The sequence below is a fragment of the Halomicrobium sp. HArcht1-1 genome (assembly GCF_058933285.1).
Genome location: NZ_JBZYDL010000001.1, coordinates 2,030,176 through 2,136,194 on the forward strand (window position 1 = coordinate 2,030,176; position 106,019 = coordinate 2,136,194).

Genomic DNA, 106,019 nt, shown 5'->3' on the forward strand with positions numbered 1-106,019 from the left:
CCGTCGACCGATTCGTCTGCGACCGGCTCAAGTTCCTCCGGGCGTGGAACCGTCACGTCACCGTAGTCGACACACTCGATGCCGGCCGATTCGAGCTGGTCGGCGAGGCCGGCGTACCTGATCGCCGAGGGGCCCATGTCGACGCCGCGGCGATCCGCTCCGAGGTCCATCGGTGCACCGATGAGACGTACCTGTCGATCCATATCGGGTGGCTACGCGAGCCGGCACTAAAAGACAGATGGACGACGTGACCGGCGAGCCGTGCCAGCTGGGAGCGTGCTTCCTGTCAGCGGTATCTAATTGTTCTGTGATGAACCCGGCTGACGACGGAACTCGGCGGTGTGACTGTGACGACGGGCAGAACTTCCAGTCGGGTCGCGACGAGTGTCAAAAAACACTGGCCCTGTCGAGGAACCTCGGGAAACAGCGCTGTTTCCGCTCGATTTGTGGATGTGATTTTTTACCACGATACACAGTGACAAACAGGATGGGGCCACCGTCGGCTTTAAGGACAGGTACATCCAATCTTCGGTTATGTCATCAATCGAACTCACGCCCAGTCAGAAAAACATCTTGCAGGAACTGGTCAACCTGTACAAAGAGAGCGAGAGTGCGGTCAAGGGAGAAGACATCGCCGAGAAGGTCGACCGAAATCCCGGAACGATCCGCAACCAGATGCAGAGCCTGAAGGCACTCCAGCTCGTCGAGGGCGTGCCCGGTCCGAAAGGCGGGTACAAGCCGACGGCGAACGCGTACGACGCGCTCCAGATCCAGGACATGGACGACGCCGCTCGGGTCCCGCTCCGGCACAACGGCGAACTCCTCGAAGACGCCAACGTCGAAGAGATCGACCTGACGAGCGTTCACCATCCCGAGAAGTGTCGTGCCGAGCTCCAGTTGCAGGGTTCGATCTCCGATTTCCACGAGGACGACTCGGTCACCGTCGGCCCGACGCCGCTCTCGAAGCTCCAGATCATCGGGACCCTCGCGGGGAAAGACGACACCAGCAACAAGCTGATCCTGACCATCGACGACATGCGGGCACCGGCCGGCGAACCGGAACATTAATTCTGCCGTTCGTTTTCGAATAGTGGACGTTTAGCGTTTCTAACTATTATTCAACCCTTCATTTCGTGACATAAATAATAAATGGAGTGCTCCTGAATGTTTGAACGTCCATGACGGACAAAGACATTGGGGGGAGTACCAGACGAACCTTCCTCGGGACAGTAAGCGGTATCGTCGGATCAACAGCGATCGGCACTGCAGCCGCAGTGGAGGGGCGGGATCCCGACGGAAACGGCGGTGATTCCCGTGATCCGGGAGAACTGATCGTCGGGATGGAGCCGACGGCCAACGCCGCCGAGACGAAGGCGACGATCCAGTCGGGACTGCCCGAAGGGGCCTCGGTCGTCGGCGAGAACGACACGCTGGGGTACATGGAAGTTCAGTTGCCCCAGCAGACCGGACCACAGGCACAGTCGGCGGCCAAGAAAGACCTGGAGAACCAGCCAGGCGTCGCGTACGTCGAGCCGAACACGACCTACTATCCGATGGTCATCGACGTGGACGACCCACGGGTCGGAGAACAGTACGCTCCCGAACTGGTGAACGCCGGTGGGGCGTGGGAGACGACGTTCGGATCGACCGACGTGACGATCGGCGTCGTCGACCAGGGGACCCAGTACACCCATCCGGACCTCGAAGCGCAGTTCGGACAGGTCAAGGGTCGGGACTTCGTCTCCGACGACGACGACCCGAGTCCGCGAAGTGGGAACGGACACGGTACCCACGTCTCCGGTATCGCGGCCGGGACGACGAACAACGCGACCGGCATCGCGGGCATCTCGAACTCCTCGCTGCTGGCCGCACGCGCACTCGGGGGTAGGGGCGGTGGCGGCGTCCTGAGCGCGATCGCAGACGCGATCGTCTGGTGTGCGGACAACGGTGCAGATATCATCAACATGTCTCTGGGCGGCGGTGGCGCGTCGCAGACGCTGCGCAACGCCTGTGACTACGCGTTCGAAAACGGCGCACTGCCGATCGCTGCGGCCGGAAACAGCGGTCAGCGAGGCGTCTCCTATCCGGCGGGCTTCGACTCCGTCGTCGCCGTATCTGCGGTCGGACCGAACGAGACACTGACCGACTTCTCGCAGTACGGCCCCGGAGTCGACGTTGCCGCGCCGGGACTGAACGTGCTCTCGACGTACCCGACCGACGACTACAACTCGCTGTCGGGAACGTCGATGGCCTGCCCGGCCGCCGCAGGCGTCGCGTCGCTGGCACTCGCGATCGATCCCGACCTGTCGCCACAGGAGCTCAAAGACGTGCTCACCGAGAGCGCGCGGGACATCGGCCTCCCGTCGGACCAGCAGGGCAGTGGTCTCGTCGACGCCGGTGCGATCGTCGACGCCGTCAACGACAGCGACGACGGCTACACGGCACCGACGGCGACGCTTTCGGTCGACACGACCACGCCGATGGTCGGAGACGACGTGACCTTCGACGCGAGTGGGTCGACGGACCCGGACGGATCGATCCAGTCCTTCGAGTGGACACTGGGCGACGGCACGACGGCGTCCGGCCCAGAGGTGACACACGCCTACGACTCGGCCGGCGAGTACACCGCAACCGTCACCGTCACCGGACCTGGCGGGCTGACCGACTCCGCCTCGGAGACCATCTCGGTCGAGGACTCCGACGGCGGCGGCGGCAGTGAGTACCCACAGTGGGACCCCAACGCCACCTACACCAGCGGCGACCGGGTCGTCTACGACGGCTCCGTCTGGGAAGCCCAGTGGTGGACCCAGGGCGACGAGCCCGGTTCGAACCAGTGGGGTCCGTGGGAAGAGGTCGGACCAGCAAACGGCGGTGGCGGCGACGATGGCGGCGACGGCGACAACGGTGACGACGGCGGCGACGGCGGCGACGGCGGCGACAACGAGTACCCGCAGTGGGACGCGGACACCGCCTACACCGGCGGCGACCGCGTCGTCTACGACGGCTCCGTCTGGGAAGCCCAGTGGTGGACCCGAGGCGACGAGCCGGCAGAGGAGAAAGCGGTCTGGGAACGCGTCTCCTGATCGCTGTCACACCGTCGGCTGTCGCTCCGTGACGGCGTCCGCGACGCCGGGTCGCGGATAGCACGACGCAGCGATCGGCCGACAGCACGACCCTACCGCCCGTCGTTCCCATCAGATCGGGGAGACGTAGCGAAGGGACAACGCAGTTGCCACGCGAGAGCGATTTCAAAGCCTTTGTATCGCCCGCTGCCCGACCTTTTCACACATGACCGACAACGTTGTCGTTCTCGGAGCTGGCTACGCCGGCGCGGGTGCGATAAAGAGCCTCGAAGACGAACTGAACGGCGAGGCCGACATCACTTGGATCTCGGACACCGACTACCACCTGGTGCTCCACGAATCTCACCGCTGTATCCGTGACCCGACCGTCCAGGAGAAGGTGACTATCCCCGTCGGCGACATCAAGTCTCGACAGACTGACTTCGTGCAGGCGTCGGTCGCCGACATCGACACCGAGGAGCGTGTCGTCGAACTCGACGACGACTCGACGGTCGAGTACGACTACCTCCTCGTCGCGATCGGTTCTCAGACCGCCTTCTTCGGTATCGAGGGGCTAGAGGAGTACGCACACACGCTCAAGTCGCTGGACGACGCCCTGAACATCCACGACGCAATCGCCAGCGCCGCCCGAGACGCGACGCAGAACGATCCCGCTCAGATCGTCGTCGGCGGTGCCGGCCTCTCGGGCATCCAGACGGCCGGCGAGATCGCCGAGTACCGCGACGAGCGCCGCGCGCCCCTGGAGATCCACCTCGTCGAGGGACTCGACGAAGTGATGCCCAACGGCGATCCCGAACTCCAGGGTGCGATCCGCAAGCGCCTCGAAGCGGCCGACATCAACATCATGTGTGGCGAGTTCATCGGCGAGGTCGACGAAGACACGGTCTACGTCGGCGAAGAGACGGAACTCGACTACGACGAACTCATCTGGACCGGCGGTATCACCGGCCGCGACGCCGTCCGCGACGTGGAACTGGACAAAGACGAGCGCTCTCACCGCATCGACTCCGAGCGTGACTTCCAGACCTCCGACGAGCGCGTCTTCGCCATCGGCGACTGCGCGCTGATCGACCAGCCCGGCGACGACCCCGCACCACCGACCGCTCAGGCCGCCTGGCAGGCTGCCGAGGTCGCCGGTCGGAACCTCGCGCGCGCCGCCCGGGGCCAGCCACTGGACACGTGGACCTACGACGACATGGGGACGGTCGTCTCCGTCGGCGACAAGGCCGTCGCCCACGACGTGGAGTACATGGGTATCAGCGTCCCCGTCGACACGTTCGGTGGCTTCCTCGCAGAGAACCTCAAGAAGGCCATCGCAGCCAAGTGGATCCGCCGGGTCTCGACGACCGGCCGGGCCGCCAAGGCCTGGCCCGACATGTAGACGGCGGCCACTGCCCACTATTCTCTCTCGACTGATAGCCCGGCGTGCCAGTGGTCGGCGTTGCTGGCTTCGACGGCCTCGTCCATCCGTTCGAGGTAGTCGACCGCGAGGCTCGCGGTCTTTGCGGCCTTGCGTTCGCCCGCCGTCCGGAACTCGCCGGTGACGCGGTTGGCGTAGACCGTACAGACCGCGCCGGCCCGGAGTCCGTAGAGGTTGGCCAGCGTCAGGATGGCGCTGGCTTCCATCTCGAAGTTGAGGACGCCGGCCGCTCGCAGCGCTTCGATGCGCTCGTCGCTCCCGCTGGCCTCGAACCCCTCGAAGCCGGGCCGTGACTGGCCGGCGTAGAAGCTGTCCGTCGAACAGGTCAGTCCGAGGTGGTAGTCGTATCCTAACTCCTCTGCGGCGGCGACGAGCGCCGAGACGACGCGGTGGTCGGCCGTCGCCGGGTAGTCCTCGCGGACGTACTCCTCGCTGGTCCCCTCCTGTCGGACCGCGCCGGTGGTGATGATCAGATCGCCGATGCTGGCCTGCTCCTGGATCGCGCCACAGGAACCGACGCGGAGCAGCGTCTCGGCGTCGACGCGAGCCAGTTCCTCGACGGCGATGGCGGCCGAGGGCGACCCGATCCCGGTCGACGTGACCGAGATCGGCGTTCCGTCGTACTCGCCGGTCGCCGTGCGGTACTCTCGGTGGTCCGCGACGACCTCGTGGTCGTCCCACGACTCGACGACCTTGGCGACGCGCTCGGGGTTGCCCGGCAGGAGGACGCTGGGTGCCACGTCGCCCGGCGCGACTTCGAGGTGGTACTGCTCGCCGTCGTTGGGATCTTCGCTGTCGTCGGTCATTCCAGGTGCTCCCGTGAGATGGTCGCCGGAATCAGTTCGCCCAGCTGGTACGTCGTCGTCTCGCCGTCGCCCTCGTCACAGACCACCGGCAGGTCGTCGTCACAGAACTCGATCAGCGTCTGGCGACACATCCCGCAGGGAGTGACGCCGTCGCGGGCGTCCGACGAGACGGCGATCCGCTCGAACGCTCGGTGGCCGTCCGCGACCGCGCTCCCGACGGCGACCTCCTCGGCGTGGAGGCTGTTGCTGTAGTTGGCGTTCTCGATGTTACAGCCGGTGTACACCGCGCCGTCGGCGGTCTCGATCGCCGCACCGACGCCGTACTCGGAGTAGGGCGCGAACGACTCCTCGACGGCCGTTCTGGCTGCCTCGACCAGCGAATCCATGTGCAGGGCCACGGCTGGCCCCGTCAAATAGCCATCGCCCAGCAGTCGCCAGCTTGCTCAGGCCGCCGTGGCGACCGCCTGCTCGACGGTCTCGGCGACCCGTTCGACGAGGGCGTCTACGTCGTCGCTCTCGGCGTACACCCGGACGTAGGGCTCGGTGCCGGAGGGACGCACGAGCGTCCACGAGTCGTCTGGGAACGTCAGGCGAACGCCGTACTCCGTCTCGACGGCGGCCTCGGGGAACGTCTCGGGAAGTGTCGTCGCCAGCCGCTCCATCGTCGCCGTCTTGTGCTCGTCCGGACAGTCCACGCTGTGTTTGCGGTAGGGCCGCTCGGTGACGGGCTCCCGGAGCGCGTCGAGTCCCTCGTCGGCGATCAGCGTCGTCAGGACGGCGGCGCTGGCGACGCCGTCGATCCACCCGCCGAAGGCCGTGTGGACGTGTTTCCAGGGTTCGGCGGCGAAGACGACGGTCCCCTCCGCGGCAGCGATCCCCTCGTGGAGCGCACCGAGACGGATCCGTTCGACGCGACCGCCGGCCTCGTCGACCCGCTCGTCGATCCGGCCGGAGGCGTTGGGCGTCGTCACGACGACGGGGTCCCGAGCGGACGAGCGGCGAACGTAGTGTTCGGCCAGTATCGCGAGGACGGTGTCCTCGTGGACCACGTCGCCGTCGGCGTCGACGATCACGATGCGGTCCGCGTCGCCGTCGTGGCCGATGCCGAAGGCCGCGTCCGTGTCGGCGACGAACGAGCGGAGTGCAGCCAGTGACTCCGGCGTGGGCTTGCTCTGACGGGCGGGGAAGTGGCCGTCGACCGACGCTTCGAGCGCGCGTACGTCCGCACCGAGTGCGCGGAGGACCTGTGGCGTCGCGAGCGCCCCCATCCCGTTGCCACAGTCGACCGCGACCGTGACATCCAGGGGCTCGTTCCCGTGATCCGCCGCGTAGGCCGCGACCGCGTCACGGTACTCGTCGAGCACCGTGGCCCGCTCCGTATCGCCCCACGCGGACCACTCGGCGGCGTTGTCGCCGGCAGCGACTCGCTCCTCGATTCGTTGCTCGGCCTCGCGGTCGTACTCGCTGCCGTCGACGAACAGCTTGATGCCGTTGTCCTCGGGCGGGTTGTGACTCGCCGTGAGCATGACGCCCCGCCGGCCCTGCGAGGCGTACGCGAGCGCTGGCGTCGGACACTGGCCGATGCGGACGACCGAACCACCCGCGCTTTCGATGCCCGCTTCGACGGCCGCGGCGAGGGCCGGGCCGGTGACGCGACCGTCGAGGCCGACGACGAACTCCGCGCCGTCGCGGCCGACCGCCTGGCCGACCCGAAGTGCGCGTTCGGGCGTCACTGTCTCGGCGACCGTACCACGGATTCCCGCCGTCCCGAACAGTTCCATACCTCACCGGTCGTGCGGGCCGCACTTGGGGGTAGCGGTACGCTCTCGTGGTGGCAGTCGGTCTCGAACGGATCGGCGGCGGAGAATCATACTGCCGGCTGTCACTTCGTGAAGAGCCCCGTCACCTCGGGGTGGCGAAATCGTTCACAGATTTACAGCCGGTATATCAGCTCGGCGTCGCACCCGCGTACGCGTCCTCCAGTCGAAGCACGACTCTGTGGACCGGCAGCGACAGCCCCATCCGACCGAACAGGAGTGCGATCGGGAGCAACACGATGCCCAGCAGCAGGCTGAACTGGTACAGTGCGAACACGAAGCCGCGGTAGAGTTGGGATTCCATCGTCCCTCGCTCTGCTATGGGCGAGTAGCAGTATATAAAGGTTAGCATCAGGTCACCCGCGTCGAATCGACCGCAGTCGTGCGGTTTCGTCGATTCGTCCCGTCGACGCTTCCCGTCTCGAAGAGCCGCCGATGTTCGGGTAATGGAGCCGTTGGCACGACGGGACGTTCGCATAACTTATGACGATATTCGCCGTCTCGTGCGCAGGCACGAATCAAAACACACGTGTAGTGGGGACGCGGAGAGACGTGTATGAATTACCTCGTGGCGATGGAAGCAGCCTGGTTGGTCAGAGACGTCGAAGACATCGACGACGCGATCGGTGTCGCAGTCAGCGAAGCGGGGAAGCGCCTCAACGAGTCCGAGATGGACTACGTCGAGGTCGAAGTCGGTGCGACGGGCTGTCCCGCCTGCGGTGAACCGTTCGACTCCGCGTTCATCGCCGCCGACACCGCGCTGGTCGGCCTCGTCCTCGAAATGAAGGTGTTCAACGCGGAGTCGATCGAGCACGCCCAGCGGATCGCCAAAAGCGAGATCGGCGGGTCGCTGCGCGACGTGCCGCTGAAGGTCATCGACACGATCGAGTTCGAGGGCGAAGAAGCCGACGCCGACACACAGGCCTGAGACTGCCGGCGATCGCTGTCACAGATCGCACACCCTGCAGTGGCGAATGTGTCACAGGCGGGTAATCACAGCAGACGGATCGTTCTGCCGTGGCGCTCGAACGTCGACAGCGCCGTCGGTGTTTTTATATATTACCGCAAGTAATTGGCGGTATGGAACTTCCGACGCCCGACGATCTGCGGGAACGGCGGACCGAGCTTGGCCTGACCCAGAGCAAACTCGCGGATCGGGCAGACGTATCACAGCCGCTGATCGCGCGGATCGAGGGCGGCGACGTGGACCCGCGGCTGTCGACGCTGCGACGGATCGTCAACGCTCTCGAAGAGGCCGAAGGCGGCATTCTCCGGGCCGAGGAGCTGATGAACGCCCCGGTCCACAGCGTCGCGCCGGACGACTCCGTCCACGAGACCCAGGACATCCTCGACGAGGGCAAGTACTCGCAGGTGCCGGTCGTCCGTGACGGCACCCCCGTCGGCCTGATCGGCCACTCCGACATCATCCAGCACGACCGCGAGAACGTGGGCGACCTCCCGGTCGCCGACGTGATGCACGAGTCGATCGCGACCGTCGAGACCGACGCGACGATCGACGAGATCGACGCCTACCTGACTCACAACGACGCCGTCCTCGTCGTCGACGCTGGCGAGACGGTCGGCATCATCACCGAAGCCGACATCGCGGCCCACGTGAGTAGTAGCCAGTGACAGTCGATACACACCCGATCGCACGACGACAGCGCGATCTGCGTGTCACTCGTTTCGATTGACGGTATCGCGAACGTCGGCTCGTCGTCCGTGTTAGTCGCCGTATACCCCTATGAACGGTCGGTCCCCCTTTTGAGGTCCCGTCGCGTCCAGAGCAGCAATGACGGTTCGTCCCGACGACGACAGACTGCACCGGCAGCTCGAAACGGCGCTCGAAATTGCCGAGGACGATCGCATCAAATATCACCTCCGCGAGGCCCTCCAGTTGCGACTCGTCGCGGACGAACCGAGAGAACAGGAGATCGAGCGGTAGCTCGCTCCGCTCGCGTTCGGCCGCTCACCCGGTCAGCTCTAGCCCGCGGACGGCAACACAGCCTTCGCCGTCCGTGACCTCGCCGATGACGCGCCCGTCAGTCGCCTCGACGACGGTCTCGGCGGCGCGTTCCGGCATCGCGGCCACGAACCCGGTCCCGCATCCACCTTTTTCGTCGTCGGGTTCGCTCGCGGTGCTCGCGAACCACTCCTCAAAAAGCGTGGTTCTCCTGAACGCAGTGAAGGAGTGCTTGTCAGAGCTTGCTCTGACAGTGGCGAAAATGTGGCTCGCTCCGCTCGCGTTCGGCCGCTCACCCGGTCAGCTCTAGCCCGCGGACGGCAACACAGCCTTCGCCGTCCGTGACCTCGCCGATGACGCGCCCGTCAGTCGCCTCGACGACGGTCTCGGCGGCGCGTTCCGGCATCGCGGCCACGAACCCGGTCCCCATGTTGAAGGTCCGGTGCATCTCCTCGTCGGAGACCGAGCCCTCCGACTGGACGAACTCGAAGATCGGCTGGGCGTCGAACGGGTCGGTGATCTCGTAGCGGTGTTCGCCCATCCGGGTGAGGTTCGTCCAGCCGCCGCCGGTCACGTGGGCCGCAGCGTGGGTCTCGGCGTCCCGGAGCGGACCCAGCACGTCGGTGTAGATTCGGGTCGGCGTCAACAGTGCCTCGGCGATCGTCTGCTCGGGATCGCGGGGGTAATCGTCGGTGTACTCGTGGTTCGCGGTGACGGCCTCGCGAGCGAGCGTGAGACCGTTGGAGTGGATCCCATCCGAGGGCCAGCCGACGATGACGTCGCCGGGTTCGGCTTCACCGGGGAAGACCGCGTCTTTGGGCGCGAGCCCGGCACAGGTGCCGGCGATGTCCAGCCCCTTGATCACGTCCGGCATCACGGCGGTCTCGCCGCCGACCAGCGCCACGTCGGCCCGCTTCGCGCCCTCGCGCAGTCCGGCACCGATCTGCTCGGACTCCTCGTCGTCTGGCTCCTCGACTGCGAGATAGTCGACGAACGCGACCGGTTCGACCCCCGTCGCCACGAGATCGTTGACGTTCATCGCGATGCAGTCGATGCCGATCGTCGAGTAGTCGTCGATCGCTTCGGCGACGAGGAGCTTGGTCCCGACGCCGTCGGTCGCCAGCGCGAGGTACTGGTCGCCGATGTCGACCAGCCCCGCGTAGTCGCCCTCGAACTCGCCGGCCGCTCCGATGAGCGCCGCCGTCGCGGCTTCGCTGGCGTCGATGTCGACGCCACTCGCCGCGTAAGTCAGCCCCTCCTCGTCGTCGCTGTCGTCGGTCATATGCGAGAGCGGGCGGGCCGAGAGCAAAAGACCACCGTTTCCGTGGGACCGGACTACAGTCCGGGAACGCCGGCCAGGAGCACGAAGACGCCAAGCAGGAGCATCGGCGCGGCGACGACCGCGTAGACCGGCTTGCTCCAGGCCAGGACCTTCTTGCCGTCGAGGGGACCGAACGGGATCATGTTGAAGCCCGCGAGCAACAGGTTGATCGAGACACCGAGCGCCGCCAGCTCGAACAGGAGCCCTCCGAAGAGTCCGAACCAGGCGACGACCAGCGGGACGACGAACACCAGCGCGAGCACGACGTTGGTCACGGGGCCGGCGAGTGCGATCAGTCCGTTCTCGCGCTCGGTGATTCGACCGCGGTGGTGGACCGCGCCCGGTGCGGCAAAGAGGAAGCCGGCCAGCGCGCTGACGACGGCCAGAAACAGCATGTTGTAGTCGGCGCGAAACTCCGCGATCTGGCCGAACCGGACCGCGACGACCTTGTGAGCGAGTTCGTGCAACAGGAAGCCGATCCCCGCGGTGAACAGACTCACCGCCAGTGCCCCGAGGACCGCAGTCGGGTTCGGCGGCCGGCCGGCGAGCAGGCCCTGGACCATGTCGTAGTTGATGAAGATCGCGAAGGCCAGACCCAGCGCGAGCCACGCGATCAGGAGGTCCTTGAGTTCGCGCTCGCTGAAGCGGACGTTCATCGCACCAGCCCCCACAGCAGGTCGGCGCTGTTCTGTGCGCCCTGGATCATGAGCCGAACGACGCCGTCGACGCCGTTGACGTTCGGTGCGCCGGCCGCGATGATCGGCAGCAGCGTCGTCGCGAACAGCGCACTCGCGATCATGCTCCCGACGTTGGTCATCGCGACGATGAGGATGAGTCTGAACAGGGGCACCGCCCGGAGCCGCTGGAAGATGTCGGACAGCGGGGCCTGCTCGTCGTCGAGAATCTCGTTGAGCGTGCCGATGTCGCCGACGTTGACGTCGACGTATCGCAACTCGATGTAGCCCGCGAACCACCCGGGCGCGAGCAGCGGATTGACGCTCGTGAGCCACGCGACGGCCCCGCCGACGGCGGAACTCGACCAGTGAGCACCGGCGAGTCGCGCCAGGGCCGCGGCGACGATCCCGTTGACGAGGAACCACGTCCCGAACAGCGTGAGCAGGAATTCACTGGAGGCCCCCGGCACGCCGGTGTAGACTGCCATCGCCAGCAGGAGGAAAAAGACCAGGAAGCCCAGCGTAAAGAGGTAGCCAAAGAGCTTGTACGGCGAGAACCAGCCGCCGGTTTCGCGCCCGACCAGCGAGGACTCGGGCGGCAGCTCTTCGGGGTGGTCGAGGTAGCGTTCGATCCCCGCACGGTGGCCGGCACCGACGATGGCGACGACGTGGTAGCCGGCGTCACGGAGGTCCACGAGGTTGTGTGCGATGTAGGCGTCGCGCTCGTCGATCAGGGCCTCCGCACCGCCCGGCGAGAACTGGCGGAACTCCTCCATCATCGCCGTCACGACGTCCACGTCGGTGAGTTCGGACGGGTCGAACTCCTCGTACTCTTCGCCGCCACTGGCGCGGGTCAGCAGCGCGAGAACCGGGATCCCGACCACCAGTGCGACGCCGAGCGCGACGACGAGCCCGTCTGCGACGGCGACACCCAGACCGCCGAGCCCACCGACGAGCGGGAGCGAACTGCCGAGCCAGTTCCCGGCCGGAACCACGAGCGGACCGATCGTCGACTCGACGACGACGCTCACCAGCACCCCGATCGTGAGGCCGATCGAGAGGCCGACGGTGCGAGAGTCGCCCATGCCGGCGAACAGAGCGCCGACGAGGGAGAGCTTCTCCCAGAAAGAGAGACGCGCCCAGAACCGCTGGACCGTCATCTGGATGTCGCGGTCGACGAGTGCGACCCCCAGACCGTTGCGTTCGGCCGTCTCGACGGCGGCCATCATATCTGCGCCGGGACTCACGTCGAAGCGGTCGCCCAGTCGCGTCTGGACGTACGACAGCATCCAGTAGGCCAGAAACTGAAAGACCGTGTTACCCCGAAGCAGATCACTGGCGTCGAGATCCTCCGGCGTCTCTCCTTTCATCTGCCGGTAGCGACCCTCGTCCAGCTCGACGGCGACCACGTCGGGCTGTTCGTCCTCGATCGTCCGTTCGACTTCCTCGACACTATCCTGTGAGACGTGTGCCGTCCCTACTACCGTCACACGCCCCTCCCCACCACCCCCCTGTGGCAGATTGCGCGTGGTCTCGGCGCGGTCGGTCATCACACCGGCTACACGGCGGCCACTGTTATGCGTTTCTGTCGGTCACGACTGTCGGTCGGCCGTCAGGTATCTTGTCGGAACGAAGACTATTCACTGGATCGAACTATCACGGAGAACCTCGCGCTCATCTAACACTATTGCTTTCCGCCCGGTAGCGCGCAAAATTACTGGACGGCTCGCGATTACATTGTGGTTAGTGACTTTCGAACATCCCAGAAAACGTGATATATCGGGGTTTTCAATATACGTCCGAGTTCAATGTACGATCTGACTGGATTTCAGCGTGACTTGCTGTACGTGATCGCAGGACTGGACGAACCACACGGGCTCGCGATCAAAGACGAGCTCGAGAAGTACTACGAGAGCGAGGTGAACCACGGACGCCTGTATCCGAACCTCGACACGCTCGTCGAGAAGGGGATGGTCGAGAAGGGACAGCGCGACCGACGAACGAACTTCTACGCCCTGACCAGTCGTGGCAAGCGCGAGCTCAACGCCCGCCAGGACTGGGAGTCCCAGTACGTCACCGCGTAGCTCGGCGCTCGAACCCGCGTCGGCGTGTCGATGTCACCGACAGCCGTCCGAATACTCGTACCGCCTCCCGGCGTCGCGATCTTCGACGGCACACGCTTATACCACAACCAGACGAACGCCCAGTTATGCCACTGGACGTAGAACCGCCGGCACCGCCCGAACTCGACACCGCCGTCGACGCCAGCGACTACGACGACGTCGACGTGGACACGAGCGAGTACCGGCGCGAAGAACTGGAGGCGTTCTTGCAGGACGGTGCCTGGGAGCAGGCGTTCACGGAGTGGGCCGAGACGACCGACCTCGACGAGACGGCGTTCGAGATCGTCAGAGAACTGGGTCTCGTCGACCAGTTCGACTTCTTCTGGGACGACTTCGCACAGCGGGTGGGGTACCACGCACCGGGACTGCCCGAGGACTGGCGAGAACGATCGCTACACCCGGATCTGAACTCCTGGGACACCGTGTCGGGGATCAACGCCGGCATGGCCGAGCTGGGACGGACGGTCAGCGAGACGCTCAAGGCCGATTACGTCGACTGGCAGACAGACCCGGATCTGCCGGACGATCTCCCGGAGTTCGGCGACGAGTGACGCCGCAGCCGTTCACTCGGCCAGCGGACTGTAGTTGCCGTTGATGTCCCACTCGTGGAGACAGAAGGGGTTGCCGGCTTCCTTTTGCTCGCCGTCGACCACGATCTGCCACGAGTCGGTCTCGTCGTCCCAGACGTCGTGACGACCGCAGCGTTCGCACGTCCGCTCCGAGGGCGGGACGAGTTTCGTCATACCGCGACAGTGGTGCCAGAGAATAATGAGCGTGCCGGTCCCGTCCGGGGGCTTCCGATCAGTTACCGCTCTCGGTCGCGGTGTCGGTCTCCGGCGTCGATGTCGTCGTCTCGTCGGTCGTCTCGGAGCCGCCGGTCTCGTCGGTCGTCTCTGAGCCACCGGTGTCGCTGGTCGAGTTCGTGGCGTCGGTCTCGTTCTCGGAAGATCGGAGATCGACCTCCGTGCTGTTCATCTCGACTTCGGCCGGCTCCTCGTCGACGCCCAGCACCTGCCCTTCCGAGACGTCGGTCGTCCCGCTCCACTGCGTGAGCGTGCCGTTGTCGACGCTACCGGCACGGAACTGGTAGCTGCTGTTGGCTCTGACCGAGACGTTCGTGTAGCCGTTGTCCGGTCCGAACTCGTCGTATCCGGTCGTCGAGTACGGGACGGTCATCGTGAACGTCCCGTCGTCGTTCGTTCGGGTCCGCTGGGTGTAGGTGAACGTCTCGTTGGAGGCGGGGTTGTACATCTCGACGGTGGCCTGCACGGTCGCGTTCTCGGGGCCGGTCCCTTCGACGGTCGCACCGGGAACGCGCTCGAAGAGCTTCAGCCACTGTGGGGCCGTGTCGTGGAAGACCTGCTGTTCGATGTCCTCCGGCAGACACGCGATCTGTCCCGGACCGGACTCTGCGACCCGGAGTGTCACGTCAGAGGTACACTCCGCGGTACTGTTGACAGGCTGGTAGCCCAGTCCCGAGGCCGCGGCGGACTGTAGCAGACCGCGGTTGTACTGACTGCTCGCCGTCGCGGACTGCTCGCTGGTTCCGACGAGTCGGTAGTGTTCCATCGCGGGGACGCGTTCGGACGGGAGCGCACCGATCCCGCCGACGCTCGACGTGGAGTCGTTGGCCGTGTACGCGCGTGCTTCTTCCATCGTCTGGGTCTGGAAGATCGCTCGCCGGCCGTCGACCTGTGCGACCTGTCGGCCCTGTAGCGTACTCGGTTCCCAGTCGACGCCGATCGGTCGTGGCTCGACGGCGCTTCCGTGGTAGCGGTAGAGACGCACCACCGTGCTGTTGTAGTAGGCCTGTCGCTGGTGGACGAAGGACGGTCCACGGAGCGACTGTGCGCGACTGGAGTAGACCGGGCTGTAGTAGTCCTGCTGGCTGACCTCCGACACGTCGTAGAAGTTCGGCGGCGCGAAGAACTTCCCGCCGACGTTGCCGTTGGTCTCGGCCATCTTCCAGTCGACGGCGACGTACCGGGTCTCGGCCTCGGAGTCGTTCTCGCTCACGTCGTCGAGCACGTCGTTGGCCTGGGTCTCGTTGGGGGCCAGCAGGAAGTTCGCGGCCTCGGTGGCACCCTGCTGGAACGGGTTAGCGGTCGGGATCCGCTGGCCCTGGGCGGTTATCCAGTGGCCGTAGTCCCACCACGAGAGGACGCCGTACTGTCCGTCCTCGTAGTCGAACTCGCCGACGTTCGGGAAGGTCCCGTAGTAGTCGAGTTCGTTCGCGGCTCCGCCGAGCGTTCCTTCGGCAGGCGTGTTGCCTTCCATCCAGTCGAGTCCGTCGGACCATCCTTCGATGCCCTGACCGGGGCTGTCGTATCGGTCGATGTTGGTCGGGGACGCGACCGCGACCATCGGTGCGACGACGAGGACGGCGATCGCGGCGACGGTGAGGACCTGGTACGCCTCGACGTTGATCCCGTCGCCGTCGACGATCGAACGGTCGCCGTCAGCGAGGTATCGGAGCACGGAACCGACCGCGTAGGCCGTCAGTCCGCCGATCGGCACTGCGAGGTAGTAGGCGAACCGTGCTTGCGTGATCGCGGCGGCCGTGACGAACGCAGCCCAGACCACGACGAGGAGCTGCTGGGGCTCGACCTTCGAGCCGATCAGGTTCCGAACGACGATGAGGGCACCGGCGGCGAGCGCGATGAACGTCGCGAAGCCGTGCATCTGGAACAGTGCGATCGCCGGCTGGCGCATCTGCGTGATCTCGCCGATCGTCCCGGCTGTCTCGGACGGCCCGATGCCCAGGACACCGCCGAAGATCCGGACCAGGTTCCGGGCGAACAGATCGTAGATGCCCGGTGTCGCGAGCTGTGCGAAGACGACACCGACGACGAGGACGCTCAGGATCGTCAGCGGATAGAACACCGTGTCGATGTCGTGGTCGTCCCAGAAGCGTGCCAGCCAGGCCATGAACACACAGCCGGCGGCGACGCCGAACGCGAGCGTCGGGTGCAGCAGCGAGAAGACGCCGACCCTGAACTCGGCGGCGGTGATCGGGATGAACATCAGGACACCGGTCACGCCCAGTGCGACGGCACCGGCGATCGCCGTGTGCTCCGGGCTCTCGCCGCGGACGAACTCGATCGTCAGCTGGAAGAGCAGGTAGACGCCGACGATACCCAGCAGGAGGACGCCGAAGGGCCAGACCCACAGGTACAGCGTGATCGCGACCCCGGCCAGCGCGCTCCAGACGAGCGTGCTCCGGAGCCCCTCGAAGTCCCTGTCGAGGAACTGCTCGTAGACCGGCCGGTCCCGGCGGGCGACCGTCACGGCGACCATCACGCCGAGGACGCCCAGCGTCTGGAAGAGCACCTCCGCGATGTGGTGGTCCGAGAAGCCGACCATGCTCCGCTGGAGGATCGATCCCGCGGAGAGCGCGAACACGGCCAGTGCGACGACGCCGCCGGCACGACCGCCGAGCCGACGGCCGATGACGTACGTGGGGAGCCCCGTCAGCAGCGCGAACACCGCCGGTGCGAACAGCACGACGAGCCGGACGGTGTTGTCGCTTGGCGATCCGAGCCCGACGATCAACGCGACGGTCGCGAGCAACTGGTCGAACAGGGTGCCGAACTGACCCACGTCGGTCCCGTGAGGGAAGTACGTCCAGGGGTCGAACGGCATCGTCTGTGGCCAGTTGCGGACGGTGTAGGCCGTCGAGCGGTAGTGATACCAGGCGTCGTTCCCGTTGAACAGCACTTCACCGTCGACGATGTAGTTGTTCCACGGTCGGACACGATTCCACAGTGTGAACCCGAGGAGGAGGGCGCCGAAAGCGAGGTGGTAGTACTGCTGCACCAAGTCGACGGCCCGCTCGAGTTCGTCGTTATCTTCGAGGCGGCCCCGCCTTTGACTCATTAGCGGAACGAATTGCCATCGCGCGCATAAGCCTTGTCATATGCGTACGACGGCGCGGCCGTGTCGCGTCGTCGTCCCCTCTCGAAACCGCCGTCTGCCGTCCGCCAGCGACCGTTTTCGGGACTCGCTCGACGGCAGCTTCGTCGCCGATAGCCCGCTGGCAATGAAAACGCCTATGCGACGAGGCGGGACAGAACTCTGCATGCGCGTCTCGGTCGTGATCTGTCTGCACACGATGGACCGCTTCGATCACTTCGTCGAGGCGGTCGAGAGCGTGTTCGCTGGGACGTACGACGACGTGGAACTCGTGTTGGTCTCGGACGGGAGCGACGCGGTCTGTGGGGCCATCGAGGACCGCTTCGGCGACCGATCGGACGTACAGATCGTCTGCAACGAGGAAAATCGCGGGCTCGCAGTCAGTCGAAACCGTGGTCTCGACGCCGCAAGCGGAGACGTAGTCGCGTTTACTGACGACGACGTAATCGCCGACGAGCGGTGGCTCGAAGCGCTGGTCTCGGTGTACGAGGAGCGCGACGTGCCGGCGGTCGGGGGACGGCTCGTCCCGGAGTGGGTCGCCGACGAGCCCGTCTGTCTGCCCGCCGAGTTCTACTGGCTGATCGGGGTGACGCCGCCGACGTTCGGGCCGGCCGACGACGCCTCGGTCGGCGGCGAAGTACGCAACACCTACGGAGGCAACATGTCGTTCCGGCGGTCGGTCCTCGAAGAGCTCGGCGGCTTCGAGCCCGAGATCGGCGGTCGAACTGGCGACAAGAACCTCCAGGGCGAGGAGACCGAGCTCTGTGCGCGACTCCAGGCCGAGTACGGCCGCGGGATGTACTACACGCCCGACGCGATCGTCGCGCACAAGATCTTCGACTACCGGACGGAGCTCGGGTGGCTCCTCGACAGGGCGTTCTGGCAGGGCTACTCCAAGCGCGGGCTCGAAGTGCTCGTGCCGGAGACCGACGGCACGGAGTCGGACTACCTCGCCACGTTGCTGTTCGTCGCGACGCCGCGACGGCTCCGCGGGCTCCGCACCGAGCCGTCGCTCGCAGCCGTCGTCCAGCTCGCGATGCTGTTCGTGTTCACCGGCGTCGTGGGGCTGGGTTATCTCTACGGAATGGTGAAGTGGTGACCATGTCCGAGGACAGCCTCCCCGGTGTCTGTGTCGTCACCCACCCGCTCGCGTCGGCCGGCGAGAACGCCACCCGGAGCTTGCTGGAGATCCTCGCCGCGGTGACGACGGTGTCGCTCGTCACTGCCGACCTGCCGGCCGACTCCGAGATCCGAGACCGGCACGAGCTGATCGAGCTCACGGAGCGAGGGGCCGGCCAGTCGAACGTCGCCGTCGCGGCCGCCCGATTCCTCCTGAATCAGCTCCGGATGTGCCGGGCGCTCGTCGGCAGAGACGAGGGGGTGGTGCTGTTCTACGGGGCGACCGCGTACCTCGCGCCGATCCTGTTCGCACGACTGCTGGGCAAGCGCGTCCTCGTCGAGCCACGCGGCGACGTGCCCCTGACGCTCCGATTGCACTGGGAACAGTCGCTGCCGGCCGTCCTCGCGCGGACGCTCGCGGGACTGGTCCGGGCGCTGGAACGGGCGGGCTTCGCGGCCGCACACGGCGTCGTCACGTACACGCCCGCGATGGCGACCCAGCTCGGTCTCGACCCACAGCGCCAGCGCGTCTATCCCGACGGCGCGCGGTTCGTCCACACCGATCGGTTCGACGTGGAGACGCCCCACACGGAGCGCGAGCCGGTCGTGGGCTTTCTCGGTCGCCTCGACGAAGAGAAAGGGATCAGAACGCTCGCGAGCGTCGCACAGTCGTTGCCGTCAGACTACACGTTCCGGTTCGTCGGTGACGGTGAGCTGCGCCCCTGGCTGGAACGGGAACTCGCCGAGGAGATCGACGCCGGGCGCGTCGAAGTGACCGGCTGGGTCGACCACGACGACGTGCCCCGGCAGCTGAACGACCTCGCACTGCTGGTGTTGCCGTCGGACCCGACCGAGGGCCTCCCGACGACGATCCTCGAAGCGCTCGCCTGCGGGACGCCGGTGTACGCGACGCCGGTCTCCGGCGTGCCGGACGTGGTTCGAGACGGCGAGACCGGTTTCCACATCGCGGATCGCGACCCGGCGACGTTGCGTGACGGGATCGAGTCGATTCTCGGCCGAGACGACCTCGACGAGATCAGCGCCCGGGGACGGACGCTCGTCGAGGACGAGTACAGCTTCGAGGCAGCCTGCGAGCGGTACCGGGAGATCCTCCGGTCGGTCGTCGACGATCGAGCAGACCGGGCCTAAGAGTCCGTCGAGACGGGGCCAGTCCGGGTCCGATCGCCCTATCCGAAAGGTACTTTGGACGCGTCGGAGAGGGTCCGACAATGACTGCCCCCAACGTCCTCCTGGTGATACTGGACAGCGTCAGAGCCAGAAACACCAGTCTACACGGGTACGGGGACCGGACGACGCCGTTTCTCGACTCGTTCGCCGGAGAGGCCGAGTGGTACCGGCAGGCACGGGCTCCGAGCATCCACAGCGTCGCCAGCCACGCCAGCCTCTTTACCGGGCTCCACGTGGACCAGCACGGCGTCACGAAACACGAGTCGCGGCTGGATCCCGACGCCACCGTCTGGTCGGACTTGTCCGAACGGGGCTACGAGACGGGGCTGTTCACGCCCAACGTCGTCGTCACGGAGTCGTCGAACCTCGCGGAGCCGTTCGACACCGTCGACGGCCCGCGGAGAGATCCGAAACACCGCTACTTCGAGGACGCGCTCTCGCCGACGGACGTGGAGGGCCACCAGACGAACGTCGAGTACCTGCGGCGGTGTGTCGCCAGCGGCAAGCCGTTCCGGTCGGCGTTCAACGGCCTGTACTTCCTCTCCAGCAACAAGGAAGCGTACGATCCCGAGCGGGAGGCGGGCACCGGGTACGTCGAGAGCTTCCTGCAGTGGTCGGACGAACGAGACGGCCCGTGGGCTGCCTGCCTGAACTTCATGGACGCCCACTTCCCGTACGAACCCGTCCAGGAATTCCGGTCGGCGGGCACGGCGGAACTGCTGGACGTACACGACTCGCTGTCGTCGCCGATCTCGAAGGACGTCGCCGCGTCCGAGGAGTGGTGGAAGCTCCGGGCGATCGAATCCCTCTACGACGACTGTATCCGGCAGGCCGACGACGCCGTGGCGACGCTGGTCGACGCGCTGCGAGAGCGCGGTGTCCTCGACGACACGCTCCTGGTCGTCACCAGCGACCACGGCGACGGCTTCGGGGAGTGGAGCCACGTCGATCCGCGGGTCCGTGCCGCGTACCACAGCTGGAGCGTCCACGAGGTGCTGACCCACGTGCCGCTCCTCGTGCGCCGTCCCGGCGGCGAGCACGGAGGGGCGAACGACTCGCTGGCCAGCCTCACCCGCTTCCCGGCCGTCGTCGAAGCGACGCTCGACGGCGAGACTGGGAGTTTCGCCGTCGACGACCGCGCGTTCGCCTCGACCCACCGGCTCGAACGTCCGGCGGTCATGTTACCGGACGCCTGCGAGGATCCCGAGCGGTACGGCGGACCGTGGCGCGCGGTCTACGAGCAGGACGGCGACGACGTGTACAAGTACGGGACCCACGGTTCGGCGTCGGCGACGATCCGCGTCAGAGACGCACAGGTGTCCGACCGCGTCTCCGACGACGACGGCGGCGTCGTCGCGCAGTCGTACGGCGAACTGGAGGGAGCCGACGTGAGCGACGGCGAGTCCGAGTCGCTGGAGGACTCCGTCGAAGACCAGCTAGAGAGTCTCGGTTACATTCGATAGACTGCGAGCGGAGTCCAGCTCAGAGCCCGATTGCGGGCGCGTTCTCGCGGACGACCGTCCTGAACTCCCCCGACAGCGCCCAGAGAAAGGCGAAGTACGCCAGCGCACCCACCACGACCAGCAGTGCTGCCGTCGCGGTGGGATCGACCAGCGGGAAGATCGGTTGGGCGACCCGTTCGGCGATCGCGACGACGACACCCATCCCGGCGGCGGCGACCGCCTGCGTCCCGATCCGTCCGACCGGGAGTGAGACCGAGACGTGGCTCCGCAGGACGAAGTAGCCGACGACGAAGCTCAAGACGACCGATGTCGCAGTCGCGATCGCCGCTCCGAGGATTCGGTACTGCCAGATCAGCGCGAAGTTGAGGACGACGTTCGACACGACGAGGACGGCGTTGACCTTGAACGCCTCGCCGGGCCGGTCGATGCCGCTGAGCGCGTTGACGATCTGGCTCTGGTAGCCGTAGACGAGGACGGCGACGATGAGCAGCCACAGCACCTCGGTCCCCTCGAGGAACTCCGAGCCGTAGATCCGCAGGAGGCGGTCGCTCAACAGGACCCCGCCGACCAGTCCCGGAATCGTGAACAGGCCCGCGTAGGCGAACGAGTCCTCGATCAGCGACGAGACACGCTCGAAGCTGTCCTCGGCCGAGAGCTTGCTCAGCTCCGGGAACAGCGCCGAGCTGATGGCGTTGCTGAAGATGATGAGGAAGTTCGCGAGGCTCCACGTGATCGCGTAGACCCCCACGAGTTCGTCGGAGACGAAGACACCGAGGACCAGTACGTCCGCCTGGTTGAACGTCTTGCCCCGGATGCGCCCCAGCCAGGCGTATCTCGCGTACTCGTAGAGGCTCTCGAAGTGTGCCCGCGTCGGCAGTCGGTACGGACGGCCGACGAAGTACAGCCCGACGACGACGATGACGAGGCTCCCGGCCGCGTAGCCGTAGACGAGCGCGACCAGCCCGAACGACAGCAGGATCCCGCCGACCTGCAGGGCGGTCCGGACGATCTGTCGGACCGGCCGCAGCGACGACGCGACGTGGACCAGGTGGACGCCGTTCAGCATCGAGTCGACGTACGAACTCGCCACGCCGACGAGCAGCAAGACGGCGACGAACTCGACCCGGCGGATGTCGAACAGCTGCTGAACCAACCCCTCGCCGAGAAAGAGGACGACGACGACCGAGCCAGTCAGCGCCGCCATACAGAGCCCGCCAGCGACCTTGTAGGCACCCCTGTCTTCGCCTTCGCTCAGCCGTTTAGCGATCGCGCTCTCGAAGCCAAGCGTCCCCACGAGGGCCAGCCACGCGACGATCGAGAGCAACAGGTAGTACCGACCCAGCACGTTCGCGCCCAGCAGCCGGGCGAACACGATGGTCCCGACGAACCCCGCGCCCGAAGCGAGAAACTTGGAGACGAACGTGACGAACGAGGTCTGGCCGATGCGCATCCCTATCGAGTCGAACGTCGGCCAGCAGTGGTTTATATTGGACGGTTCGCTGGCCGTCGGCCGGCGTCCGAACCGTTCGACGGCGGTGTCGCGCCGGCCGACCACCGCCGTCTATATCTGTGGCCGGAATATCCCCTCGGACATGGCGCGCGTCCTCATCGCCCCGGCGGACACCCGTCTCTCGAATCTGCGGTACGGCAAGAGCTACAACGTGTTGAACAACATGACCGCAGACGACGTGACGATCGACGCGCTGGTCGGGAAAGAGGAGACGGCGGTCGAAGCCCAGAACGTTCACGTTCGCGAGCTGGGGACGCAAAACAGGCTCCAGTACTACGGCCGGTCGTTCAGGACGGCCGCCCGCGAGATCCGGGCCGGATCTGTCGACATCTACCACCACATGAACCTGAGCTACCGGTGGTTCAACCCCGTGTTGCTCGCCGGGATCGCCACCGACACGCCGACCGTCCTCGGCCCGTGCCAGACCGGCCACGCGATCATGGCCGAGGAGTTCAACAACATGCTCTCACAGGCGGTCGGGTGCGAGCTTCCGCTGCCGGTCAGCAACGCGGTCTACTACCCGATGAACGCCGTCCGCGACGTGACGATCGACCCCGTCCGGATGTCGCTGTTCCGGCGGACGCTCGAAGCCGCCGACCGGATTACCGTCGTCCACGAGGAGGCGCGCGAGGCGTACGCGCGACACGTCGACGAGTCGAAGATCGACGTGATCCCCCTCGGCGTCGACGCGGAGCTGTTCGAGTTCACGGAGCGCCAGGACACGCAGACACTGGTCGCGATCGGACGACTGGAGCAGAGAAAGGGGTACGACGTGCTCCTCGACGCGCTCGCGAACGTCGTCGAAGCGTTCCCGAACGTCCACCTCGACGTGTTCGGCGAGGGACCCGAAGAGCAGGCGCTTCGCGAACAGGCGGCCAGCCTCGGCGTCGCGGACAACGTCACCTTCCACGGGTACGTCGACCAGTCGGTGGTTCGGGACCACCTCGCGCGGGCCCGAGCGTTCGTCCACCCGTCGCGTTCCGAGAGCTTCTCGCTGGTCCGACTGGAAGCGATGGCGGTCGGCTGTCCGGTCGTCGTCACCGACACCGCTGGCGCACACGAGATGGTCCGAGACGGTAAAGAGGGGTTCGTCGTCCCGACGGAGGCCGCCGAGCCGATCGCCGACGCGCTGCTGGAACTGCTCTCCGACTTCGAGCTGACGCGGGCGATGGGAGCGCGCGCTCGCGAACGCGTCGAACGGAACTACGACTGGCGAGCGATCGGAGAGCAGTACGTCGACCTGTACAGATCGCTCCTGTAGCGCGTCACTGGCGGTCGGTCGAAACCCGACCGCTTAAATGGAACTGCCGACACCTTCCGGTACTCGACCGGGCGACCCGCGTCGCCCACCGAGGCCGTGACGACCACGGAGATCCAGTGATGAACGTCGCAATAACTGTCAAGGAGTTTCCCCCCGACATCATCGGCGGGACCGAGACCCAGACGCGCCGGATGGCCCGCGCGCTCGCCGAGGCCGGACACGACGTGACCGTCTACACGAAGGCCTACGGCCGCGAGACGGAGGTCGACGAGCCCTACGAGATCGTCCGGGTCCCCAACTATCGGCGGTCGTCGTTTCTGAGTACGCTGACGTACCTGCTCGCGCTGACGGCGTTGCTCGTCCGGGACCGAAACGAGATCGACGTGTTGCAGTGCATGATGATCTACCCCAACGGGTTCGTCGGCACGGTCGTCCACTATCTGACGGGCGTTCCCTACTTCGCGTGGATCCGGGGCGGGGACTACTACTTCATGAAGGCCAATCCGGTCAAACGGTGGCTGATACGGACCGTGCTGTGGGACACGACCGTCCTGGTCCAGTCGGCGGCTGTGAAAGCGGACGTGACCGCGGAGTTCGATCCGACGGACGTGCGCGTCCTCGGCAACGGCGTCGACGTACCGGCGGAGACGGCGTCTGGCGACGAGATCGTGTTCGTCGGGCGGCTGGAAGAACAGAAGGGTGTGGCCGTCCTGCTGCGCGCACTGGCCGGGATTGAGGCGGCCGCCGTCACCATCGTCGGGGACGGCTCCCGGCGGTCGGAACTGGAAGCGCTGGCCGACGAACTGGGCGTCGACGCGACGTTCGTCGGCGAGGTCGCGCCCGAGGCCGTCGGTGAGTATCTGGAGCGTGGCAGGCTGTTCGTGTTGCCGTCGGTCCGCGGCGAAGGGCTCCCCAACGCCGTGCTGGAGGCGATGGCGGCCGGCCTTCCGGTCGTCGCCACCGATACCGGCGGCGTCGCAGACGCGATCGTGGACGGCGAGACGGGCTACGTCGTCGCACCGGGCGACGAGCAAGGACTGCGAGACCGCATCGAGACGATCTACGCCGACGAGCAGCGAGCCCGCGAGATGGGCGAGCGAGCCCGCGAGTACGTGATCGAGACCTACTCGTGGGACGCGATCGTCGGACGCCTCGAAGCGCTGTACGCGGAGTGTACCGACCGCTGAAGATCGCTGTCCTGACGAGAGCGTCCGGGCGGGACAGATCGATCGTTCCGACCGTTTTATACGAGTGCCTCCGGCAACTCCGGACAGGAGATGAAAGAGCCGTTCCCCTACAGAGCCAGGAAGTACCTCTGTCAGCAGGTGACCGGCCGCCGGGGCGGCTCACAGCACCGTCGACTGGACGCCACCGACTGGGACATCCTCCTCGTGCTCGACGCCTGTCGAGCGGACGCGCTCCGAGAAGTCGCCCACTGGCCGATCGAGACCGTCACCTCGCCAGCGAGCTGTACGCCCGAGTGGCTCGGCGAGTGCGTCTCCTCGGGCGTGCTCGACGCGGCGACCGTCGTCTCCGGGAACGCACAGTACGCGAAGGTGGCGGACGAACTCGGAGCGACGGTCGAGCGGTACTGGGAGCGCCACTGGAACGACGAGCTCTCGACGGTGCTGCCCGAGCCGATCCTCGACCGGGTGACGGAGATCGCCGACGCCGAGACGGGGCCGGCGGTCGGACACCTCCAGCAGCCACACTGGCCCTACGTCGCGAAGCTCGACGGTTCGTGGCGACTGGCCTACGACGACCTCGGTCCGTGGGCGGACAGCGACGGCGAGATCGACTCGCTGCAAGTCGCGATGGCGCGGGGTCACGTCGACGTCGAGGCGGCCAGTGACGCCTACAGCGCCGCCGTCTGGAGCGTCTGGGACGCCATCGTACCGTACCTCCGCGAGTGGCTCGACGCCGGCTACACGACCGTGGTGACCGCAGACCACGGCGAGATCTTCGGCCGGGCGCGAGAACTGCGCCTGTACGAGCACCCCTGTGGCTGTCACGTCGACCCGCTCGTCGAGGTGCCGTGGGTCGAGTTCCGGCCGCAGACGGCGACCGACGCTGCCGAGTCCGTCGAGGGGCGTCTGAAGGCGCTGGGCTACGCAGAGTGAGGCTGTGGCTGTCAGTTCGTGCGTCGTCGCCACCGGGACACGGGGCCGTGTGGCGGCGCTGCTATACGCTTAAGTGACAGCCGGCAGTACAGCCACGTGACCATGGAGATCACCTGGCACGGCCACTCGACGTTCCACGTAACGGTCGACAACACAGCACTCCTCGTCGATCCGTTCTTCGACAACCCGAAGACGGACCTGGAACCCGGAGCGGTCGACGCCGACTACGTCCTGTTGACCCACGGTCACATGGACCACATCGCAGACGTGGGGGCGTTCCCCGACGCGACCGTAGTCGGACTGCCAGAGGTCGTCGGCTACTGTGCGGACAACTACGACGTCTCGGACACGATCGGAGCGAACCTCGGGGGCACCGTCGAACTCGACGACGCGTTCGTCACCTTCCACCGCGCCGACCACACGAACGGCATGGAGACCACCTACGAGTCGACCGGCGGTGGGATGCCGGCCGGCTTCGTCATCTCCGACACGAAGCCGACGCAGGTGTCAGACGCCGAGTCGTCGACGTTCTACCACGCCGGCGACACGGGGCTGATGACCGAGATGCGAGAGGTGATCGGTCCGTACCTCGAACCCGACGTGGCCGCGGTCCCGATCGGCGATCACTTCACGATGGGACCGATGCAGGCCGCGATCGCCGTCGACTGGCTGGACGTGGACGTGGCGTTGCCGATGCACTACGACACTTTCCCGCCGATCGAAGTCGATCCCGAGGCGTTCCGGCGTGAAGTCACGGCCACCGGGAGCTCCGCAGAAGTGCGGATTCTGGAGGGCGACGAGTCGATCACCGTCGCCGAGTGACGACGCCACACCCGATTTTTCGCTGCTCGCCGGGACAGACCGCCAGCGTGGCGTTTCATACTGCCGGCTGTACGTCTGTGAAGTATTTCGCGACCCCGTGTCGCGAATATCTCGAAACAGTGATAGCCGGCAGTGTCAGTCGTCAGACCGATCGTCCGACGCGAGCGAGACGCCGGTCTGTTCGGCGAGGGGCTCGACGACGGCAGCCATGTCTCGCTCGCCGAGGCCGGCCGCTCGGGCACCGCTGAACAGTTCGCGGGCCGCTGCGGTGAGTTGCATCGGGACGCGGGCGTCGCCCGCCGCCTCCAGCGCCAGGTCCAGGTCCTTGAACTGGTAGTCGACGGGGAACCGCGAGTCGTAGTCGTCCGTGCGGATCTGTTGGCCCTTCGCCGAGAACAGCGGCGAGTCGAGCGCGCCGTTCTCGACGACTTCGAGCATGTCCTCGATTTCGAGCTCCTGGTTCGCGCCGAAGGTCAGCGCCTCGGCGAACGCGCCCATGGCGGTGCCCAACAGGAGATTGACGAACAGTTTCATGCTGGTCCCCTGTCCGACCCCGCCACACCGGACGACGGGGTCACACATGGCCGACAGCACCGGTTCGACGTCGTCGGTCACGTCGTCGTCGCCACCGGCGAGTCCGACGAGCGTCCCCTCGCGGGCCGGCCCGACCGTCCCCGAGACGGGGCAGTCGAGAAAGCGGCCGCCATGCTCGCGGACGGCCTCGGCGGCCGCCAGCGTCTCGTCGCGACCGATCGTGCTCATCTGGACGACCGTCGTCGTCTCGTCCAGCCCCGCCAGAATACCGAACTCGCGTTCGAGGACCTCGCCGACGGCGGTGCCGTCGGTGACGATCAGACAGACCACGTCGACGCGTTCGGTGAGGTGTTTCGGCGAGTCGGCGACGCTGACGCCCGCCTCGGCGAAGGGGCGCTCTCGCTCGGTCGTCCGATTGTACACGGTGAGGTCGAACCCCGCGTCGTCGAGGTTCCAGGCCATCGGCGCACCCATCGCACCGAGGCCGACGAAACCGACAGATCGTGCCATGCCACCGGGTTCGGCCGCCGGGAACTTCAAAACAGGGCCGGGAAAGAGTTTTGAGCCCCGCGCGAGCATGTCAACTCGAATGATGGATCAGAACCACGACCAGCAGCTGCGGGCGGAGCTGTATCTACGGGGGGACACCTACGGCACCTACGACGCCCAGCGAGACGTGTTAGAGCGGGTCCGCGAGCTCGAAACCGAAGACGTGATCGACGAGTCGACCGTCGCCGACGAGTGGCAGCGCATCCGGACCCTGAACGAGGATCGCCGCGACGGCGCACTGGCCACCTACGACGAGTTCGCGGCCTGGGCGCAGCGAAACGACTACGCGCTAGAGCCCGCGTTCGAACGACGGGCGCGGTCGTACGTCGGTCTCAGTCGGATCGACGACGTCGTCGTCTTCCCGGTCGTCTCGCTGGCGATCTACGAACGCGACCGGCTCCAGGCGGTCTTCCCGTGCTCGGACGGCGAGCGAAACTATCGCGTCCAGGACTGTCTGGACGCGTTCGAGCGCGGCGACGAGGGGTGGCTCACGCAGTTCGACACGGTGACCGTCGACCGCACCGCGCCGCGGCTCGAACCGGGACTGGACGCCTGATCGACGGGAGCCACCGATACGGATTATTGTAGATCTTTACCGGATTGACCGCACACCGTGGTGCGGTCGACCGGGAAAACGGCTACAATAATCCGTATGAAACGCAGTACACACCCGATCGCACGCCGGCAGTGCGAGCGGTGTGTGGACGGTCTCGATTTAGACCAGAGCACTCGCCGTCGGTTCGTCCCGTGAGCGCACCGCCGCGAGTGCCGCCGTGCTTATTGGAACCGATAGTCAAGGCCACGTATGGGCGAGCCACCGCTGCATCCCCGCGTCGAGACCGTGGCCGAGGACATCGAGACCATGGAGACCCGCGGGGCGGCGACGATCGCCGACGCGGCGGCGTCGGCACTGGTCACACAGGCCGAAGAGAGCCGGGCCGAGACCCCGGCGGCGTTTCGCGAGGAGATCAGAGCGGCGGCACGCACCCTGCTGGATACGCGACCGACCGCCGTGAGCCTGCCCAACGCCTTGCGGTACGTGCTCCAGCGGATGGACGGCGAGAGCGTCGCCGCGCTGCGAGCGTCCGTCGAGCGGGCCGGATCGTCGTTTCGCGACCAGCTCGACCGCGCGCAGGACGACCTCGGCGAGATCGGCGCGAACCGCCTGCGAGACGGCGACCGGGTGATGACCCACTGCCACTCGACGGACGCCGTCGCCTGCATCCAGCGCGCGGTCCAGCAGGGCAAAGACGTGAGCGCGGTCGTCAAGGAGACCCGACCGCGCAAGCAGGGCCACATCACCGCCCGCGAACTCCGCGCGATGGACGTGCCCGTGACTCTGATCGTCGACAGCGCCGCCCGCCGCTATCTCGGCGACGTGGACCACGTCCTCGTGGGGGCCGACGCGATCGCCGCCGACGGCAGCGTCGTCAACAAGATCGGCACGTCCGGGCTGGCGGTCAACGCCCGCGAGCGCGGGACGCCGGTGATGGTCGCCGCCCAGACGATCAAGCTCCACCCGGACACGATGACCGGCCACACCGTCGACATCGAGATGCGCGACGAGTCGGAGGTGATCGCTCCCGAAGACCGTGCGGAGATCGGCGAGATTACGGTCGAAAACCCCGCCTTCGACGTGACGCCGCCCCGCCACGTCGACGCCATCGTCACCGAGCGCGGCCAGTTCCCGCCCGAGAGCGTCGTCACGCTGATGCGCGAACTGTTCGGCGAGGGGACCCACGAGCCGTGGCTGGAACCGACAACACGGGAAGCCAACCGCCGACCCGAGGACGACGGATAGGCGACTGGAGTCCGGGGCTGGCTGGCTCTCGGACGGACACCGGGTCGAGAGGCCGCACCTACCGAGGGGTACGGAACGGCCCCGTCTCTCACCGTCTCGATGCGGTAGATCGTCTTACCGCTCTCCACGAATACCAACGTTACTAGATTTCCTTTTATTAACACCAATCGGGGATACCGTCGCCGTTAGAGTCCGACGCTGATCCGCTCGGCAAGTCAGGATCGTTCGGAGCCGTCCATTTGTTCACGAGAAGCGTCTCCCCGTCGTCGTTCCGCACGATGATGGTGTAAGTATCGCCCTCTGAACAAATCGGGTCAAGTGCGCTGTCGCTGGCGAAGCCGTCGATGTGGACGTACTCACCGGCGTGCACCTCCGGTCCCCCGGTCCAGACGTTGTCCCACCTAACCTCGTTTCCGCTCTCATCGGTGATGTAGATGTTTTCGGCGTCAACGGTCTGGCCTACCTCGTGCCGGATAGTAACGTATGGGCGGTCGTTTGTGTTATCTTGTCCTGTCGGGTTCCACTCTTGCTCGAAGCCGCCGCTGGGGGCTGGGTCTCGGAGCTTGCTATCGAAGCCGGTGACAAGGGTGGCGACTGTCACCGCCAGAAGGACCACGATACCGGTCATCAAGATAACACCGACAACCGGACTGACTCCCCGTTCACGATGCCCGACCGGTGTGATTTTCATAGAGCAGCAATAGCACGCTGGACTAATCAAATCTACCAACAGTTTCTCGCAGTGAAAGAGCAGTTCTGGTAGATACGCACATGCACGGTTCAGCGATTCCACAGATACTGGGGTAGAAAACAACCATCATATAATCTGTTACAACACGCCGAATCACCGACGTGCTATCGTCTCGCGTCTTCTTTTTCCGGCGTTCAAATCATGTGTAGGAGTATTTGCAGCGATGTCAGGACACCGCTGCAACGAGCGAGACGACGACGACGTAGATGCCAGTACTGTACTCACTGAACGGCGGATTCCGGGTGGATTGAAACAACACGACGACTCCGGTAACGATGATCAGTACGTCGACGCCGACTTCGGGTGCCGATGCGGTGCCCCCGACGAAAACCCCGTTGATGGCTCTCAGTGTGCCTGTCAGGGTAAAGAGAACGCCGACCAGCTTGGAGGGGGGAACGCTCACAACGAACCACTCGTGTCCGGGCGAAATAATCTCCTGTCATCTGAACAGCTACTTTCCCGAATTGTCGACTTGCGACTGCCCTGCGTCCGGTGAGATGCATGCAGCGACGCCACGCGGGTGGTCCGGTGGTGGCCGTCGCCGGCAGTATGAGACGCGCTCCGGGCTGGCGAAGTGCCACGGGGGCGGACAGCCGGCGATGTGCGCGGTCGCGGGGGCCACCGGCGCGGGACCGTTCCCCCGAGGTACTTATTCACGCCCGACGGACGGTGTCGTAATGTCGCGCGTGCTCTGTGCCGGCCACGTCAACTGGGACGTAACGCTGCAGGTCGATGGGCTCCCCGAGCCGGACGGCGAGGCCCGGATCGTCGACCAGTGCCAGTCCGGGGGCGGTAGCGCGTCGAACGTCGCGGTCCTGCTGGCGGGGCTCGACGTGGAGACGACGCTGCTGGGGAGCATCGGGGCCGACGAACACGGCTGGCTCGCGGCGCGCGAACTCGATCGGGCGGGCGTCGAGACGGTGCTGGTCGAGGCCGACGACGCGACCGCGGTGAAGTACCTCGTCGTCGACGAGGACGGCGAGGTGATGGTGCTTGGCAACGACGGCGCGAACGAGGCGTTCACGGCCGACGACCTCGAACCGGGGAGCCTCGACGCGAGCGATCGGCTCCACCTGACCAGCCAGCGGCCGGCGACCGCCGTCGCGCTCGCACAGCGGGCGGCCGAGGCGGGCTGTGCGGTGAGCTTCGATCCCGGACGGCGACTGGCCGAGCGCGAGTACGAGCCGGTGCTGGCCGAGGTCGATCTCGTCTTTCTCAATCAGCGCGAGGCGGACATCGCCGCCGACGCCGGGCTGCTGTCCGGCGTCGACCGCGTCGTGGTCAAGCACGGCGCGGGCGGGGCCGAGGTCCGGACCGACGACGAGACGATCAGCCACCCCGGATTCGCCGTCGATCCGGTCGACACGACGGGCGCTGGCGACGCGTTCGCCGCGGGGTTTCTCGCCGCCAGCCAGTCCGGTAGCGACGAGTACGCGCTGGCGGTGGGCAACGCCTGTGGCGCACTGGCCGCCAGAACCACCGGGGCCAGGCTCCACGCGGAGTGGCGCGACGTGGAGGCGCTGCTCGACATCGGGCCGGAGGAGTGATACGACCGGCTGTACGTCTGTGACTGATTTCGCCACCCCGGGGTGGCGAAGCTCCTCACGAAGTGACAGCCGGCAGTATGAGTCAGGGCCGCGGGAGCGTCTCGACGAGGCGCTCGAACTCCTGGCGGTACTGGGCCTCGGCGCGTGCCCGTGCGAGGCCGGACTCCTCGGCGAACGATCCCTCGAATCCGCCCATCCGCCACAGCAGCGTCGAGAGCTGGTAGATCGGGCGTTTTCGGACGTACTCCTCGTCGAAGGCGAACGGACGCTCGCTGTTGTACCCCTCGTAGAGGGCGGTCCGGAGACGCTCGCGGACGCTCTCGTCCTGGAACGACGAGTCGACGAAGAGAAACTCCGTCTGGGCGAGGTGGTACTCCGGGAGCGCGGCGAGGACGTCCTGCCAGTCGAGCACGGCGGTGATCGGGTCGTCAAGCGTCGGATCGAACAGGAGGTTCGCCGGCCGGAAGTCGTCGTGGACCAGCCGCGGGACGCCCTCTTCCGGGACGAGCGAGAGGGCCGGCTCCAGGTTGCGCTCGGCCCGCTCGCGCAGGTCCGCGAACGGCGTGTCCGCGAGGCCGTCCAGGTGAGCCGTCGTCAGTTGCTCGAAGTACGCACGCCAGCTGGCGGTCAGGTCCCGGACGATGATCCGGTCGTTCCAGAGGTCCAGCCAGCCAAACGCCTCGAACGCGATCTCGGAGTGGAGATCGCCGAGCATGCGGCCGACCTGTCTCAGGACGCGCTCGTGGTCGGCCGTCGAGAGGCCGGCGTAGCTCTCTGCGAGATTGTCTCCTTCGAGACGCGCCGTCACGAAGTACGGCGGGACGGCGGCTTCGGGGTCCTGTTCGAACACGAGGATATCCGGCACCGGCAGCGTCGTTCGCTCCGAGACGTAGTCGTGGAGCGTGGGCTCGACGGCGAACGACTCCATGTCGTCGGGTTCGAACTTCACGACGACCTCGTACTCCTGGCCGGCGTGTTCGAGCGTCACCATGTACACGTCGCTCTGGTGGCCACTGCCCGGTCGCTCGAAGGAAAAGTCGGTGTAGTCCGGCCCGGACTCCTCCAGAACGGCTTCGATGTCGGTGACGGGAGTCGACACGACCACCCGTAGGACGGGGGTCGGCAAAAATCTGGTAGTTTTCTCGTCCCGGCTACCGGGGCGTCTCGGTGCCCCACTTGTCGAGGGCCGTCGCCAGCGCGGGCTCGTCGGCGGCGGCGGCCTCGATCGATCGGCCCTCGGCAGCGGCTTCGACGGCCGCACGGAGGGCTTTCGCACCCGCGTGGGTTCCGTCGGGGTGGCCGTGGACGCCGCCGCCCGCCTGGATCCCGATGTTCGTCCCACAGCGATCGACCAGTTCTGGAACGAGGCCGGGATGCAGTCCCCCGGAGGCCATCGGCAACACGTCGTCGAGCCCGTACAGGTCGCCCGTGAGCCACTCGTTGATCCCGACGGTGTCCTCGTTCGCGAGCTTGCCCAGGTCCGCGGTGCCGGTGTGGATCTGGTCGACACCACAGAGGCGTGCGATCTGAGCGAGCACCCGCATGGAGACCCCGTGGGACGGGAGGCGATCGAAGGCCGCGTGCATCGCGCGGTGGGCGTGGATCGCCAGCCCGTGGCGCTCACAGCGTTCGCGGACCTGCTGGACGGCCGCCCACCCGCAGGTGACGACGTCGACCATGACGTACTCACAGCCGTGTTCGGCGGCCAGATCGACCCGTTCGAGCATCTCGGTCCCGCCAGCGGTGACGTTGAGCAGATAGCTCTTTGGCTCGCCGGTCTCGTCTTCGGCCCGGTCGCGCTGGGCCAGGCTCTCGGTCAGGCGGTCCTCGAAGGGGTTGAACGCCTGGTCGGTGAGGTTCTCGTCGTCTTTCAGGAGGTCGAGCCCGCCGGTCCAGGCCTCGTAGCCGATCTGGGCGTGCTGGTCCGTCGAGAGCCCGACCTTCGGCTTCGGGACCGTCGCGGTGATCGGCCGGTCGTCGGCGTCGAAGATCTCCGAGCGGACGCTGGTCCCGAACTGCGGGCCCGCGAAGCTCGTCGCCAGCGGCTCGGGCCACGCACAGTCCAGCAGGCGGATCCGGTCGACGGCTTTCATCCCGAGGATGTTGCCGGCGATACAGGAGAGGATCTGGGGCATGTTCCCGCCCTCGAACAGCGCGTCGGGGTAGGCGACGGTCACGCGGTAGCCGTCCCGATCGGCCGCCGTGGCCGGTTCGACGGCACAGGCCGTCGCCGAGAGGTCGGTGACGCCCCCTTCGACCTGGAGTTCCGCCCAGGTGCCGTTGGAGGACTCGCTGGCGACCCGACTGGCCGCCGACTCCGCGTCCTGATCGGCGGCGGGTTCGACGTAGAACTCGCAGACGAGATCGGAGTCGGCCGGGTCGTAGGACAGGTCGAGGAAGTCTTCGTAGGTTATGCCAACCATACCCACGGCTACGTCGTCCGGTCGTATAAATGTGGGACAGAACGTCGTATTCACGCCCTGCGAGCCAGGACGATCGAGGCCAGGATGACCAGCAGTCCGAGCACTTCGATCCCCATCGTGATCAACGTGCTCGTCTGGATGGTGAGCCAGCGCTGGAACACGTAGCGAAACAGTATCGGAGCGATGGTGACGCCGACGATACCGACGCCGAGAGACAGCATCGCCAGGCTCCGGTTGTTTCGGTAGCCAAGCAGTGCGAGAGCGGCGACGACCGCCGCGATCGCGACCTGGAGGAGTCCCAGTGCGGTCACCCAGGTCCCGAAGCCGAAACCGGCCTGGAAGAGCATCACAGTCCCTCCCACAGGTCGGTGAAGGTGTCCGCGAACTCGCGAGTCGTCGATGCGGCCGAGAGCGACACCTCGAACCGACCGTCGGCGACGCGGACACTGAGTTCCTCGAACTCGATTCGGTATCGCTCGCGGTGGTGGCCGTCGTCGTCGTCGACGACCGTTCGGGAGGCGACGAAGCCACACCGCTCCAGGGTTTCGAGGCGGCGATACACCGTCGTGAGCGACATGTCACAGTGGTCGCTGAGCGTCGTTGCGGTCATGGGTTCGTGGCTGAGCGCAGCCAAGATCGAGCGTGCGTACTCGTCGTCGAGGAGGGCGAACGCGTCGAGCGGGTCGGGAGTGGACTCGTCAGCCACGATCGGCGATAGCGGTGCCGGGCACAAATAGGGCCAGCCGCGTTTGCCGGGTCAGCAAATCGTGGACCGACCGCGGAAACCACGGCCGCTCCGTTGTCGATCGTGTTCTCTACCCGGATTTATCAGGCGAGCGGTCCTCTGTGGGTGTATGCCAGACCAGTTCAGTGTCGACGGCGACGTGGCCATCGTCACGGGTGCCTCACGCGGAATCGGCCGCGCGACGGCGGAGGCGTTCGCCGCCGACGGGGTCGACGTGGCGATCTGTTCGCGAGACGAGTCCGAGATCACGACGGCCGCCGACGAGATCGGCGAGGCCCATCCGGGGGACGCCGTCGGCGTCGCCTGTGACGTACGCGACGAAGACGCGGTGTCGGCGCTCGTCGCGGCTGCCGTCGACGAGTTCGGCGGTCTCGACGTGCTCGTCAACAACGCGGGCGCGTCGTTCATGTCATCGTTTACCGACATCTCGCCCAACGGCTGGGAGTCCGTCGTCGACGTGAACCTCACGGGGACGTACAACTGCACGCAAGCCGCCGCAGACGAGCTGGCAGAAGGCGGCGGGAGCGTCGTCAACGTCGCCAGCGTCGCCGGCCAGGACGGCGCGCCGTACATGAGCCACTACGCCGCGGCCAAGGCCGCGATCATCAACCTCACCAAGACCCTCGGCTACGAGTGGGCCGGCGACGGCGTCCGCGTCAACTGCGTCGCGCCGGGCTACGTCGCCACTCCGGGGCTGACCTCCCAGATGGGGATCGAGGCCGACGACGTCAACCGCGAGGACCCGGACCGCAACGTCGGTACCAGCGACGAGATCGCCGACGTGGTCCAGTTCCTGGCCAGCGAGGGCGCGTCGTTCCTGACCGGTGAGACGATCACGCCACGCGGTGTTCCGGACATCGAGGAGAACCCAGAACTATGAAACGAGACGTGTTCCTGCCCGTCGCAGCACAGCCCAGCGTCGACACCCTAGTCGAGATGAGCCAGCGCGCCGAATCGCTGGGGTACGACCGCGTCTGGCTCCCCGAGACGTGGGGGCGAGACGCGGTCACGACGCTGACCTGTATCGCCCGCGAGACGGAATCGGTCGGAATCGGGACCTCCATCATGAACGTCTACTCGCGGAGTCCGGCCTTGATCGGCCAGACCGCCGCGACGCTGCAAGAGGTCTCTGACGGTCGACTGCGGATCGGGCTCGGTCCCTCCGGCCCGATGGTCATCGAGGGGTGGCACGGCGTCGACTTCGAGCGGCCGCTGCGCTACACCCGCGAGACGATCGACATCGTCAAGTCCGTCCTCGCGGGGGAGACAGTCGACTACGACGGCGACATCTTCCAGCTGTCGGGGTTCCGGCTTCGCTGTGAGCCACCGGAGCCCGTCCCCGGCATCGACGCCGGTGGGCTGGGTCCCAAGTCCGTCGAACTCGCCGGCCGCTTTGGCGACGGCTGGCACGCGCTGATGACGACGAAAGAAGGACTCCAGGACCGTCTCGAAGACTTCGAGCGCGGCGGCGACCTCGGGGACCGCGACCGCAGCGAACAGCGCGTGACGCTGTCGCTGCCCTGCTGTGCGCTCGACGACGGCGCGGAGGCCCGCCGGCTGACTCGCCAGCACATCGCGTTCTACGTCGGCGGCATGGGCACCTTCTACCGGGACGCACTGGCCCGCCAGGGGTACGAAGACACCGCCCACGAGATCGCACAGGAGTGGGCCGGCGGCGACCACGAGGCGGCCATGGCCGCGATCGACGACGACCTGCTCGACGCGCTGGCGGCGGCCGGTACGCCCGAGCAGTGTCGCGAGCGGTTCGCGAGCTTCGCGGATATCGACGGCGTCGACGCCGTCTCGGTCTCGTTCCCGCGAGCCGCAGATCCCGAGCAGATCGACGCGACCCTCTCTGCACTGGCACCTAATTGATCGGGCTCGGGGACGACTCCTCGACCATGCAGCGGACGAACGACCGACCGCACTGTGCGGTGTGCGACCAGCACTTCGAGAACCGAACGGCGTTGCACCGCCACGTCAAGGACGCCGGCCTGCTGTGGTAGCCTCCCGAAACGGGGGGCAACTATCCGGATCGACCCACACCGCCGAACAGCGCCGAGTGGCACTCGCGTTACTCGACCGGCAAGGCCGACGTGTCGATGCCGCCGCGACGCCCGTCGAGCACGTCGAAGCGTTCGCCGCGGCGTCGTTCGAGCCAGTAGAGCAGCCGCTCGGCCCAGTCGAGCTTGCGGCGCTTCTCGGCGGTGACCGACGGGTCGTCGAACGACCAGCCGGGGAAGACGAGCGTGGCCGCACCGAGGTGATCGGCCAGGAACGCCGCCCGGTCGCCGTCGGTGAAGCCACCGAAGTTCTCCACGCCGTCGGCGGGAGCGGCCTGGGTCGTCGGGAGGACCGCCGCCGGGTCGCATTCGGGCACCGTCGACTCGACGAGTCCGAGGTTGTCTCCGTGGGCGTGGATCGCGACCGGCGTCCCGCCGTTCGTGAGCCGGACGACTGTCTCGGCGTGTTTGTCCAGATCCGTGACCACGCAGTCGACTGCGACGCCCGTCGCCAGGAGTCGATCCGCTGCTGTCGACGCCGCGACGACCGCGTCGGCGTCGACCGCGCGGTCGATGTCGTCGTCCAGCGACGGCCCACCGCCAGCGACGGCGACCGTCTGCCCCGCCAGGTCGATCGAGTCGGGATCGAGGGTCGTGGCTCCAGCCAGCAGCGTCGCCAGTCGGTCCCTGGCCCGCTCGTCGCCAGCCCGCGGGTAGCCAAAGTCCGACAGTATCGCCTCGTAGACCGGGTTCCAGTGGTGGTAGTCCATAGCTACTGCTATCGAGTTTGTGTCAGGATAAACCGTAGTTTGAGCCGAAATGGCACGACCGTGTACCCCTACCCGGGTGCCCTTTCGGCCTTCATCCGTCCTTTCTGGGGCATTGGGTATAAGTTTTCTCTTACTATACGTCGTTTGCTATCCACTCCATTACGTCGCCGACCCGTCCGCTGTCGTCCAGCGTCGCCGCGAGACGGGTCAGCGAACGTGGTGTGCCAAAGACCACCACAGAAGACCCATCGGCGATTCGGACGTTCGTGTCGGCGGCGGCCGCTGCCAGCGACTCGCGGCCGGTGGGGTCGAGGCCGGTGATCCGGAAGGCCCTCGTCGTCCCGTCCTCGGGGTCGAAGTCGGCGTCGACTGCCTCGACGTGTCGGGCGACCTCCATGCCGTTCGTCACGTCCAGTTCCTCGACGCCGAGCGACGCCTCACGCAGGGGCGAGTCGGCGAACGCGTCGCCGATGCGGGCGGCGTCCAGCGTCTCGGCGACGTCGTGGGTCCGGACGACGTGTGCGCCGCGGTCGATCGCCATCGACGTGGCGGCCAGCGACACCGGCAGCGCGTCCTCGGTGGAGCGATCGGCGAGCGATCGCAGGAAGTTCTTGCGGTTGATCGAGACCAGAATCGGCCGATCCAGTGCTCGAAACTCCCGCAGCCGCCGGAACGTCTCTCGGTCGTTCGCGAGCGTCTTCGCCTCGGACCAGCCGCCGAAGGCGGGGTCGACGATCGTCTTGTCCGTCAGCCCGTTTTGCCCCAGGGCCTCGTACACCTGATCGACGTAGTCGGCCTGCTGGGCCCACGACGAGGACTTGCGCGCCGCCCAGTCGGTCTCCTCGACGGCTCCCGGTCGTTCGAGGTTCGGCGGACTGGCCATCTTGCCGACCGCGACGTCGTACTCCCGGCAGATCCGTGGCATCTCCGGGTCGGCGAAGCCACAGATGTCGTTGACCATGTCGAAACCCGCTTCGATGGCCGCCTCGGCGACCTCGTGATAGCGCGTCTCGATCGAGAAGATCGCGTCGCCGCTCACCGACTCCATGGTCTGGATTGCCGTGTCGAGCCGGTCGAGTTCCTGTTCGGCCGAGAGCACGTCGAAGCGCTTGTTGGCCGACTCCAGGCCCACGTCTACGATGTCCGCGCCCTCGCCGACGAGTTCCTCGTCGACGTAGGCGGCCGCTTCGTCGTGGTCGTCGAACACGCTGGGGTCGTACGGCGACTCCCGGCTGACGTTGAGCACACCCATGATCCGTGTGGGGTAGTCGTCACCGATCCCGAGTCCGGCGGCGTCGACGTTCTGCATAGCCCAACTGAGGCTTCACCACGCAAAAACGGCCCGCTTGCGGCGGTCCGTTCACACCGTCAGACTCGCTCGCCGATCGGTCGCCGGAGCCCCGTTACTCCCCGAAGATGTCCGATACGTCCACGTCCGTCCGTGCCCGGGTTCCACCGGGCAGTCGTTCGCCACACTCCCGGCAGAAGTCGTACCCGGCCGTGTTCTCGGTCCCACAGGACGAACACAGCCCGGGATATCGCGAGTGGTCGGCCTGGAGCAGGCTCGAATACTGCGCCGGCAACACCGGGCGACCGCCGCGCTGGGGCTGTCTGCTGGCTCGCCGCCGCCACAGCACGACGGCGGTCAGTCCAGCGAGAAGCGCCAGTCCGGCCCAGAGCGGGTCCATACGTCTACGTTGGCGTTCGGTCAGAATAAGCACTGTGCCGACGACAGTCGGCATCGCGCCGCTTTTATCCGCGCCCGGCAAACGCCCCACATGGGCAAGGTCAACATCGGACTCCGAGGTTGGCGCTTCGACGAGGACGAGGTCTTCGACGACGACGGCCGCGTCAGGCCGCTCGGGACGATGGAGGATGACACGAAGGCGCGCGTGCTGCGGCTGACAGAACGGCTCTCGGACCCCTGTGACGCCTGCTGGCTCCAGTACGGACAGGACGACCCCCAGCAGTGCTCGCCGGCCGAGGTGATCTACGGCGAACCTCGCGGCGAGGTGATCCTCTGTCGGGACCACGAGACCGACTTCGTCTACTGGTTCCGCGAGGTCGCCGACGAGGAGCTGATCGGGACCCGAGACCTGCAAGACGCGTTCCACGGCTGGTTCGCCGACGGCGGCCGCGCCCCGGAGGGGTACGCGGGCGTCGAACACGTCGACGAGGATCCCGAGGGCGTCCCCGAGACGCCGGACCCCCACGAGGAACTGCCCGGCATCGAAGAGGAGATCGAGCGCATCGACGACGAGGACCTGGACGCGCTCGACATCGACCTAGACGACCTCGACGTATGAGTTCGGTCGCTGTCGCCGTCGTCGACGCCGAGACGCCGGGCAACGTCGGGACGATCGCTCGCTCGATGAAGAACTTCGGCCTCGACGAGCTACTGCTGATCGATCCGCCCGACCTCCCCCGCGAGAGCGAGGCCTACGGCTACGCCGGACAGGCCCGCGAGGACATTCTCCCCGAGGCCCGAGAGATCTCGTTCGACGAACTCGTCAGCGAGTACCACACCGTCGGCTGTACCGCGATCACGAACGAAGACGGGAGCAAGCACGTCCGGTACCCCTTCGTGACGCCCCGAGACCTCGCCGACGACCTGGCTGGCCTCGACGCCGACACCGCGATCGTGTTCGGCCGCGAGCGGGTCGGGCTCACCAACGACGAGATCGAACGCCTCGATCAGGTCTGTTCGATCCCCGCCAGCGAGGAGTACCCCGTGCTCAACCTCGGGCAGGCGGCGACGATCGTCCTCTACGAGCTGCGGTCACTGACCGTCGAGGACACCCAGCTTCCGGACCCGACCCACGACCGGGCCGCCCAGCCGGAGATCGAGGGACTCCACGAGCAGTTCGCCGGCTTCCTCGACGCGATCGACCACCCCGAGGAGAAACGGGCGAAGACGAGGCGGCTGTTCCAGCGACTGATCGGCCGCGCACACCCGACTGGCCGCGAGACGACGACGTTGCGAGGGCTGTTCCGACAGGCGAGCCAGCGGCTCTCGGACGAGGAGTGACGCCGACCGCGGCCGTCTACGACGGTGCCTGCTGTCCGGTCTCTTCGAGGACGCCGTAGGTGTCACGCAGGTAGCGAAACACGTCCCGGGAGATCGAGGGCTCGTATGTCCAGAACCCCTCGTAGACCTCCGGATCGGTCTCGCGGACGACGAGCGTGCCCGTCCGGTCCGTGCGGCCGTCCCCGTCGTACGTGACGAACCAGGACTCTTCGATCTCGGTCGAGGAGTCGGGATGGACCGTCACGTTCGGGCGGTCGACGGTCGGCACGACGTCTGGGACGCCGTAGATGTGTACGTCGACGCCCGCGTCGGCGATCCGGTGCATCACCCGCCGCGATCGCTGGCTCTCCCAGTAGCGCGAGAGGTGCTGGAAGCCCGCGAGCAACTGGCCGCCGCCGGTCTGCCAGGCCGTCATCTCGATGGCCGTGCTGGCGTCGATCAGGAACTGCTTCTCGACGCCGCGCGCGCCGAAGACCCGCTCGTGGAGCGCTTCAAGCACGTCCGGACCGCGGCGGGTCGCGAACGGATCGTCGTCCGCGTTGGCGGTCTCGACACCGCTTGCCAGCTGTGAGAGCGGCGACGACGCCATCTGGACCGGGCCGCGATGCAAGAGCGCCACGTCTCTGGGGTTCTCGGCCGCCAGCTCCGTCTCGCGAACGTCGATGTCGAGATCCTCGAAGAACTCCCGGACGGTTTCGAGCCGGTCGTCCGGGCTCTCACGGTTGCAGACGGTCAGCGTCGGCCGGTCGCTGTCGACCTGTGCGATCAGTTCCGCCAGCGAGTCGAACGCCAGGTCCGTCGTCGCGCCGGTCGGTTCGGAGGTGCCGGAGGCCGGCGTCGCCGGCTGGGGAACGCCGAGTTCGCTCCGGGGCGCGGTCGAGATGGGGACGGACGACCACTGTTGTCCGCCGTCGAGGCCCTCGATGCGGACTTCGAGACCGTCGGTGCCCTCCCTGGTGTAGACGACGCCGTCGACCAGCGCCTCGACCTGGCCCAGGTCCGTCTTGCTGAAGGAGTTCTCGTGTGCCGTCAGCACGGCGAACCCCGATCGCTCCTCGACTAGCCGTGACAGCGAGTGGACGAACCGGATCGTCTGATCGACGTCGGCGTTGAGCGCCAGCGTCGTCAGCGAGAGGACGCCGATTCGATCGACGCTGCCGTCCCGGCCCTCGCCGAGCGTGTCGAGGAGGTCCAGGACGGCACTCCCGACGTTGCCAAGCTCTGCCGGCATCGACACGTGGCGGGTCCACTCGTTGTCCGCCGTCTCGCCGTAGGCGTCGCCGGCCGAGTCGACGATGCCGACCGCCGGTGACACACCGTCCAGCGCGCTCTCGTACTCGGCGCGCAGGGCGGCCGTGCTGCTGTCCGTCGAGACGAGCACGGTCGTATCGTCGTCGGTGGCCCCGTCGGCGAGGAGTCTGAGTGCGAGTCGTCGCTTGCCCGCCATCGGCGGGCCGACGCACAGCAGCGTCGTCCCACCGGGGACGGAATCGATTGGCAGGCGGTCCCCGGTGCGTACCATGCACAAACCTATGACGCCCAGTGTATACAAAACCCACGGTCAAGGTACCGGGCGAACCGCTGCTAAGCCGCGGAATACGCTGGTTTACGCCCGCTTCTGGATCTCTTCTCGCAGCACGTCACTGACCACGTCGCCGTCGGCTTTCCCGCGGAGTTCTCCCATGCACTCGCCCATCAGCGCCGAGAACGCGCCCATACCTTCCTCGGCCACCTGCTCGGCGTGGCGCTCGACGACCGTCGAGACGGCCTCTCGGACCTCGTCCTCGCCGGCACTGCCCAGCCCGGCCGCCTCGGCGGCCTCGGCCGCGTCCATGCCGGGGTCCGCTGCCAGAGCCGTCAACAGTTCCGGCACGCCCTCTTTGGCCAGTTCGCCGTCGGCGACCAGCTCCAGCGTCGCCCGGAAGTGGTCGTCGGTGAGGTGCGCGACGGGCACGTCGTCCCGGCGCAGTTCCGTCACCGTCGACTCCAGCGTCTGTGCGGCGAGGGTCGCGTCCACGCCCCGGTCGACGGCGTCCTCGAACAGCCGCCAGCGCTGGCCGTACGCGACCTGCTCGGCCAGCCCGGCGTCGAGGCCGAACTCGGACTGGTAGCGGTCGACCTTCTCGGTCAGCAGCTCCGGCGTCTCGACCTCGCTCTCGTCGGGGGTCACCGGCGGCACGTCCGTCTCGGGGTACATCCGCGCCGCGCCCGGGAGCGGACGGAGGTACCGAGACGTGGCGTCGTCGTTGGCGTCCCGGGTCTCCTCGGGCACCCGGTCGAGGGCAGTCTCGGCGCGCTCGGCCGCGGCGTCGATGGCCAGTTGTGCGGTCTCGGGGTCGTCGGCGACGATGGCGACGGCATCTTCCGGGTCGGCGTCGACGGCCTCGCGCAGTGCGTCGACCTCCTCGTCGGTGACGCCGTAGGCCGGCAGTTCGTCGGTGTGGAAGATGCCACCGGCTCCGTGGCGCTTGGCGTGGTCGGAGAGCTCCGTCCCGAGCCGACGGTCCGGCTGGATCTCGCGGCCGACCAGGCCGTCGAAGCCAGCGAGTCGGACGGCTTGCACGACGCCGCCATCGTCCAGTGCGCCAGCGATGACCCCCGAGTCCGTCTCTTCGAAGAGATCGGTCACGTCGCGGGGCTCGCCGACGCCCGCTCCGCGTTCGTTCAGTTCGTCCCTGATGTCGAGCAGTTCGACCTGGCGACGGACCTCGTTGCGGACGATGTCGTCGATGTCGTCGAGACTCTGGACGCCCTTGAGTTCGATCCGGGCCCCGTCGGCGATCGAGACGTTCACGTCCTGGCGGATCGTCCCCAGTCCGCGCTTGACCTGTCCGGTCGAGCGCAACAGCATTCCGATTTGTTCGGCCGCCTCACGGGCCTGGGCCGGCGATCGGATGTCGGGCTTGGTGCCGATCTCGACCAGCGGGATCCCCAGTCGATCGAGCGAGAAGCGCACGCCAGCGTCGGTCTCCTCGACGCGCTGGGCCGACTCCTCTTCGAGCAGCATGTCCTCGATCCCGACCGGCCCCTCGCTGGTCGAGATCTCGCCGTCGTTGGCGACCAGCATCGAGCGCTGGAACCCCGAGGTGTTCGAGCCGTCGATGACGATCTTGCGCATCACGTGGACCTGATCCGCGACGTTCATGTCAAGTAGCTGGGCGATCTCCAGGGCCACGTCCATCGCCTCGCGGTCGACGCGGTGTGGCGGCTCGTCGTCTTCCTCGACGAGACAGGTCGTGTCGTAGGCCAGATACTCGAACTCCCGGTCGACCATGCTCTCTTCGAGCGCGGCCTCGTCGATCTCGCCGAGTTCGCTCTTCGTCGGGTGGAGATAACGAGTCAGCGATCGCGTCGACTCCTCGGGTTCGCGAACCCGAGTCGGACACTGACAGAACAGTTTCGTCGCCGTGTCGAGTTGCTGGTGGATCTCCAGACCGGCCACCAGTCCGAGTTCCTCGTAGTCGTACTCAGTCATTAGTGGGCGGTCCGAGCCCCACCCGCAAAAAACGCACCGTTGTCGCCCGGTCCGGGACCGAGCGGCCGCCGGGTGGTGGGTGTCACTTTTGATCGTCGAGCCCGTGATACGGATATGGACCGCAGGCTCGTCGCCGTTCTCACGGCGGTACTTCTGGCGGGCTGTGGCGGCATCGCGACCTCGGACGGCGGCACCGAGACGCTCACGCCGGCTCCGGTTCCGGAGCCGGCCGACGCCACGACCGAGACCGGGACACTCCCGCCGGGCGTCACCGGGAACGGCGTCGTAGACGTAGACGAACTCACCGCCGCACACCAGCGCGCGACGGCCGACCAGTCCTACACCCTCACGACGGAGCGGTCGACGAGTCGCGAGACGGTCAACGAGACCCTCGACACGCGACAGGTCGTCCGGGTCGCCAACGAGTCGACGTACGCTTACTGGACGAACGAGCGCGTCGTCTGGGACGAGAGTCGGGCTCACTACTTCGACAACTACTCCGAGTTCCAGGACCCCGACGGCCGGTACGTCCGCTACACCGAACTGGACGGCGAGACCCGACAGCGCAAACTCGGCGCGACGGCCCCGCGTCCCAGACTCGACCGGGAGGCGACGGTCGCCATCGAGCGGTTCCTGACCATCGACAACGCGACCGTCAGCGTCCGCCGCGACGACGGCGAGCGCCACTACGAACTACGCGGCGAACAGCGAACCTTCGTCACCGAGCGCCCGATCCGGAACGTCTCGGTCAGCGCGGTGATCAGACACGACGGACTCGTGCGGTCGCTCTCGGTGCAGTACTGGCGGGGCAACAGCGACTGGGGCGAGTTCGTCCGCTACTCGTTCGCGTACGAACGGCTCGGCACGACGACCGTCGAGAAGCCGGCGTGGGTCCGAGCGGGCGAGGACTGAGACGGACGAATGGTGGTTTGCCGGCGATCAAACGCCTCGCTGGCTACTCTCTGTCCCCCTCTTGGACAAGACCAGTGCTCGGCGATCAAACGCCTCGCTGGCTACTCTCTGTCCCCCTCTTGGACAAGACCAGTGCTCGGCGATCAAACGCCTCGCTGGCTACTCTCTGTCCCCCTCTTGGACAAGACCAGTGCTCGGCGATCAAACGCCTCGCTGGCTACTCTTTGTCCTCCTCTTGGACAAGACCAGTACTCGGCGATCAAACGCCTCGTTGGCTACTCTTGTCCAAGAATCACTCGCTCCGTCATCTTCGCCGGATCGAGCACCTCGTCGGCCTCGGACTCCGAGAGGTACCCCTCCTCGACGACGACCTCCTTGACGGTCTTGTCTTCTTCGAGGGCCTGCTTTGCGACCTTGCTGGCCTTGTCGTAGCCGATCGCCGGGTTGAGCGCCGTCGCCAGCGCCATCGACTGCTGGACCCGCTCGGCGCAGTGCTCGCGGTCGGCTTCGAGTTTGGCGACGAACTTCTCGGCGAAGACCTCGCTGCCGTTGGCGATGAGACGCGCCGACTGGAGGAAGTTGTTGGCCAGGACCGGCTTGTAGAGGTTGAGGTCGATCTGGCCCTCGGCAGCGCCGGCAGAGATGGCGGCGTCGTTGCCGACGACCTGCTTGTGAACCTGGTTGACGGCCTCGGCGACGACGGGGTTGATCTTGCCGGGCATGATCGAAGAGCCGGGCTGGTTCTCGGGCTGGTCGATCTCGCCGAGGCCGTTGCGCGGGCCGGAGGCGAGCAGTCGGAGGTCGTTGGCGATCTTGTTGAGGCTGCCGGCGACGGTCCGGAGCGCGCCGTGGGCCTCGCTCATGGCGTCGTGGGCCGCCTGGGCCTCGAAGTGGTTGTCGGCCTCCCGGAAGTCGATTCCCGTCTCCTCGCTGATGTACTCGGCGGCGCTGGCGGGGAACTCGGGGTGGGTGTTCAGCCCGGTGCCGACGGCGGTGCCCCCAAGCGCCAGCTCCGAGAGGTGGTCGCGCGTGTGCTTGACGCGAGTGATGCCCTTCTCGATCTGAGCGCGATAGCCAGAGAACTCCTGGCCCAGCGTGATCGGCGTCGCGTCCTGGAGGTGGGTGCGGCCGGTCTTGACTACGTCGTCGAACGCCGACTCTTTGTCCGCCAGAGCGTCACGCAGGGTCGACAGCGCGGGCAGTACGTCTTTCTCGACGGCTTCGAGAGCGGCGACGTGCATCGCCGTCGGGATCACGTCGTTGCTGGACTGGCCGTAGTTGACGTGGTCGTTGGGGTGGATCGCTCGCGTCCCGATCTCGCCGCCCGAGAGTTCGGTCGCGCGGTTGGCGATGACCTCGTTGGCGTTCATGTTCGAGGACGTTCCCGATCCCGTCTGGAACACGTCGACGGGGAACTGGTCGTCGTGCTCACCGGCGATCACTTCGTCGGCGGCCTCGACGATGTAGCCCGCGGTCTCGGCGTCGACCGTCCCCAGGTCCTCGTTGGCCTGTGCGGCGGCTTTCTTGACGATGCCCAGCGCTCGGACGAAGCGTCGACCGAAGGTCTCCTCCGAGATCGGGAAGTTCTCGACCGCGCGCTGGGTCTGTGCGCCCCAGTACGCGTCGGCCGGCACCTGCATCTCTCCGAGGCTGTCGCGTTCGGTCCGGAACTCGTCGCTCATGACACGTGGAACCTCGCCCCGGTCGTCGTAAAACCCACCGCTTCGGTCGACGGATCGTCTCGGCTCTGTGACACGGCCGCCGGGATTATGGGGTCGGGCGACGACGACGCGACACGAACGTCACCGAACAGACCGCGAAGACCCAATCGAAGTTTCGACGGTAAACGACTGGACCGATGAACCACGTCACGCTGGCATCCGACGACGGAGACCGTCCACTGGCGGCACTGTCTCGCAACAGACTCGCGGACGCACTGGGTGCGAGCGACATCTCGCTCAACCACTACCGAGTGCCGCCAGGTGAGCGACTGGCTGGTCTCCACGCTCACGACGATCAGGCGGAGATTTTCGTCTGTCTCGACGGGACGATGACCTTCGAGACGCTCGACGGCGAGTCCACGCTCCGAACGGGGGAAGCCGTCCGATTCGCATCCGGAGAGTTCCAGTCGGGCAAGAACGATGGGGACGCGACCGCGGCTGTACTGGCTATCGGCGCACCGCGAGACACCGACGCCCTCCGCGTTCCGGTGGCGTGTCGCTCGTGTGGCAACGACCGGACGGAGCCGAGGGTGCGAGACGGGGAGACAGTGTTGGTGTGTCCAGCGTGCGGACACGAGTCCCTCGTCGAGTGTCCCGAGTGTGGTAGCGGCGACGTGCGAGCAGAACTGGGAGAAAACGGCGAGACGCCGGTTTCTGTCTGCCAGAACTGTACAGCGACGTGGGCCGCTCGATAGGGAATTGCTGGGACACAGCACCGGGCCACAGACGCTGGTGGCAAATATCATACCAACTGGCAACAATGCACTTCTGTCAGCATATTATATATTATCTATGGGAGATACGAAAGAGTTCTACTACGAGCCAGACGACGGCGAACCGCTGAGCACGGCCGTCGTCACGGCCGTCGCAGAGGCTCACGACGAAGACGTCCTCGAACAGCAGTGGATCATCAGCGACGATATCAACGCAGACGCACTGGACGGGCTGTTTCAGGCGAAGCATCTCAAGATGACGCTCCAGTTCGAGGCAGACACGACGACCGCGACGATCATCGCAGACACGAGCGGCAATCCCGTCGTCAAGATCGAATCACATCGGTGAGCAGACGGTCCCGTCCGGACGAGTACCGTACTGCCGTCGTCTGGAGGCGCGACGACAGCGTGACACCCGAGACCACGTTTTCCGCGTCAGTTCGCGCTGCGTAGTCCGCGACCCGAGAGAGGGCAGCACTACGTCCAGTTGTCCAGCCCGGTCTGGACGACGCTCTCCTCGATGCGCTCGAAGGCGCGCGCGACCTCGTCGGCGTCGACTTCCCACTCGCCGGTGACGTACTCGCGGGCGGCGTCGAGGTCGGGGTTCACCGCCAGATCGAGGTCGTAGTCGTCGGACACCGTGGGATCGAGGAACAGCTGCCGGATGCGGTCGCCGTGTTCGACGTGTGCGTCGCGGGCGTCGAGTGCGCCCCAGAGGTCGCCGTGCTCTTTGACGAGTTTGATGGCCGTCTTCGGCCCGATTCCGTCGATGCCGGGGTTGAAGTCCGTCCCCATCAGGATCGCGGCGTCGACCAGTTGCTCCCAGGTGATTCCGTGGTGGTCCAGCGTCGCCTGGAAATCCATCAGCTCCGGGTCGCCGCTGCTGGTGAGCTGGCGCAGCGTCAGCGGCGCACCGAGCAAGAGCGCGTCGTAGTCTTCGGTACCGACGTAGTCGACGGCGTCCTGACGGGCCATGTGGGCGGCCTGGGCCTCGCCCTCTGCGGGCGCGTCGACGACCGGTACGTCGAGGGTCCGGAGGAGTTGGCGGGTCGTCGTCAGGATCGTGTCGGTCAGGCGCTGGGTCTGGGAGTCGAGTCGGGCGATCTCGGTCGTGTCGCCGCGCTCTCTGGCGGCTTCGAGTTTTTCCTCGCGCTTTTCCCGGGCCTCGCGCCGTTGCTCGACCTCGTCGTCTTTGAGTTCCGTGACGCCGCCGTCGAAGACGAAGACCGGCGTCAGGTCGTGTTCGAAGAACTTCGGGAGCCCCTGGACGACGCCGATCAGGTTCGCCACCTCGGTCCCGTCGCTGGTGGTGTACTTCTCCTCGCTGGTGAACCGGACCGTGGTCGTGAGATACCGGTAGAGCCAGTTGTGGGCGTCGACGGCGACGACGCTGTCACTCAGCTCCTCGAAGGGAACGTCTTCGAGCGACGCCAGCGATCGTAGGTCTGCGTTTCCCATCGCACCGACGTAAGTGCGAGCGGGGTTTGAATGGTGGTGGTCGGCGTCGCCGGCCCCACGCGGGATTTATTATCGTCCGGATCGGTAACGAATCGTATGGCGACAGACACACTGCGTCGCTACCAGGACCCGGAGTACACCGGCTCGAACCGGTGTCTGCCGTGTACGCTGGTCAACAGCGTCATCGGGATCCTGCTGAGTGGGGGTATCGCCGCGGTTGGGGCAACTTGGGCGACGACGGCCGTCGGCGTCGCTGGCGCGGGCGTCGTCCTCCTGCTCTCGGCCGTGAGTATCTACTTCAAGGGGTATCTCGTACCGGGAACGCCAGCGTTGACCAAGCGGTACTTCCCGCCCTGGCTGCTGGCGCTGTTCGGGAAGGAACCGGCCGGGGCCGCCTCGGGGGTCGCGAAGTCGGCGGCCGACCCCGCCGTCAGAGAGGAGACCGAAGAGCCGGCGGAGATCGACCTCGAAACGTACCTGATGGAGGCCGGCGCGCTCGAACCGTGCCGGGGCGGCGAGGACCTCTGTCTCACCGACCCGTTCCAGACCGAGTGGAACGAGGCGATCGAGCGGATTCGAGACGCGGACGTGGGGCGGGAACGCCTGCCGGCGCTGCTCGACACCACGGCCGAGGAAGTGACCGTCGAAGAGCACGGCTCGGCGTTTCGTGCCCGCGTCGACGGCCAGTACGTCGGTACCTGGGAGTCCCGCGGGGCTTTCGTCGCCGACATCGCCGCGGCGGAGGTGCTGGGCGAGTGGCTCGACGACTGGGCGAGCGTCCCCGTCACGCACCGGGGCCAGCTGCTCAACGGTCTCAGGCTCTTCCTGACGACGTGTCCCTCGTGTGGCGGCGACCTCGCCTTCGGCACCGACACCGTCGAGTCCTGTTGTACGACCCACGAAGTGGCCGCCGTCTCCTGTGAGGACTGCGAGACGCGAGTCTTCGAGTCGGATCCGGTCGACTGACGAACGCTCGTGGTCCGACCGGCCCAGCACGGCGACGAGAGAGCGTGTCGGCGTCTCGCGAACGGTCAGGAACCGCCAGATGCCGGGACGGCGACCGTCGCCGGTGGATCGGCACCGCGACGGTCGTCGAGAAAGGCGACTTCTTTGGAACTGAGGTCACGTTCGCGGTAGCGTTCGAGACCGGCCCGGTAGCGCGCTGGCGACCGGTCGCCGGGCCACGCGAGCACGAGTTCGGCGATACCGGTCGTCTCGCCGGTGTAGGCAAAGCCCGCGCGGTAGCCGGCCTCGTAGGCGAATGGGTTGTTGACGGCGATCCGAAGCGAGGCGTACCCGCGGTCGGCGGCCCGAGCGCGCGTAAACGAGAGCAGTCTGGGGCCGATTCCCTCGCCGCGGCGATCCTCGCAGACCGTGACGTAGCGCAGCCAGAGAGTCGTCTCGTCGGTGCGGTCCTCGTTGAACGCGACTGCGGCGACGATCTCGCCGTCCTCGCGTGCGACGGCCTTGCCGGTGGCCGACATGACGAACTTGCCCGCGTAGCTGAACGTCCGGTAGTCCAGTTCGAGCGTCGGCCCGTCCGGCGGCCACCCCAGCAGGACGAACTCCATACCGACACCTCGGCGGGGATGCGAAAGAGTCCGGCGGTCCGGGGCGGCTACAGGTCCCGCGAACGGTGGATGTTCCGGAGCGTGCCGCCACACTCCTCGCAGGTTCGGTCGGTCGTCGACTGCTGGCGCTGGCCACAGTCGAAACATTCGTACAATTCTTTCTCTGTCGTCGTAGTGCTCGGGCGCATATTCGCCCATACGTGTCCCAATCTAATACCTTCGTCCCTAAAATACATTATATGATACATATTCGAGAACGGCGAGGATCGAACGCACGGTCACGTTCGACGACACGGTCAAGCGTCTGGGCCGAGACGGGCCGGTATGCACGGCGATGCCGCGGTCTTCGATCGGTTCGCCTGGGCGTACGACCGCCTGATGCCGTCGGCGGACGCGGGTGCGCTCGCGGCCGGACTCGCCGAGGCCGACAGAGACGTGGACCGCGTCGTCGACGTAGCCGGCGGCAGCGGTCGCGGACTCAGAGCGGTCTCGGCCGGTGATCGACTCGTCGTCGACGCCGCGCGTGGGATGCTCCGGCAGGCCACGCGCCACGGGCTGGCGACCGTCCAGGGCGACGCGGCGACGCTGCCACTCGCAGACGACAGCGCCGACGCAGTGACCATCGTCGACGCGCTGCACCACCTCCCGGACCGAAACGGTGCGCTCCGCGAGGCCGGGCGCGTGCTCGCACCGGGTGGAGTCCTCGTGGTGGCAGACTTCGACCCGTCGACGATCAGGGGGCGAGGGCTGGTCGCGGCAGAACACCTGGTCGGCTTCGCCTCTCGCTTCGACACGCCCCAGCAACTCCACCGACGGATGGCCGACGCGGGGCTGGAGCCGGTGATCGTCGAAGACGGGTTCGGCTACGTCGTCGCTGGCATTTGCTCGACGGCGTGACGAAACGGGAGAACAAAGACGATGGAACTCCGAGACGGAGGTATGTCAGTCTCCTCGTCGGTCGGCCGGCGCGTTGATCCGGAACTGTCGATGGTCCTGCTCGCGCTGGGAGACGTGCTGGCGGTGACGATCTTCGTCGGCATCGGCGAGATCACCCACGGCGTCGACCCGATCGCACAGCCCGGTCGCGTCGCGGGGACGCTCGCGCCGTTCCTGATCGGACTCGCCGTCGTCACCCTCGGTGGCGGGCTCTACACGCGAGACGCGATCAGGTCACCGGGGCGGGCGGTCTCGCTGATCGTGCCGGCGTGGATCGTGGCAGTCGTCGTCGCCCAGTTGCTTCGGGCGACGGCCGTCTTCCCCGGCAACGCCGCGATTACGTTCGCGATCGTCTCGGCGATCGTCGGGGGAGTCCTGTTGCTCGTGTGGCGTGCCATCGCGTCGGTAGTGCTCTGATACCGCCGGCTGTCACGGTCGTCGCCACGCCGTAGCGCCGAGCGACGACACAGCGGTCGCTCGACAGTGTGCGTCACGAGACGGTGAGTGTGTGGAGAATCGTCCCCGATCGAAACGGTCTGTGGCCGGCGATCGGCTGGTCCCGTCGTTTCGGCGGGGACGCGTACAGCGGTGTCGTGCCCGTGGTGAGTGCCCCGTCCCGGAGGGACTGTGTGCCACGCGACCCGTCTACTGGAGCGTGCCTACGTCGAGCGCCACCGTCGACTGGATCCACGCCTGGTGGTTCTCCCGGTCGTAGATCACGAACTCGTCGTCACCGATCGTGAGTTCGGCGTATCGCCGAGTCTGCTCGTCGGTCGTGGCGTCCGTCACGTCGTCCGTGGCATTCGTGCTCATAGGTATCGAGGGGGAGCAGTAGGGTGTGCCTCTGTCCCTCCGCTCTCCGGTTGCAGCCGGGATCCCTTAAGCGCGACCCCCTAGTTATCACGTCAGATAATTCACCGTACGATCGTGTCCAGTGGCTATGTTCCGATTATCAGCGTGGATATCTCGCTAGGCAGTGGTTGATCTGCACCACGGCGACGGCGTTGGTCACACCTGCTAGCGCCGGGTCGAGACGAGGACGCTACGAGTGGCGGCCGTCGTCTCATCGATTACCACATTTCGACGTTTTGGGGCCTGAGACACACATCCTCGGACGAATAGCTATCCATAAGTTATAGGTTGTATTTGCAGTGGCGACAGAGGGAGTATCGAATGCCTATAGAGACGATAACAGAGTAATTATGCGAAACGCTTATACGTGTATTCATCCTACTAATAATTACATTCATGACGGGATACTACGATCTTGTACTCGGTCTCATTCCGGTCGCGCTCGCAGGCATCTCCGGCACGCTCGTGATCGGTGGCATCCCGTTGACCACGGCGATTCCGATGGCGTCTGTCGTCGCGGTCGGCCTGATCGGACACGCGATGTTCGTCCGTGCGCCGGTCGACTCGCCGCCGGCAACCGCGAGCGGATCGGAGTCGGCACAGATCGCAGACTAGGTCCCCGTCGCCACGACGTTTTCTTACCCCCTCGCCTCGAAGGGGGTCGTATGTCCGCTTCCGACGAACCGACGCTGTTCCTGACGAGTGACGAGATCGACGGACTCGCGACGATGCCAGAGTACGTCGAAGCCGTTCGCGACGGCTACCGCGACCGGGGCCACGGTGCGCCGGCACGGCCCAGAACGACGCTGTACGCCGACTCACCGGCCGGAATGCTGACGGGGTACACGGCGATCTTGCCGACGGTGGGCGCGATGGGTGGCTACACCTACGCCGCCGGATTCGGCGGACAGGACGCTCACTTCGTGTTGCCCCTGTTCGACGCCGAAAGTGGCGACCCGCTGGCGGTGTTCGACGGCGCGTCGCTGAACCCCTTCAAGACCGGCGCGACCGGCGGCGTCGCGGTCGACGAACTCGCTCCCCCGCGTGCCGACGACCTCGCGCTGTTCGGGAGCGGGGCACAGGCGCGCGCACAACTGAAGGCCGCCGCCGCGGTCAGAGAACTGGAGCGAGTCGAGGTGTACTCGCCGACCGCCGACAGCCGGATGTCGTTCGCCGCCGAGATGAACGAGCAACTCGACGCGACCGTCGCGGCCGTCGCGTCGCCGTCTGCCGCCATCGAAGGCGCAGACATCGTCGTGACCGCCACGAACGCCAGCGAGCCGGTGTTCGACGGCTCTGAGCTCGAACCGGGAACGCACGTGACGGCGATGGGCCAGTACCACCCCGAGAAGCGCGAGGTCGACGCGACGACGATCGAGCGGGCGACGTACGTCACGGACCTCCGGGATCGGGTCACGAACGACGCCGGTGCGTTCATCCACGCCGTCGAGGAGGGCGTCGTCGACGAGGACCACGTCCACGCCGAACTGGGCGAGATCGTCGCCGGCACGGCGCGAGGCCGAACCAGCGAGGACGAGATCACGCTGTTCGACAGCGGCGGGACGGCCATCGAGACGGTCGCGGCCGCACAGATGCTGTTGGAGCGAGCGCGCGAGCGCGGGCTCGGCGAGGAGATCGAGTTCGCCCCGGCCAGCGAAGCGTTGACCGGACGCTAGACGTACGGTGCGAGCCCGAGCGCGTCGATCAGCGTCAGGCCACTGAGGAGTGCGCCGACGAGGTACCCGCCGATGGTCCCGCCGTTGAGCAGCGGGAGGCCGGCGTGGGCTCGCCCTTTCAGCACCATGCGCATGAGCACGGCGAGCCCGACGAACGAGCCGACCATCGCGGTCAGGGCCGGCAGCGGGATCGACAGCACTTCCGGCGTCCCCTCGCTCGCGAAGTGGGCGGCACTCGCAACGAGCACGGTCGGGATCACCACGTCGCCCAGACCGATGAACAGGGCGTCGCGTTCGAGCGGGCTCTCCTCGGCGACCCCTTCCTCGGAGTCGTCGGCGTCAGCGTCGACAGCGACGCCGCCGTCGCCGTCGGCGACGGGCGTAGCCGCCGTGTCGTCGCTGGCGTCGTCTTGAGCTCCCGTCTGGGCCGTCGCGTCGGGCGTGTCGCTGTCGAGGAAGGAGTACGACAGCGTCAGCGGAATGACGAGGACGACAGGGACCTTCAGGTCCATGACGCCGTTTGCCAGCGTCAGCATGTGTTCGGTACCGTAGACGCTGATCGCGTCGTAGACCGCGAGCACGGTCAACAGGAGCAACGCCGGCAAGACGCCGAAGCTGATGCCGAACAGTCCGGCCCCCGCGGCCCCCATCAGCGCCCCGGCGGTGTCGATGACGTACCACTCCGGATAGACGTACAGGCCGACGCCGATGGCGACCGCGCCGACGAGTGCGATCGCGTTGATCCCCAACACCAGCGGTGCGGGCGGGACGAGGACGCTGAAGACGTACAGCGAGAGCCAGGCACCGGAGCCGACCACCAGCAGCCGGATCAGTTCGTCGACGCCGAGCTTGAACGCCGCGAGCATCACGCCGGTGGCGACGAGGATGGCGACGACGTAGTAGATCGTGTTCGTCGGGTCCTGGGGGTTCTCGACCGGTTCGTACACCTGGTCGAACGGTTCGACGAGGGCCAGGGCGGCCAGCTGGACGAACAGGAAGATCGCGACGACGATCCCGAGCCCCAGAACGACGCGCTTTCGCTCTTCCATGCTCGGGACTCCGTCGCCGCAGGTATGAGGATTTCGGAGCCTACCGGGCGTACAGCCGCTGGCCGACCAGCGTCGGGAGCCGAACCTCGTCGTCGGGCGTGACGGCGACGTACGGGTTCTCGACGGGGCCGAACACGTCGACCACCGAGCCGGCAGTCGTGAGGTCCTCGGTCACGACCTCCGTGCCGAACCCGGGGTAGTCGTCGTCGCCCGTGCGGACGATCGCCAGTCCCTGTGCGATCCGGACGACCTCGCCGACGCGTTTCATGCCCGCAGGGCCTGCAGGTACGCCGCGACGGCACCCAGCAAGTCGCTCTTGGTCGCGTCGTCGGCGTCTTTCACGAGGACGCGCCCCCGCGGTTCGGACTCGCGGGGATACGTCTTCTCGCGTTCGATGACGGCGTCGTAACCGACCTGCTGGACGGCCTTCGCGATCTCGTCGACCGTCGGCTCGGTGACGGCCTGTTCGCGCGAGACACGCCGGCCCTCGTTGCGGGACAGCGCCGCGTCGAGCGCGGCCGGCCAGATGACGTTCTCGACCATACGTGCAGTGGCCGCGTGGGCCTTATGAGCCTTTCCGACGGACGCCGAGTGCGAGCGTCGCGACGAGCGCCAGGGCCGTGCCGACGAGACCGAAGCCGGGGCCGCTCCCGTCGGTCGTCCCGGTGCCACGCTCCGTGACGACATCGGGCGTCGCACTCTCCGTGACGACATCTGGGGTGGCGCTCTCTGTCGGCTCGGTCGTCGTGGCCGTCTCTGGCGTCTCGCTTGCGGTCGCTGCCTCGAAGGCTGTCGGATGGAACGCCTCTGCCATCGCCTCCAGCGCGAGGACGACGCGGGGAGCCGGCTGGCTCACGTAGTTGGCGTCGACGGAGAGCACCTGTTCTCGCTGGACGGCGGTCGTCTCGTTGTACGGCGCACCGGTCGGCTGGGAAGCGTCGGACGGGTAGACGAGCCACTGGGGGTCGCTGTCCGCGACGACCTCGGCGTTGATCGGCTGGTAGCCGGAGAGACCTGCGTCCGCGGCGACGTTCTGGCCGCCCGCGGTCTCGATCAGGTCGTGGATGTGCGTCTCGTTGCCCGTGGTGTACTGGTAGAAGTAGTAGAGGACGCGCGGTCGGTCGCGATCCGAGACCGTCTCTCGGACGGCCTCGACGCGTTCGTCCATCTCCGCGACGGTGTCGGTCGCGCCCTCGCAGTTGCCGGTGAGCCGACCGACGGTCTCGGTGTTGTTCGCGATGTCGTCCAGATCGGTCGCCAGCGGGAAGTGATACACCGTCAGCCCCGTGTTCCGGAGCTGCTGGACGGTGTCGCTGCGAGTCGCGTTGGCCGCCAGCACGAGGTCCGGGTTCGCCCCGACGACGGCCTCCACGTCGGTCGTCCCGTCGTCGTTGGTCACGTCCGTTCGGTTCCCGGTGTCGTTCAGGTACGCCGTGTTGGCGTTCTGGGGCAGACCGACGACCTGGTCGCGCGCGCCGATCTCCCACATCGTCTGGGCGTCACTGGGCTGGAGCGCGACGACGCGGTCGGGTACTTCGTCTACGCGCACCTCCGTGCCTGTCGCGTCGGTCGTCGAGTGAGGGAACTCACAGCCGTCGCTCTGTACGTCGCTCGTGGCCGCCGTCACCGGGACGGCGACGCCAGCGATCACGAGCACTGCCGCCAGCGCCATCGCACTGAGTCGTCTCATCGTGTTGTCGGTCCGGACGAACACAATAAGTTCTTGTCTATCCCAACTGTGGTTGGAAGCGTGTCGTCCCGTCACTGGCTCGTCTTCTCGCTGCTGTCCGCGATCTTGCTGGCGACGGTACTGACGAGTGCGACGATCGGGCCGGTCTCGATCGACCTGCCGACGGTCGCGAAGGCGGCGACCAACGCCGTCGGCGTCCCGGTCGGCCTCGCCCTGGAGAGCGAGCACACCGGACTGTTCGGCGTCGAGTTCTCGCTGCCCGTCCCGTCGGCCGAGTACCGTTACCCCTTCGCATTCGACGTGCCAGAGACAAGCGAGACGATCGTGCGCCAGATCCGCCTGCCACGGATCGTCCTCGGTGCCGTCGTCGGCTTCGCGCTGGCGGCTGCCGGCACCGTCATGCAGGGGTTCTTCCGGAACCCGCTGGCGGACCCGTCGATCATCGGCGTCTCGTCTGGCGCGGCCGTCGGCGCGGTCGCCGCGATCGTCTTCGCCGTCGCCCTCCCGCTTCCCGTGATGGCGTTTGCCGGCGCGTTGCTGGCCGCCTTCGGCGTCTACGCGATCGCGACCCAGAACGGCGAGACGCCGGTCGCGACGCTCCTGCTTGCCGGCGTCGCCGTCCAGACGTTCCTCGGTGCAGTCATCTCCTACATGCTCGTCCAGTCGGGCGAGAGCCTCCGCGAGGCGGTCTTCTGGCTGATGGGTCACCTCCACAACAGCACCTGGGCGGAGGTCGAGGCGACGCTGCCCGTGGCCGTGCTCGCCGTCGGCGTCCTCTACGCCTACGCCCACGATCTGAACGTCCTGCTGATGGGCGAGGCCGACGCCCACGCGCTGGGGATCGAAGTCGAGCGAACCAAGCGAATCTTGCTCGCGCTGGCGAGTGTCGTCACCGCGGCCGCCGTCGCGGTCACGGGCGTCATCGGCTTCGTCGGGCTCGTCGTCCCCCACGTGATGCGCCTGCTGGTCGGCCCCGACCACCGGATTCTCCTGCCGACCAGCGCGCTCGCTGGCGCGTCGTTTCTCGTCGCCGCCGACACGCTCGCACGCAGCGGCGCGGTTGAAGTGCCGGTCGGGATCGTCACCGCCGCCATCGGCGCGCCCTTCTTCCTGTACTTGCTCCGGCGACGGGAGGTCCACACCGTATGATCGAAGTCGAATCCGTCGACGTGTCGCTGGGGGGCACGGAGGTATTGCGTGACGTGTCACTGCGAGTTCCGGCCGGCGAGTTCGTCGGACTCGTCGGTCCGAACGGCGCGGGCAAGACGACGCTGTTGCGCACGGTCAACGGCGCGATCGATCCCGACGCAGGGCGGGTCCTCGTCGACGGGGATCGGATGGACGACCTCTCCTCGCGGGCCGGGAGCCGCCGCGTCGCGACGGTCCCCCAGGACACCGGAACGCGGTTCGCGTTCAGCGTCGCGGACGTCGTCGCGATGGGGCGGACCCCACATCGCTCGCGTTTCGGTTCCGACGGTGACGGCGACGACGCCGTCGAGCGCGCGCTCGAACGCACGTCGACCGCGTCGTTTCGCGACCGGCGGATCAGCACGCTCAGCGGGGGCGAGCGCCAGCGCGTCTTCGTCGCTCGTGCGATCGCTCAGGAGGCACCGGCGCTCGTCCTCGACGAGCCGACGGCCAGTCTCGACGTGAACCACGCGACACGGACGCTCTCGCTCGTGCGCGAACTCGTAGAGAGCGGTCGCGCCGTGCTGGGAGCGATCCACGATCTGGAGGCCGCCGCACGCTTTTGCGACCGCCTGGTCATGCTCGCGGACGGCGAGGTCGTCGCGTCGGGCGAGCCGGCCGACGTGCTCACGGCAGACGCACTGGCGACGAGTTTCGACATGGAGAGTGTCGTCACGCGAAACCCGGTCACCGGCACGCCGACGGTGACACCGCTGTCGGACACCGGCGAGGAGGAGCGGTCCGTCCACGTGCTGGGTGGCGGGCACGTCGGTGCGACAGTCGTCGCGCGCCTCCACGCTGCCGGCTTCGCTGTCACCGCGGGCCCGGTACCGGAGGGAGACGAACTGCTCGGCGTGAGCGAGCGACTGGACGTGCCGACCGAGACCGTCCCGCCGATGTCGGCGCTGGACGGGTCGACGCTCGCAGCGGCGGGCGAGCGGATCGACGAATCCGACGTGACGGTGCTCGCCGACCTCACGCTGACGCCGGACGGGGGACTGCTCGATCTCGCCACAGAGGCGGGGCGGACCGTCGTCGTCGAGGAGCGATCTCTCGACGAGCGCGACCGCGCTGGCAGGGACCAGCGGCGTCGCTACGAACGACTCCGCGAGCGAGCCACTACGAGCGGGGTCGACGACGTGGCGGCGACCGTGCGGTCGGTCGAGACAGATGCCGGCCGACACGTTAGCCGTCGAGGGATATAGACTTACATGGGGCGACCTGCAAGCGTCGGACGCTATGGTCAACAAAGCCATCGTGGGGATTCTCGTCCTCATCGTCCTGACGTCGCTCGGCGTCGGGGTGTTGATCGGGACGCAACTCGGTGGCGGCGACGCGACAGCGGTCCCCGATACCGACGCCAGTGACGGCTCCGCCACGGGGGGTGGCGGTGACGCCACGACGTCGACAGCGACAGCCTCCAACGAGACGGCGACGGCCGTCGAATCGACGGAGACGGCGACCGCGACCGCGACGCCGGTCCAGACGACGGTCCCCGCCCGCGAGTTCGACAGCGAAGCGATCGAGCGAGAGGTACTCGCAACCATCAACGAGAAGCGCACGGAACGGGAACTCGAAACGTTCAGGAACGACACCACCACCTGGCAGCGGCTCCAGACGATGGTCCGATCGCACAGCCAGGCGATGGCCCAGGAGCGGAGTGTGACGTTCTCGGCCGGTGGCAACAGTAGCTCCGACCGGTACGAAAACGCGGGCCTGTACGGTCGCTGTCAGTATCAGGACCCCGAGACCGGCGACATCATCCGACCGAGCAACAGCTTCCAGGCCATCGGAAGCACAGTTGCGGGGCAGCCCTACCAGGAAGACGGACAGCGTCGGTTCAACGGGAACGAATCACAGGTCGCGACGACGCTCGTCGAGAACTGGTTCGACTCGTCGACCTACCGACCGTCGCTGATCAACAGGGGCGTCGAGTTGCTGGCCGTCGGCGTCACGGTCACCGACGACGGCACGGTGTACGCGGCGACGGCGATCTGCGAGTAGCCGGCCAGTCTCGCCCGCGAACGGCCATCGGTCCCTTTCTGTCCGCCCGTGACGCGTCCAGGAGTCGCCGCCGAGTCGCGACCCGAGCCACCGATAGTGTTATGTGGTACCGATACACATGGTTAGACGGTAACGACAGATGACTACTCCAGGAGTCGACTGGATGGAACCCAACGACGGCGACATCCTCGCGACGCTTTCACGGACGGGACCGGAGTACGGGCCGGTGATCGCGTACCAGCTCGGCATGGACAACGCACAGTTCGAGCGGTACTGCGAACGGCTCGCGGCCAACGACGTGCTCGAACGGGTCTCGGAGGAGCCGCTGTATCGATTGACCGCACGCGGACAGCAGCTGGTCGATCGGAGTCCCGAGTCTGCCCGGGACCGACTCGCAGTCGAGTGAGCCTCCGCTCGTCGCTGTCGCACGGTCGATCGCCGTCCCGTGAGGGTGGCTGCGGCGCTTCTCGCTGCTCGACGGTGACGGCGATCGATGCCCAGTCGTCGCCAGCTTACGCTTCCTTTCGCTCCCAGAGGACCAGGGCAGTCATCGTCTGGACGGGCGCTCCGTCGTCGTTCGTGGTTTCGATCGCGACGTGAACGAGGCCGCGGCTCTCGTCCCACGGTTCGGTCTCGACGATCTCCGTCTCGACGGTCAGAACGTCGCCCGGCTCGACCGGATTTCGCCAGCGGAGTTCGTCGACGCCGGCCGCACCGAGCGCGCGGGACGACGCGATGTACTCGTCGACGAGCAGTCGCATCGTCATCGCGGCAGTGTGCCACCCGCTCGCGACGAGCCCCCCGAACATCGACTCTCGGGCCGCGTCGGCGTCGGTGTGAAACGGCTGGGGATCGTACTGCTCGGCGAACGAGACGATCTCGTCTTCGGTGACCTCGTAGCGACCGAACGACTCCGTGTGCCCGACCGTGAGCTCCTCGAAGTACTCCATACCCAGAGGAGAGACCGCCGGGAGAAAAAGCCACCTCGTCGGCGCTCCCCACTCAGGTGAGAAAGGTCGTCGCGAAGAGAGCCGACAGTGTCAGGAAGACTGCTGGTCCTCGACCCAGTTCTGGTACTCGTCCTGCGGGAGGACGCGCACTTCACCGAGCATCTGTGAGTGTCCCGAGCCACAGTATTCGGCACAGTACAGCTGGTAGGTGCCGGTCTCGGTGACGCGTGTCTGGATCGTGTTGTGCTGTCCGGGCATGGCGTCCTGTTTCAGCGCGAGTCCCGGAACGTGGAAGGCGTGGAGCCAGTCCGTCGAGGTGACGGAGAGCCGGACCGTCCGGTTGGCCGGCAACACCAAGGTGCCGCCGTTGCTCAGCCTGTTGTCGGCGCTGTACTCCTGGGACGTGTTGGCGGCGGTGCCGTTGTAGTTGAACGTCCAGGCGTACTTCTGGGCCACCACTTCGACTTCGAGTGGTTCCTCGCTGGTGTCGAGTTGCTGTGTCGACTGGGCGGTGACCATCGGTTCGGCCATGACCTGATACGACGCGACGCCGACGAACAGGAGGATGATCGCGGTTGCGACCGTCCAGGTGATTTCGAGGCGTCGGTTCTCCATCGTCGGAAGCGGCTCGTCGTTCTTGCTGAACCGCCACACGGTGTAGATCAGGATGCCCTCGACCAGCACCGTGATCGGGATCGCGACGTACAGGAGACTCATGTTGAGCCCCCAGATGAGTTCCGACGTCTCCGAGGCAGACGTCTGGGCGACGGCCGGCTGTGTCAGGGCGGCGAACACGATCGCCCCGAACAGCGCGACGAGCCCGACTCGATGTCTCTTCATGCGTATTCGCCGCTTAGTATTTCGGAGGTAAATAGCTGCTGTCTTGAGCCAGTGGCCCACCGCCGCGGCCGGGGTTCGAGGCGGTCGGGCCACGCCGAGCGTGCGCCACGGTCGGGTCAGTGATCGCGGGCGAATCAGGGGGTCTAAGTGCAGGCATCCATAGGTTCCACCAAGGAGACAACGAACGATGAACGGCCGCCGCCCACGGTTCACGACGATGCTCGCCGCGAGTGCGGTTGGCGTCTACCTGCTGGTCGTCGCTGGCGCGACGACTTCGATCGCCGACGCCGTCCACGCCTGTTCGACGTGGCCGACGTGTGAAGGGCCGATTCTCGGAGACGTGGGGCTCGCGATCGCCTGGACCCACAGGCTGCTCGCGGCCGCGGTCGGTGCGCTGGTCGTCGTCGCAGCCGTCGTCGGCGTCCGGACCGGTGCCAGACGACGGGTCCTGGGGACGCTGGCGGTCGCGCTCGTCCTCTATCCCGTCCAGATCGCGCTCGGCGCGTTCGTCGCACTCAACGGCGCTGCCGCGCCGTTCCCGGGTGCCCACCTCGCGACGGGCATGGCGATCTTCGCCGCCCTCGTGGGCGCGCTGGCGTGGCAACTGGAAGCCGAGACGGGGACCGACGACGAGACGCCCGTAACCGAGACGATCGAGGTGCCCGAGATCGACGACGACGAGCCCGAGGGGCCGCCGATCGGCGCGCTCTCGACCCGCGAGCGCATCACCGCGACCGCGTTCGCGTACTTCCGACTGATGAAGCCCCGGCTGATGTGGCTGCTCTGTCTCGTCGCGGCGGCCGGGATGGCGCTGGCGGCCGCACACGTCGCCACCGGCCCGGCGAACCCGAGCCTCGCCACGTCGACGATCCTGCTGACCCTCGGTGGCGGCGTGCTCGCGATCGGGGCCTCGGGGACGTTCAACCACGTCCTCGAACGCGACATCGACAAGCGGATGGACCGAACGTCCGACCGACCGATCGCGACCCACCAGCTCCCGGTCCGGAACGCGCTGGCCTTCGGGATCGCGCTGGCCGTGGCCTCCCTCGCACTGTTCTGGCAGGTCAACGCGATCGTGGCCGCGCTCGGACTGGCGGCGATCCTGTTTTACAGCGTCGTCTACACGCTCGTCCTCAAGCCCAACACCGTCCAGAACACCGTCATCGGCGGGTTCGCCGGATCGCTGCCCGCGCTGATCGGCTGGGTCGCCGTCACCGGGAGCTTCGACCTGCCCGGACTCGCACTGGCGGGCATCATCTTCCTGTGGACGCCCGCCCACTTCTACAACCTCGCACTGGCGTACAAGGAAGACTACGCCAAGGGCGGCTTCCCGATGATGCCGGTCGTCCGCGGCGAGACCGAGACGCGAAAACACATCGTCTACTACCTCGGCGCGACGCTGATCGCGGCCGGCGTCATGGTCTCGATCACGTCCCTCGGCGCGCTGTACACCGTGACGACGGCGCTGCTCGGTGCCGTCTTCCTGTGGGCGGTCGTCCGGCTCCACCGCGAACGGACCGAGCAGGCGGCCTTCCGGGCGTTCCACGCCTCGAACGCCTACCTCGGGGCGCTGCTGATCGCGATCGTCGTGGACGCACTCGCAGTATGAACACCACTACGTACTCGATCGACCGGTTCGAACTCGACCGGGGCACGCTCCTGTGGGGATTGCTGGTCCTGAACACGGAACTGCTGTTGATCCTGGGCTACGTCTTCCTCGGCGACAGTCAGGTCACCGGCGTCGAGCCGCTCGTGATCCCGTTCGTCTGGATCAACGTCTCGCTGTGGGTCTTCGCGCGTGCGGAGGTCCCGCGAACGTCGGACCGCCAGCGGGTGATCGGGCTCGTCGTCGCGGTGGCGTACTTCGGAGTCCTCACCTACTTCGGCGGGCTCTGGGGCACGGGTGTCCCGGAGTTTCCGACGCAGTTCCGGGTCGCGTGGTTCTCGCTGCCACCGGGCTGGGCACCGGCCGTGCTGCTCAACAGCGATCTCCTCCGCGTGAGCGTCATCCCCTACCAGCTGGTGGGCTATCTCGCGCTCGCGTACCTGGTGTACGCGACAGTGCTGGACGCCGCCGGTTCGGCGATCACGGGCGTGCTGGGACTGCTCTCGTGTGTCTCCTGCTCGTGGCCGATCCTCGCGTCGGTCTTCTCGACGGTACTGGGCGGCTCCGCGGCGCTGGCCGGCGAACTGTACGATCAGTCCTACCTGCTCTCGACGGTCGTCTTCCTCGTGACGATCGCGCTGCTGTACTATCGTCCGGGCTGGCAGCGCGGCTATAGTAGCCATTGAAAGTCAATGCACACCCGATCGCACGACAGCAGTGCGATCGGTGTGTAAATCGTTTCAATTGTTACTATAGAACGGGAGCTCTACGTCCACCGGTCGCGGGCGAATAGCGACCGTCGTGAGCCATCCCTGAACGCGTGCGAGCAGGTTACAGAGGTGCAACGAGAGGATGCCGAGCACTGCGCCTCCGGCGGAGACGGCGAGGGCCTCTCGCAGCGTCGTCACCTGCCAGGAGGTGATGGTAAAGGGCAGCGTGATCACGGCCGCACCGTCCCAGAACTGGACGACGTAGGACAGCGAGAAATCCACGGGACCGGTCAGGTAGAAGCCAATCGAGGTCGTGTCGTAGTACAGCGGTGCCAGCAGGAGACTCGCGACGAGGACGAAAAGCACCGTCAACACGACGAACGTCACGACGCCGACGACGAACTTCGCAGCCAGGTAGGCGATGCCGACCCACGTCCCGAGGTCGGTGATCGGCTGCCTGACGTAATCGCGCCAGTCGTCGGCCTCGGTGTCTCGATCCAGCGGGATCGAACGGTCCAGCAGCCGACAGGCCAGCCAGCGTTCGAAGACGAGGAGCCGATCGGAGACGACGAGGACGCCGATCAGGACCGGGAGGCCGACGACGACCGAGAGCAGCGTGACGCCGAGTGGAACGCCGGCAACGAGCAGCGTGAAGTAGAACAGGCCAAGCGGGAACGTCAGCGCCAGATAGAGGAGGTTCTTGTAGGTCTGTGCGCGTACGACGACACCGAGGACCGGCGAGGACGACAGCGAATGTCCCTGGATGTGTCGGGACCGGAGACTCATACCGAGATGTATCAATGGGACAATGCAAAAAACTACTCTTTTCCGGGCTCCACGCGAGGTGTCCGTATGAGCACCGTCGAAATCGAGTACTGCGTTCCGTGTGGCTTCCGTCAGCGAGCGATCGAGATGAGCGAGGCGATCCTCAACGGCTGTGAGCGCGAGCTGGACGAGCTGTCGCTGGTGATGGGCGACCACGGCGTGTTCCGGGTCGCCGTCGACGGCGAGACCGTGTACGACAAGGCCGAGGACAGCGCCGAACTCGACGAGGTCGTCCGGACGGTTCGGTCGGCACTGTGAGCGAGGTGCGTGTCGCTTTCGGACCCGCGTAATACACCCCGACCGAGCAACAGTGACGAGTCGAAGCGTCTTTCGGCGACAGGACCGGACCACAGCGTATGGACGAGGTACTGGTCGCCGAGGACGTACACCGCAAGTACGGCGACACGGTCGCGGTCGACGGCGTGTCGCTGTCGCTGGGTGCGGGAGAGGTGTTCGCGCTGGTCGGCCCCAACGGCGCTGGAAAGACGACGCTCGTGCGAGCGCTGACGGGGACGACCGACGCGGCGGGACGAGTCGAACTGTTCGGCCAGTCGCCGACGGCAGTCGACAGGGATCGGATCGGGCTGCTCCCACAGGACTTTACGCCACACGAGCGGCTCACGGCGACGGAGCTCGTCTCGTACTACGCCGGACTCTACGACGACGCTCGCTCCGTCGAGGACGTGCTCGCGGACGTTGGTCTCGAAGACGACGCCGACACCTGGTACGAGGAACTGTCCGGCGGCCAGCGTCGGCGGGCCTGCGTCGCGACGGCGCTGATCAACGACCCCGACTTGCTCGTGCTCGACGAGCCGACGACGGGGATCGATCCGGCGGGCCGGCGCTCGCTGTGGCGACTGCTCTCTGGGCTGGCCGACCGCGGCGTGACGATCCTCGTGACGACCCACTACATGGAGGAAGCCCACCGACTGGCCGATCGGGTCGGGCTGCTGGCTGACGGTTCTCTCGTCGCGGTCGACAGTCCCGAGGCGCTCGTCGCCGAGTACGGCGGACAGCGAACGCTGACGGTCGGTGGGACGTTCGACCCGTCGGTCACGCAGACGCTTGATCGACCGGCCGAGGTCGGCGAGGACCGGCTGGTCGTGTTCGACGTCGACCCCGCGGAGATCGGCGACGTGATCGCGACGCTCGACGGGGCCGGCGTCGAGTACGACGAACTCGCCTGGAGCGAGCCCGATCTGGAGGACGCTTACCTCGAACTGACTGGGGACGCCGTCCGTGCGGTCCAGGGCGGTGCGGGTCGCCCGGCGACGGCAGTCGGAGGTGAGCAGTCGTGAGCCGCGTCGGTCGGATCGGTGCGGAACTCACGGCCGCCCGGAAGGCCTTCCTGCGGCGACGGACAGCCGTCTTCTTTACGTTCTTCTTCCCGCTGTTGATCGTCGTGATCTTCGGAGCGCTGGTCCAGACCAGACCCGGCGACGGCGGGCTGTTCACCGAGTCCCCGGCCTTCTACGTGCCGGGCTATCTCGCGGTCGTCGTCCTCTTTACCCCGCTGTCCCGCGTCGGTAGCGAGGTCGCGCGACACCGCGACGGCAACCGCTTCGAGAAGCTCGCCACGACGCCGCTGACCCGCCCCGAGTGGCTGGTCGGTCAGAGCCTCGTCAACGTTGGCGTCATCGGCCTCGCCAGTCTGCTCGTGCTGGGCGTGATGGTGCTGTTGACCGGTGCGTCGATCGTGGTGACCCCGGCGACGGTCGTGCTCACGGCGCTGTTCGTCGCGGTCGGCGTGGCGCTGTTCTGTGGTGTGGGGGCGTTGCTGGGAAGCTACGCCGACTCACAGGACGGCGTCATCGCGGCCTCCAACGGGATCGCGCTTCCCTTGCTCTTCCTCTCGGAGACGTTCGTCCCGACGAGCCTGCTGCCGGGATGGCTCCCGACGTGGCTCTCGCCGCTGACGTACTTCTCGCGGGGCGTCCGGGCGGTCGCGACGCGGGGCGACGTGGCCGGCGGCGTCGAACACCTCGCGGTGCTCGCCGCAGTCGGTGTCGTGGTCTTCTTCGCCGGTGCGCTCGCGCTGCCCCGGACGGACTGACCGGAACAGAGCCACGCCGCTGGGACGCTACCGCGGCTGCCACATGTAGATGTGGTTCAACATGACGTAGGTCACCAGGCCGAGAAAGAGGCTCAGCGACCACGCGGCGGCCGCGATGCGTCCCACGCGGGCGTGGATCGTCTCTCGGAGCTCTGCCGGCGAGTGGGTCAGGCCGAGCACGACGGCGTGTAACACGACCGGGACCGAGACGGCCGACAGGAGGATGTGGACCGCGAGCATCGCGATGTAGGCTCCCCAGACGACACCCTCGGCGAGGATCTCCTTCTCGAAGCCCGCCCCGACCTTCGTGAGATAGAGCACGAGAAAGAGCATGATGAGCCCGAAGGCGGTGAGCATCGCCGCCCGGTGTTTCTGGACCGCGTCGTTCCTGATGAAGTAGACGCCCGCGAGGATCGAACAGAGCGCGAAGAAGTTGACGACGGCGATGGCGTCCCCGAGCAGGATGACCGCGTCCGTCGAGATCTCGGGCAAGGGGAGCGTCCCGGTGAACGCACCGGCGACCAGCGCGTATCCGATCAGCGACAGGACGGCCGTGACCGCACGCGGTCGAGCACGAGCGCGCGACTGGAGTTGTGCGACTGCCATTGTTCGATCTCGGTCCTGCAGCGTGTTTGTGCTTTCCGGTCGCCCCGGATCGGGGGTGCCAGCCACCGTCAGAGTGAAACCGGTCGGCGTGGTAGGACCTGCCATGAGTGCGGACCAGCAAACGGAGGGGCAACGCATCCGCTGTCTCGTCGCCAAGGTCGGACTCGACGGCCACGACCGGGGCGCGCACGTGATATCTCGGGCGTTCCGCGACGCCGGCTTCGAAGTGATCTACTCCGGGCTCCACCGCGCCCCCGAGGAGGTCGTCCAGGCGGCCGTCCAGGAGGACGTGGACGTGCTCGGCATCTCGATTCTCTCGGGTGCGCACAACACGCTGGTCCCACAGATCCTCGAAGGGCTCGAAGAGTACGGCGCGTTCGAGGACACGCTCGTCATCGTCGGCGGGATCGTCCCCGACGACGACAAGGCCGAACTGCGCGACCTGGGCGTCGCCGAGATCTTCGGTCCGGGCGCGTCGATGGACGAGATGATCGAGTACGTTCGCGAGCACGCGCCCGACCGCGAGCGATGAGCGATCTCGTCGAGGACCTGCTCGCGGGCGAGCACCGGGCGCTGGCGAGAGTGATCAGCAAGATCGAGGACCGCTCGCCGGGGTACCGCGAGATCGTCTCCGAACTGCACCGCCACACCGGCTCGGCCGACGTGATCGGCGTCACCGGTTCGCCCGGCGCGGGCAAGTCGACGCTGGTCGACAAGGTCGCCGCGACATACCGGGAGCGTGGCGAGACCGTCGGCGTCATCGCGATCGACCCCTCCTCGCCGTTTACCGGTGGGGCCGTGCTTGGCGACCGCATCCGGATGGGCTCGAACGCCGGGGACATGGACGTGTTCTTCCGGTCGATGTCCGCCCGCGGGTCGCTGGGCGGGCTGTCGACGGCGACGACCGACGCGGTCACGGCGCTCGACGCCTTCGGCAAGGACAGAGTCATCATCGAGACCGTCGGTGCCGGGCAAAACGAGATCGACATCGTCAGGACGGCAGACACCGTCGCGGTGCTAGTCCCGCCCGACAGCGGCGACGACGTACAGATGCTCAAAGCGGGCATTCTGGAGATCGCCGACCTCTTCGCGGTCAACAAGGCGGACCTCGACGGCGCGAACCGGACCGTCCAACAGCTCAAGGAGATGCTCCACTACGGCCAGGGACGGACCGGGAACGACGCGGACGACTGGGAGCCGCCGGTGATCGAGACGATCGCCGACAGCGGCGAGGGCGTCGAGGAGTTCCTGGCGGCGGTCGACGACCACCTCGACTACCTCGACGCGTCGGGCCAGCGCGAGGCAAAGCAGCGCTCGCGCTACGCCGCCGAGATCCGGGCGCTGGTGCGGGCAGACACCAACGACCTGCTCGAAGCCGAACTGGCCCAGCGCGGCGGGATCGAGGCGTACGTCGACGAGATCGTGGCCCGCGAGTCCGATCCCTACACCGTCACCGAGGAGATCGTCGCGCCGCTCAGAGAGTGTCTCGACGCGCGCGGCGAGAACTGACCCACCGCCATCCCGACCGCCGCGGGTCGCGGTTCGGGCAGTGATTATTTATCCGACAGGCACTTGCGTTGAGATATGAAACTCCGGAACCTCCTGGGAGTCGCTGCGGGGACGGTCGGGCTGACGGCGCTCGCGAACCGATTGCTGGCGGCGCGAGCCGGCGAGTTCGAGCCGCTGCTCTCGGGCACACAGCGGACCTATCGCTGGCGCGGGTTCGACGTGGCCTACACGGAGGCCGGGGATCCCTCCGATCCGGACCTCGTCCTGTTGCACGGCATCAACGCCGCCGCGTCGAGCCACGAGTTCCACGCCGTCTTCGAGGAACTGGCCGAGGACTACCACGTCCTGGCACCGGACATGCCGGGCTTCGGTCACTCCGACCGGCCGCCGCTGCTGTACTCCTCGTCGCTACTGACGACGTTCGTCACGGACTTTCTGGCCGACAACACCACCGACGCCACGGTCGTCGCGTCGTCGTTGACCGGCTCCTACGCCGCCCTGGCGGCACGGGACGTGGATATAGGGCACCTCGTGCTGATCAGCCCCACCGCCACGTCGATGGGCGGACGCCAGACGTGGCTGCGCTCGCTGTTGCGCTCGCCGATACTCGGACAGGGGATCTACAACCTCGTCGTCAGCAAGCCCTCGTTGCGGTACTTCCACGACGACCACGGGTACTACGACATGGACAACCTCGACGAGGAGATCGTCGACTACGAGTGGCAGTCGGGCCACCAGCCCGGCGCTCGGTTCGCTCCCGCGTCGTTCGTGAGCGGGTTCCTCGACAGCGAGATCGATCTGTCGGCAGAACTGGCTGCCCTCGACGTGCCGGTGACCCTCGTCTGGGGACGTGACGCCGACATCACGCCCCTCTCGAAGGGGCGAGAGCTGGCAGACGAGGCCGACGCCCGGCTGGTCGTCTTCGACGACGCGCTGCTGGTTCCCCACGCGGAACACCCCGACCGGTTCGTCGACGTGGTTCGGGGCGAGTACGACGAAGCCGTCGCGTGAGCTACCGCGGCCGGAAGACGACGGCTCGCTCGCCGGTCGTCTCCCGCTCGCCGATCTCGATCCCGACGGTCGTCCCGATTTCGACGGCGTCGGGTTCGACTCCGCGGACGAGGCCGGTGATCGAGACGGGTCCGAAGTCCGCGATCGCGGTGACGTAGGGCGCGTCGTCCTCGAACTGCGGCGTGGCGACGTGGACGGCCGTGTGGGTCGCAATTTTGCCTGCGTCGGGGAGTCTCTCTCTGGACAGCTTTCGCGAGCCACAGTCGGGACAGACCCGGCGGGGCGGCAGCCAGCCGTGGCCGTTCTCGCAGCCGAGGTAGTAGGGATCGGCCGCCGCGAGCGCGTCCAGCCAGTCGTCGAACGCGCCGTCGCGTGCGCGGTCGGTCATTCGCCCACCTCCAGACCCGCGGTCTGTCGGTTGCCCGCTCGCTCGCCCCGCTCGCTCGCGGGACCGCCGGGAGAGCAGCCCACTCCCGAGGCGGGCGCATTCGCGTCACGTCGTTCGCTCATTCGCCCACCTCCAGTACGTGGACCGTCGTACTCGCGACCGTCCCACCGGCGTTGTGGGCGACGCCGACGGTGGCGTCTGGCACGGCGTCGGCGCGGGGATGGGAGCCGTCGAGGAGCCACGCGATCGTCGCGAGCTGTGCGACGCCGGTCGCGCCGACCGGGTGCCCCTTCGCTTTCAGCCCCCCCGAGAGGTTCACCGGCAACTCGCCGTGGCGGGTCGTCGTCCCGTCGCGGGCAGCCGTGATGGCCTCGCCGCGCTCGAAGAGCCCCAGCGACTCCAGTGCGAGCACCTCGGCGATGGTAAAGCAGTCGTGTACCTCCGCCACGTCGACGGCGTCTGGCCCGACCCCGGCGTCGTCGTAGGCTTCCCGTGCGGCCTTGTCGGCGGCGGGGGTCTGTGCGTAGTGAGCGCGGTCCTGAAGCGCGAGGTTGTCGCCGCCCTGTCCGGTCCCAGAGATCCGGACCGGCGCGTCGAGGTCGTGCTCGGCGGCGTAGGCCTCGCTGGTGACGATCGCCGCCGCAGCGCCGTCGGTGATCGGACAGGCGTCGTACAGCCCGAGGGGCTCGGCGACCATCGGAGCATCCAGTGCGTCGGCGACGCTGATCTCCTTCTGGAGCTGGGCGTGGTCGTTGACCAGCGCGTGCTCGTGGTTCTTGACCGCGACGTGTGCGAGGTCCTCCCGAGAGCCGCCGTACTCCTCGAAGTACGAGCGGGCCATGAGCGCGTACGCTCCGGGGAAGGTCATGCCGGCGCGAATCTCGTAGAGGTCGTCGGCCGCGATCGAGAGGGCGTCGGTCGCTCCGGCGGTCCCGATGTTGGTCATGCGTTCGGCACCGCCGACCATGACCACGTCGGCCTCGCCCGAGCGGATCGCCCGGACGGCGCTCCGTATCGCCGCGCCGGCAGAGGCACAGGCGGCCTCGTAGCGCGTCGCGGGCGCGTCGACACCGACCATCTCGGCCATCAGCGGCCCCTGATGGCCCTGGTGTTCGGCGAGTTCGCCCATGAAGTTCCCGTAGTACAGTGCCTCGACGTCCGCGGCCGGAACTCCGGACTGGTCGAGCGCCTCGAGCCCGGCCTCCGCGAAGAGGTCACGGCCAGTGCGTTCGGGGTAGCTCCCGAACGTCGTGACGCCGGCCCCGGCAACGCGTGGGTCAGTCATTAGCCGATTGATCGGTCTCGGTACTTAAATGCCTGCCGCCCGTGTGACAACTTGCCACGAAATCGCCCGGCGAGAATCGCAATACAGCGCCGTTCCTAATGGTCGTTCGGTATATTCCTTCGTGGCGATCTACGACCTTCGTAGGCAATAGACCGGCGGCGAGCGGACGGTCGTGCCTTACTCGACGATCTCGGCGATCTGGCGTGGCTCGCCCGAGAGGGAGGGCTCGGGTTCGACGATCTTGAGCACCTCGTGGTCGGTCACGTCCGGGTAGGACTTCCCGACCGCGTCCTCGATCAACGCCTTCTCCAGACGAAATTCGGTTCCGTCGTACACCACGTCGACACCCTGCTCGTCGAACGAAAGGACAGTCATGCTCGCCGGTACGCGCAGGACGAACAAAAGGGTTGCAGACGGCGACGACCGGCGAGGCCGGGCACGTCAGACAGTCGTCAGACGCCCGTCAGTCACAGCATGAGGCTTTAAGACCGCAGAAAACCGTATTGTATGCGTGCGACTCGGCTCCGATCCCCTCGACCGACTGAGTATTCCCGACGGCACGACCGTCGAGGAGCACGATCTGGTCACCGACGGGAACGTCATCGTCGGCGGCCAGAGCACGGTCGACTTCGGGGTCCGGGGCCACTCGGTCATGGCGGGCGAGCGGGTCTCCTTCGGCGGCCACATCGAGGCCGAGGGCGACTGCCGGCTCGACATGTGGTGTACCGTCGACGACAACGTGCTGGTCGGAGAGAACGCGTACCTCGGCGAGCGCGTCCAGATCGACGGGGAGCTGAAGGTCGCGGGTGACCTCGACATCGGCGACGACGTGGACATCGAAGACGGCTTCGAGGCCAACGGCTGGATCGTCATCCGCAACCCGATGCCGACGATCGTCTTCCTGTTCGTCTACCTCTCCCAGCTGCTCCGGGTCGGCGAGGAGGAGGCCGCCGAGGAAGTCCTCTCCTCGCTGACCGACGACGACGGGCCGGACCACGACCCCCTCCTGATCCCTCGGGGCGCGACCGTGAGCGACGACCGCTGGCAGGTCTCCACGCCCGCGACGATCGGCGACGACTGTCGGCTCCACGGCAACGTCCGGGCCGAGGAACTGACAGTCGGACGCGACGGCGTGGTCTTCGGGAGTCTCCGCGCGAGAGGTGACATCGTCGTCGGCCGCGGGACGGAGATCAAAGGCGACGTGACGACCCGGAGCGGCGACGTTCGGATCGGTCCCGGCGTCACGGTCTGGGGCGACGTGGTGGCGGAGAACGTCGCGCTCCACGAGAACGCCACCGTCGACGGGACGATGCGAGCCAGCGGCGAGATGCGGATGCACACCGACGAGGTGCTCGACCGCCCCGACGAGACGGCCGAAGCGATGGCCGAGGCCGCGGAGGAACTCGGCGACGACCAGGCGGCGATCGCCGCTGCCGACGAGACGGCCGCGGGCGAAAACGACGAGACGAGCGAGGAAGGGCAGGGAGCAGCGAGTGACGAAGCGGCCGATGCGACGACGAGCGACGACGAGCCCGTCGAAGCACGCGAGTGATGTCGGCGGCCGTCACTCGTCGATCGTGACGCCGGAGAACTCGAACCGTGCGCCGCCGGCCTCGCCGTCGGTGAGCGTGATCTGCCAGCCGTGGGCGTCGGCGATCCCGGAGACGATCGCGAGCCCGAATCCGGTCCCGTTGGGTGCGGTCGAGTACTGGGTGTCGAAGACCCGATCTCGGTCGGCCGCGGGAATGCCACAGCCGTCGTCTGCCACGTAGAAGCCGTCCGGGAGCGTTCCGACTCGAACTGTCGTGTCCGCTCCGGCGTGCTCGACCGCGTTGCGCAGGAGGTTTTCGAGGAGCTGTCTGAGCCGGATCTCGCTGGCACGAATCTGTAGGTCGGTCTCGACGACGAGCGTCGCCTCGTCGGTCCGGAGGTTCTGCCAGGCGGTCTCGACGATCTTCGCGAGCGGGACCGTCTGGAGTTCGCCCACGGCGTCGCCCTGGCGGGTCAGGGCGAGGATGTCGGTGATCATGTCCTCCATGCGATCGATCGCGCGGTGCCCGCGGTCGAAGTGCACTCGATCGCCGGTCTCGGCCGCGCCGTCGAGTGCCCCACGCAACACCTGCAACGGGTTCCGGAGATCGTGAGAGACCACCGACGCGAACTCTTCGAGGCGGTCGTTCTTGCGCTGGAGTTCGCGCTCGCGTTCTCGCTGGTCGCTCACGTCGCGGCTGATCGCCAGGAACCGCTCGCCGTCGTCGACCCCCAGACAGCGGATGTGGACCTCCGTGGGGAACATCGTGCCGTCTCGACACAGGAACTCGCCTTCCGAGCGACACCTGTCGCCGGGTTCCATTCCCTCCCAGAGCGACAGCGCGCGCTCCGGATCGGCGGCCTGATCGAGGTCCCAGACGGACATGTCGGTCAGCGTCGCCTCGTCGTAGCCGGTCATCTCGCGCAGTTGGGCGTTGGTCTCGACGATCCGTCCCTCGGCGTCGTGGACGTTGATCATGTCGGGTGAGTGTTCGAACAGCGCCCTGAGCCGCCGCCGGGACTGTCTGAGTTCCGCCTGGCGTTCGTGTTCGCTCGTGACTTCTCGGACGACGACGAGGAGCGTCTCCGAGTCCCCGTCGCTCCCGATCGGCCGGATCTGTGCCTCGTGGAACACACGTCCGTCCAGTGGCTCCGGACCGACGGTGTACGACACTGCCTCGTCGGACGCCACCGATTCCCGGTATCGAGACTCGATTGTGGGGCCGTACTCCGGACCGAACGCCTCGGTCGGCGTCCGGCCTTCGATTTCTGCGACCGACGTACCGGCCAGCTCCGCGAGCCGCTCGTTACACCGGCGATACCGGCAGTCGTCTCCGGAGAGTTCGACGATCGCGACGCCACAGTCGACGTGCTCGAACACCGCCGTCCACTCGGACGGCGTGAGCGTCCGTGTAGTCGTCACCGCCGACGAGACGGCGGTTCGAACCCGTCGAGCCAGCAGCGTCGCCTGCTCCGTCGCCGGCCAGCACAAGACCTCGGTCGCGCCCGCATCGATCGCGTCGGCGGCGACCCCCGTCGCCGCGGCGTCCGTAGTGACGACGACCGGCAGCGCTGGCCGCCGCTCGTGGACGGCGTCGAGTACGTCACGGACGAGCGGCCAGGACAGATCACGACCGATGACGAGACAGTCGAACGCGTCAGTGTCCGCTTCGAGCCGTCCGACCACCTCGTCGATCCCGGTGACGGTTTCCACCCGGAACTGCTCACCGGTCCGGTTCAGCACCGCCCCCACGTCGTCACTGTCTCCCCGCTGCGCGCAGACAGCCAACACCCGAGTCGTGGATTGCACTGGATTATTGTTTGCATCGCCGTACAAAAGTTCGACTCCTAGATCGAGAAACGATACCGTCCAGACGGTACCAGGGCAGTCGGAAATCGGTAGCCGTCCGGGGGCGCGGCTACGGCACGACGCCGTGTCTGCCACGGGAAGCGGTACTGCAGGGAACCGAAACCCCCTTTTCGGTGACCGCGGTAGGAGGTGGCATGCTCTCTGTGGCGCTGGCGGGCAAGCCAAACGCCGGCAAGTCTACGTTCTACACCGCCGCGACCGAATCGGAGGTCGACGTGGGGAACTACCCGTTTACGACCATCGACGCCAACCGCGGCGTCAGCTACGTCCGCACCGACTGTCCCTGTCTCGACCGGGAGGAGCGCTGTGGCGACGAACACTGTCGAGACGGCAAGCGCTACGTCCCGGTCGAACTGCTCGACGTGGCCGGACTCGTTCCCGGTGCCCACGAGGGGCGCGGACTGGGCAACCAGTTCCTCGACGAGTTGACCAACGCCGACGTGATCCTCAACGTCGTCGACGCCTCCGGTGGGACCAACGAGGAGGGTGAACCCGTCGAGATCGGCGACCACGACCCCGTCGAAGACGTGGACTTCGTCGAGACGGAACTGGACCTCTGGCTGGCCAGCATCGTCGACCGCAACTGGGAGGCCGTCGAGCGGGCCTCCCGTTCGCCGGAGTTCGACCTCGACGAGGAGCTGACCGACATGCTCACCGGCGTCGGAGCGACGCCCAAAGACGTGGCGACGGTGCTGCGAGAGATGAGTTATCCCGAGGACCCGATCGCCTGGACCGACGACCACCGCGAGACGCTGGCCCGCGAGATCCGCCTGCGGACCAAGCCCATCGTCGTCGTCGCCAACAAGGCCGACATCGCACCCCCGGAGAACGTCGAACGGCTCCGTGAAGCCGCCGAGGTGGTGGTCCCGGCGACCGCCGACGGCGAACTCGGCCTGCGCCGGGCCGCGGACGCGGGCGTCGTCGACTACGATCCCGGCGACGACGACTTTCAGATCCTCGGTGACGTGAGCGACGACCAGCGCGAGGGGCTCGAACAGATCCGCGACGTGATGGACGAGTGGGACGGGACCGGCGTCCAGCAGGCCCTCGACCGCGCCGTCTACGACCTCCTGGACATGCTGACGGCCTACCCGGTCCAGAGCGAGAGCAAGTGGACCGACGGCCAGGGCAACGTCCTCCCGGACGCCTTCCTGCTCCCCGACGGCTCGACGCCGAAGGATCTCGCCTACGCGGTCCACTCGGACATCGGCGAGGGGTACCTCCACGCCGTCGACGCCCGCGAGGACCGACGGATCAGCGACGATCACGAGCTCTCTGAGGGCGACGTCATCAAGATCGTCAGCTCGAACTAGGTCGTCGCCATCGGGAACCGTTCTACAGCGGTCCCAGCCACACCGCGGCCACGAGCACCGCGAGGAAGACGTACGAACCGCGGATCAAGAGCTTCGTCGCGAGTTCCGGCCCGGCATCGCGTGCAAGGAGCGCGACCCCGAGGAAGGCAACGGCCGCGAGCCCACCGCTGGGCGGGATGCCCGGCAGCGTCAGCGCCGCGACGACCACGGCGGCCATGCCGGTGAGCATCAGCCCGTACGCGACACGGCGTGCGCGGGCAGGGCCGAGGACGACCGCGACGGTCCGCTTGCCGATCGATCGGTCGTAGTCGTAGTCGGTCGCGTCGTCGATCACTTTGATCCCCGAGAGGACGACGAGGAAGACGGCAGCCAGCGCGAGCATCGTCGCCGTCAGGGTCGTCGTCTGGACGTAGTAGCCGCCCAGCAGTGCCAGCGCGATCCCGGTGGGGTAGCCGACCGTCGCCGTCAGCGGGTGCATGTCCAGCTGGGGCGCGTGGTGGAACCCGATCAGCCAGCCCGGCAGCGTCAGCAGCGCGGCCGGGAGGTTCACGAGGACCGCGAGCGCGACCGTCGCGGCCAGGAACCCCGCCGTCGACAGCGCCAGCGCGACCCGACAGCCACGTTCCGTGAGCGGATGTGCCTCGTCCTCGCCGCGCCCGTAGAAGTCGACGTAGCCGTCCTTGACGTGGGCCGTGTACAGCCCACAGAACACCGCGACGGCGTGCAGCGCGGCCAGTCGAACCGAGAACGACGACCCGTACAGCCCCCCGAACAGCGACGCTGCGACCGGCGGGAGCATGAACACGGGGTGGATCTGAGAGGCGAGTGCCCGAACCGCCGGAACCGGCCCCCGTCCCTCGGTGGCGAGTGGCATACGCGACACGTCGAACCGAACTGACAAAAAGTCGAGCCCCGGCGGTCGAACGGAGCGTCCGGAGGCCGCGCTACGCCCAGTTGCCGCGGTCGAGGACGAACCCGGAGACGTGCGAGGCCAGTTCTCGGGCCGCCCGCTCGCTGTGGGCGTGCAGTTCGCCCGAGACGTGGCCGGCCTCGCCGCCCACGCCCTCCGCCTCGGAGATCGGGTCGGTCCCCGTCGGGTAGCCCCGGCGCGAGCGGACCCGATCCCGGAGCGACTGAACGACGCCGCTGGCGAGGCGAGCGTCGAGGTGCTGGAGGTCGTACTTGACGATGTACCCGCGGTCGGCGTCCCGGACGGCGAGTACCGGCTCGCCACGGTCGCGACAGCGGTCCCAGATCGCGCGCTGCTCGTCGCGGCTCTCGTAGACCGGCACGTTCGACGATGCCAGGTGATCCATACGTCTCTGGTAAGGGTCGGGACGATAATGTGGCTGTCGCCTACTGGACGGTGACGTAGCTCAGGACGGCGATCGCGACGAACTGCAGGCTCCGGAGGACGAGGACGGCCTGCTGGACGTGGGGGTCTCCAGCGTAGAGACTCGACATCGAGAAGAAGAAGTAGACCGCGACGGCGTTCTCCGCGAGCATCGCGACGGCGAAGACGACCAGTCCGCCCACGAGGTTCGTCCGGAACGTCGAGTAGTTGCGGATCCAGATCCCGATCAGTGGCAACAGGATGAGCACGTTCAGGGCCGCCAGCGCCGAGGCCGCCTTGATGAGTGGTCCCATCGCCATTAGTCGATCCGCTCCATGATCTCTTCGAACGTCTCTCGGTTCCGCTCGAACCGATCTGTCAGGAAGTACAGTTTCGCGTAGTCGGTGTCGCCGGGTTCGACGACGTCGTGTTCGATCAACTGGTCCATGTGGTGTCGGATCGTCTTGTAGCCCACGTCGAGTTCCTCCGCGAGTTCGTTTGCGTTCATCGGTCTGTCAGAGAGCGCGTCGATGATTCGAGCGCGATTTTCCCCACCTCGTGTCGCAGTCAGTAAATACCAGAGGGCCTTCTCCATCGCACCATCTTGAAATAACTCCAGCGGCGTCGATTATAGTCCTGTCCATCGCGTCGGCTCGGTGTCATACTGCCGGCTGTAACTTCGTGACGATCTTCGCCACCCCGGGGTGGCGAAATCGTTCACAGATGTACAGCCGGTAGTATCAATGACGGGGCGGGCACACAAAACGGTTGTTCGAAGGCCGTCCCGAAAGTGGGTCGAATGCGACCCACATCGCGGACCGCCCAGACATCGGTGCGACGCCGTCGATCTGATCCGGCTACCGACGCGTCGCCTCCTCGGGACCGACTGTCGTCGGTGTCTTATCGGGGCTGGACGAGCACGCGAAGCACGTCGCTGGTGTCGGGGTAGTCGTAGCCGTTGATCGTCTCGATCGGTGCGACGGTGCCACGCTCGACCAGGCCGACGCCGGCTCCCCGCTGGCGCTGGACCTGGTTCTCGCCGACGCCGGGCTCCTCGTTGATCTCGGTCCCTGCGTCCCAGAGATCGACGTGGTCTGTCACGTCGCCCTGGGTCGACTGTTCGTCCGAACTGAGTGGGATCCCCGTCGCACCCCCCAGCGCGTAGAAGAGGTCGTTGGACGGGACGAACATCGTCACCATCGAGAGATACAGATCGTCGGTCTCCAGTCGTTCGGTCTCGAAGTCGTAGGAGTGGTTGGGCAGTAGCGGACCGGGTTCGTCGCTACCGGCCGGAACTGCCTGGACACCGGCGTCGTGGACCGCCTCCCGCTCGCCGAGCGACGCGACGAGAGACGCGGGCGAGCCGTCTTCGGCGACGCCTTCGAGCCCGTTGCTCCGCGCCGGCTCACCGGCGGTGAAGATCGGTTCGTCGGCTTCGTGGACCGCGTAGACGACCGGCGAGAGCGGGACCGGCTGCTGGGCCGCGTCACCCTCGGCCGTCGTCTGGAGCGTCTGTCCGTCCGAGACGTTCGTGACACGAACGTTGTACCGAAGCTTCTGTGCGCTCTGTACGGTCGCCGCGACCGTCCCGGTCCCACCCAGCAGGACGGCTCCGGCACCCGCAACGAAGCCGCGTCGTGACACCCGTCGACCGTGCGATTCCTCCGTCGTCGCTGTGTTGTCGTCTGTCATCGTCGTTCAGTGCCAGCTGGCACGAGCGATCGAACGGAGGTTAGTTTAAAGAGTATTTTTCTGAAACGATCCACACTGTGGGCTAACTCCGTTCCAAATTCGACTCAGATGTCGGCCAGTCGGAACAGCGGACCGGAGCCGTCGGCGAGAACCGCGGTCACGCGTCGGAGTGCACTCCCGAGGACGAAGCCACAGACCGCGATCGGGGTCCCGAAGGCGACCGCGAACAGAGCCGCGATCGCGACGGCGTCGGGGAGCGAGACGACGCTCGCGCCGTACTCGTAGGTGACGGTCGTGCCGTACCGGGCGACGCCGACGCCGAAGACCGGTCCCGCGACGAGCAGGGTCGTCGGCACCAGCCCGGAGTTGACCGCTGCGCTCGCGGTGGCGAGGACGAGCAGTGCCGCGACACCGAGGAAGACGACCAGCGCCGGCTCGGTGCCGTACCAGGTCCCGCGGACCCACGCTTCCAGCGTCGCGTACCCCATGGTCGACCTGACCCACCACGTCGTCAGGAGCGCCAGCGGGACCGACAGCAGTCCGGCCAGCAGCGACACCGCCACACGACGGCCGAGCAGGCCGTGGCGAACGGGACCGGCCAGTCCGCGCTTGACCGGACCAGAGAGGAGCGACCGGCCTTTTCGCGTGGCTGTCGCGAGCGTCGAGCGAGCGATCGTCCAGGTCCATCCCAGCGCCGACAGACACAGCGCGAACGCACGGCCGAAGGCGGCCATCGTCCACGAGAGGGCGGTGAGGGCGATCGAGGCGGCTCGATGCGACGCTGCGGGGAGGGAGCGTTCAGGGCGCATAGTCAAACGTTCACCGGCGGTGATATTAGACGTTCCGGAGCGTCACTCGACGGCCGCGAGCGCCTCGTCCATGATCGACAGCGCCTCCTTCAGCGTCTCCACGTCGACGGGATACGAGATGCGGGCGTAGCCCGCGCCCTGAGCACCGAAGGCCTCGCCCGGGACGACGACGACACCGCGCTCGATGCACTCGTCGACGAACCCCTCGGGCACCTTCGGCATCGCGTAGAAGGCCCCTTCTGGCGTGGGACACTCCAGGCCGATGTCTTCGAGGCCGTCCAGCAACACGTCACGACGCTGCTCGAAGGCGGCCCGCATCTCCTCGACCACGTCCTGTGGCCCCGAGAGCGCGGCCTCCGCCGCGAACTGGGCCGGCGCGCTCGCACAGGCCTGTGCGTACTGGTGGACCCGCAGCATGCGCTCGATGCGGTCGCTGGCACCCGTGACCCAGCCCAGCCGCCAGCCGGTCATCGAGTAGCTCTTCGAGCAGGCGTTGACGACGACGACGTTGCCCGTCTCGGTGAACTCCGCGGGCGTCCGGTGTTCGCCGTCGAAGACGATGTGTTCGTACACCTCGTCGGAGAGACAGAGCACGTCGTGTTCGTCGGCGATGCGAGCGAACGCGCGCATGTCGTCGGGCGACTGGACCGCCCCGGTCGGGTTGGCCGGACTGTTGACGATGAAGGCGGCCGTCTCCTCGGTGATCGCCTCCTCGACGGTCGCCGGATCGAGCGTCAGATCGTCCCGCAGCGGGACCGGCTTGGGCGTCCCGCCAGCGAGGTGGGTCAGCGCGTCGTAGGAGACGAAGCCGGGGTCGGGGAAGATCACTTCCTGGCCCGCGTCGACGTGGGCCTCAAGCGCGATGTGCAGCGCCTCGCTGCCGCCGGCCGTCGCGATCACGTCGTCGGGATCGACCGACAGATCGTTGTCGCGCGCGTGCTTGTCCGCGATCGCCTCCCGTAGCTCGCGGGTCCCCTTGTTCGACGTGTAGGCGTCTGCTTTCCCCGCCTGGATCGCCTCGACCGCAGCCTGACGGGCGTGGTCCGGCGTCGGAAAGTCAGGCTGGCCCAGCCCGAGGTTGATCGCGTCCTCGCCCGCGGCCTCGAAGACCTCGCGGATCCCCGAGATCGACACCTGCTCGACTCGACGGGAGAACTCTGTCATACTCTATCGGCCGGCTTCGGGGCCGATAACTCTTGATGATCCGGCCGGTGGCGGCGACGGCGTGTGGTGGCCGCGCCCGCTCCGTATCACTCGTCGGCGGCCGCCCGCAGATCGTCGATGTGGGCTTCCAGTCGACGCAGGGCCGCGTCGGCGTCGTCGTATCCTCGGTCGTAGTCGGCGTAGCAGTCGTCGGCCGCTGCCAGGAACTCGTCGACGGCGTCTTCGAGATCGCTCATACCCTGGGTTCGTCGTCCGCGTACGGAAACCCTGCGATTTCGGAGCGACCCGTCAGGCATTTGCCCGAGCCAGCCCGAGTGAGAGGCGATGGAACTCACCTACGACGACCGGGCCGTCGTCGTCGGGGAGACGCTGGTACTGGCCGACCTCCACGTCGGCAAGGGGTCCTCGAACCTGGAACTGCCGGTCGGGGACAGTACCGACACGCTGGATCGACTCGACGGGCTGCTGGCGCGCCACGAGCCCGAGACGGTCGTGATCGCTGGCGACCTGTTGCACTCGTTTACCACGGTCCCGCGGACGGTCTCGGACACCCTCACGGAGATCCAACAGCGCTGTCGCGCACACGACGCGCGCCCGATCGTCACGCCCGGGAACCACGACACCATGCTCGACTCGGTGTGGGACGGGGCGACCACGCCCGAGTACGCGGTCGGCGACACCGTGATCTGTCACGGCCACGAGGCCCCCGAGACCGCCGGTGAGCGGTACATCGTCGGCCACGACCACCCGACGATCGAGATCGAGGGGCAGCGACGCCCGTGCTATCTCGTCGCCGAGGACGCCTACGAGCACGCTGACGTGGTGATGGTGCCGGCGTTCAACCGCCTGCTGGCCGGCGTGCGGGTCAACGAGATGCGCGCCGACGAGTTCATGTCGCCGCTGATCCGGTCGGTCGACCAGTTCCGTCCGCTCGTCTGGGACGAGGCCGGCAACGAACGCCTCGATTTCCCCCCGCTCGGAGAGTTCCGGCAACTGCTGTAGCGTTCGAAGCGGCAGATATTTTGCCCGTCACGGTGGATCGACGGATATGGTTGCGACCAACGCCGCAGTGGCACTCATCGTCACGACGATCGTCGTCCTCGCGTTGCTGACGCTGGCGACGGTACACTACGTGCCGAAGGTGCTGCCAGGAAACGACGAGCACGGCGAGGGAGACGACGAGGGAAATGAGCGACCGCCCGGCGGTCACGCCGCTTGAGCGCGTCCTCCTTTTGAAAGGGTCACCGCCGAAACGACTCACTCGCCGTCGCCCAGCCACGCGTCCTCGATGCGGATCGCGCCCCTGTCGCCCTCCCACTCCGTCTCGTACGAGAGCCTGATCGGGCGATCCATGTGTGGGCCGTCGGTGACGAGCGTCTCGAACTCCCCGCCCTCGCCGAGGATGTGGACCCCGTACGCCTCGTTGAGCGCCGCCAGTTCGTCGAGCGCCGCCTCGTCGAGCGTCCGCCCGAGCCAGGACTCGTCCAGTCCGTAGGCGGCCACCTGGATGATTCGGATCTCGAACCCGGCCGCGAGCATGGCGTCGGCGAGTGCTCGCGGCTCCTCCTGCCAGAGCGGGGCGAACAGCTCGGCGTCGAGGCGATCACACATCGCCTGGATCCGGCTCGTCTGATACTCGCTCTCGACGGCCCCGGCGGTGACGCCGGCCACGCCGCCCGGAAGCTCCGCGTCGAGCGTCTCCAGTGCCGCCTCCAGCGGCTCCAGTTCGGCGTCGCCTTGCTGGCCCGAGTCGACGGCGCTCTCGGCCGCGAGGTCGTCGGGCTCGACGTCGACGAGTTCGATCCCGATGCTCTCGGCGGCCAGCGTCGCCAGCGAGGTCGCCGGGATGTGGTACATGTACGAGTCGTCGGAGGGATGGACGGTGACGAGTCGCCGCACGTCGCGGCCGCTCTCCAGGGCGCGGTACAGCGCCCACGCAGAGTCTTTGCCACCCGAGAACAGACTCACCCACGCGTCGGTCATACCCGCCCTTGCCCGCGGCCGAATAAAGCGATGTGGATTCCCGCAGGAACACCTTTGCCGTCGGCGTGTGAACGTCGAGACATGTACGACCGAATCCTGTTGCCGATCGACGGCAGCGACGGGGCGAGGCGGACGGTCGATCACGTCGCCGACATCGCGGCCGCCCAGGACGCGTCGGTGACCGCGCTGTTCGTCGCGGACACGACGCTGGACTCGGTGACCCGGGTGCAGGGCGACGTCGTCGACTCGCTGGTCGAGACCGGCGAAGAGATCGTCGGCGAAGCGGGCACTGTCCTGGCGAGCAGCGGCGTCGACTACGAGACGGACGTCGTCTCCGGCGGTCCCGCGCGGACCATCGTCGACTACGCCGACCGGTACGGCTTCGATCTGATCGCGATGCCGACACACGGCCGGACGGGGATCTCCCGGCGACTCCTCGGTAGCGTCACCGAGACGGTGATCCGGCTGTCCCAGATCCCGGTGCTGACGATCCGTCTGGCAGACGAGACCAGAACGACGTTCCCCTACGAACGGCTCTTGCTGCCGACCGACGGGAGCCCGGCGGCGACCGCGGCCGTCGAACACGGGCTCGATCTGGCGGCCGCGCTGGACGGGACGCCACACGCGCTCTCGGTCGCCGAGTCTGGCTCTGTGCTGGGACTGGGTGGCGACGAAAGCGACCCCCAGTCTGCCGCCGAGGCCGCCGTCGAGAACGTCGAGCCGATGGCGAGCGAGCGCGACATCGGCACGCTCGTGACGGCCGTCGAACACGGGTCGCCACACGAGGCGATCACGGCGTACGTCGACGCGAACGACATCGACGCGATCGTGATGGGAACGACGGGCACGCGAGGGATCGGCGAGATCCTGCTGGGCACCGTCGCGGAGCTGGTCGTCCGGACGGCACCGGTACCGGTGATCACTGTCACGGCCGAGGAGTGACCGGCGGCCTACTCGACGAACTCGTCCTGGACGCTCGACTGGCTGAAGTACGCGGCAAAGCGGACGCCGATCAGGCTCACGAGGATCCCGCCGAGGATGAACACCGCGAGCCGCGGGCCTCGCTCCAGCGTGACGGCCTCGATCAGCACCGGGCCGATCGTCGCCGGTCCGATCTGGAACTGACCGATGGCCCCCGCCCGTTCGAGGAAGTACTCGGAGAACCCACGGACGACCAGTCCGACGGCGATCGTCCCGAACGGGAGGTTGACGTACGCCGAGCGGATCGAGTCGCGCTGCATGAGCTCGTCGATGAGCCGGCCGGTGGCGGCCGCGAGTGCCGCCGCCGTGAACCACGGCACGCCGTCGAACGCGAAGCGCATGGCGTGGATGAACGCGCTCTGGTCGCCGGTCGACCGCACGCCCAGCGCACCCACGAAGACGCCGACCAGCGCCAGACCGGCGGCGACCACGTAGGTGACCAGCGACACGCGCCCGGAGTACAGGGCCTCCTGGATCTCGCCGGGGAGCCGCGAGAGGTACTCGTCGATCCCCAGCCCCTTGTAGATGAGGAACGCGCCGACGGCGGCCGCGATGGCCCCGACGGCGAAGGTGGGCGACGTGACCAGCAAGAGCAAGGGGAGCGCGATCAGTGCGATCCCCAGCGGGACGAGGACGGTCTTGCGCAACTCCTCGTCGGCGAGGAACTGCTTGAGCAGGTAGTACGTCGATTCGATGTCCCGGGCCTGCCGGACGACCACGCGGTCGACCGCGTCGACGCGCAGGCGGCTCTCGATGATCGGGACCAGCCGCTCGTCCTCCGCGCTGTCGACGACGACGACCGCGGAGTCGGGATCGTGGATCTCGACCAGTTCGTCCACCTGTCTAGCGACGCTCCGGTCGGCGCTGACGCCGTCGCCCCGATCGCCGACGACCGTGACGATCGCGTCGTCGCCGTCGGCTTCCAGGTCGTTGCTCACCCGCAGCCCCTCCAGCATCGTGTTCACGCGGCTGTCTTCCGGGTCCGCGAGCCCGACCTCGGTCACGAGCGCCTCGACGGCGTCGTAGCCCGCGACCGGGAGCGATGTGTCTGGCGGAAACGTCCCCCCGCGATCGATACAGACCACCAGCGTCGTCACGTGTGTCTGGTCACGTCGCCCGAATAAAAATCCTCGCCAGGGCGACGGCCTACCGACGGAAGGAGAGGCCGTCGAGATCCCCGTCGAACGCGCTCGCGACACCGGCCCCGAGCGCGAAGGCGGCCGTCTGGGCACCGGTCTGGAGCCTGCCGGCCAGCCCGCGAGACGGCTCGAACGCCTCGACGGTGACTGGCTCGCCCAGTTGCGCCTCCAGTTTCGCCTCGACGTCTCGTCGCGTCCCGATCTCGTCGACCAGTCCCAGCTCGTGGGCCTCGCTGCCGAGGAAGATCCGGGCCTCGGTGTCGCGGATCTCGGCGGCGTCCAGCTCCCGCCCCTCGGCGACGGTGTCGACGAACTGCTCGTAGTAGTCGTCGACGATCGACTGGAGGTACTCGCGTTCCTCCTGCTCGAACTCCTTGAGCGGGGTCCCGGAGTCTTTGAACGCACCCGCGGTGAACTGCTCGTAGGAGAGTCCGACCCGATCTGCGAGCTCCTTGGCGTTGACCCGCGAGCCGATGACGCCGATCGAGCCGACGATGCTCCCCTCGCGCGCCCAGAGTTCGTCACAGCCGGCGGCGATGTCGTACCCGCCGGAGGCACACACGTCCGTCGCGTAGCCGACGGTGGGGCCGTCGAAGCGCTCGGCGGCCAGCCGGATGTCCTCGCTGGGGACGATCTCGCCGCCGGGCGTGTTCAGCTTGACGAGCAGCGCGTCGACCGCGCTGTCGTCGTCGGCGCGCTCGATCTGTTCGACGATGTCCTCGGCCCGCGCACCGACCGGAGGGCTGGTGATCGAGCCGCCGCCGTCGCGACTGATCGGCCCTTCGACGGCCACCTCCGCGACGTTGTAGCCGGGCAGGAGCGAGCCGGCGATCGAGCCCCCGAGCTTGACGCCGGCCACGATCGCGAGGACGACGAACACCACACCGAGGAGGTCGGCGAGGCTCCCCGGCAGGACGTAGAACGCGAGCCAGCCGACGAGACCGACTGCGATCGTGACAGCGGCGACGAGCAACAGCCGCCCGACCGTACGTGTCGTCGACATCGTCACTGGAACATCCCGAGCGGCTTCGCGCTCGTGGATTCGTCGTTCGCCTGCTGCATCTGCGCAGCCAGGTCCGCCTTCGCCTCGCTGATCTCCTCGGCGTGCTCGACCAGTACTTCCGTGTCGATGTCGATGCCCGCGAGGGGCTGGACACCGTCTTGCAGGACGACGCGTGCCGCCGCCGGATCGGGGAACTGCTTGTCCGCCTCGACGACGAGCCCGACGCTGTCGAGGCCCTGGCGCTGTGCGACGTGGAGCAGAGCACCGGTCGGCCCCGTGACCGCGCCGTCGATCGTCGGCGCGCCGATGTCGGCCCCAGAGAGCAGCGTCTTCCCGTCGCCGGTCCCGACGCCGTACATCGACGCCGTCCCCTCGCGTTTGGCCGGCATCCCGCTGAGGTAGATCGGCGTCACGTCGTTGTCGGCCAGCCAGCCCGTCAGGCAGGTGGCGAACTCGTCGGCAGTGCTTGGCGAGACCGGCGCGTCGCTCTGGAGGACGAGCAGCTCCCGCTCCGCGTCGGCGTAGAGCCTGACCGGCGGCTTGAGCTGCTGGTCGCCCTGTCGGTAGACGGCGATCTCCGGGAGCCCGTCGCAGTGGATCGAGGCGTACTCGGTCATCTCGAAGGTCTCGACCAGGTGATCGGCCGCGATCTTGCCGACCAGCCCGACCCCCGGAAGCCCCTCGACGAGCGTCGGCGATTCCAGCTCGAGGTCGTCACGGTGGACTGCAATGTGTGCCATACCCGAAACCAGCGCGTCCGTGGAGTTAACAGTCGGGGCCGGCCGCCGACCGGGCAACCGTCTCGGTCGCCCCGAGCGCGCCACTCCGAAACAGACAAGCGTGCGACCGCTATACGCACCGCCAATGGACGTTCTGGAGCGGTACGAACCGCTGATCGATGATTTTTCGGCGTTCCGCGACGCCTGCGCGCGCCCGCTCCCGCCGGTCGTTCGAGTCAACACGCTCAAGACGACCGTCGACCGGGCGATCCGGGCGTTGCGAGACGAGGACATCACCGTCGAACGAACCGACTGGCACGACGGCCTCCTGCGACTCCCCGACGACCAGCCGGGGGCGAACTGGCCGTACTTCCACGGCTGGATCTACGGGCAGGAAGAGGTCTCGGCCGTGCCCGCCCGCGTCCTCGATCCACAGCCCGGCGAGCGGATCTGGGACGCCTGTGCCGCGCCGGGGAGCAAGACCTCACAGATCGCGGCCCGACAGGCGGACGACGGCGTCGTCGTGGCGACCGACTCCAACCTCGGCCGCCTCTCGGCGCTGCGGACCAACACCGAACAGCTCGGGCTCACCAGCGTCGCCGTCACCCACGAGGACGCCCGCAACCACTCGCTGAAGCCGTTCGGTGACGACGACGCCGCGGAGTACGACCGCGCGCTCGTGGACGTGCCCTGTTCGTGCGAGGGGACGGTCCGCAAGAACCCAGACACGCTCGACGAGTGGACGCTCGAACACGTCGAGGGCATCGCCGGTGTCCAGAAGGGCGTGCTCCGGCGCGCGATCCAGACCACGAAGCCCGGCGGGACCGTCGTCTACTCGACGTGTACGTTCGCGCCCGAGGAGAACGAGGCGGTGCTGGACTACGCGCTCGAAACGGAGGCGTGCCGACTCGTCCCCCTCGAGATCCCGCTTGACTCGACCAGCGGCGTCACCGAGTGGCAGGGCGAGTCCTACGACGACAGCGTACGGCAGGCCCACCGGATCTACCCCCACCACAACGACACCGGCGGGTTCTTCTGCGCGAAACTGGAGGTCACAGCATGACCCACGGCGACGTGACCTTCGACCGAGTGCCGGTCGACGACGCGGCCCGCGAGGACCCCGACGCGCCCACCCGTGAGGAGATTCTGGACTACTGGCCGGAGCGGTTCGGCATCCCCCGCGAGGTGTTCGAACCCTACACCTTCTGGGAGCGAGGCAACGGCAAGATCTGGCTGTTCCGCGGCGAGGCACCCGACACGGTCCCCATCCAGGGGCTCGGCATGACGTTCCTGCGCACCCGCCAGGAGTTCTGGAAGCCGACGACCGACGCCGTCCAGCGCTTCGGCGACCGGGCCAGCGAGAACGTCCTCCACCTCGACCGGGACGCCGCACGGGCCTTCGTCGCGGGCGAAGACCAGGAGATCGAGTGGGACGGCGACTGGGGCTACCTCATCGTCACCCACGACATCGCCGGAACGACCGAACCCCTCGGCGTCGGCCTGTACACCTACGGCGAACTCAAGACACAGGTCGCCAAGGGTCGCCAGCGGGAGCTGTAACGGACCGGGTTGCTCACTTCTTTCGGATCGTCCCGCCGTCCAGTCCCTCCCACTCGACCCGGTATCCGAGCGCCGACAGGACGGCGCTGGCGTCGTCGAGCCCGTACTCGTCGAGGATCGTCTCGGCGGCCAACAGCGACATCCCGGTCTCGATCTCGTCGTCGACTGCCGACAGCACGGCGGGCCTGACCAGCGTCCGCCCGACGCGCTCGTGGTCGGGAACGGATCGGTCTTCGACAGTGGCCTCGCTGACGCCGTGTGCCGCGGCCAGTTCAGCGAGCGTGAGCACGTCGGCGTCGGGCGTGAGTTCCTCGGGGAGCGTCTCGGCGTTTGCCGCCGTCAGCTCCGACTCGTATCGCCGCAGTGCGTCGCGAACGTCCTTGATCCGGACGGTGCCCGAGTAGGGGATCGCTCGGTGGTCGCGGGCCTCGATCTCCGCGGTAACGTCGCTGGACTCGGTCCGGTTCGAGGCCGACTGCTGGTCGGCGGCGAGGCTCTCGTCGACGGCGACGAGCAGCTCCACGTCGTCGATCTCGGCCAGCTGTGCCAGTTTCTTCTCGACGTACTCGGGCGTCCAGAACCCCATGATCTCGAAGAACACGCGGAAGTCGGCGTACTCGTAGTCGAAGGCGAAGTCGGGGATCGCGACGCGGGAGCCGGCGGCCAGCGGTTCCGGCTCTCGGGTGAGTTCCCAGTCGAGATCCAGCGCTTCGAAGCGGGCGGCGAAGTCGGCCTCGACGCCGCTGTCGTAGCTCACGTCGGTCACCGGCTCGACGGCGGGGACCGACACGTCTTCGTGGGTGAGCCGGAGGGTGCGCTCGGTGCCGCGGTCGTCGATCGTCGCCCGGAGCGTCCACTCGGGGGCCGAGGCGGCGACGGTTCGCAGGAGCCGAGCAAAGCGTGTGCCGTAGCGCCGCGTTCGCTGGAAGAGCCGGTCGGGGCCGGTGACGACGACGATTCGGCCCTCGTCGGTGGCTTCGATCTCGTACATGAGACGGAGGCGCTTGACCGCGGAGACGAGCGTCCGGGGATCGCTCGATCGGAGGCGGACCTCGGTCGCGTCGAACAGGGCCGTCTGTGCCAGCGAGAGGTTGTACTGGGCGATCAGTTCGGCGGGGTCCCAGCGCGTGTCGACGCCGGTCAGGACCTGTCGGCACTCGCGGTCGGCGTACAGCGAATGCTCGATGTCGGCGGCGTCGACGGCGAGTCCGTCGGCCGCCCGTTCGATCGCCGCGCATCGCTCGTCCTCGGAGACGACGCCGACGGCCTCACCGGCCTCGAAGGCGGCGCGGCGGGCTCGCGCCGGTGGGACCGCCGTCCGGGTCTCGAAGGTGGCTTCGCGTTCGACCAGTTTCGCCAGCCCACGGACGAGTTTGAAGTCGTCGGCCCCTCGTTCGAGGTCGGTCAGCGCCGTCTGGAGTGTCTCGCGGGCCTCGCCGACGTGGCCCTGGTAGGTACCGATCACGCGGGCGGCCAGCGGTTCGTCGGCGTCGTCGGCGAACTGTGGATGGTACCCCCCACCCGCTCGCGAGACGCGCAGCAGGTCCTTCGTGAGCACGGCAGACTATCGGATACCGATCGGCAAAAGGCCGGCGTCGCTCACCGACGCCGGGCGGCGACGTTCTCCTCTGCCGTCTCCTCGCTGATCAGTTCGTAGAGGATCGCTCTGTCGCCGTCTCGCTTCGGCCGCAGGATCCGTCCGAGGCGCTGAGTGAACTCCCGCTCGCTGCCGCTGCCAGAGAGGAGGACGGCGACGTTCGCGTCGGGCACGTCGATCCCCTCGTCGAGGACGTTGGCGGTGACGATGCGAGAGTACGTGCCCTCGCGGAACCGTTCGAGGATTTCGCGGCGCTCGTCGGCTCCCGTCTCGTGGGTGATCGCCGGCAGCAGGAACCGCTCGGAGAGCCGGTAGACCAGATCCGTGTGGGCCGTGAAGACGATCACGCGGTCGTCGCGGTGGCGATCGAGGATCGTCGCGAGCCGCTCGACCTTCCGGTCGGCGTTCATCATGACCTCGCGTGCGCGTTGCTTGGCCAGCAGGGCCTCGCGCGCCTCGGGATCGGTGCCGGACCGCTTGACCAGTTCCTGGTAGTCGCTGCCCGACCGCATCGTGATCGAGGAACGCTGGAGGTAGCTGGTAAACGTCTCCTGGTGGCGCTCGTAGGTCGCTCGCTCGCTCTCGGTCAGTGCGACCGCGATGCGCTTGATGTCGTAGTCCGCGAGGTGGTCGCCAGCGAGTTCGTCGACGGCGATCCGGTACGCGAGGTCGCCGATCAGTTCCGCGACGACCTCGTGGGCACCGTCCGGACGCTCGAAGGTCGCCGTGAGCCCGAGACGAGCCGGCGCGGCGAGCAGGCGGGCGATGTCGCGGTACCCCTCGCCCCCGAGGTGGTGGACCTCGTCGAAGACGACGAGTCCGAAGCGGTCGCCCAGTTCGTCGGCCCGGAGGTACGCCGAGTCGTAGGTGGCGACGGTCACGTCCGCGACGCGCTGCTCGCCCCCGCCCATGCGGCCGATCTCGCAGTCGAACTCCCGTTCAAGTTCCGACTGCCACTGGTCGAGGAGGTCGATCGTGGGCACGACGATCAGCGTCGGCGTCGCCAGTGCCTCCATCGCTGCGATCCCGACGACGGTCTTGCCGCTCCCGGTCGGCAGTTCGAGCACGCCGCGATCGCCGCTGTCTCGCCAGGCGTCGAGTGCCGCCTGCTGGTAGTCCCGGAGTTCGTACGTCGATTCGAGCGGCAGCGTCGGCAGATCGAGCACGTCGTCCTCGTAGGCGACGCCGCGTTCGTCGAGGGCCGCCCGAACAGCGGCGTAGCGGTAGGCCGGTGCCCGTCCGGTCTCGCTGCGAGCGTCGTACTCGACGCCGGGGAGATCCGCAGGCAGTCTCTCCGAGAGGCGGATCGTCCCCTCCTCGAACGACAGTCGTGCCATCGTCGCCCGGTTGGGCGGTCCGGGGCAAAACGCTGGCGACGGAGCGACACCGATCAGATGATCCGTCTGAAAAATATCCGATCACTGGTTGTTCTTCACTATCTACACTTCTCGTCGGATCGGCGTCCCGTCGAGCGCATCCTCCATCACCCGCTGCCAATTGTTTTGTCGGTGAAGTTCGCGATGGTCGACACATACTGTTACGGTCAATGGCTCGACACACCACCAGTCGTAAAATGACGCACAGAATCAGGCAACAGTGACAGACACGAGCGTTCGAACGGCCAACCAATCAGAGCAGACTAATTATCCACAATCCATCAACTCTCGATATGATATCCGAGAGTAAACTTAGGACTAGTGATAAGTATGTGGTGTTTGATTTACACGATGCCATGACACGTGGCACACAGACCTGGCGACGCAGAGGGGTATTGAAATCTATCGGAGCACTCGGGGCACTCGCCGGTGTCGGCGTGACGGGTGCGACTCCCGGTCGAAGCCCCGGGCCGAAGCCGGACGAACTGATCGTCGGCGCGAAGCGAGGCGTCAGCACGGCCGACGTCGAGTCGGAGGTCTCGGCCGCGACGACGGCGAACACGTCGGTGGTCCACCGCAACGAGGTGCTCGGCTACCTCGCCGTCAAACTCCCCGAGGTGAGCACACAGTCCGAACGCGAGTCGGTCCGCCAGCAGTTCGAGAGTCAGCCCAACGTCGCTTACGTGGAGGACAACGTCACCTACGAAACTCAGCTGACGCCCAACGATCCGCAGTTCGGTGACCAGTACGCGCCCCAGCAGGTCAACGCAGCGGCGGCCTGGGACACGACGCTTGGCAGTACGGACGTAACCGTCGCCATCGTCGACACCGGCACGCAGTACGAACACCCTGACCTGACGAACCTGTTCGGGAGCAATCCCGGCCGGGACTTCGTCGACCGCGACGGCGACCCCGCTCCGGGATCGGCCAGCGAATCTCACGGGACTCACGTCAGCGGGTGTGCGTCGGCAGACACCGACAACGGCGTCGGCGTCGCGGGCGTGAGCGACTCGCGACTGTTGAGCGCCCGAGCACTCGGTGGTGGCGGCGGCGGCGCGCTGTCGGACATCGCCGACGCGGTTCGATGGGCGACCGACCAGGGTGTAGACATCATCAACATGTCGCTGGGCGGGGGCGGCTACACCGAGACGATGAAGCGAGCGGTGGAGTACGCCTACGACCAGAACGACGTGCTCGTCGTCTGTGCAGCGGGTAACGACGGCGGCTCCGTCTCGTATCCCGCCGCCTACGACGAGTGTGTCGCCGTCTCGGCGCTGGACCCGAACGAGGAACTCGCGAACTTCTCGAACCGCGGCCCGGAGATCGAGGTTGCTGCGCCGGGAGTCAACGTCCTGTCGACGGTGCCCTACGACGGCTACGAGTCCTTCTCTGGAACGTCGATGGCCTCGCCCGTCGCTGCGGGGGTCGCGGCACTGGGGAAGGCCGCCGAGCCGGGCCTGTCGGCGAGTCAGCTCCGCGAACGGCTCAAGTCGACGGCCGACGGCGTCGGACTACCCGGCGACCAGCAGGGCTCGGGCCGCGTCGACGCCGCCGACATCGTCCGTGCCAGCGGCGACCCGCCGGACAACGAGACACCGTCGGCCGCCGCCGCCGCCGATCCGACCGACCCCAGCGTCGGCGAGACCGTGACCTTCGACGGGAGCGCCTCGTCCGACCCCGACGGCACGATCGAGAGCTACCAGTGGGACTTCGGGGACGGGAACACCGGCTCGGGCGTGACCGTGGAACACAGCTACGACACTGCCGACGAGTACCAGGCGACCCTGACCGTGACCGACGACAGCGGTGCCTCGACGACCGACGGCGTCGTCGTGAACGTCTCACGCGGCGGTGGCGGGGACTGTAGTCAGAGCGCCTCTGGGAGTGCCGACGGACAGCTCACCGGCTGGCGAGACAGCGACAGTTACACCTGGACGAGCCAGTTCTCGTCGACCTGTGAGGTGACGGTCGACCTCTCGGGACCGTCGGGGACGGACTTCGATCTCTACGTCACCGCGGACGGCCGGACGCCGACGACCAACGACTACGACGCACGGTCGGTGTCGGGCGACAGCGAGGAGTCGGTCACGCTGTCGGAGATCGGTGACTCGGTCAGTATCCTCGTCGACTCCTATCGGGGCAGCGGCTCCTACACGGTCAGCGTCGAGGAGACCGGCGCGGGCACTCGGGCGACCACCAGTTCGGAGGGACTGTAACCAGAGTCGGGCGGTGTCGACCGACGCGTCACCGCAATCCCGACGACCGGATTCTGTAATTCTTTTACCCGCGCGACCCCCTGCTACAGGTATGACCGAGCAGGACGCGGCAGAGACCGAGGCGTCGTCCGGCGAAGCCGACGAGAGCGGAACCGAACGAGGGGACGCCGACGCGTCGGGCGAGGCCGCATCCGAGGAGCGTGGCGACGAGGCCGTCGACGAAGAACTGATCGACCGGGTCGCCGAGTCCGATCCCGAGGCGATCGCGACGGAACTGGCGTCGCTGCGGACACGCGTCGACGGCCTCGAAGGGGCGGTCGACGAGCGCGACGCGGAGATCGACGAGCTGGAGTCGAAGCTCAAGCGCAAGCAGGCCGAGTTCCAGAACTACAAGAAGCGGATGAAAAAGCGCCGCGAGGAGGAGAAACAGCGCGCCACGGAAGACCTCGTCTCGAAACTGCTCGACGTGCGCGACAACCTCCAGCGCGCGCTCGAACAGGACGAAGACGTGGACATCCGCGACGGCGTCGCGTCGACGCTCCGGCAGTTCGACGACGTGCTCGACGCCGAGAACGTCGACGTGATCGAGCCCGAGCCGGGTGCCGACGTGGACCCCGAGTACCATCAGGTACTGGCCCGCGTCGACTCCGACCAGCCCGAGGGGACCATCGACGAGGTCCACCGGGCGGGCTACGTGATGGCCGAGAAGGTGCTCCGGGAGGCACAGGTCACCGTCAGCGAGGGCGAGTAGACGCTCGATCTGACACCTGGCGAGTCCGGCGTAGAACCACTCTGAGCGGTAGTATTGTGGTTAGGTTTATATCCACCGGTCGAATAGTCACCACTGGTCGAAAACGGTACGCATGGGGTCCCTCCCCGTGGTTCCTCGCTATCGAATCTAGCAACTTTTAACCGGCGCAATCGGGTATAGACGAGTAAGATGGCGAGCAACAAGATTCTCGGAATCGACCTCGGGACCACGAACAGCGCGTTCGCGGTCATGGAAGGGGGCGACCCCGAGATCATCGTGAACAGCGAAGGCGAGCGAACGACACCGTCGGTCGTCGCGTTCGACGACAGCGAGCGCCTCGTCGGCAAGCCGGCCAAGAACCAGGCCGTCAAGAACCCCGACGAGACGATCCAGTCGATCAAGCGCCACATGGGCGAGGACGACTATTCGGTCGAACTCGACGGCGAGGACTACACCCCCGAGCAGGTCTCGGCGATGATCCTCCAGAAGATCAAGCGCGACGCCGAGGAGTACCTCGGCGACGAGATCGAGAAAGCAGTCATCACCGTCCCCGCGTACTTCAACGACCGCCAGCGCCAGGCGACCAAGGACGCCGGAGAGATCGCCGGCTTCGAGGTCGAGCGCATCGTCAACGAGCCGACCGCCGCGGCGATGGCCTACGGGCTCGACGACGACTCCGACCAGACCGTCCTCGTGTACGACCTCGGCGGCGGGACGTTCGACGTCTCGATTCTCGATCTGGGCGGCGGGGTCTACGAGGTCGTCGCCACGAACGGTGACAACGACCTCGGTGGCGACGACTGGGACCACGCGATCATCGACTACCTCGCCGACCAGTTCGAAGACGAGCACGGCATCGACCTGCGCGACGACCGCCAGGCCCTCCAGCGCCTGACCGAGGCCGCCGAGGAAGCGAAGATCGAACTCTCCTCGCGAAAGGAGACCCGCGTCAACCTCCCCTTCATCGCGACGACCGACGACGGTCCCCTGGACCTCGAAGAGAAGATCACGCGCGCGACCTTCGAGTCCCTGACCGAGGACCTCATCGAGCGCACCGTCGGTCCGACGGAGCAGGCCCTCGCCGACGCGGGCTACGACAAGGGCGACATCGACGAGGTCATCCTCGTCGGCGGTTCCACGCGGATGCCCCAGGTCCAGGACAAGGTCGATGAGATGACCGGGCAGGAGCCAAAGAAGAACGTCAACCCCGACGAGGCCGTCGCGCTGGGCGCGGCCATCCAGGGCGGCGTCCTCGCGGGCGACGTTGACGACATCGTCCTGCTGGACGTGACACCCCTGTCGCTGGGTGTCGAAGTCAAGGGCGGTCTCTTCGAGCGGCTCATCGAGAAGAACACAACGATTCCCACGGAGGAGTCGAAGATCTTCACCACCGCGGCGGCCAACCAGACGCAGGTCCAGATCCGCGTGTTCCAGGGCGAGCGCGAGATCGCCGCCGAGAACGAGCTGCTCGGCGAGTTCGCGCTGACCGGCATTCCACCGGCCCCCGCCGGAACGCCCCAGATCGAGGTCTCGTTCAACATCGACGAGAACGGGATCGTCAACGTCTCGGCCGAGGACAAAGGCTCTGGCAACAAGGAGGACATCACCATCGAGGGCGGTGCCGGCCTCTCGGACGAACAGATCGAGGAGATGCAGCAGGAAGCCGAAGAGCACGCCGAAGAGGACGAGGAACGCCGCAAGACCATCGAGGCCCGCAACGAGGCCGAGTCCGCGGTGCGCCGCGCCGAGACCCTCATCGAGGAGAACGAAGCGGAGGTCGACGACGACCTCGTGGCAGACATCGAAGCCGAGATCGAGACCGTCGAGGAGGTCCTCGAAGACGAGGACGCCGACCGCGAGGACTACGAGGACGCGACCGAATCCCTGACCGAACAGCTCCAGGAGATCGGCAAGCAGATGTACCAGGAGCAGGCCGCCGAAGGCGCTGCTGGCGCTGGCGGTGCTGCCGGTGCCGGCGGTATGGGCGGCATGGGCGGCGCTGGCCCCGGCGGTGCGGCGGGCGCTGGCGGCGCTGCCGGCCAGGGCGAGGAGTACGTCGACGCCGACTTCGAAGACGTAGATGAAGACGACGACGAATAGTCGTCGTCTTCATCTGCTCGGGAGAGCATTGCTCTCCCGGTGTTTCGAAAAGTGAGCGAAGCGAACTTTTCGAAGTAGACGACGAAGAGTCGTCCTCCTGAGCCCATCAGAAATCTCCGATTCTGAGGACGTCGACGACGAAGACGAGGACTGAAGGGACGAGTCTTCGTCGTCGGCCCGGAAGTCGCGCACAACGGAGTGAGCACGTCTTCCGGTGTCTCGAAATCTGAACGGAATGAAGATTTCGAGTTTGACGACGACGAGTAACGCGAGTCGAGTCGTTCTCGTCGGCTCGAAAGGCGCGCACGGCGAAGCGAGCGCGCCTTCCGGTGTCTGCGCGAACGAAGTGAGCTTCTCAAGGGTGACGACGACGAGGAGTCGTCCGCGCTCCTCGTGTTTCGAGACTGGCGAGTCTTCGAGTCGCCGCGTTTCTAAAGACGACTCCCGTCGACGCCGTCCGACGATCCGTCTTCGATCGCACGTTCGTATCGCTGTGTGAACTGGAGAAGGTCTCGAACCGGGTCTGGAAACTCACGCAGTCGAACGTCGCCGGTGGTGCTGTCGTACTCGATCAGCGTCGCGTCGGCGAGCTGTGGGAGGTGGACGTGCCGGAGTTCGATCGCGACGCGGTCTCGCTCGGTCGGGTCGACCGGGCCGTCGGCGGTCGAACGCTGGCTGGCGAGCAGCGCTGCCAGCGTCTCGACCGTCGTTCGGGGCTCGTCGAAGAGATGACACAGCGTCTGCCGCCTGACTGTCGACGCGAGCGCGTCGAAGAGCCCGTCCAGATCCGGCAGGTCGCCAGTTGCGTCGGTCCCACTGTCGAGGTGCCCGAGCGGCGTCGTCCCATCCCCAGTATTGTTGTCCATTGACAACACCTGGAGACACGTTCATCGGGGTGGACTATTTAGATACCGGTTGGTTATCTAAGATGATGTCGCGATTGGGGTCGTCCGGCGCGTTCACTTCGAGGGGAGCAACCACAACACCCATTGTTCCCAGTTCGCAACGTTTCGGTATGACCGAGCTACCACCGGTCGGTATCGGAACGTGGGAGAACACGGACCCCGAGGCGTGCGCGAACGCCGTTCAGACGGCCCTGGAGATGGGGTATCGCCACGTCGACACCGCCGACATCTACGGCAACGAGGAACACGTCGGTGCGGGGATCGCACGCGCCGACGTGGACCGTGAGGCGTTCGTCCTCGCCTCGAAGGCCCACACACAGGCGACGGGGCTGACCTACGACGCCGTGATCGAGACGGCCGAGCAGAGCCTCGATCGACTCGGCGTCGACGCTCTCGATCTCTTCTACGTCCACTGGCCGACCGGAGAGTACGACGCCGAGGAGACGCTGCCGGCGTTCGACGAACTGGTCGCAGACGGGCTGATCCGGGAGGTCGGCGTCTCGAACTTCACGCCCGAACTGGTCGAGGAGGCGATGGACGTACTGGACGCACCGGTCTTTGCCAACCAGGTCGAGATGCACCCGCTCCTCCAGCAAGCGGAGCTCGTCGCCCACGCACAGGCACACGACTACTACCTCGTCGCGTACTCGCCGCTGGCGCGGGGCGACGTGTTCGAGGTCCCCGAACTGAACGAAATCGCCGACAAACACGGCGTCAGCGAGGCCCAGGTCAGTCTCGCCTGGCTGCGCTCGAAGGACAACGTCGTCGCGATCCCGAAGGCGACCAGTCGGACACACATCGAAGACAACTACGCGAGCCTCGATCTGGCACTCGACGAGGAGGACATCGCGACGATCGACGGGATCGAACGCGAGGATCGCCACCTCGACTTCGAGGCAGCGCCCTGGAACTAGGGTCCGGTCGGAAAACGAGGCAACAGTCCGTCTCGATCAGTCTGCGTCGATCAGTTCGCGCCGACCTCGTAGGTGTCGAGCGTCACCGTCTGCACTCCGGCCGCACCGAGCGGCCGGCCGGTCCAGCGCACCTCGACGGTCACACCGGCAGTCAGGGGGAAGCCGACCGTCCGATCGGCGTCGAAGTAGTCGCCGTCACCGTCGGCGTCGATCGTCGGATCGTCGAGCGAGAGCGTCCCGCCGGGAGCGAGTCGCTCGCTGCCGTCCTCGGACCAGTTCACGGTCGCCACGTTCGTCCCCGCCTCGTCGGTCACGACGAGCGAGAGTTGCGCCGCCGAGACGGCGTCGCCACCGGCGTGGGTGATCGTCACGGAGTGTGTATCGGCGTCGTAAGAGCCGTCGAAGGAGGCCGTCGGCGGGTCGACGATCCCGGCCCCGGACGCACTGACGGCGAGCACGACGACGGCGACGGCGACGCCGGCCGCGAGCCAGACGGCCACGCGCTCGACGCCGAAGGCCGTCCGAACGTAGTCGCTCACTTCCATCGCTTCGGGAGTCACGAGGGAGCGTCTTGAATCGGTCGATGCCCGGTCGGAGCCGTCGAAACGTCACCGCACACTCGCGTCTCCGACCCGTTCTTTTCAAGTAGCTCAATCGTCTACGGGTGGACAACGAATGAGCGAGGACTTCTACGAAGTACTCGGGGTCTCCCGGGACGCCAGCGAAGACGAGATCAAAGACGCGTACCGGAAGAAAGCACAGGAGTACCACCCCGACGTCTCCGACGACCCGAACGCCGAGGAGAAGTTCAAGAAGATACAGAAGGCAAAGGAGGTCCTCACCGACGAGGAGAAACGCCAGATGTACGATCAGGTCGGCCACGAGCGGTTCGAGCAGGCCGAGAAACACGGCGGCGTCGGCGGTGGCGGTGCCGGTGGGAGCGGCCCGTTCGGCGGTGCCGGCGGCGGTGGTCCCTTCGGCGGCGGCGGTGGCGGGATGGGCGACATCTTCGACCAGTTCTTCGGCGGCGGCCGCTCCAGCAGCGGGCCACAGCAGGGCCAGGACCTCAAGACCTCCGTTACGATCGATCTCGAAGAGGCCTACAGCGGCGTCGAGAAAGAGCTCACCGTCCGCCGGCCCGAGACCTGTCCAGACTGTAACGGACAGGGCCACCCGCCCGACAGCGACTCCCGGACCTGTCCGCAGTGTAACGGCCAGGGACAGCAGACGACCGTCCAGCAGACGCCGATGGGGCGCGTCCAGCAGACCCAGACCTGCCGGCGCTGTGAGGGCGACGGGACGCTGTACGACGAGACCTGTTCGACCTGTCGCGGCGACGGGACGGTCCGCAACCAGGCGACGCTGACCGTCGAGGTCCCGGCCGGCATCCAGGACGGCCAGACTCTCCGGATGAACGGCGAGGGCGCGCCCGGCGACCGGGGCGCGCGCAACGGCGACCTCCTGATCGAGGTGTCGGTCCGTGACCACCCCGACTTCGACCGCGACGGCGCAGATCTTCACTACCACCTCCCGATCTCGTTCCCGCAGGCCGTCTTCGGCGACACCGCCGAGGTCGAGACGTTCGACGGCACCGTCGAGTTCGACGTGCCGGCGGGCACCCAGAGCGGCGAGGTGTTCCGCCTCTCGGGCAAGGGGATGCCCCGACTCCGGCGGCGCGGGGAGGGCGACCTCTACGTCGAGGTCCAGGTCGTGACGCCCGACGAGTTGACCGACGAACAGCGCGACGCGCTCAAGCAGTTCGCCGAGGCCGGCGGCGAGGAGGTCTCGGTCGACGAAGGGTTCTTCGAGAAGCTGAAGAACTCGCTGTAGCCGGATCCGCCGTCTTTTCTTACCCCGGTCCTAACCCCCAGCCATGGAGACACTCGGGGACCTCGTCGCCGACGCACGCGACGGCGACGGTTCGCTGTTCGCGTCGAGCGAACGAACCGCACCGTACAGCTACGCCGACTTCGCGATCAACGTCTGGAAGACCGGCAATCTCTTGCGTCACTACGGCGTGCGCGAGGGGGCACGGGTCGCCGTCGTCGTCGGTCCGAAAGCGCCGACTGCGGACGACGAACCGGGCTGGCTCGGTGGGACACCGGACCCAATCCTCGCCGTCCTCGCGGCGGCGGTCGACGGCGCAGTCGTCGACCCCGCACCGCCGACGAGCGTCGACGCGAAGGCGATGATCGCGCCCAACGACTGGGTCGCCCGCTACGAGCTGGCACCCGGGACGAAGGCACTGGCCTACGGTGGACCGCCCGAAGATCCGACCGTCGCACACCTCGAACGGGAGGCCTGGAGCGAGAACCCACTGGCACCGCCCGCAGAGCTCGATCCGGACGATTCCGTGCTGGCGGCCGACCGCACGTACACTCACGGCGAGTTGCTGGCCGGAGCCGACCGCGTCGTCGACGAGTACGATCTCACCGCAGCTGACGAGGTGACGATCGCCGCGCCGCTGACCGAGCCGGGGACGCTGGTCGCCGGTGTGCTGGCTCCCATGCGAGCCGGTGCGACGATCCTGCTGGGTGCGGACCAGTCGGGCACCGTGGCTGTCGGGGACGGAGCCGCGACTGGAGCGCGCGTGATCGATCCGGAAACCGTCTTCGACGGTAGCCACTGAGAGGGCTTGTTTCCACCCGCACGACGACAGTTCGACCGAGGAATCGATCGGTTCGGCCGCTCGCTAGTGGCTGGCGCGGTACTCGCCGTGCTTGACGCCGACGAACAGGACGAGTAGTCCGAACACGAGCAGTCCGCCGGTGATACCGAGGCTCAGCGTCTGAGGCATGGGGCTGGTGATCGTCCCACCGGCGAGCACGCCGAAGAGGACGACGAACGCGGCTGCGGTGACCGTGGTGTTGAACTCCATGTGTGACGCTTAGCTGCTGCGATCAAAAGCCTTGTCGAGACGGTGATCCCCGCGGGCAGTCACGTCGGGCGCACGAGGTCGGCGAGTGTCACGAGTAGTCCGAGCAGCCAGCCAAGCGGCACGGAGATCCCGAACCAGATGATTGCGTGGGCGGCCCCCTCCCGCTCGAAGTTGGCCCGGAGGAAGTCACCGGCACCGACCGGGTCCATCACGTTGAACAGGAGCCAGCGTGCGAGGCTGTCACTCAGCGGGATCACGGCGTCGGCGACGGCCGGCGAGAACAGCGCCGCGACGACCGGCGGCAGGAAGATCGCCGTCACCCCGAACGGGTACGAGACGAAGACGGTCACCGCTCGTCCGCCAGCGCGGCGTGTGACCACCGCCAGCGCGGCCGAGACAGTCGCCACGAGGCTGGCGGCGGCGACCGCGACGATCCCGCCGGTCGCGAGGTCGAGCTGGTACCGAGCGAGCGCGATCAGGGCCCCCCAGACGAGCACCGACAGCACGACGACGCCGACGACGCCGAGTCGCGTCGCGGTGCTGTCGACTCGCCGCGTCTGGAACCGGAGAAACGCACCCAGCAAGACGAGCGGATAGGTCAGGGCGACGACCGGGAGTCCGATAGCCGACCAGAGGCGGTAAAGCGCGAGTCCGAACTGGCTGTCGGGTGTCCACTTGCCCAGCACGCCTTCGTCCGTGGCCCGCTGGCGGGGATAGATCAGCGCCATCCAGGTCTCGTGAAGCCGTTTGATGTCGATCCGGATCCCCCCGACGATACCCTGTTCGCTCCCGGTGGACATATCTCGTCGTTTGGGTGGCCCCCATTTAACCGCTTGTGGCTGTGGAACCGTCACCGCAACTGGACACCTCACCGACAGCCGGCGGTGCGGTGTGACTGTGGGCACCAGCGCGGCGATGAGTGGCCGGGGAACCGTATCGAAGTATATACTACGGGGGACACCCAAGCGCCGCGTATGACAGAGGGTTCAGCCGACGTGTCACGCCGTGGGTTCATGCGGACGGCCGCAGGCGCGGCGACCGCCGCCGGGGCGGCCGGAACCGTGGCGGCCCAGGAAGAAGAGGGCGGCGACGGTGGCGGTGGCGGCACCCCGGACTACGGCGACTGGTTAAGCAGCGTGAGCAACTTCGACGGCGAAACCGTCGACGCGACGGGCCAGGATTCGGCGACCGTCAAGGTCGGCACCCAGGCCAACGGCGGGGCCTTCGGCTTCGGACCGGCGGCCGTCCACGTCGACAACGGTGCGACCGTTCAGTTCGAGTGGACCGGTGAAGGCGGGCGACACAACGTCGTCTCCGAGGGAGAAGGTCCACTCGACTCGGGCGATGCCGTCGAGACGACCGGTGTCGAGTACGAACACACCTTCGAAGAGGACGGCATCTACCCGTACTACTGTTCCCCGCACAAGAGCCTCAACATGAAAGGGGCGATCGTCGTCGGGACCGACTACGCGACTGCCGACTCCGGCGGTGGCTCTGGCGGCGAGGGCGGTGGTGGCGGCGGTAGCAGTAGCGCAGCACCAGCCGTCCCCGAGAGCATCAAGTCCCTCGGCGTCGCCGCGTCGGTCGTGATGACCGCGACGCTGGGACTGGCCTACGTGTTCATGAAGTACGGCGGCGACTACGACACGCCGGAGTAGCGCACGCCGTTTTCGGCCAGGACCGCGCCGCTGTCGATCGGTGCACGTCGCTATCGCGAACGTCGTCCGTGCGCGCCGGCCGACAGTATCAGACGGCGTCGGGACTGGTGTGAATCGTCAGTTCCACGTCGCGCCGACGCCCCTCCAGATCGGCGACGATCCGCTCGACAACGCGCTCTGCCTCTTCCTGGATCAGCGGCTTTACCTTCTCGATCACCCAGTCCATCGACACCAGCCGCGGGAGGTCGAGCGCGCTCGACGACGCCGACCCCGGATCGAAGTTCACCGTAAGTCGCACTTCGGTGGCGTGGTCCTCATCTGCGGGTCGCTCTTCCGGGAGCGACGTGATCTGCCAGCGACCGGTGGCGTCGAGGTCTTTCGTGATCTTCCAGTCGATCTGGTCCGGCGGATCGACGGCGACGACCTCGGATCTGGCGGTGTAGCTGAGCTTCCACCAGGCAAAGCGGAGCGCGTACTGCGTGCCCGGCGTCCCGTCGCCGCGTTGCTCTACGTCCGTGAGGTACTTCGAGTAGCGGGCGTAGCCGGGGAAGTCCATCAGGAACTCGTAGACCTCCTCTGGCGAGACGTACACGACGGTGCTGACGTCGACGGAGTCCACGGTGACACGTGTGGCCGGGATCGGCATAGGTCTGGCCCTCCACCGTCGGGGCGAGTCGCGATCTTTCGGAGGGATCGTTCGGACAGTGGATCAGGGTGAGACACTGCGTGTGAGCGTACAGCGTCGGAGCGCCCGCCGGAACGTCGTGCAGAGAGTGGCCAGACCGGTGGGTGACGGCGTTCCAGACAGTGTCACACCGACAGCGACTGCAAGTGTTCGATGCGTGCCTCGGTTGGTGGGTGTGATCGCGTCTCGATGTAGAGGGGGGACCGATCGGCGTCGCGCTCGAAGCCGTGCGGGAGGAAACACAGCCCTCGAACCCCCTCATAGGCGCGTCGCTTGTCCGTCTCCGGACTGCTGGCGACGCTGTCGTCGACGCGTTCCAGCGCGCTCGCCAGCGTCGCCGGCTCGCCGGTGAGTTGGACGGCACCGCGGTCTGCGGCGAACTCGCGGTCTCGCGAGAGAGAGCGAGCGAGGTACGCGACGGGGGCCGTGAGCACACCCAGCGCGATGCCAGCCAGCAGGTACGTCCCACCGGCGAGCACGAGGACGGCCACGAGCCGCTCTACCCCGGTCCTCGACGGGCTCCCGACGGCCGAAGACAGCGCAGTTCCGGCGACGAGCGCACCGCCGGCCAGCACTGCGCGGCGGCCGACCGGACCGACGGTGTCTGCGAGCGGCCGATACTCGCCGTTAGTGATGGCGGGGAGGAAACTCGCCAGCGTCATGACGGTCGCGTCGTGGTTCGCGACGTGGGCCAGTTCGTGTGCGAGCACCGCGTCCAGTTCGTCACCGTCTAGCGTCGCCAGCAGTCCATCGCTGACGACGATCGTCGCCGATCGGACCGTACCGACCGCGAAACTGTTCGGAACCGACGAGTCCGCCACGGCGACGGTCGGCGGCGGACAGTTCGCCAGCTGGGCCAGCCGATCGACTCGCGCGTGCAGGTCCGGGTACGCCTCGCGATCGACCGTCCGGGCGTCGACTTCGGCCAGCGTTCGGCGACGCGTGTAGCGGAGTTGCGCCCAGAGAAAGCCACAGAGAAGCAGCGCGGTCACGACCACCCACCAGAGCGTCTCCGCTGCAGCGCCGCCGACGCCGATCGCTCCCAGAACCACAGCACGGACGGGGGCGAGCCACGGCTCGAAGAGGACGGTGAGGACGACGACGAAGGCGACGTTGCCCGCGAGGAGAGCGACGAGTGTCCCCGCCATCCGTCGCCGTAGATCCACCCGACTGGTCATTTGTGTGATCGTCGCCGGCCCGTAACGAAAACCCTTCGGCTCCGTGTGGCAGTGTGCCGTGGAAGGGGAACGCTTTACACCGAGACGTGAGATTCGAAAGTAACCGTGGCGACGAATCGTCCTCGCGCAGTCATCGCCCTCCTCTGTATCGCGACCCTCTGTTATGGCTCGGTACTGATACAGCCGGGTCTGAACGCAGACCTGTCTGGCTCGGCACCCGACGACACGGGTATCTCGGAGACGACACCCAGCGAGACGGGGACAGCGACCGCGACACCGGCAACGGGAGAGAACGAACGGACCACCGAAGCGGCGTCGACGCCCGGGCAGACGGCCACCCCGACACCGACGCCGACACCGACGCGAGGTGACACGCCCGCCGACGGCGAAACAGGCGGAGACAGCTCGGCCAGTCCGCACTGGTCGCTCCTGTTCGGTGTCGGCGGGGCCGCCGCCGTCCTCCTCGGTGTGGTGGTGACGCTTCGCAGAACTGGGACGGACGACGGTCGAGGCTCCCGCGGTGTCCCCAGCCTCTCCCTCCCAGCACTCCCGTCACTGCCGCGCCTCTCGCAGGTGACCGCGGCCGTGCTGGTGACGACTGCCGACGGAATCGCACGTGTGCTCGACGACCTCGGAACCGTGATCGGTGGGGTCCTCCAGGCACTGGGGCGCGGTGTCGGCCCGGTCGCGGGCATGCTCGCCCGAACTGCGGTGAGCGTTCCGGCCGCACTCGCTGCCGGCATCGTCTCGCCGCTCGCTGCACTGGCGTCAGTCGGCAGCGATGCGGTGTCGTTCGTCGACGACGGACTCTCGTCGACGCCGGTCCAGCGTGACACTCCCGAGACAGATCCACGGGCGACCGGCGGCGGCGAACCCGACGAGGC

The 106,019-nt window shown here is 67.1% G+C and carries 118 protein-coding genes (2 of these 118 only partly in view); 57 read left to right on the plus strand and 61 right to left on the minus strand.

Annotated elements, in window-relative coordinates:
• A protein-coding gene (gene rocF / locus AC5FRZ_RS10715) for an arginase (RefSeq protein ID WP_493564561.1) crosses the window boundary here: on the minus strand, positions 1-203 show its beginning. The gene continues 706 nt to the left of window position 1, outside the view; 203 of the gene's 909 nt are visible here — the first part of the coding sequence; the start codon lies at positions 201-203; its stop codon lies off the left edge, out of view.
• Between the two features lie 331 nt (positions 204-534).
• Between rocF and AC5FRZ_RS10720 the strand changes: the two genes are divergently transcribed.
• The 3 genes from AC5FRZ_RS10720 to AC5FRZ_RS10730 all read left to right on the plus strand — a co-directional run bounded on the left by AC5FRZ_RS10720 (position 535) and on the right by AC5FRZ_RS10730 (position 4,464).
• Positions 535-1,068, plus strand: coding sequence for an HTH domain-containing protein (locus AC5FRZ_RS10720; RefSeq protein WP_018258255.1), 534 nt, complete (start codon positions 535-537; stop codon positions 1,066-1,068).
• A 110-nt stretch (positions 1,069-1,178) separates the two neighbouring features.
• Positions 1,179-3,083, plus strand: a complete 1,905-nt coding sequence (locus tag AC5FRZ_RS10725; RefSeq protein ID WP_493564562.1) for a S8 family serine peptidase — start codon at positions 1,179-1,181, stop codon at positions 3,081-3,083.
• A 205-nt stretch (positions 3,084-3,288) separates the two neighbouring features.
• Positions 3,289-4,464, plus strand: a complete 1,176-nt coding sequence (locus AC5FRZ_RS10730; RefSeq protein WP_170094709.1) for an NAD(P)/FAD-dependent oxidoreductase — start codon at positions 3,289-3,291, stop codon at positions 4,462-4,464.
• A 17-nt stretch (positions 4,465-4,481) separates the two neighbouring features.
• On the opposite strand, the gene AC5FRZ_RS10735 is transcribed toward AC5FRZ_RS10730, so the two are convergent.
• The 4 genes from AC5FRZ_RS10735 to AC5FRZ_RS10750 all read right to left on the minus strand — a co-directional run bounded on the left by AC5FRZ_RS10735 (position 4,482) and on the right by AC5FRZ_RS10750 (position 7,430).
• Positions 4,482-5,309 carry a nucleoside phosphorylase gene (locus AC5FRZ_RS10735; RefSeq protein ID WP_493564563.1) on the minus strand — a complete coding sequence of 276 codons (828 nt, stop codon included), beginning with the start codon at positions 5,307-5,309 and terminating at the stop codon, positions 4,482-4,484.
• Complete coding sequence (gene cdd, locus AC5FRZ_RS10740) at positions 5,306-5,695, minus strand: cytidine deaminase (protein WP_153553793.1); 390 nt, start codon at positions 5,693-5,695, stop codon at positions 5,306-5,308. Before cdd ends, AC5FRZ_RS10735 begins: the two co-directional genes overlap by 4 nt.
• A gap of 57 nt (positions 5,696-5,752) precedes the next feature.
• A complete protein-coding gene (locus AC5FRZ_RS10745) occupies positions 5,753-7,090 on the minus strand; it encodes a phosphopentomutase/phosphoglucosamine mutase (RefSeq protein ID WP_493564564.1) in 1,338 nt (445 codons plus the stop codon).
• A 166-nt stretch (positions 7,091-7,256) separates the two neighbouring features.
• Positions 7,257-7,430: a hypothetical protein gene (locus AC5FRZ_RS10750; RefSeq protein ID WP_194286859.1), complete on the minus strand. Its 174-nt coding sequence runs from the start codon at positions 7,428-7,430 to the stop codon at positions 7,257-7,259.
• A gap of 252 nt (positions 7,431-7,682) precedes the next feature.
• Here AC5FRZ_RS10750 and AC5FRZ_RS10755 point away from each other — a divergent pair, with 252 nt between their 5' ends.
• The 3 genes from AC5FRZ_RS10755 (at position 7,683) to AC5FRZ_RS10765 (ending at position 9,071) form a co-directional block, all read left to right on the plus strand.
• Positions 7,683-8,054: a DUF555 domain-containing protein gene (locus tag AC5FRZ_RS10755; RefSeq protein ID WP_015763690.1), complete on the plus strand. Its 372-nt coding sequence runs from the start codon at positions 7,683-7,685 to the stop codon at positions 8,052-8,054.
• A gap of 152 nt (positions 8,055-8,206) precedes the next feature.
• On the plus strand, positions 8,207-8,758 hold the full coding sequence (locus tag AC5FRZ_RS10760; protein ID WP_493564565.1) for a CBS domain-containing protein: 552 nt from the start codon (positions 8,207-8,209) through the stop codon (positions 8,756-8,758).
• 160 nt (positions 8,759-8,918) lie between these two features.
• Positions 8,919-9,071 carry a hypothetical protein gene (locus AC5FRZ_RS10765; protein WP_493564566.1) on the plus strand — a complete coding sequence of 51 codons (153 nt, stop codon included), beginning with the start codon at positions 8,919-8,921 and terminating at the stop codon, positions 9,069-9,071.
• A gap of 310 nt (positions 9,072-9,381) precedes the next feature.
• Here AC5FRZ_RS10765 and purM read toward each other — a convergent pair whose 3' ends face one another.
• From purM to AC5FRZ_RS10780, 3 genes are read right to left on the minus strand one after another with little or no spacing between them, the layout of a single operon-like run.
• Positions 9,382-10,371 (minus strand): phosphoribosylformylglycinamidine cyclo-ligase, encoded by a 990-nt coding sequence (purM, locus tag AC5FRZ_RS10770; RefSeq protein WP_493564567.1) that lies wholly within the window; start codon positions 10,369-10,371, stop codon positions 9,382-9,384.
• Between the two features lie 53 nt (positions 10,372-10,424).
• A complete protein-coding gene (locus AC5FRZ_RS10775; RefSeq protein WP_493564568.1) occupies positions 10,425-11,066 on the minus strand; it encodes a zinc metalloprotease in 642 nt (213 codons plus the stop codon).
• Positions 11,063-12,634: a TraB/GumN family protein gene (locus tag AC5FRZ_RS10780; protein ID WP_170094726.1), complete on the minus strand. Its 1,572-nt coding sequence runs from the start codon at positions 12,632-12,634 to the stop codon at positions 11,063-11,065. Before AC5FRZ_RS10780 ends, AC5FRZ_RS10775 begins: the two co-directional genes overlap by 4 nt.
• Positions 12,635-12,892: 258 nt before the next feature.
• On the opposite strand from AC5FRZ_RS10780, the gene AC5FRZ_RS10785 reads away from it, so the two are divergent.
• Positions 12,893-13,168 carry a PadR family transcriptional regulator gene (locus AC5FRZ_RS10785; RefSeq protein WP_015763696.1) on the plus strand — a complete coding sequence of 92 codons (276 nt, stop codon included), beginning with the start codon at positions 12,893-12,895 and terminating at the stop codon, positions 13,166-13,168.
• A 125-nt stretch (positions 13,169-13,293) separates the two neighbouring features.
• Positions 13,294-13,758, plus strand: a complete 465-nt coding sequence (locus tag AC5FRZ_RS10790) for a DUF7992 family protein (protein WP_170094728.1) — start codon at positions 13,294-13,296, stop codon at positions 13,756-13,758.
• A 12-nt stretch (positions 13,759-13,770) separates the two neighbouring features.
• On the opposite strand, the gene AC5FRZ_RS10795 is transcribed toward AC5FRZ_RS10790, so the two are convergent.
• Together AC5FRZ_RS10795 and AC5FRZ_RS10800 are read right to left on the minus strand one after the other, a co-directional pair.
• On the minus strand, positions 13,771-13,950 hold the full coding sequence (locus tag AC5FRZ_RS10795) for an HEWD family protein (RefSeq protein ID WP_015763698.1): 180 nt from the start codon (positions 13,948-13,950) through the stop codon (positions 13,771-13,773).
• Positions 13,951-14,008: 58 nt separating this feature from the next.
• On the minus strand, positions 14,009-17,083 hold the full coding sequence (locus tag AC5FRZ_RS10800) for an oligosaccharyl transferase, archaeosortase A system-associated (RefSeq protein WP_493564569.1): 3,075 nt from the start codon (positions 17,081-17,083) through the stop codon (positions 14,009-14,011).
• 202 nt (positions 17,084-17,285) lie between these two features.
• Between AC5FRZ_RS10800 and aglG the strand changes: the two genes are divergently transcribed.
• From aglG to AC5FRZ_RS10815, 3 genes are all read left to right on the plus strand, one after another.
• Complete coding sequence (gene aglG / locus AC5FRZ_RS10805) at positions 17,286-18,218, plus strand: glucosyl-dolichyl phosphate glucuronosyltransferase (RefSeq protein ID WP_372480662.1); 933 nt, start codon at positions 17,286-17,288, stop codon at positions 18,216-18,218.
• Positions 18,219-18,220: 2 nt separating this feature from the next.
• Positions 18,221-19,387, plus strand: coding sequence for a glycosyltransferase family 4 protein (locus AC5FRZ_RS10810; RefSeq protein ID WP_493564570.1), 1,167 nt, complete (start codon positions 18,221-18,223; stop codon positions 19,385-19,387).
• 80 nt (positions 19,388-19,467) lie between these two features.
• Entirely contained in the window at positions 19,468-20,889 is a 1,422-nt protein-coding gene (locus tag AC5FRZ_RS10815; protein ID WP_493564571.1) for a sulfatase-like hydrolase/transferase, read from the plus strand.
• A gap of 19 nt (positions 20,890-20,908) precedes the next feature.
• On the opposite strand, the gene AC5FRZ_RS10820 is transcribed toward AC5FRZ_RS10815, so the two are convergent.
• Positions 20,909-22,339, minus strand: a complete 1,431-nt coding sequence (locus tag AC5FRZ_RS10820; RefSeq protein ID WP_493564572.1) for an oligosaccharide flippase family protein — start codon at positions 22,337-22,339, stop codon at positions 20,909-20,911.
• Here AC5FRZ_RS10820 and AC5FRZ_RS10825 point away from each other — a divergent pair.
• From AC5FRZ_RS10825 to AC5FRZ_RS10840, 4 genes are all read left to right on the plus strand, one after another.
• Positions 22,332-23,660, plus strand: a complete 1,329-nt coding sequence (locus tag AC5FRZ_RS10825; RefSeq protein ID WP_493564573.1) for a glycosyltransferase — start codon at positions 22,332-22,334, stop codon at positions 23,658-23,660. The genes AC5FRZ_RS10820 and AC5FRZ_RS10825 overlap by 8 nt on opposite strands.
• A 119-nt stretch (positions 23,661-23,779) precedes the next feature.
• Entirely contained in the window at positions 23,780-24,847 is a 1,068-nt protein-coding gene (locus tag AC5FRZ_RS10830) for a glycosyltransferase family 4 protein (RefSeq protein ID WP_493564574.1), read from the plus strand.
• Positions 24,848-24,937: 90 nt separating this feature from the next.
• Positions 24,938-25,780, plus strand: a complete 843-nt coding sequence (locus AC5FRZ_RS10835) for a hypothetical protein (RefSeq protein WP_170094742.1) — start codon at positions 24,938-24,940, stop codon at positions 25,778-25,780.
• A gap of 102 nt (positions 25,781-25,882) precedes the next feature.
• The gene (locus AC5FRZ_RS10840; RefSeq protein ID WP_153553809.1) at positions 25,883-26,602 is read left to right on the plus strand and encodes a metal-dependent hydrolase; all 720 of its coding nucleotides are present in this window, start codon (positions 25,883-25,885) and stop codon (positions 26,600-26,602) included.
• Between the two features lie 135 nt (positions 26,603-26,737).
• Here the strand turns inward: AC5FRZ_RS10840 and AC5FRZ_RS10845 are convergent, their stop codons facing one another.
• On the minus strand, positions 26,738-27,646 hold the full coding sequence (locus AC5FRZ_RS10845; RefSeq protein WP_493564575.1) for an NAD(P)-dependent oxidoreductase: 909 nt from the start codon (positions 27,644-27,646) through the stop codon (positions 26,738-26,740).
• Between the two features lie 79 nt (positions 27,647-27,725).
• Between AC5FRZ_RS10845 and AC5FRZ_RS10850 the strand changes: the two genes are divergently transcribed.
• Positions 27,726-28,241 (plus strand): HTH domain-containing protein, encoded by a 516-nt coding sequence (locus AC5FRZ_RS10850; protein WP_170094748.1) that lies wholly within the window; start codon positions 27,726-27,728, stop codon positions 28,239-28,241.
• A 249-nt stretch (positions 28,242-28,490) separates the two neighbouring features.
• Entirely contained in the window at positions 28,491-29,486 is a 996-nt protein-coding gene (locus AC5FRZ_RS10855) for a ribose 1,5-bisphosphate isomerase (RefSeq protein WP_493564576.1), read from the plus strand.
• A 157-nt stretch (positions 29,487-29,643) separates the two neighbouring features.
• Here the strand turns inward: AC5FRZ_RS10855 and AC5FRZ_RS10860 are convergent, their stop codons facing one another.
• Positions 29,644-30,177 carry a type IV pilin domain-containing protein gene (locus tag AC5FRZ_RS10860; protein WP_493564577.1) on the minus strand — a complete coding sequence of 178 codons (534 nt, stop codon included), beginning with the start codon at positions 30,175-30,177 and terminating at the stop codon, positions 29,644-29,646.
• Positions 30,178-30,403: 226 nt separating this feature from the next.
• On the minus strand, positions 30,404-30,640 hold the full coding sequence (locus AC5FRZ_RS10865; protein WP_493564578.1) for a hypothetical protein: 237 nt from the start codon (positions 30,638-30,640) through the stop codon (positions 30,404-30,406).
• Between the two features lie 274 nt (positions 30,641-30,914).
• Between AC5FRZ_RS10865 and AC5FRZ_RS10870 the strand changes: the two genes are divergently transcribed.
• Positions 30,915-31,784, plus strand: a complete 870-nt coding sequence (locus tag AC5FRZ_RS10870) for an ATP-dependent ribose-1-phosphate kinase (protein ID WP_493564579.1) — start codon at positions 30,915-30,917, stop codon at positions 31,782-31,784.
• Positions 31,785-31,866: 82 nt separating this feature from the next.
• On the opposite strand, the gene AC5FRZ_RS10875 is transcribed toward AC5FRZ_RS10870, so the two are convergent.
• Genes AC5FRZ_RS10875 through AC5FRZ_RS10890 form a run of 4 tightly spaced genes read right to left on the minus strand, consistent with a single transcriptional unit; the run spans position 31,867 to position 34,913 of the window.
• Complete coding sequence (locus tag AC5FRZ_RS10875; protein WP_372480649.1) at positions 31,867-32,883, minus strand: phosphotransferase family protein; 1,017 nt, start codon at positions 32,881-32,883, stop codon at positions 31,867-31,869.
• A 52-nt stretch (positions 32,884-32,935) separates the two neighbouring features.
• Positions 32,936-34,207, minus strand: coding sequence for a type III ribulose-bisphosphate carboxylase (rbcL, locus tag AC5FRZ_RS10880; RefSeq protein WP_493564580.1), 1,272 nt, complete (start codon positions 34,205-34,207; stop codon positions 32,936-32,938).
• Between the two features lie 50 nt (positions 34,208-34,257).
• Positions 34,258-34,554: a DUF7521 family protein gene (locus AC5FRZ_RS10885; RefSeq protein ID WP_493564581.1), complete on the minus strand. Its 297-nt coding sequence runs from the start codon at positions 34,552-34,554 to the stop codon at positions 34,258-34,260.
• A complete protein-coding gene (locus AC5FRZ_RS10890; protein ID WP_493564582.1) occupies positions 34,554-34,913 on the minus strand; it encodes an ArsR/SmtB family transcription factor in 360 nt (119 codons plus the stop codon). Before AC5FRZ_RS10890 ends, AC5FRZ_RS10885 begins: the two co-directional genes overlap by 1 nt.
• A gap of 148 nt (positions 34,914-35,061) precedes the next feature.
• Here AC5FRZ_RS10890 and AC5FRZ_RS10895 point away from each other — a divergent pair, with 148 nt between their 5' ends.
• The gene (locus AC5FRZ_RS10895) at positions 35,062-35,832 is read left to right on the plus strand and encodes an SDR family NAD(P)-dependent oxidoreductase (protein WP_493564583.1); all 771 of its coding nucleotides are present in this window, start codon (positions 35,062-35,064) and stop codon (positions 35,830-35,832) included.
• Positions 35,829-36,827 (plus strand): TIGR04024 family LLM class F420-dependent oxidoreductase, encoded by a 999-nt coding sequence (locus AC5FRZ_RS10900; protein WP_372480646.1) that lies wholly within the window; start codon positions 35,829-35,831, stop codon positions 36,825-36,827. Before AC5FRZ_RS10895 ends, AC5FRZ_RS10900 begins: the two co-directional genes overlap by 4 nt.
• Positions 36,828-37,026: 199 nt before the next feature.
• Here AC5FRZ_RS10900 and AC5FRZ_RS10905 read toward each other — a convergent pair whose 3' ends face one another.
• The 3 genes from AC5FRZ_RS10905 to AC5FRZ_RS10915 all read right to left on the minus strand — a co-directional run bounded on the left by AC5FRZ_RS10905 (position 37,027) and on the right by AC5FRZ_RS10915 (position 39,413).
• The gene (locus tag AC5FRZ_RS10905; protein ID WP_372480645.1) at positions 37,027-37,725 is read right to left on the minus strand and encodes a 6-hydroxymethylpterin diphosphokinase MptE-like protein; all 699 of its coding nucleotides are present in this window, start codon (positions 37,723-37,725) and stop codon (positions 37,027-37,029) included.
• Between the two features lie 133 nt (positions 37,726-37,858).
• Complete coding sequence (folP, locus tag AC5FRZ_RS10910; protein WP_493564584.1) at positions 37,859-39,034, minus strand: dihydropteroate synthase; 1,176 nt, start codon at positions 39,032-39,034, stop codon at positions 37,859-37,861.
• Positions 39,035-39,128: 94 nt separating this feature from the next.
• Positions 39,129-39,413, minus strand: coding sequence for a DUF7577 domain-containing protein (locus AC5FRZ_RS10915; protein WP_493564585.1), 285 nt, complete (start codon positions 39,411-39,413; stop codon positions 39,129-39,131).
• 90 nt (positions 39,414-39,503) lie between these two features.
• On the opposite strand from AC5FRZ_RS10915, the gene AC5FRZ_RS10920 reads away from it, so the two are divergent.
• Together AC5FRZ_RS10920 and AC5FRZ_RS10925 are read left to right on the plus strand one after the other, a co-directional pair.
• Positions 39,504-40,031 (plus strand): DUF8114 family protein, encoded by a 528-nt coding sequence (locus tag AC5FRZ_RS10920; RefSeq protein WP_493564586.1) that lies wholly within the window; start codon positions 39,504-39,506, stop codon positions 40,029-40,031.
• Positions 40,028-40,753: an RNA methyltransferase gene (locus tag AC5FRZ_RS10925; protein WP_493564587.1), complete on the plus strand. Its 726-nt coding sequence runs from the start codon at positions 40,028-40,030 to the stop codon at positions 40,751-40,753. Before AC5FRZ_RS10920 ends, AC5FRZ_RS10925 begins: the two co-directional genes overlap by 4 nt.
• Before the next feature lie 16 nt (positions 40,754-40,769).
• Here AC5FRZ_RS10925 and AC5FRZ_RS10930 read toward each other — a convergent pair whose 3' ends face one another.
• The gene (locus AC5FRZ_RS10930; protein ID WP_170094776.1) at positions 40,770-42,275 is read right to left on the minus strand and encodes a DUF7504 family protein; all 1,506 of its coding nucleotides are present in this window, start codon (positions 42,273-42,275) and stop codon (positions 40,770-40,772) included.
• Between the two features lie 84 nt (positions 42,276-42,359).
• Complete coding sequence (gene gatE, locus AC5FRZ_RS10935; protein ID WP_493564588.1) at positions 42,360-44,228, minus strand: Glu-tRNA(Gln) amidotransferase subunit GatE; 1,869 nt, start codon at positions 44,226-44,228, stop codon at positions 42,360-42,362.
• Between the two features lie 114 nt (positions 44,229-44,342).
• On the opposite strand from gatE, the gene AC5FRZ_RS10940 reads away from it, so the two are divergent.
• A complete protein-coding gene (locus AC5FRZ_RS10940; protein WP_170094780.1) occupies positions 44,343-45,140 on the plus strand; it encodes a hypothetical protein in 798 nt (265 codons plus the stop codon).
• 275 nt (positions 45,141-45,415) lie between these two features.
• Here AC5FRZ_RS10940 and AC5FRZ_RS10945 read toward each other — a convergent pair whose 3' ends face one another.
• Positions 45,416-46,822: a class II fumarate hydratase gene (locus AC5FRZ_RS10945; RefSeq protein WP_170094782.1), complete on the minus strand. Its 1,407-nt coding sequence runs from the start codon at positions 46,820-46,822 to the stop codon at positions 45,416-45,418.
• A 176-nt stretch (positions 46,823-46,998) separates the two neighbouring features.
• On the opposite strand from AC5FRZ_RS10945, the gene AC5FRZ_RS10950 reads away from it, so the two are divergent.
• Both AC5FRZ_RS10950 and AC5FRZ_RS10955 read left to right on the plus strand, forming a co-directional pair.
• Positions 46,999-47,556, plus strand: a complete 558-nt coding sequence (locus AC5FRZ_RS10950; RefSeq protein ID WP_493564589.1) for a cupin domain-containing protein — start codon at positions 46,999-47,001, stop codon at positions 47,554-47,556.
• A 97-nt stretch (positions 47,557-47,653) separates the two neighbouring features.
• Positions 47,654-47,923, plus strand: coding sequence for a HalOD1 output domain-containing protein (locus tag AC5FRZ_RS10955; RefSeq protein WP_493564590.1), 270 nt, complete (start codon positions 47,654-47,656; stop codon positions 47,921-47,923).
• A gap of 128 nt (positions 47,924-48,051) precedes the next feature.
• Here AC5FRZ_RS10955 and fen read toward each other — a convergent pair whose 3' ends face one another.
• Complete coding sequence (fen, locus tag AC5FRZ_RS10960) at positions 48,052-49,032, minus strand: flap endonuclease-1 (protein ID WP_493564591.1); 981 nt, start codon at positions 49,030-49,032, stop codon at positions 48,052-48,054.
• Between the two features lie 96 nt (positions 49,033-49,128).
• Between fen and AC5FRZ_RS10965 the strand changes: the two genes are divergently transcribed.
• Positions 49,129-49,998 (plus strand): DUF8054 domain-containing protein, encoded by an 870-nt coding sequence (locus AC5FRZ_RS10965; protein WP_493564592.1) that lies wholly within the window; start codon positions 49,129-49,131, stop codon positions 49,996-49,998.
• A gap of 65 nt (positions 49,999-50,063) precedes the next feature.
• Here AC5FRZ_RS10965 and AC5FRZ_RS10970 read toward each other — a convergent pair whose 3' ends face one another.
• Both AC5FRZ_RS10970 and AC5FRZ_RS10975 read right to left on the minus strand, forming a co-directional pair.
• Positions 50,064-50,603, minus strand: coding sequence for a GNAT family N-acetyltransferase (locus tag AC5FRZ_RS10970; RefSeq protein WP_493564593.1), 540 nt, complete (start codon positions 50,601-50,603; stop codon positions 50,064-50,066).
• 47 nt (positions 50,604-50,650) lie between these two features.
• The gene (locus tag AC5FRZ_RS10975) at positions 50,651-50,851 is read right to left on the minus strand and encodes a rubrerythrin-like domain-containing protein (RefSeq protein WP_493564594.1); all 201 of its coding nucleotides are present in this window, start codon (positions 50,849-50,851) and stop codon (positions 50,651-50,653) included.
• A 76-nt stretch (positions 50,852-50,927) separates the two neighbouring features.
• On the opposite strand from AC5FRZ_RS10975, the gene AC5FRZ_RS10980 reads away from it, so the two are divergent.
• Complete coding sequence (locus AC5FRZ_RS10980; RefSeq protein ID WP_493564595.1) at positions 50,928-51,500, plus strand: class I SAM-dependent methyltransferase; 573 nt, start codon at positions 50,928-50,930, stop codon at positions 51,498-51,500.
• A 42-nt stretch (positions 51,501-51,542) separates the two neighbouring features.
• The gene (locus tag AC5FRZ_RS10985; RefSeq protein WP_240936975.1) at positions 51,543-51,956 is read left to right on the plus strand and encodes a DUF3054 domain-containing protein; all 414 of its coding nucleotides are present in this window, start codon (positions 51,543-51,545) and stop codon (positions 51,954-51,956) included.
• 228 nt (positions 51,957-52,184) lie between these two features.
• Here the strand turns inward: AC5FRZ_RS10985 and AC5FRZ_RS10990 are convergent, their stop codons facing one another.
• Positions 52,185-52,352: a DUF7331 family protein gene (locus tag AC5FRZ_RS10990; protein WP_015763732.1), complete on the minus strand. Its 168-nt coding sequence runs from the start codon at positions 52,350-52,352 to the stop codon at positions 52,185-52,187.
• A gap of 435 nt (positions 52,353-52,787) precedes the next feature.
• Between AC5FRZ_RS10990 and AC5FRZ_RS10995 the strand changes: the two genes are divergently transcribed.
• Both AC5FRZ_RS10995 and AC5FRZ_RS11000 read left to right on the plus strand, forming a co-directional pair.
• Positions 52,788-53,006 (plus strand): DUF8015 family protein, encoded by a 219-nt coding sequence (locus AC5FRZ_RS10995; protein WP_015763733.1) that lies wholly within the window; start codon positions 52,788-52,790, stop codon positions 53,004-53,006.
• A 50-nt stretch (positions 53,007-53,056) separates the two neighbouring features.
• Positions 53,057-54,067, plus strand: coding sequence for an ornithine cyclodeaminase family protein (locus AC5FRZ_RS11000; protein WP_170094798.1), 1,011 nt, complete (start codon positions 53,057-53,059; stop codon positions 54,065-54,067).
• On the opposite strand, the gene AC5FRZ_RS11005 is transcribed toward AC5FRZ_RS11000, so the two are convergent.
• The 4 genes from AC5FRZ_RS11005 to AC5FRZ_RS11020 are packed head-to-tail and all read right to left on the minus strand — an operon-like array spanning position 54,064 to position 56,806.
• On the minus strand, positions 54,064-55,116 hold the full coding sequence (locus AC5FRZ_RS11005) for a presenilin family intramembrane aspartyl protease PSH (protein WP_170094799.1): 1,053 nt from the start codon (positions 55,114-55,116) through the stop codon (positions 54,064-54,066). The two genes, AC5FRZ_RS11000 and AC5FRZ_RS11005, sit on opposite strands and share 4 nt — an antisense overlap.
• 40 nt (positions 55,117-55,156) lie before the next feature.
• Positions 55,157-55,384 (minus strand): H/ACA ribonucleoprotein complex subunit GAR1, encoded by a 228-nt coding sequence (locus tag AC5FRZ_RS11010; protein WP_170094801.1) that lies wholly within the window; start codon positions 55,382-55,384, stop codon positions 55,157-55,159.
• On the minus strand, positions 55,381-55,659 hold the full coding sequence (srp19, locus tag AC5FRZ_RS11015) for a signal recognition particle subunit SRP19 (protein ID WP_170094803.1): 279 nt from the start codon (positions 55,657-55,659) through the stop codon (positions 55,381-55,383). The genes AC5FRZ_RS11010 and srp19 overlap by 4 nt, the downstream gene beginning before the upstream one ends.
• Positions 55,660-55,681: 22 nt before the next feature.
• Positions 55,682-56,806, minus strand: coding sequence for a PGF-CTERM-anchored ABC transporter substrate-binding protein (locus tag AC5FRZ_RS11020; protein WP_493564596.1), 1,125 nt, complete (start codon positions 56,804-56,806; stop codon positions 55,682-55,684).
• Between the two features lie 60 nt (positions 56,807-56,866).
• Here AC5FRZ_RS11020 and btuC point away from each other — a divergent pair, with 60 nt between their 5' ends.
• From btuC to AC5FRZ_RS11040, 4 genes are all read left to right on the plus strand, one after another.
• Positions 56,867-57,955: a vitamin B12 ABC transporter permease BtuC gene (btuC, locus tag AC5FRZ_RS11025; RefSeq protein WP_170094807.1), complete on the plus strand. Its 1,089-nt coding sequence runs from the start codon at positions 56,867-56,869 to the stop codon at positions 57,953-57,955.
• Positions 57,952-59,199 carry an ATP-binding cassette domain-containing protein gene (locus AC5FRZ_RS11030; protein WP_493564597.1) on the plus strand — a complete coding sequence of 416 codons (1,248 nt, stop codon included), beginning with the start codon at positions 57,952-57,954 and terminating at the stop codon, positions 59,197-59,199. Before btuC ends, AC5FRZ_RS11030 begins: the two co-directional genes overlap by 4 nt.
• Positions 59,200-59,233: 34 nt before the next feature.
• Positions 59,234-59,998, plus strand: a complete 765-nt coding sequence (locus tag AC5FRZ_RS11035) for a CAP domain-containing protein (RefSeq protein ID WP_372480629.1) — start codon at positions 59,234-59,236, stop codon at positions 59,996-59,998.
• 139 nt (positions 59,999-60,137) lie between these two features.
• Positions 60,138-60,404: a hypothetical protein gene (locus tag AC5FRZ_RS11040; RefSeq protein ID WP_244256725.1), complete on the plus strand. Its 267-nt coding sequence runs from the start codon at positions 60,138-60,140 to the stop codon at positions 60,402-60,404.
• 106 nt (positions 60,405-60,510) lie between these two features.
• On the opposite strand, the gene AC5FRZ_RS11045 is transcribed toward AC5FRZ_RS11040, so the two are convergent.
• Together AC5FRZ_RS11045 and coxB are read right to left on the minus strand one after the other, a co-directional pair.
• A complete protein-coding gene (locus AC5FRZ_RS11045) occupies positions 60,511-60,948 on the minus strand; it encodes a MaoC family dehydratase (RefSeq protein WP_170094813.1) in 438 nt (145 codons plus the stop codon).
• A 90-nt stretch (positions 60,949-61,038) separates the two neighbouring features.
• Entirely contained in the window at positions 61,039-61,788 is a 750-nt protein-coding gene (gene coxB / locus AC5FRZ_RS11050) for a cytochrome c oxidase subunit II (RefSeq protein WP_170094815.1), read from the minus strand.
• A gap of 187 nt (positions 61,789-61,975) precedes the next feature.
• Between coxB and cyoE the strand changes: the two genes are divergently transcribed.
• Both cyoE and AC5FRZ_RS11060 read left to right on the plus strand, forming a co-directional pair.
• Positions 61,976-63,397 carry a heme o synthase gene (gene cyoE, locus AC5FRZ_RS11055; protein WP_493564598.1) on the plus strand — a complete coding sequence of 474 codons (1,422 nt, stop codon included), beginning with the start codon at positions 61,976-61,978 and terminating at the stop codon, positions 63,395-63,397.
• Positions 63,394-64,080: a DUF7546 family protein gene (locus tag AC5FRZ_RS11060; RefSeq protein ID WP_493564599.1), complete on the plus strand. Its 687-nt coding sequence runs from the start codon at positions 63,394-63,396 to the stop codon at positions 64,078-64,080. Before cyoE ends, AC5FRZ_RS11060 begins: the two co-directional genes overlap by 4 nt.
• Before the next feature lie 54 nt (positions 64,081-64,134).
• Here AC5FRZ_RS11060 and AC5FRZ_RS11065 read toward each other — a convergent pair whose 3' ends face one another.
• On the minus strand, positions 64,135-64,890 hold the full coding sequence (locus tag AC5FRZ_RS11065) for a sensor domain-containing protein (RefSeq protein WP_493564600.1): 756 nt from the start codon (positions 64,888-64,890) through the stop codon (positions 64,135-64,137).
• 66 nt (positions 64,891-64,956) lie between these two features.
• Between AC5FRZ_RS11065 and AC5FRZ_RS11070 the strand changes: the two genes are divergently transcribed.
• The 3 genes from AC5FRZ_RS11070 to AC5FRZ_RS11080 all read left to right on the plus strand — a co-directional run bounded on the left by AC5FRZ_RS11070 (position 64,957) and on the right by AC5FRZ_RS11080 (position 66,982).
• Entirely contained in the window at positions 64,957-65,187 is a 231-nt protein-coding gene (locus AC5FRZ_RS11070; protein WP_153553847.1) for an Rdx family protein, read from the plus strand.
• 98 nt (positions 65,188-65,285) lie between these two features.
• On the plus strand, positions 65,286-66,227 hold the full coding sequence (locus AC5FRZ_RS11075) for an ABC transporter ATP-binding protein (protein WP_372480625.1): 942 nt from the start codon (positions 65,286-65,288) through the stop codon (positions 66,225-66,227).
• Positions 66,224-66,982: an ABC transporter permease gene (locus tag AC5FRZ_RS11080; RefSeq protein ID WP_208626385.1), complete on the plus strand. Its 759-nt coding sequence runs from the start codon at positions 66,224-66,226 to the stop codon at positions 66,980-66,982. Before AC5FRZ_RS11075 ends, AC5FRZ_RS11080 begins: the two co-directional genes overlap by 4 nt.
• 27 nt (positions 66,983-67,009) lie before the next feature.
• On the opposite strand, the gene AC5FRZ_RS11085 is transcribed toward AC5FRZ_RS11080, so the two are convergent.
• Positions 67,010-67,588, minus strand: coding sequence for a DUF420 domain-containing protein (locus AC5FRZ_RS11085; RefSeq protein WP_170094829.1), 579 nt, complete (start codon positions 67,586-67,588; stop codon positions 67,010-67,012).
• Between the two features lie 103 nt (positions 67,589-67,691).
• On the opposite strand from AC5FRZ_RS11085, the gene AC5FRZ_RS11090 reads away from it, so the two are divergent.
• The 3 genes from AC5FRZ_RS11090 (at position 67,692) to AC5FRZ_RS11100 (ending at position 70,108) form a co-directional block, all read left to right on the plus strand.
• On the plus strand, positions 67,692-68,120 hold the full coding sequence (locus AC5FRZ_RS11090; protein ID WP_153553851.1) for a cobalamin B12-binding domain-containing protein: 429 nt from the start codon (positions 67,692-67,694) through the stop codon (positions 68,118-68,120).
• A complete protein-coding gene (gene meaB / locus AC5FRZ_RS11095; protein ID WP_153553852.1) occupies positions 68,117-69,097 on the plus strand; it encodes a methylmalonyl Co-A mutase-associated GTPase MeaB in 981 nt (326 codons plus the stop codon). The genes AC5FRZ_RS11090 and meaB overlap by 4 nt, the downstream gene beginning before the upstream one ends.
• Positions 69,098-69,172: 75 nt before the next feature.
• Positions 69,173-70,108: an alpha/beta fold hydrolase gene (locus tag AC5FRZ_RS11100; RefSeq protein ID WP_493564601.1), complete on the plus strand. Its 936-nt coding sequence runs from the start codon at positions 69,173-69,175 to the stop codon at positions 70,106-70,108.
• 1 nt (position 70,109) lies between these two features.
• Here the strand turns inward: AC5FRZ_RS11100 and AC5FRZ_RS11105 are convergent, their stop codons facing one another.
• From AC5FRZ_RS11105 to AC5FRZ_RS11120, 4 genes are all read right to left on the minus strand, one after another.
• Entirely contained in the window at positions 70,110-70,496 is a 387-nt protein-coding gene (locus AC5FRZ_RS11105) for a Zn-ribbon domain-containing OB-fold protein (protein ID WP_170094833.1), read from the minus strand.
• Positions 70,493-70,618 (minus strand): hypothetical protein, encoded by a 126-nt coding sequence (locus tag AC5FRZ_RS11110; protein WP_493564602.1) that lies wholly within the window; start codon positions 70,616-70,618, stop codon positions 70,493-70,495. Before AC5FRZ_RS11110 ends, AC5FRZ_RS11105 begins: the two co-directional genes overlap by 4 nt.
• Complete coding sequence (locus tag AC5FRZ_RS11115) at positions 70,615-71,781, minus strand: thiolase C-terminal domain-containing protein (RefSeq protein ID WP_493564603.1); 1,167 nt, start codon at positions 71,779-71,781, stop codon at positions 70,615-70,617. Before AC5FRZ_RS11115 ends, AC5FRZ_RS11110 begins: the two co-directional genes overlap by 4 nt.
• Positions 71,782-71,958: 177 nt before the next feature.
• Complete coding sequence (locus tag AC5FRZ_RS11120) at positions 71,959-72,156, minus strand: DUF5800 family protein (RefSeq protein ID WP_015763758.1); 198 nt, start codon at positions 72,154-72,156, stop codon at positions 71,959-71,961.
• Positions 72,157-72,292: 136 nt separating this feature from the next.
• Between AC5FRZ_RS11120 and AC5FRZ_RS11125 the strand changes: the two genes are divergently transcribed.
• Complete coding sequence (locus AC5FRZ_RS11125; protein ID WP_493564604.1) at positions 72,293-73,333, plus strand: polymer-forming cytoskeletal protein; 1,041 nt, start codon at positions 72,293-72,295, stop codon at positions 73,331-73,333.
• 12 nt (positions 73,334-73,345) lie between these two features.
• On the opposite strand, the gene AC5FRZ_RS11130 is transcribed toward AC5FRZ_RS11125, so the two are convergent.
• Positions 73,346-75,103, minus strand: a complete 1,758-nt coding sequence (locus AC5FRZ_RS11130; protein ID WP_493565083.1) for a PAS domain S-box protein — start codon at positions 75,101-75,103, stop codon at positions 73,346-73,348.
• Positions 75,104-75,315: 212 nt separating this feature from the next.
• On the opposite strand from AC5FRZ_RS11130, the gene AC5FRZ_RS11135 reads away from it, so the two are divergent.
• Positions 75,316-76,494: a redox-regulated ATPase YchF gene (locus tag AC5FRZ_RS11135; RefSeq protein WP_153553860.1), complete on the plus strand. Its 1,179-nt coding sequence runs from the start codon at positions 75,316-75,318 to the stop codon at positions 76,492-76,494.
• Positions 76,495-76,516: 22 nt separating this feature from the next.
• On the opposite strand, the gene AC5FRZ_RS11140 is transcribed toward AC5FRZ_RS11135, so the two are convergent.
• From AC5FRZ_RS11140 to AC5FRZ_RS11175, 8 genes are all read right to left on the minus strand, one after another.
• On the minus strand, positions 76,517-77,368 hold the full coding sequence (locus AC5FRZ_RS11140) for a UbiA family prenyltransferase (protein WP_170094841.1): 852 nt from the start codon (positions 77,366-77,368) through the stop codon (positions 76,517-76,519).
• A 70-nt stretch (positions 77,369-77,438) separates the two neighbouring features.
• Positions 77,439-77,810 carry a hypothetical protein gene (locus AC5FRZ_RS11145; RefSeq protein ID WP_493564605.1) on the minus strand — a complete coding sequence of 124 codons (372 nt, stop codon included), beginning with the start codon at positions 77,808-77,810 and terminating at the stop codon, positions 77,439-77,441.
• A gap of 40 nt (positions 77,811-77,850) precedes the next feature.
• Positions 77,851-78,147: a DUF8036 family membrane protein gene (locus AC5FRZ_RS11150; RefSeq protein WP_015763764.1), complete on the minus strand. Its 297-nt coding sequence runs from the start codon at positions 78,145-78,147 to the stop codon at positions 77,851-77,853.
• The gene (locus tag AC5FRZ_RS11155; protein ID WP_015763765.1) at positions 78,147-78,422 is read right to left on the minus strand and encodes a winged helix-turn-helix domain-containing protein; all 276 of its coding nucleotides are present in this window, start codon (positions 78,420-78,422) and stop codon (positions 78,147-78,149) included. Before AC5FRZ_RS11155 ends, AC5FRZ_RS11150 begins: the two co-directional genes overlap by 1 nt.
• 305 nt (positions 78,423-78,727) lie before the next feature.
• Complete coding sequence (locus tag AC5FRZ_RS11160) at positions 78,728-79,519, minus strand: spondin domain-containing protein (protein WP_493564606.1); 792 nt, start codon at positions 79,517-79,519, stop codon at positions 78,728-78,730.
• Between the two features lie 104 nt (positions 79,520-79,623).
• Entirely contained in the window at positions 79,624-80,328 is a 705-nt protein-coding gene (locus AC5FRZ_RS11165) for a DUF8071 domain-containing protein (RefSeq protein WP_493564607.1), read from the minus strand.
• Between the two features lie 42 nt (positions 80,329-80,370).
• Entirely contained in the window at positions 80,371-81,492 is a 1,122-nt protein-coding gene (locus AC5FRZ_RS11170) for a pyridoxal phosphate-dependent aminotransferase (RefSeq protein ID WP_170094844.1), read from the minus strand.
• Between the two features lie 86 nt (positions 81,493-81,578).
• A complete protein-coding gene (locus tag AC5FRZ_RS11175) occupies positions 81,579-81,728 on the minus strand; it encodes a hypothetical protein (RefSeq protein WP_018258172.1) in 150 nt (49 codons plus the stop codon).
• Positions 81,729-81,816: 88 nt separating this feature from the next.
• On the opposite strand from AC5FRZ_RS11175, the gene AC5FRZ_RS11180 reads away from it, so the two are divergent.
• Both AC5FRZ_RS11180 and AC5FRZ_RS11185 read left to right on the plus strand, forming a co-directional pair.
• Complete coding sequence (locus AC5FRZ_RS11180) at positions 81,817-82,494, plus strand: metallophosphoesterase (RefSeq protein WP_493564608.1); 678 nt, start codon at positions 81,817-81,819, stop codon at positions 82,492-82,494.
• A gap of 46 nt (positions 82,495-82,540) precedes the next feature.
• Positions 82,541-82,711, plus strand: coding sequence for a hypothetical protein (locus AC5FRZ_RS11185; protein WP_170094846.1), 171 nt, complete (start codon positions 82,541-82,543; stop codon positions 82,709-82,711).
• A gap of 38 nt (positions 82,712-82,749) precedes the next feature.
• On the opposite strand, the gene AC5FRZ_RS11190 is transcribed toward AC5FRZ_RS11185, so the two are convergent.
• Positions 82,750-83,475 carry a diphthine--ammonia ligase gene (locus AC5FRZ_RS11190; RefSeq protein WP_170094847.1) on the minus strand — a complete coding sequence of 242 codons (726 nt, stop codon included), beginning with the start codon at positions 83,473-83,475 and terminating at the stop codon, positions 82,750-82,752.
• 81 nt (positions 83,476-83,556) lie between these two features.
• Here AC5FRZ_RS11190 and AC5FRZ_RS11195 point away from each other — a divergent pair, with 81 nt between their 5' ends.
• Positions 83,557-84,417, plus strand: coding sequence for a universal stress protein (locus AC5FRZ_RS11195; protein ID WP_493564609.1), 861 nt, complete (start codon positions 83,557-83,559; stop codon positions 84,415-84,417).
• Between the two features lie 8 nt (positions 84,418-84,425).
• Here the strand turns inward: AC5FRZ_RS11195 and AC5FRZ_RS11200 are convergent, their stop codons facing one another.
• Genes AC5FRZ_RS11200 through AC5FRZ_RS11210 form a run of 3 tightly spaced genes read right to left on the minus strand, consistent with a single transcriptional unit; the run spans position 84,426 to position 87,338 of the window.
• Positions 84,426-85,553 (minus strand): DUF373 family protein, encoded by a 1,128-nt coding sequence (locus AC5FRZ_RS11200; RefSeq protein WP_170094849.1) that lies wholly within the window; start codon positions 85,551-85,553, stop codon positions 84,426-84,428.
• Positions 85,554-85,602: 49 nt separating this feature from the next.
• Positions 85,603-86,598, minus strand: a complete 996-nt coding sequence (sppA, locus tag AC5FRZ_RS11205) for a signal peptide peptidase SppA (protein WP_493564610.1) — start codon at positions 86,596-86,598, stop codon at positions 85,603-85,605.
• A gap of 2 nt (positions 86,599-86,600) precedes the next feature.
• Positions 86,601-87,338 (minus strand): proteasome assembly chaperone family protein, encoded by a 738-nt coding sequence (locus AC5FRZ_RS11210; protein WP_170094852.1) that lies wholly within the window; start codon positions 87,336-87,338, stop codon positions 86,601-86,603.
• A 124-nt stretch (positions 87,339-87,462) separates the two neighbouring features.
• Between AC5FRZ_RS11210 and AC5FRZ_RS11215 the strand changes: the two genes are divergently transcribed.
• Positions 87,463-88,380, plus strand: a complete 918-nt coding sequence (locus AC5FRZ_RS11215; protein ID WP_493564611.1) for an RsmB/NOP family class I SAM-dependent RNA methyltransferase — start codon at positions 87,463-87,465, stop codon at positions 88,378-88,380.
• The gene (locus AC5FRZ_RS11220; RefSeq protein WP_170094856.1) at positions 88,377-88,877 is read left to right on the plus strand and encodes a DUF7122 family protein; all 501 of its coding nucleotides are present in this window, start codon (positions 88,377-88,379) and stop codon (positions 88,875-88,877) included. Before AC5FRZ_RS11215 ends, AC5FRZ_RS11220 begins: the two co-directional genes overlap by 4 nt.
• Before the next feature lie 13 nt (positions 88,878-88,890).
• On the opposite strand, the gene AC5FRZ_RS11225 is transcribed toward AC5FRZ_RS11220, so the two are convergent.
• Positions 88,891-90,435 carry a DUF790 family protein gene (locus AC5FRZ_RS11225; protein ID WP_493564612.1) on the minus strand — a complete coding sequence of 515 codons (1,545 nt, stop codon included), beginning with the start codon at positions 90,433-90,435 and terminating at the stop codon, positions 88,891-88,893.
• Between the two features lie 41 nt (positions 90,436-90,476).
• Complete coding sequence (locus AC5FRZ_RS11230; protein ID WP_493564613.1) at positions 90,477-91,811, minus strand: DEAD/DEAH box helicase; 1,335 nt, start codon at positions 91,809-91,811, stop codon at positions 90,477-90,479.
• A gap of 434 nt (positions 91,812-92,245) precedes the next feature.
• Between AC5FRZ_RS11230 and AC5FRZ_RS11235 the strand changes: the two genes are divergently transcribed.
• The 3 genes from AC5FRZ_RS11235 (at position 92,246) to dnaK (ending at position 96,917) form a co-directional block, all read left to right on the plus strand.
• On the plus strand, positions 92,246-94,066 hold the full coding sequence (locus tag AC5FRZ_RS11235) for a S8 family serine peptidase (RefSeq protein WP_493564614.1): 1,821 nt from the start codon (positions 92,246-92,248) through the stop codon (positions 94,064-94,066).
• 91 nt (positions 94,067-94,157) lie between these two features.
• The gene (locus AC5FRZ_RS11240) at positions 94,158-94,817 is read left to right on the plus strand and encodes a nucleotide exchange factor GrpE (protein ID WP_170094876.1); all 660 of its coding nucleotides are present in this window, start codon (positions 94,158-94,160) and stop codon (positions 94,815-94,817) included.
• A gap of 189 nt (positions 94,818-95,006) precedes the next feature.
• On the plus strand, positions 95,007-96,917 hold the full coding sequence (gene dnaK, locus AC5FRZ_RS11245; protein ID WP_493564615.1) for a molecular chaperone DnaK: 1,911 nt from the start codon (positions 95,007-95,009) through the stop codon (positions 96,915-96,917).
• 431 nt (positions 96,918-97,348) lie between these two features.
• On the opposite strand, the gene AC5FRZ_RS11250 is transcribed toward dnaK, so the two are convergent.
• Positions 97,349-97,783 (minus strand): DUF7344 domain-containing protein, encoded by a 435-nt coding sequence (locus AC5FRZ_RS11250; protein ID WP_493564616.1) that lies wholly within the window; start codon positions 97,781-97,783, stop codon positions 97,349-97,351.
• A 149-nt stretch (positions 97,784-97,932) separates the two neighbouring features.
• Here AC5FRZ_RS11250 and AC5FRZ_RS11255 point away from each other — a divergent pair, with 149 nt between their 5' ends.
• Entirely contained in the window at positions 97,933-98,736 is an 804-nt protein-coding gene (locus AC5FRZ_RS11255) for an aldo/keto reductase (RefSeq protein WP_493564617.1), read from the plus strand.
• 50 nt (positions 98,737-98,786) lie between these two features.
• Here the strand turns inward: AC5FRZ_RS11255 and AC5FRZ_RS11260 are convergent, their stop codons facing one another.
• A complete protein-coding gene (locus AC5FRZ_RS11260; RefSeq protein WP_170094884.1) occupies positions 98,787-99,281 on the minus strand; it encodes a type IV pilin domain-containing protein in 495 nt (164 codons plus the stop codon).
• A gap of 130 nt (positions 99,282-99,411) precedes the next feature.
• Here AC5FRZ_RS11260 and dnaJ point away from each other — a divergent pair, with 130 nt between their 5' ends.
• Together dnaJ and AC5FRZ_RS11270 are read left to right on the plus strand one after the other, a co-directional pair.
• Positions 99,412-100,566: a molecular chaperone DnaJ gene (gene dnaJ, locus AC5FRZ_RS11265; protein WP_493564618.1), complete on the plus strand. Its 1,155-nt coding sequence runs from the start codon at positions 99,412-99,414 to the stop codon at positions 100,564-100,566.
• A 43-nt stretch (positions 100,567-100,609) separates the two neighbouring features.
• A complete protein-coding gene (locus AC5FRZ_RS11270; RefSeq protein ID WP_493564619.1) occupies positions 100,610-101,365 on the plus strand; it encodes an acyl-CoA synthetase family protein in 756 nt (251 codons plus the stop codon).
• A 63-nt stretch (positions 101,366-101,428) separates the two neighbouring features.
• On the opposite strand, the gene AC5FRZ_RS11275 is transcribed toward AC5FRZ_RS11270, so the two are convergent.
• A complete protein-coding gene (locus AC5FRZ_RS11275) occupies positions 101,429-101,614 on the minus strand; it encodes a DUF7333 family protein (RefSeq protein WP_153553892.1) in 186 nt (61 codons plus the stop codon).
• Between the two features lie 59 nt (positions 101,615-101,673).
• The gene (locus tag AC5FRZ_RS11280) at positions 101,674-102,414 is read right to left on the minus strand and encodes a hypothetical protein (RefSeq protein WP_493564620.1); all 741 of its coding nucleotides are present in this window, start codon (positions 102,412-102,414) and stop codon (positions 101,674-101,676) included.
• A gap of 174 nt (positions 102,415-102,588) precedes the next feature.
• Between AC5FRZ_RS11280 and AC5FRZ_RS11285 the strand changes: the two genes are divergently transcribed.
• Complete coding sequence (locus AC5FRZ_RS11285; RefSeq protein ID WP_493564621.1) at positions 102,589-103,272, plus strand: halocyanin domain-containing protein; 684 nt, start codon at positions 102,589-102,591, stop codon at positions 103,270-103,272.
• An 88-nt stretch (positions 103,273-103,360) separates the two neighbouring features.
• Here the strand turns inward: AC5FRZ_RS11285 and AC5FRZ_RS11290 are convergent, their stop codons facing one another.
• Together AC5FRZ_RS11290 and AC5FRZ_RS11295 are read right to left on the minus strand one after the other, a co-directional pair.
• A complete protein-coding gene (locus AC5FRZ_RS11290; protein ID WP_346775259.1) occupies positions 103,361-103,891 on the minus strand; it encodes a type II toxin-antitoxin system RatA family toxin in 531 nt (176 codons plus the stop codon).
• Positions 103,892-104,082: 191 nt separating this feature from the next.
• On the minus strand, positions 104,083-105,135 hold the full coding sequence (locus AC5FRZ_RS11295; RefSeq protein ID WP_493564622.1) for a M48 family metalloprotease: 1,053 nt from the start codon (positions 105,133-105,135) through the stop codon (positions 104,083-104,085).
• Between the two features lie 105 nt (positions 105,136-105,240).
• Here AC5FRZ_RS11295 and AC5FRZ_RS11300 point away from each other — a divergent pair, with 105 nt between their 5' ends.
• On the plus strand, positions 105,241-106,019 hold the 5' portion of the coding sequence (locus AC5FRZ_RS11300; RefSeq protein ID WP_493564623.1) for a DUF4129 domain-containing protein. It continues 259 nt past the right edge of the window; 779 of the gene's 1,038 nt are visible here — the first part of the coding sequence; it begins with the start codon at positions 105,241-105,243; its stop codon lies off the right edge, out of view.

What these genes read in the sequence shown, in the direction of transcription:
- AC5FRZ_RS10720 (WP_018258255.1), top strand. Translation starts at nt 535, where the DNA reads ATGTCATCAATCGAACTCACGCCCAGTCAGAAAAACATCTTGCAGGAA.
- AC5FRZ_RS10725 (WP_493564562.1), top strand. Translation starts at nt 1,179, where the DNA reads ATGACGGACAAAGACATTGGGGGGAGTACCAGACGAACCTTCCTCGGG.
- AC5FRZ_RS10730 (WP_170094709.1), top strand. Translation starts at nt 3,289, where the DNA reads ATGACCGACAACGTTGTCGTTCTCGGAGCTGGCTACGCCGGCGCGGGT.
- AC5FRZ_RS10735 (WP_493564563.1), bottom strand. Translation starts at nt 5,309, where the DNA reads ATGACCGACGACAGCGAAGATCCCAACGACGGCGAGCAGTACCACCTC.
- cdd (WP_153553793.1), bottom strand. Translation starts at nt 5,695, where the DNA reads ATGGATTCGCTGGTCGAGGCAGCCAGAACGGCCGTCGAGGAGTCGTTC.
- AC5FRZ_RS10745 (WP_493564564.1), bottom strand. Translation starts at nt 7,090, where the DNA reads ATGGAACTGTTCGGGACGGCGGGAATCCGTGGTACGGTCGCCGAGACA.
- AC5FRZ_RS10750 (WP_194286859.1), bottom strand. Translation starts at nt 7,430, where the DNA reads ATGGAATCCCAACTCTACCGCGGCTTCGTGTTCGCACTGTACCAGTTC.
- AC5FRZ_RS10755 (WP_015763690.1), top strand. Translation starts at nt 7,683, where the DNA reads ATGAATTACCTCGTGGCGATGGAAGCAGCCTGGTTGGTCAGAGACGTC.
- AC5FRZ_RS10760 (WP_493564565.1), top strand. Translation starts at nt 8,207, where the DNA reads ATGGAACTTCCGACGCCCGACGATCTGCGGGAACGGCGGACCGAGCTT.
- AC5FRZ_RS10765 (WP_493564566.1), top strand. Translation starts at nt 8,919, where the DNA reads ATGACGGTTCGTCCCGACGACGACAGACTGCACCGGCAGCTCGAAACG.
- purM (WP_493564567.1), bottom strand. Translation starts at nt 10,371, where the DNA reads ATGACCGACGACAGCGACGACGAGGAGGGGCTGACTTACGCGGCGAGT.
- AC5FRZ_RS10775 (WP_493564568.1), bottom strand. Translation starts at nt 11,066, where the DNA reads ATGAACGTCCGCTTCAGCGAGCGCGAACTCAAGGACCTCCTGATCGCG.
- AC5FRZ_RS10780 (WP_170094726.1), bottom strand. Translation starts at nt 12,634, where the DNA reads ATGACCGACCGCGCCGAGACCACGCGCAATCTGCCACAGGGGGGTGGT.
- AC5FRZ_RS10785 (WP_015763696.1), top strand. Translation starts at nt 12,893, where the DNA reads ATGTACGATCTGACTGGATTTCAGCGTGACTTGCTGTACGTGATCGCA.
- AC5FRZ_RS10790 (WP_170094728.1), top strand. Translation starts at nt 13,294, where the DNA reads ATGCCACTGGACGTAGAACCGCCGGCACCGCCCGAACTCGACACCGCC.
- AC5FRZ_RS10795 (WP_015763698.1), bottom strand. Translation starts at nt 13,950, where the DNA reads ATGACGAAACTCGTCCCGCCCTCGGAGCGGACGTGCGAACGCTGCGGT.
- AC5FRZ_RS10800 (WP_493564569.1), bottom strand. Translation starts at nt 17,083, where the DNA reads ATGAGTCAAAGGCGGGGCCGCCTCGAAGATAACGACGAACTCGAGCGG.
- aglG (WP_372480662.1), top strand. Translation starts at nt 17,286, where the DNA reads ATGCGCGTCTCGGTCGTGATCTGTCTGCACACGATGGACCGCTTCGAT.
- AC5FRZ_RS10810 (WP_493564570.1), top strand. Translation starts at nt 18,221, where the DNA reads ATGTCCGAGGACAGCCTCCCCGGTGTCTGTGTCGTCACCCACCCGCTC.
- AC5FRZ_RS10815 (WP_493564571.1), top strand. Translation starts at nt 19,468, where the DNA reads ATGACTGCCCCCAACGTCCTCCTGGTGATACTGGACAGCGTCAGAGCC.
- AC5FRZ_RS10825 (WP_493564573.1), top strand. Translation starts at nt 22,332, where the DNA reads ATGCGCATCCCTATCGAGTCGAACGTCGGCCAGCAGTGGTTTATATTG.
- AC5FRZ_RS10820 (WP_493564572.1), bottom strand. Translation starts at nt 22,339, where the DNA reads ATGCGCATCGGCCAGACCTCGTTCGTCACGTTCGTCTCCAAGTTTCTC.
- AC5FRZ_RS10830 (WP_493564574.1), top strand. Translation starts at nt 23,780, where the DNA reads ATGAACGTCGCAATAACTGTCAAGGAGTTTCCCCCCGACATCATCGGC.
- AC5FRZ_RS10835 (WP_170094742.1), top strand. Translation starts at nt 24,938, where the DNA reads ATGAAAGAGCCGTTCCCCTACAGAGCCAGGAAGTACCTCTGTCAGCAG.
- AC5FRZ_RS10840 (WP_153553809.1), top strand. Translation starts at nt 25,883, where the DNA reads ATGGAGATCACCTGGCACGGCCACTCGACGTTCCACGTAACGGTCGAC.
- AC5FRZ_RS10845 (WP_493564575.1), bottom strand. Translation starts at nt 27,646, where the DNA reads ATGGCACGATCTGTCGGTTTCGTCGGCCTCGGTGCGATGGGTGCGCCG.
- AC5FRZ_RS10850 (WP_170094748.1), top strand. Translation starts at nt 27,726, where the DNA reads ATGATGGATCAGAACCACGACCAGCAGCTGCGGGCGGAGCTGTATCTA.
- AC5FRZ_RS10855 (WP_493564576.1), top strand. Translation starts at nt 28,491, where the DNA reads ATGGGCGAGCCACCGCTGCATCCCCGCGTCGAGACCGTGGCCGAGGAC.
- AC5FRZ_RS10860 (WP_493564577.1), bottom strand. Translation starts at nt 30,177, where the DNA reads ATGAAAATCACACCGGTCGGGCATCGTGAACGGGGAGTCAGTCCGGTT.
- AC5FRZ_RS10870 (WP_493564579.1), top strand. Translation starts at nt 30,915, where the DNA reads ATGTCGCGCGTGCTCTGTGCCGGCCACGTCAACTGGGACGTAACGCTG.
- rbcL (WP_493564580.1), bottom strand. Translation starts at nt 34,207, where the DNA reads ATGGTTGGCATAACCTACGAAGACTTCCTCGACCTGTCCTACGACCCG.
- AC5FRZ_RS10885 (WP_493564581.1), bottom strand. Translation starts at nt 34,554, where the DNA reads ATGCTCTTCCAGGCCGGTTTCGGCTTCGGGACCTGGGTGACCGCACTG.
- AC5FRZ_RS10895 (WP_493564583.1), top strand. Translation starts at nt 35,062, where the DNA reads ATGCCAGACCAGTTCAGTGTCGACGGCGACGTGGCCATCGTCACGGGT.
- AC5FRZ_RS10900 (WP_372480646.1), top strand. Translation starts at nt 35,829, where the DNA reads ATGAAACGAGACGTGTTCCTGCCCGTCGCAGCACAGCCCAGCGTCGAC.
- AC5FRZ_RS10905 (WP_372480645.1), bottom strand. Translation starts at nt 37,725, where the DNA reads ATGGACTACCACCACTGGAACCCGGTCTACGAGGCGATACTGTCGGAC.
- folP (WP_493564584.1), bottom strand. Translation starts at nt 39,034, where the DNA reads ATGCAGAACGTCGACGCCGCCGGACTCGGGATCGGTGACGACTACCCC.
- AC5FRZ_RS10915 (WP_493564585.1), bottom strand. Translation starts at nt 39,413, where the DNA reads ATGGACCCGCTCTGGGCCGGACTGGCGCTTCTCGCTGGACTGACCGCC.
- AC5FRZ_RS10920 (WP_493564586.1), top strand. Translation starts at nt 39,504, where the DNA reads ATGGGCAAGGTCAACATCGGACTCCGAGGTTGGCGCTTCGACGAGGAC.
- AC5FRZ_RS10925 (WP_493564587.1), top strand. Translation starts at nt 40,028, where the DNA reads ATGAGTTCGGTCGCTGTCGCCGTCGTCGACGCCGAGACGCCGGGCAAC.
- AC5FRZ_RS10930 (WP_170094776.1), bottom strand. Translation starts at nt 42,275, where the DNA reads ATGGTACGCACCGGGGACCGCCTGCCAATCGATTCCGTCCCCGGTGGG.
- gatE (WP_493564588.1), bottom strand. Translation starts at nt 44,228, where the DNA reads ATGACTGAGTACGACTACGAGGAACTCGGACTGGTGGCCGGTCTGGAG.
- AC5FRZ_RS10940 (WP_170094780.1), top strand. Translation starts at nt 44,343, where the DNA reads ATGGACCGCAGGCTCGTCGCCGTTCTCACGGCGGTACTTCTGGCGGGC.
- AC5FRZ_RS10945 (WP_170094782.1), bottom strand. Translation starts at nt 46,822, where the DNA reads ATGAGCGACGAGTTCCGGACCGAACGCGACAGCCTCGGAGAGATGCAG.
- AC5FRZ_RS10950 (WP_493564589.1), top strand. Translation starts at nt 46,999, where the DNA reads ATGAACCACGTCACGCTGGCATCCGACGACGGAGACCGTCCACTGGCG.
- AC5FRZ_RS10955 (WP_493564590.1), top strand. Translation starts at nt 47,654, where the DNA reads ATGGGAGATACGAAAGAGTTCTACTACGAGCCAGACGACGGCGAACCG.
- fen (WP_493564591.1), bottom strand. Translation starts at nt 49,032, where the DNA reads ATGGGAAACGCAGACCTACGATCGCTGGCGTCGCTCGAAGACGTTCCC.
- AC5FRZ_RS10965 (WP_493564592.1), top strand. Translation starts at nt 49,129, where the DNA reads ATGGCGACAGACACACTGCGTCGCTACCAGGACCCGGAGTACACCGGC.
- AC5FRZ_RS10970 (WP_493564593.1), bottom strand. Translation starts at nt 50,603, where the DNA reads ATGGAGTTCGTCCTGCTGGGGTGGCCGCCGGACGGGCCGACGCTCGAA.
- AC5FRZ_RS10975 (WP_493564594.1), bottom strand. Translation starts at nt 50,851, where the DNA reads ATGTATCATATAATGTATTTTAGGGACGAAGGTATTAGATTGGGACAC.
- AC5FRZ_RS10980 (WP_493564595.1), top strand. Translation starts at nt 50,928, where the DNA reads ATGCACGGCGATGCCGCGGTCTTCGATCGGTTCGCCTGGGCGTACGAC.
- AC5FRZ_RS10985 (WP_240936975.1), top strand. Translation starts at nt 51,543, where the DNA reads ATGTCAGTCTCCTCGTCGGTCGGCCGGCGCGTTGATCCGGAACTGTCG.
- AC5FRZ_RS10990 (WP_015763732.1), bottom strand. Translation starts at nt 52,352, where the DNA reads ATGAGCACGAATGCCACGGACGACGTGACGGACGCCACGACCGACGAG.
- AC5FRZ_RS10995 (WP_015763733.1), top strand. Translation starts at nt 52,788, where the DNA reads ATGACGGGATACTACGATCTTGTACTCGGTCTCATTCCGGTCGCGCTC.
- AC5FRZ_RS11000 (WP_170094798.1), top strand. Translation starts at nt 53,057, where the DNA reads ATGTCCGCTTCCGACGAACCGACGCTGTTCCTGACGAGTGACGAGATC.
- AC5FRZ_RS11005 (WP_170094799.1), bottom strand. Translation starts at nt 55,116, where the DNA reads ATGGAAGAGCGAAAGCGCGTCGTTCTGGGGCTCGGGATCGTCGTCGCG.
- AC5FRZ_RS11010 (WP_170094801.1), bottom strand. Translation starts at nt 55,384, where the DNA reads ATGAAACGCGTCGGCGAGGTCGTCCGGATCGCACAGGGACTGGCGATC.
- srp19 (WP_170094803.1), bottom strand. Translation starts at nt 55,659, where the DNA reads ATGGTCGAGAACGTCATCTGGCCGGCCGCGCTCGACGCGGCGCTGTCC.
- AC5FRZ_RS11020 (WP_493564596.1), bottom strand. Translation starts at nt 56,806, where the DNA reads ATGAGACGACTCAGTGCGATGGCGCTGGCGGCAGTGCTCGTGATCGCT.
- AC5FRZ_RS11030 (WP_493564597.1), top strand. Translation starts at nt 57,952, where the DNA reads ATGATCGAAGTCGAATCCGTCGACGTGTCGCTGGGGGGCACGGAGGTA.
- AC5FRZ_RS11035 (WP_372480629.1), top strand. Translation starts at nt 59,234, where the DNA reads ATGGTCAACAAAGCCATCGTGGGGATTCTCGTCCTCATCGTCCTGACG.
- AC5FRZ_RS11040 (WP_244256725.1), top strand. Translation starts at nt 60,138, where the DNA reads ATGACTACTCCAGGAGTCGACTGGATGGAACCCAACGACGGCGACATC.
- AC5FRZ_RS11045 (WP_170094813.1), bottom strand. Translation starts at nt 60,948, where the DNA reads ATGGAGTACTTCGAGGAGCTCACGGTCGGGCACACGGAGTCGTTCGGT.
- coxB (WP_170094815.1), bottom strand. Translation starts at nt 61,788, where the DNA reads ATGAAGAGACATCGAGTCGGGCTCGTCGCGCTGTTCGGGGCGATCGTG.
- cyoE (WP_493564598.1), top strand. Translation starts at nt 61,976, where the DNA reads ATGAACGGCCGCCGCCCACGGTTCACGACGATGCTCGCCGCGAGTGCG.
- AC5FRZ_RS11060 (WP_493564599.1), top strand. Translation starts at nt 63,394, where the DNA reads ATGAACACCACTACGTACTCGATCGACCGGTTCGAACTCGACCGGGGC.
- AC5FRZ_RS11065 (WP_493564600.1), bottom strand. Translation starts at nt 64,890, where the DNA reads ATGAGTCTCCGGTCCCGACACATCCAGGGACATTCGCTGTCGTCCTCG.
- AC5FRZ_RS11070 (WP_153553847.1), top strand. Translation starts at nt 64,957, where the DNA reads ATGAGCACCGTCGAAATCGAGTACTGCGTTCCGTGTGGCTTCCGTCAG.
- AC5FRZ_RS11075 (WP_372480625.1), top strand. Translation starts at nt 65,286, where the DNA reads ATGGACGAGGTACTGGTCGCCGAGGACGTACACCGCAAGTACGGCGAC.
- AC5FRZ_RS11085 (WP_170094829.1), bottom strand. Translation starts at nt 67,588, where the DNA reads ATGGCAGTCGCACAACTCCAGTCGCGCGCTCGTGCTCGACCGCGTGCG.
- AC5FRZ_RS11090 (WP_153553851.1), top strand. Translation starts at nt 67,692, where the DNA reads ATGAGTGCGGACCAGCAAACGGAGGGGCAACGCATCCGCTGTCTCGTC.
- meaB (WP_153553852.1), top strand. Translation starts at nt 68,117, where the DNA reads ATGAGCGATCTCGTCGAGGACCTGCTCGCGGGCGAGCACCGGGCGCTG.
- AC5FRZ_RS11100 (WP_493564601.1), top strand. Translation starts at nt 69,173, where the DNA reads ATGAAACTCCGGAACCTCCTGGGAGTCGCTGCGGGGACGGTCGGGCTG.
- AC5FRZ_RS11105 (WP_170094833.1), bottom strand. Translation starts at nt 70,496, where the DNA reads ATGACCGACCGCGCACGCGACGGCGCGTTCGACGACTGGCTGGACGCG.
- AC5FRZ_RS11110 (WP_493564602.1), bottom strand. Translation starts at nt 70,618, where the DNA reads ATGAGCGAACGACGTGACGCGAATGCGCCCGCCTCGGGAGTGGGCTGC.
- AC5FRZ_RS11115 (WP_493564603.1), bottom strand. Translation starts at nt 71,781, where the DNA reads ATGACTGACCCACGCGTTGCCGGGGCCGGCGTCACGACGTTCGGGAGC.
- AC5FRZ_RS11120 (WP_015763758.1), bottom strand. Translation starts at nt 72,156, where the DNA reads ATGACTGTCCTTTCGTTCGACGAGCAGGGTGTCGACGTGGTGTACGAC.
- AC5FRZ_RS11135 (WP_153553860.1), top strand. Translation starts at nt 75,316, where the DNA reads ATGCTCTCTGTGGCGCTGGCGGGCAAGCCAAACGCCGGCAAGTCTACG.
- AC5FRZ_RS11140 (WP_170094841.1), bottom strand. Translation starts at nt 77,368, where the DNA reads ATGCCACTCGCCACCGAGGGACGGGGGCCGGTTCCGGCGGTTCGGGCA.
- AC5FRZ_RS11145 (WP_493564605.1), bottom strand. Translation starts at nt 77,810, where the DNA reads ATGGATCACCTGGCATCGTCGAACGTGCCGGTCTACGAGAGCCGCGAC.
- AC5FRZ_RS11150 (WP_015763764.1), bottom strand. Translation starts at nt 78,147, where the DNA reads ATGGCGATGGGACCACTCATCAAGGCGGCCTCGGCGCTGGCGGCCCTG.
- AC5FRZ_RS11155 (WP_015763765.1), bottom strand. Translation starts at nt 78,422, where the DNA reads ATGGAGAAGGCCCTCTGGTATTTACTGACTGCGACACGAGGTGGGGAA.
- AC5FRZ_RS11160 (WP_493564606.1), bottom strand. Translation starts at nt 79,519, where the DNA reads ATGACAGACGACAACACAGCGACGACGGAGGAATCGCACGGTCGACGG.
- AC5FRZ_RS11165 (WP_493564607.1), bottom strand. Translation starts at nt 80,328, where the DNA reads ATGCGCCCTGAACGCTCCCTCCCCGCAGCGTCGCATCGAGCCGCCTCG.
- AC5FRZ_RS11170 (WP_170094844.1), bottom strand. Translation starts at nt 81,492, where the DNA reads ATGACAGAGTTCTCCCGTCGAGTCGAGCAGGTGTCGATCTCGGGGATC.
- AC5FRZ_RS11175 (WP_018258172.1), bottom strand. Translation starts at nt 81,728, where the DNA reads ATGAGCGATCTCGAAGACGCCGTCGACGAGTTCCTGGCAGCGGCCGAC.
- AC5FRZ_RS11180 (WP_493564608.1), top strand. Translation starts at nt 81,817, where the DNA reads ATGGAACTCACCTACGACGACCGGGCCGTCGTCGTCGGGGAGACGCTG.
- AC5FRZ_RS11185 (WP_170094846.1), top strand. Translation starts at nt 82,541, where the DNA reads ATGGTTGCGACCAACGCCGCAGTGGCACTCATCGTCACGACGATCGTC.
- AC5FRZ_RS11190 (WP_170094847.1), bottom strand. Translation starts at nt 83,475, where the DNA reads ATGACCGACGCGTGGGTGAGTCTGTTCTCGGGTGGCAAAGACTCTGCG.
- AC5FRZ_RS11195 (WP_493564609.1), top strand. Translation starts at nt 83,557, where the DNA reads ATGTACGACCGAATCCTGTTGCCGATCGACGGCAGCGACGGGGCGAGG.
- sppA (WP_493564610.1), bottom strand. Translation starts at nt 86,598, where the DNA reads ATGTCGACGACACGTACGGTCGGGCGGCTGTTGCTCGTCGCCGCTGTC.
- AC5FRZ_RS11210 (WP_170094852.1), bottom strand. Translation starts at nt 87,338, where the DNA reads ATGGCACACATTGCAGTCCACCGTGACGACCTCGAGCTGGAATCGCCG.
- AC5FRZ_RS11215 (WP_493564611.1), top strand. Translation starts at nt 87,463, where the DNA reads ATGGACGTTCTGGAGCGGTACGAACCGCTGATCGATGATTTTTCGGCG.
- AC5FRZ_RS11220 (WP_170094856.1), top strand. Translation starts at nt 88,377, where the DNA reads ATGACCCACGGCGACGTGACCTTCGACCGAGTGCCGGTCGACGACGCG.
- AC5FRZ_RS11230 (WP_493564613.1), bottom strand. Translation starts at nt 91,811, where the DNA reads ATGGCACGACTGTCGTTCGAGGAGGGGACGATCCGCCTCTCGGAGAGA.
- AC5FRZ_RS11240 (WP_170094876.1), top strand. Translation starts at nt 94,158, where the DNA reads ATGACCGAGCAGGACGCGGCAGAGACCGAGGCGTCGTCCGGCGAAGCC.
- dnaK (WP_493564615.1), top strand. Translation starts at nt 95,007, where the DNA reads ATGGCGAGCAACAAGATTCTCGGAATCGACCTCGGGACCACGAACAGC.
- AC5FRZ_RS11250 (WP_493564616.1), bottom strand. Translation starts at nt 97,783, where the DNA reads ATGGACAACAATACTGGGGATGGGACGACGCCGCTCGGGCACCTCGAC.
- AC5FRZ_RS11255 (WP_493564617.1), top strand. Translation starts at nt 97,933, where the DNA reads ATGACCGAGCTACCACCGGTCGGTATCGGAACGTGGGAGAACACGGAC.
- AC5FRZ_RS11260 (WP_170094884.1), bottom strand. Translation starts at nt 99,281, where the DNA reads ATGGAAGTGAGCGACTACGTTCGGACGGCCTTCGGCGTCGAGCGCGTG.
- dnaJ (WP_493564618.1), top strand. Translation starts at nt 99,412, where the DNA reads ATGAGCGAGGACTTCTACGAAGTACTCGGGGTCTCCCGGGACGCCAGC.
- AC5FRZ_RS11270 (WP_493564619.1), top strand. Translation starts at nt 100,610, where the DNA reads ATGGAGACACTCGGGGACCTCGTCGCCGACGCACGCGACGGCGACGGT.
- AC5FRZ_RS11275 (WP_153553892.1), bottom strand. Translation starts at nt 101,614, where the DNA reads ATGGAGTTCAACACCACGGTCACCGCAGCCGCGTTCGTCGTCCTCTTC.
- AC5FRZ_RS11280 (WP_493564620.1), bottom strand. Translation starts at nt 102,414, where the DNA reads ATGTCCACCGGGAGCGAACAGGGTATCGTCGGGGGGATCCGGATCGAC.
- AC5FRZ_RS11285 (WP_493564621.1), top strand. Translation starts at nt 102,589, where the DNA reads ATGACAGAGGGTTCAGCCGACGTGTCACGCCGTGGGTTCATGCGGACG.
- AC5FRZ_RS11295 (WP_493564622.1), bottom strand. Translation starts at nt 105,135, where the DNA reads ATGACCAGTCGGGTGGATCTACGGCGACGGATGGCGGGGACACTCGTC.